Source organism: Corynebacterium ulceribovis DSM 45146 (assembly GCF_000372445.1).
Lineage (GTDB): Bacteria > Actinomycetota > Actinomycetes > Mycobacteriales > Mycobacteriaceae > Corynebacterium > Corynebacterium ulceribovis.
Map to the genome: position 1 here is coordinate 575,516 of NZ_AQUY01000002.1, position 82,498 is coordinate 658,013.

The 82,498-nt window shown below is 58.9% G+C and carries 62 protein-coding genes and 1 tRNA gene (1 of these 63 only partly in view); 45 read left to right on the plus strand and 18 right to left on the minus strand.

Translation table 11 applies throughout. The features are described 5' to 3' along the window. The 8 genes from arsB to A3EC_RS0108250 all read left to right on the plus strand — a co-directional run. Positions 1-1,010 carry the 3' portion of an ACR3 family arsenite efflux transporter gene (arsB, locus tag A3EC_RS0108215; RefSeq protein WP_018024707.1) on the plus strand. It extends 91 nt beyond the left edge of the window, so only the last 1,010 of its 1,101 coding nucleotides appear in the window; its start codon lies off the left edge, out of view; it ends in the stop codon at positions 1,008-1,010. 134 nt (positions 1,011-1,144) lie between these two features. Beyond that, a complete protein-coding gene (gene trpC / locus A3EC_RS0108220) occupies positions 1,145-1,945 on the plus strand; it encodes an indole-3-glycerol phosphate synthase TrpC (RefSeq protein ID WP_026162336.1) in 801 nt (266 codons plus the stop codon). A gap of 118 nt (positions 1,946-2,063) precedes the next feature. Beyond that, on the plus strand, positions 2,064-3,419 hold the full coding sequence (gene trpB, locus A3EC_RS0108225) for a tryptophan synthase subunit beta (RefSeq protein ID WP_083879997.1): 1,356 nt from the start codon (positions 2,064-2,066) through the stop codon (positions 3,417-3,419). Beyond that, positions 3,419-4,207, plus strand: coding sequence for a tryptophan synthase subunit alpha (gene trpA / locus A3EC_RS0108230; RefSeq protein ID WP_018024710.1), 789 nt, complete (start codon positions 3,419-3,421; stop codon positions 4,205-4,207). The genes trpB and trpA overlap by 1 nt, the downstream gene beginning before the upstream one ends. Before the next feature lie 42 nt (positions 4,208-4,249). Further along, the gene (gene lgt, locus A3EC_RS0108235; protein ID WP_018024711.1) at positions 4,250-5,236 is read left to right on the plus strand and encodes a prolipoprotein diacylglyceryl transferase; all 987 of its coding nucleotides are present in this window, start codon (positions 4,250-4,252) and stop codon (positions 5,234-5,236) included. A 10-nt stretch (positions 5,237-5,246) separates the two neighbouring features. After that, positions 5,247-6,665: a pyruvate kinase gene (gene pyk / locus A3EC_RS0108240; protein ID WP_026162338.1), complete on the plus strand. Its 1,419-nt coding sequence runs from the start codon at positions 5,247-5,249 to the stop codon at positions 6,663-6,665. A 188-nt stretch (positions 6,666-6,853) separates the two neighbouring features. Beyond that, on the plus strand, positions 6,854-9,460 hold the full coding sequence (glgP, locus tag A3EC_RS0108245; protein WP_026162339.1) for an alpha-glucan family phosphorylase: 2,607 nt from the start codon (positions 6,854-6,856) through the stop codon (positions 9,458-9,460). Between the two features lie 114 nt (positions 9,461-9,574). Beyond that, on the plus strand, positions 9,575-10,678 hold the full coding sequence (locus A3EC_RS0108250) for an alkene reductase (RefSeq protein ID WP_026162340.1): 1,104 nt from the start codon (positions 9,575-9,577) through the stop codon (positions 10,676-10,678). Positions 10,679-10,706: 28 nt separating this feature from the next. Here the strand turns inward: A3EC_RS0108250 and A3EC_RS0108255 are convergent, their stop codons facing one another. Continuing rightward, on the minus strand, positions 10,707-11,981 hold the full coding sequence (locus A3EC_RS0108255; protein WP_018024715.1) for an amidohydrolase: 1,275 nt from the start codon (positions 11,979-11,981) through the stop codon (positions 10,707-10,709). A gap of 15 nt (positions 11,982-11,996) precedes the next feature. After that, positions 11,997-13,334 carry a DUF4921 family protein gene (locus A3EC_RS0108260; RefSeq protein WP_018024716.1) on the minus strand — a complete coding sequence of 446 codons (1,338 nt, stop codon included), beginning with the start codon at positions 13,332-13,334 and terminating at the stop codon, positions 11,997-11,999. 23 nt (positions 13,335-13,357) lie between these two features. On the opposite strand from A3EC_RS0108260, the gene A3EC_RS0108265 reads away from it, so the two are divergent. The 3 genes from A3EC_RS0108265 (at position 13,358) to A3EC_RS0108275 (ending at position 15,997) form a co-directional block, all read left to right on the plus strand. Continuing rightward, on the plus strand, positions 13,358-13,741 hold the full coding sequence (locus A3EC_RS0108265) for a hypothetical protein (RefSeq protein WP_018024717.1): 384 nt from the start codon (positions 13,358-13,360) through the stop codon (positions 13,739-13,741). Between the two features lie 123 nt (positions 13,742-13,864). Beyond that, complete coding sequence (gdhA, locus tag A3EC_RS0108270; RefSeq protein ID WP_018024718.1) at positions 13,865-15,208, plus strand: NADP-specific glutamate dehydrogenase; 1,344 nt, start codon at positions 13,865-13,867, stop codon at positions 15,206-15,208. Positions 15,209-15,238: 30 nt separating this feature from the next. Beyond that, the gene (locus tag A3EC_RS0108275) at positions 15,239-15,997 is read left to right on the plus strand and encodes a sulfite exporter TauE/SafE family protein (protein ID WP_018024719.1); all 759 of its coding nucleotides are present in this window, start codon (positions 15,239-15,241) and stop codon (positions 15,995-15,997) included. Positions 15,998-16,024: 27 nt separating this feature from the next. Here A3EC_RS0108275 and A3EC_RS0108280 read toward each other — a convergent pair whose 3' ends face one another. Genes A3EC_RS0108280 through A3EC_RS0108290 form a run of 3 tightly spaced genes read right to left on the minus strand, consistent with a single transcriptional unit; the run spans position 16,025 to position 18,666 of the window. Then, positions 16,025-16,810, minus strand: coding sequence for an amino acid ABC transporter ATP-binding protein (locus A3EC_RS0108280; RefSeq protein WP_018024720.1), 786 nt, complete (start codon positions 16,808-16,810; stop codon positions 16,025-16,027). Continuing rightward, positions 16,811-17,746 carry an amino acid ABC transporter permease gene (locus tag A3EC_RS0108285; protein ID WP_018024721.1) on the minus strand — a complete coding sequence of 312 codons (936 nt, stop codon included), beginning with the start codon at positions 17,744-17,746 and terminating at the stop codon, positions 16,811-16,813. Continuing rightward, positions 17,746-18,666, minus strand: a complete 921-nt coding sequence (locus A3EC_RS0108290; RefSeq protein ID WP_040428283.1) for an ABC transporter substrate-binding protein — start codon at positions 18,664-18,666, stop codon at positions 17,746-17,748. The genes A3EC_RS0108285 and A3EC_RS0108290 overlap by 1 nt, the downstream gene beginning before the upstream one ends. 243 nt (positions 18,667-18,909) lie before the next feature. On the opposite strand from A3EC_RS0108290, the gene A3EC_RS0108295 reads away from it, so the two are divergent. Next, entirely contained in the window at positions 18,910-20,067 is a 1,158-nt protein-coding gene (locus tag A3EC_RS0108295) for an acyl-CoA dehydrogenase family protein (protein WP_018024723.1), read from the plus strand. A 34-nt stretch (positions 20,068-20,101) separates the two neighbouring features. Here A3EC_RS0108295 and A3EC_RS0108300 read toward each other — a convergent pair whose 3' ends face one another. The 5 genes from A3EC_RS0108300 to A3EC_RS0108320 form a co-directional block, all read right to left on the minus strand. Then, positions 20,102-23,575, minus strand: coding sequence for a bifunctional proline dehydrogenase/L-glutamate gamma-semialdehyde dehydrogenase (locus A3EC_RS0108300; RefSeq protein ID WP_018024724.1), 3,474 nt, complete (start codon positions 23,573-23,575; stop codon positions 20,102-20,104). Positions 23,576-24,323: 748 nt separating this feature from the next. Next, positions 24,324-27,599 (minus strand): type I restriction endonuclease subunit R, encoded by a 3,276-nt coding sequence (locus tag A3EC_RS0108305; RefSeq protein ID WP_018024725.1) that lies wholly within the window; start codon positions 27,597-27,599, stop codon positions 24,324-24,326. Positions 27,600-27,602: 3 nt separating this feature from the next. After that, a complete protein-coding gene (locus A3EC_RS11850) occupies positions 27,603-28,847 on the minus strand; it encodes a restriction endonuclease subunit S (protein ID WP_018024726.1) in 1,245 nt (414 codons plus the stop codon). Beyond that, positions 28,847-30,808, minus strand: a complete 1,962-nt coding sequence (locus A3EC_RS0108315) for a type I restriction-modification system subunit M (RefSeq protein WP_018024727.1) — start codon at positions 30,806-30,808, stop codon at positions 28,847-28,849. Before A3EC_RS0108315 ends, A3EC_RS11850 begins: the two co-directional genes overlap by 1 nt. Positions 30,809-31,097: 289 nt before the next feature. After that, positions 31,098-31,171, minus strand: a tRNA-Leu gene (locus A3EC_RS0108320). Positions 31,172-31,396: 225 nt separating this feature from the next. Here A3EC_RS0108320 and polA point away from each other — a divergent pair. Next, positions 31,397-34,069 carry a DNA polymerase I gene (gene polA, locus A3EC_RS0108325; protein ID WP_026162342.1) on the plus strand — a complete coding sequence of 891 codons (2,673 nt, stop codon included), beginning with the start codon at positions 31,397-31,399 and terminating at the stop codon, positions 34,067-34,069. 164 nt (positions 34,070-34,233) lie between these two features. After that, positions 34,234-35,673, plus strand: a complete 1,440-nt coding sequence (locus A3EC_RS0108330) for a tryptophanase (protein ID WP_245532961.1) — start codon at positions 34,234-34,236, stop codon at positions 35,671-35,673. Between the two features lie 3 nt (positions 35,674-35,676). Here A3EC_RS0108330 and A3EC_RS0108335 read toward each other — a convergent pair whose 3' ends face one another. Next, positions 35,677-36,531, minus strand: a complete 855-nt coding sequence (locus tag A3EC_RS0108335; RefSeq protein WP_018024730.1) for a class I SAM-dependent methyltransferase — start codon at positions 36,529-36,531, stop codon at positions 35,677-35,679. 156 nt (positions 36,532-36,687) lie between these two features. Between A3EC_RS0108335 and rpsA the strand changes: the two genes are divergently transcribed. From rpsA to uvrB, 4 genes are all read left to right on the plus strand, one after another. Further along, positions 36,688-38,148 carry a 30S ribosomal protein S1 gene (gene rpsA / locus A3EC_RS0108340; RefSeq protein WP_018024731.1) on the plus strand — a complete coding sequence of 487 codons (1,461 nt, stop codon included), beginning with the start codon at positions 36,688-36,690 and terminating at the stop codon, positions 38,146-38,148. A 340-nt stretch (positions 38,149-38,488) separates the two neighbouring features. Beyond that, entirely contained in the window at positions 38,489-40,561 is a 2,073-nt protein-coding gene (locus A3EC_RS0108345) for a glucose PTS transporter subunit IIA (RefSeq protein ID WP_018024732.1), read from the plus strand. Between the two features lie 112 nt (positions 40,562-40,673). Further along, on the plus strand, positions 40,674-41,291 hold the full coding sequence (gene coaE, locus A3EC_RS0108350; RefSeq protein ID WP_018024733.1) for a dephospho-CoA kinase: 618 nt from the start codon (positions 40,674-40,676) through the stop codon (positions 41,289-41,291). A 31-nt stretch (positions 41,292-41,322) separates the two neighbouring features. After that, positions 41,323-43,446 carry an excinuclease ABC subunit UvrB gene (uvrB, locus tag A3EC_RS0108355; protein WP_018024734.1) on the plus strand — a complete coding sequence of 708 codons (2,124 nt, stop codon included), beginning with the start codon at positions 41,323-41,325 and terminating at the stop codon, positions 43,444-43,446. Positions 43,447-43,467: 21 nt separating this feature from the next. On the opposite strand, the gene A3EC_RS0108360 is transcribed toward uvrB, so the two are convergent. Both A3EC_RS0108360 and A3EC_RS0108365 read right to left on the minus strand, forming a co-directional pair. Then, on the minus strand, positions 43,468-44,130 hold the full coding sequence (locus tag A3EC_RS0108360; RefSeq protein ID WP_018024735.1) for an exonuclease domain-containing protein: 663 nt from the start codon (positions 44,128-44,130) through the stop codon (positions 43,468-43,470). Between the two features lie 28 nt (positions 44,131-44,158). Beyond that, complete coding sequence (locus tag A3EC_RS0108365) at positions 44,159-46,021, minus strand: DUF294 nucleotidyltransferase-like domain-containing protein (protein ID WP_018024736.1); 1,863 nt, start codon at positions 46,019-46,021, stop codon at positions 44,159-44,161. Positions 46,022-46,134: 113 nt separating this feature from the next. Between A3EC_RS0108365 and A3EC_RS0108370 the strand changes: the two genes are divergently transcribed. Then, positions 46,135-46,575: a universal stress protein gene (locus tag A3EC_RS0108370; protein WP_018024737.1), complete on the plus strand. Its 441-nt coding sequence runs from the start codon at positions 46,135-46,137 to the stop codon at positions 46,573-46,575. A 26-nt stretch (positions 46,576-46,601) separates the two neighbouring features. On the opposite strand, the gene A3EC_RS0108375 is transcribed toward A3EC_RS0108370, so the two are convergent. The 3 genes from A3EC_RS0108375 to A3EC_RS0108385 form a co-directional block, all read right to left on the minus strand. Next, positions 46,602-48,950, minus strand: coding sequence for a HelD family protein (locus A3EC_RS0108375; RefSeq protein WP_018024738.1), 2,349 nt, complete (start codon positions 48,948-48,950; stop codon positions 46,602-46,604). A 70-nt stretch (positions 48,951-49,020) separates the two neighbouring features. Next, positions 49,021-49,785 (minus strand): DoxX family protein, encoded by a 765-nt coding sequence (locus tag A3EC_RS11855; RefSeq protein ID WP_018024739.1) that lies wholly within the window; start codon positions 49,783-49,785, stop codon positions 49,021-49,023. Between the two features lie 49 nt (positions 49,786-49,834). Beyond that, complete coding sequence (locus A3EC_RS0108385) at positions 49,835-50,527, minus strand: MBL fold metallo-hydrolase (protein WP_018024740.1); 693 nt, start codon at positions 50,525-50,527, stop codon at positions 49,835-49,837. Between the two features lie 88 nt (positions 50,528-50,615). Between A3EC_RS0108385 and uvrA the strand changes: the two genes are divergently transcribed. The 3 genes from uvrA to A3EC_RS12770 all read left to right on the plus strand — a co-directional run bounded on the left by uvrA (position 50,616) and on the right by A3EC_RS12770 (position 54,646). Next, positions 50,616-53,465, plus strand: coding sequence for an excinuclease ABC subunit UvrA (gene uvrA, locus A3EC_RS0108390; protein ID WP_018024741.1), 2,850 nt, complete (start codon positions 50,616-50,618; stop codon positions 53,463-53,465). A gap of 83 nt (positions 53,466-53,548) precedes the next feature. After that, positions 53,549-53,998: a TM2 domain-containing protein gene (locus tag A3EC_RS11860; protein ID WP_245532962.1), complete on the plus strand. Its 450-nt coding sequence runs from the start codon at positions 53,549-53,551 to the stop codon at positions 53,996-53,998. A 99-nt stretch (positions 53,999-54,097) separates the two neighbouring features. Then, positions 54,098-54,646: a TM2 domain-containing protein gene (locus A3EC_RS12770; protein WP_018024743.1), complete on the plus strand. Its 549-nt coding sequence runs from the start codon at positions 54,098-54,100 to the stop codon at positions 54,644-54,646. A 34-nt stretch (positions 54,647-54,680) separates the two neighbouring features. On the opposite strand, the gene A3EC_RS11870 is transcribed toward A3EC_RS12770, so the two are convergent. After that, on the minus strand, positions 54,681-56,510 hold the full coding sequence (locus tag A3EC_RS11870; protein WP_018024744.1) for a DUF2339 domain-containing protein: 1,830 nt from the start codon (positions 56,508-56,510) through the stop codon (positions 54,681-54,683). Here A3EC_RS11870 and A3EC_RS13065 point away from each other — a divergent pair. The 5 genes from A3EC_RS13065 to A3EC_RS0108430 all read left to right on the plus strand — a co-directional run bounded on the left by A3EC_RS13065 (position 56,504) and on the right by A3EC_RS0108430 (position 59,375). Next, on the plus strand, positions 56,504-56,758 hold the full coding sequence (locus A3EC_RS13065) for a hypothetical protein (RefSeq protein ID WP_169331401.1): 255 nt from the start codon (positions 56,504-56,506) through the stop codon (positions 56,756-56,758). The two genes, A3EC_RS11870 and A3EC_RS13065, sit on opposite strands and share 7 nt — an antisense overlap. A 364-nt stretch (positions 56,759-57,122) precedes the next feature. Beyond that, a complete protein-coding gene (gene infC / locus A3EC_RS0108415; RefSeq protein WP_083879999.1) occupies positions 57,123-57,704 on the plus strand; it encodes a translation initiation factor IF-3 in 582 nt (193 codons plus the stop codon). 98 nt (positions 57,705-57,802) lie between these two features. Continuing rightward, positions 57,803-57,997, plus strand: coding sequence for a 50S ribosomal protein L35 (rpmI, locus tag A3EC_RS0108420; protein WP_018024747.1), 195 nt, complete (start codon positions 57,803-57,805; stop codon positions 57,995-57,997). A gap of 60 nt (positions 57,998-58,057) precedes the next feature. Continuing rightward, positions 58,058-58,441: a 50S ribosomal protein L20 gene (gene rplT / locus A3EC_RS0108425; RefSeq protein ID WP_018024748.1), complete on the plus strand. Its 384-nt coding sequence runs from the start codon at positions 58,058-58,060 to the stop codon at positions 58,439-58,441. 109 nt (positions 58,442-58,550) lie between these two features. Next, complete coding sequence (locus tag A3EC_RS0108430) at positions 58,551-59,375, plus strand: TrmH family RNA methyltransferase (RefSeq protein WP_018024749.1); 825 nt, start codon at positions 58,551-58,553, stop codon at positions 59,373-59,375. Positions 59,376-59,418: 43 nt separating this feature from the next. On the opposite strand, the gene A3EC_RS0108435 is transcribed toward A3EC_RS0108430, so the two are convergent. Further along, on the minus strand, positions 59,419-60,759 hold the full coding sequence (locus A3EC_RS0108435; RefSeq protein WP_018024750.1) for a lipase family protein: 1,341 nt from the start codon (positions 60,757-60,759) through the stop codon (positions 59,419-59,421). A 648-nt stretch (positions 60,760-61,407) separates the two neighbouring features. Here A3EC_RS0108435 and A3EC_RS0108440 point away from each other — a divergent pair. The 18 genes from A3EC_RS0108440 to tyrS all read left to right on the plus strand — a co-directional run bounded on the left by A3EC_RS0108440 (position 61,408) and on the right by tyrS (position 81,879). Continuing rightward, entirely contained in the window at positions 61,408-61,914 is a 507-nt protein-coding gene (locus A3EC_RS0108440) for a hypothetical protein (protein WP_156812891.1), read from the plus strand. Positions 61,915-62,075: 161 nt separating this feature from the next. Next, the gene (locus A3EC_RS0108445; protein ID WP_156812892.1) at positions 62,076-63,650 is read left to right on the plus strand and encodes a hypothetical protein; all 1,575 of its coding nucleotides are present in this window, start codon (positions 62,076-62,078) and stop codon (positions 63,648-63,650) included. A 124-nt stretch (positions 63,651-63,774) separates the two neighbouring features. Beyond that, positions 63,775-64,800, plus strand: coding sequence for a YdcF family protein (locus A3EC_RS11875; RefSeq protein WP_018024753.1), 1,026 nt, complete (start codon positions 63,775-63,777; stop codon positions 64,798-64,800). A gap of 127 nt (positions 64,801-64,927) precedes the next feature. Continuing rightward, entirely contained in the window at positions 64,928-65,965 is a 1,038-nt protein-coding gene (gene pheS / locus A3EC_RS0108455) for a phenylalanine--tRNA ligase subunit alpha (RefSeq protein WP_018024754.1), read from the plus strand. A gap of 38 nt (positions 65,966-66,003) precedes the next feature. After that, positions 66,004-68,493 (plus strand): phenylalanine--tRNA ligase subunit beta, encoded by a 2,490-nt coding sequence (pheT, locus tag A3EC_RS0108460; protein ID WP_018024755.1) that lies wholly within the window; start codon positions 66,004-66,006, stop codon positions 68,491-68,493. A 74-nt stretch (positions 68,494-68,567) separates the two neighbouring features. Beyond that, complete coding sequence (gene argC, locus A3EC_RS0108465; RefSeq protein WP_018024756.1) at positions 68,568-69,629, plus strand: N-acetyl-gamma-glutamyl-phosphate reductase; 1,062 nt, start codon at positions 68,568-68,570, stop codon at positions 69,627-69,629. Positions 69,630-69,677: 48 nt separating this feature from the next. After that, entirely contained in the window at positions 69,678-70,874 is a 1,197-nt protein-coding gene (argJ, locus tag A3EC_RS0108470) for a bifunctional glutamate N-acetyltransferase/amino-acid acetyltransferase ArgJ (RefSeq protein WP_018024757.1), read from the plus strand. 14 nt (positions 70,875-70,888) lie between these two features. Continuing rightward, on the plus strand, positions 70,889-71,782 hold the full coding sequence (argB, locus tag A3EC_RS0108475) for an acetylglutamate kinase (RefSeq protein ID WP_018024758.1): 894 nt from the start codon (positions 70,889-70,891) through the stop codon (positions 71,780-71,782). Between the two features lie 3 nt (positions 71,783-71,785). Continuing rightward, positions 71,786-73,105 carry an acetylornithine transaminase gene (locus tag A3EC_RS0108480; protein WP_018024759.1) on the plus strand — a complete coding sequence of 440 codons (1,320 nt, stop codon included), beginning with the start codon at positions 71,786-71,788 and terminating at the stop codon, positions 73,103-73,105. Positions 73,106-73,140: 35 nt separating this feature from the next. Beyond that, positions 73,141-74,160, plus strand: coding sequence for an ornithine carbamoyltransferase (argF, locus tag A3EC_RS0108485; RefSeq protein WP_018024760.1), 1,020 nt, complete (start codon positions 73,141-73,143; stop codon positions 74,158-74,160). Positions 74,161-74,163: 3 nt separating this feature from the next. Further along, complete coding sequence (locus tag A3EC_RS11880; protein ID WP_018024761.1) at positions 74,164-74,712, plus strand: arginine repressor; 549 nt, start codon at positions 74,164-74,166, stop codon at positions 74,710-74,712. 65 nt (positions 74,713-74,777) lie between these two features. Next, a complete protein-coding gene (locus A3EC_RS0108495; RefSeq protein ID WP_018024762.1) occupies positions 74,778-75,983 on the plus strand; it encodes an argininosuccinate synthase in 1,206 nt (401 codons plus the stop codon). An 8-nt stretch (positions 75,984-75,991) separates the two neighbouring features. Then, positions 75,992-77,422, plus strand: coding sequence for an argininosuccinate lyase (argH, locus tag A3EC_RS0108500; protein WP_040428428.1), 1,431 nt, complete (start codon positions 75,992-75,994; stop codon positions 77,420-77,422). 129 nt (positions 77,423-77,551) lie between these two features. Next, positions 77,552-79,153, plus strand: a complete 1,602-nt coding sequence (locus A3EC_RS0108505) for a vWA domain-containing protein (protein WP_018024764.1) — start codon at positions 77,552-77,554, stop codon at positions 79,151-79,153. Then, on the plus strand, positions 79,153-79,737 hold the full coding sequence (locus tag A3EC_RS12530) for a hypothetical protein (protein WP_018024765.1): 585 nt from the start codon (positions 79,153-79,155) through the stop codon (positions 79,735-79,737). Before A3EC_RS0108505 ends, A3EC_RS12530 begins: the two co-directional genes overlap by 1 nt. Before the next feature lie 25 nt (positions 79,738-79,762). Further along, positions 79,763-79,930 carry a Trm112 family protein gene (locus A3EC_RS0108515; protein WP_018024766.1) on the plus strand — a complete coding sequence of 56 codons (168 nt, stop codon included), beginning with the start codon at positions 79,763-79,765 and terminating at the stop codon, positions 79,928-79,930. Positions 79,931-79,933: 3 nt separating this feature from the next. Then, a complete protein-coding gene (locus tag A3EC_RS0108520; protein ID WP_026162346.1) occupies positions 79,934-80,551 on the plus strand; it encodes a DNA-3-methyladenine glycosylase in 618 nt (205 codons plus the stop codon). A gap of 47 nt (positions 80,552-80,598) precedes the next feature. Next, on the plus strand, positions 80,599-81,879 hold the full coding sequence (gene tyrS, locus A3EC_RS0108525; RefSeq protein WP_026162347.1) for a tyrosine--tRNA ligase: 1,281 nt from the start codon (positions 80,599-80,601) through the stop codon (positions 81,877-81,879). The last annotated feature ends 619 nt before the right edge of the window (positions 81,880-82,498 follow it).

Genomic DNA, 82,498 nt, shown 5'->3' on the forward strand with positions numbered 1-82,498 from the left:
CCGGGCTGAGCGACGGTCTTTCCACGCTCGAAGTCGGCGGTATTTCGCTGCCAATTGCACTTGGACTGCTGGTGATGATGTACCCGCCACTTGCCAAAGTGCGCTACGACAAAATCGGAGCAGTCGCAGCAGACCGCACCTTGATGCTTCTTTCCCTCGGACTCAACTGGATAGTGGGTCCCGCACTCATGTTTGCGCTCGCTTGGATTTTCCTGCCGGACCAACCGGAACTGCGCACCGGTCTGATTATCGTTGGCCTAGCTCGGTGCATTGCCATGGTTCTGGTCTGGAGTGACTTATCCTGTGCGGACCGCGAAGCAACCACGTTGCTGGTTGCGCTCAACTCCATCTTCCAAGTCCTGATGTACGGCATCCTCGGGTGGTTCTATCTACAAACCTTGCCTACCTGGCTTGGTTTAGAAACCACCTCCGTACAGTTCTCTTTCTGGGCAATTGTCGGTTCCGTGCTGGTATTCCTTGGTATCCCACTGCTGGCAGGTGCGCTATCTCGCGTGCTCGGTGAGAAAATTAACGGTCGCGAATGGTACGAAGACCGGTTCTTGCCGGCCATCTCACCGCTAGCCCTGATTGGGCTGCTTTATACCATCGTGCTGCTGTTTTCCCTGCAAGGAGAGCAGATCACGTCGCAGCCGTGGACGGTTGTCAGCCTCGCGCTGCCACTGCTCGGCTACTTCGTCGGCATGTTCCTGATCGCGCTCTTTGCTGCCCGCGCCCTGCGGATGAATTACGCCCAGTCCTCATCTGTTGCCTTTACCGCAGCTGGCAATAACTTTGAGCTGGCCATTGCCGTGTCCATCGGCACTTTTGGCGCCACCTCACCGCAGGCTCTGGCCGGCACCATTGGACCTCTCATTGAGATCCCCGTCCTTGTTGGTTTGGTGTATCTGACGCTGTGGCTTGGACCGAAGCTATTTCCCGGAGATACCACGGTGCCAGCACGTCAATCAGCAAACTCGTCAATAGGCACGCTTGCAGCGGGGAATAAATAGCCCCAGTGCTGCCCACTTTAAGCTGGGCAGTCAACATGTGACCTCACCCGTTTAGGGAAAATAGTATGACCCCGGCTACGGTTACTTCCGGAAGCGAAAGCGACTAACCGATGACTCTAGAGATGGGGGACCGCATGACGACTGTGCTCGATGAGATTGTCGCTGGTGTGCGTGAAGACGTTGCCGCGCGCGAGGAGCTCGTTCCCTATAAGGAAATCAAGGCCAGGTCGAAAGACGCGCCGCCCGCTCTCGACGCCATCGCCGCACTATCGGCGCCCGGTGTCAACGTAATCGCGGAAGTAAAACGCGCCAGCCCATCTGCCGGGCCACTGGCAGACATTCCATCGCCAGCAGAACTAGCCAGCGCCTACGAACGAGCCGGGGCAGCCATCATTTCCTGCCTGACCGAAGAACGACGCTTCAACGGCTCACTCGCTGACTTCAGTGCAGTCCGAGCAGCAGTGGACATCCCGATGCTTCGCAAAGACTTCATCGTCGGGCCGTACCAAATCCACGAAGCCCGCGCTTATGGGGCAGACGTCATCTTGCTGATTGTGGCCATGCTTGACCAAGACACCTTGGTATCGCTGCTGGACCGCACCGAATCACTCGGCATGACCGCGCTGGTAGAAGTGCACACCGCGGAAGAAGCCGACCGGGCACTGGCCGCAGGTGCAAAAGTCATCGGGATTAACGCCCGCGACCTCAAGACCCTGAAAGTGCGCATGGAAACCTTCAGCGAAATCGCACCCGGGCTGCCAGTCGACGTCATCAAAATCGCTGAATCTGGCATCAAAACCCGCAAAGACCTGTTGAACTATGGGGCAGCGGGTGCTGATGCGGTGCTTGTTGGACAATCACTGGTCACCGCTGGTGACCCTGAGGCAGCTGCGCGCACGCTGGTCAGTGCCGGACAACACCCCTCCTTTCTATAGGCGGCAAGTAGCCCTGTAAGACCGCCAACTTCACCACTCCGGCCTCATCACCCGGACCCAAAATTCCGACCAGCCGCCACATCACCGGCGGTGATACTGCACAATGGAACCTGTGACCATGAACGACTTCAAAAACATCGACGCCAGCGGCAACGCGCTGCCCACCATGGGGCAAGTCATTGCCGCGACCACCTCTTCCGAACCAACCGATTCCGGCCACTGGCAGGAATGGGGTGGCCGCTTCGTTCCAGAAGCACTGATGGCTGTCATTGAGGAAGTCACCGACGCGTACGAAAAGTCGCGCCTGGACCCGGAGTTCCAGCAGGCACTCGACGACCTGCAGCGCGACTACACCGGCCGCCCATCGCCGCTGTACCACGCGAAAAACTTCTCCAAAACCATCGGCACCCAGGTCTACCTCAAGCGTGAAGACCTGAACCACACCGGTTCGCACAAGATCAACAATGTGCTCGGCCAGGTGCTGTTGGCGAAAAACATGGGCAAGACTGACGTCATCGCGGAGACCGGCGCCGGCCAGCATGGCGTTGCCACCGCAACCGCCTGCGCACTGCTTGGACTCAACTGCCGCATCTACATGGGTGCAGTGGACGCAGCGCGGCAAGCCCTGAACATTGCCCGAATGCGACTGCTCGGCGCGGAAGTCATCGAAGTGGATGCCGGTTCCGCAACGCTGAAAGACGCTATCAATGAAGCAATGCGCTACTGGGTGGCCAATGCCGACAACACCTACTACTGCTTCGGTACCGCCGCCGGACCACACCCATTCCCACGGATGGTCCGCGACTTCCAGCGCATCATCGGCGCCGAAGCACGCCAGCAAATCCAAGCACAAACTGGTCGTCTGCCTGATGCGGTGATCGCCTGCATCGGTGGCGGCTCCAATGCCATTGGTCTGTTCCACCACTTCATTGATGACGAAGGTGTTCGCCTCATCGGTGCCGAAGCCGGCGGTGACGGGCTAGAAACCGGACGTCATGCCGCGGCAATCTCCGGTGGTCGCCCAGGTGTGTTCCAGGGCTCCTACGCGGATTTGCTGCAAGATCAGGACGGCCAGATTATTGAGTCCTACTCGGTGTCCGCTGGTTTGGATTACCCAGGTGTCGGGCCAGAACACTCGTGGCTGGCAGCCAAGGGCCGTGCTGAATACATCGGGATTTCTGACCGGGAAGCCATGGCCGCCTTCCGACTGCTGTCCCAGCAAGAAGGCATCATCCCGGCGATTGAATCGGCGCACGCGGTAGCTGCTGCGATCAAGGTGGCCGAGGACATGGCCGAAGATGACATTGTGGTGGTCAACCTGTCCGGCCGCGGCGACAAGGACGTGGATACTGCAGCTCGTTGGTTTGGGCTGCGTGACGGCGCCCCAATCGTCGATAAGCAAACATTGCTCGGTGCGGTCCGTGACCGCGAAGACCAACCCATCACGAAAACTGCGGGCGGAGAGGCGAAGTAATGAACCAGGACACCATCACGGACATCCTCCAGGGCGCGAAAGCTGAAAACCGCGGCGCGTTCATCGCCTACTATCCAGCAGGTTTCCCCACCGTTGAAGAGTCCATCACCAACCTGAAGTCCCTCGTTGACGCCGGAGTGGACCTCATCGAGGTTGGCTTGCCGTTTTCGGACCCAATGATGGACGGCCCGACCATTCAAGCAGCAGCCAACGTGGCCTTAGACAATGGATTCCGGGTTCGCGACTTCTTCGACGTGGTCCACGAAGTCACCTCCTACGGCGGCAACTGTGTGTTCATGACCTACTACAACCTTGTGTTGCAGTACGGCCCAGAAAAGTTCGCGAAGGACTTTGCCAAAGCTGGGGGACTCGGTGCGATTATCCCAGACCTGATTCCGGAAGAAGCAGGCGAGTGGATTGCGGCATGTGAAAAGTACGGCATCGACCCGATTTTCCTGGTGGCACCATCGTCGACCGCTGAACGATTGAAGATTACAACCGCGGCATCCCGGGGATTCGTGTACGTCACCAGCCACATGGGGGTGACCGGTGCCCGCGAATCCATCGGCTCTTCCGCCGGGGAATTGGTCGAACGAGTCCGCGAGATTTCCGACATCCCGGCCTGCGTCGGTTTGGGCGTGAAAACCGGGAAGCAGGCTGCGGAATTGTCGCAGTTCGCCGACGGCATCATTGTTGGTTCCGTACTGATTACCGCCGCGGAAAAAGGCCCGGAAAAGCTGGACCAGCTGGCAAACGAACTTGCAGCCGGTGTCCGCGGCCAGTTTTAGCTGACCGCCCAGCCGTGGGGCAGCGCCCAGTACACTGGGCGCGTGATCTCAATTGCTTCTGTTGCCCACGCGGCGTCAGCCGCTGTAACCCGCGCCATCATCCCATCGCCGCCACAAGGTGTGTGGGATGTTGGCCCCATCACCATCCGCGCATACGCCCTCTGCATTCTGGCGGGCATCGTGGTGGCGCTGTGGTGGACCAGTAAACGCTACGTAGCTCGTGGCGGTGACGCCGATACCGTCATCGATGCGGCGCTGTTTGCCGTGCCTGCCGGTATTATCGGCGGCCGTGTTTACCACGTGGTGACGGACAATCAACTGTATTTCGGTGCGGGCAAAAACCCATGGCAAGCGCTCAATATCACCGCAGGTGGGCTCGGTATTTGGGGTGCAGTACTCTTCGGGGCGCTCGCAGTATGGGGTGTACTGGCCTATAAGGGCAAGCCTCTTGGCCCCTTCGCCGATGCGGTTGCACCGCCACTGATTTTGGCGCAGGCCATTGGTAGGCTTGGCAACTGGTTTAACCAGGAGCTCTATGGCCGCCCAACTGATGTCCCATGGGCATTAGAGATTTACCGCCGCGTCAACGACGCCGGGTACATCGACCAAGTTGCGGGCCGATCCACCGGTGAAGTCCTAACCACCGTGCACCCAACTTTCCTGTATGAGCTGCTGTGGAATGTGTTCATCTGCCTGCTGCTGGTGTGGGCCGACAAGCGCTTCCGAATGGGCCGGGGTCGACTGTTCGCACTCTATGTTGCTGGGTACACCGCTGGCCGGTTCTGGATTGAGCAGATGCGTTCGGACTCGGCTAACGAATTCTTCGGCATGCGAATCAACACCATCATGTCCATCATCGTGTTCGTGGCTGCAGTGGCATTCTTGCTGCTCCGCAAAGGTGAGCGTGAGGACCCAGCGACAGTTGCCGGCAAGTCCGAATCCGACGAAAACACAACGTCAACAAGCGAAAACAGGGCAAAAATGACTCAGCCGGAGGCCAAACCTGCCCAACGCGCCGCAGATGACTAGGGTAAAAGACGTGGATAGACGAACAAAGATCGTATGTACCCTTGGACCGGCCGTAGCTAGCAAAAATGGCATCCTTGACCTTGTCAACGCTGGCATGGACGTCGCCCGGCTGAATTTCTCGCACGGCGACCACCCTGACCACGAACAAAACTACAAGTGGGTGCGTGAAGCATCCGACGAAACCGGCCGCGCCGTCGGTATCCTTGCCGACCTGCAGGGCCCAAAGATTCGCCTCGGCCGCTTCATCAACGGTGAAGAATACTGGGCGGACGGCGAAGAAGTCCGCATCACCGTCGACGATATCCAAGGCACCCACGACCGCGTGTCGACCACCTACAAAAACCTGGCGAAAGACGCGAAGCCAGGGGACCGACTGCTTGTCGACGATGGCAAAGTTGGCTTGGAATGCATCGGTGTCGACGGAAACGACGTCATCTGTAAGGTCACCGAAGGTGGCCCAGTGTCCAACAACAAGGGTGTGTCCCTGCCGGGGATGAATATTTCCGTGCCGGCACTGTCCGAAAAGGACGTCCGCGACCTGCGCTTTGCACTGAAACTGGGCGTTGACTTCATCGCACTGTCCTTCGTACGTAGCCCAGCAGACGTGGAACTGGTGCACAACGTCATGGACGAAGTGGGCCGCCGCGTGCCAATCATTGCGAAGCTGGAAAAGCCAGAAGCAATCGAAGCACTAGAAGCTATCATCCTGGCGTTTGATGCCGTGATGGTTGCCCGAGGTGACCTCGGTGTGGAAGTGCCGCTGGAATCGGTGCCAATGATGCAAAAGCGCGCCATCCAGATTGCGCGTGAAAACGCCAAGCCGGTCATTGTTGCGACCCAGATGCTGGACTCGATGATCGAGAACTCCCGCCCAACCCGTGCGGAAGCCTCCGACGTGGCGAACGCTGTGCTTGACGGCGCGGACGCAGTGATGCTGTCCGGTGAAACCTCCATCGGTAAGCACCCAGTGACCACCGTGAAGACCATGGCGCGCATTGTCATGGCTGCGGAAGAAAACGGGCAGGTACCGCCGCTGACGCATATTCCTCGGACCAAGCGTGGCGTCATCTCCTACGCCGCCCGCGACATCGGTGAGCGCCTCAACGCCCGCGCTATCGTGGCCTTTACCTCCTCTGGTGATACCGCTCGCCGTGTGGCCCGACTGCACTCGCCGCTGCCACTTCTGGTGTTCACCCCAGAACAGTCCGTGCGCTCCCAGCTGGCTTTGACTTGGGGTGCGGAAGTGTTCCTGGTGCCGCCGGTGGAAACCACGGACGGCATGATGCGTGAGCTGGATAAGGCACTGCTGTCGATGCCGGAGTACCACAGCGGCGACATGATGGTTGTGGTTGCTGGTACACCGCCAGGGTTTGAAGGCAACACCAACCTGATCCATGTGCACCTGCTGGGTGAGGATTACGCAAACTAGCCCGGTTCTGGAGCGGACTTTTCTGCGGTTGCGAAGCCAGCTCGGGGGTACCACACTGTGACGTCTAACACGCGGTGTGCAGCCCACGAGCTGGCTTTTGTGCTACCCGCGGACGATTTTGCTGTCTGTGGTGGTCAACGGCAGATTCCGGTCTGCAAAACCGGTGGGGCACAGTTAGTCTGTTACATGTGAAAGCATCTGCCTCAGTACATGTGTCATTCAACCTTCCCAAGTCGCTGTTCCCACTGTGGGAATTGGCTCTGAACCTGCGTTGGTCCTGGCGTCGCCAGACCCAGGATTTGTTCCGCAGCATCGATCCAGAACTCTGGGAATCGACTGGTCACAATCCAAAGCACCTGCTCCGTGAAGTGTCCTTCGATCGCCTCGAAGAACTCGCACACGACGACGAGTTCATCGGCGCACTACGTACCGAAAAGGACGACCTCGACGCCTATCTGTCGAACTCCCTGTGGTTCCAGGTATCCCACGCCGAGCACATGGAAACCGACCAGGCCACCGTCGGCCAGACCGACCGCACCTCCACCGACCCAATCGCGGCCTACTTCTCGATGGAATTCGGTATCCACCCATCCCTGCCGATTTACTCTGGTGGCCTCGGCGTGCTGTCCGGTGACCACATGAAGTCCGCATCGGACTTGGGTGTGCCGCTGATCGGTGTTGGTTTGCTGTACACCTACGGCTACTTCGCACAGTCCCTGTCTGCTGATGGCTGGCAGCAGGAAACCTACGAGGCACACGACCCGAAGGACCTGCCAGTTGAACCAGTGCTGGATGCCTCTGGCAAGCAGGTGGAAGTAGAAGTTGCCTTCCCAGATGAGCGCAAGGTGACCGTGTCCCTGTGGGTAGCTCAGGTTGGCCGCATCCCGCTACTGCTGCTGGATACCAACATTGACGCCAATGACCCAGATCAGCGCGAAATCACCGACCGCCTCTACGGCGGCGACTCGGAACACCGCGTCAAGCAGGAACTGATCCTCGGTGTCGGTGGTGTCCGCGCCGTCAACGCTTTCTGCGACGCTAAGGGCCTAGCCCGGCCACGTGTTGCCCACATGAACGAAGGCCACGCCGGTTTCATGGGGCTGGAGCGCATCCGCGAACGCATGCTGGACGGCAAGGACTTCGACGCTGCGTTGGCTGAGGTCCGCGCCGCATCCATTTTCACCACCCACACTCCAGTGCCAGCTGGTATCGACCGCTTCGACATGTCGCTGGTGCGCCGCTACCTCGGCGAAGGCCTGCCAGAAGACAAGCAGCTGTGCCCAGGTGTGCCACTGGACCGCTCCATTGACCTCGGCCGTGAGCAGGACCCATCCCGCTTCAACATGGCGCACATGGGTCTGCGCCTGTCGCAGCGCGCTAACGGTGTTGCCAAGCTGCACGGTGTAGTTTCCCGTGAGATGTTCCAGTCCCTGTACCCGGGCTACTTCGGTGAGGAGGTCCCAATCGGTTCGGTCACCAACGGTGTGCACCTGCCAACGTGGGTCAAGCCTGGTGCTCGCGACCTGATTGACCGCGCTTCCGGCGAAGCTGACCTGTCGGTGGCAGACAGCTGGCCAAAGACCGATGCCTTCACAGACGAAGAACTGTGGGACCTGCGTAATCAGCTGCGTAGCGACCTCGTCACCGTCGCCCGCAAGTCGCTGCGTGAGTCGTGGCAGCACCGCGGCCAGAATGAAGCACAGCTGTTCTGGACCGACCGTGTCCTCGACCCGAACGTGCTGACCGTTGGTTTCGCACGTCGTGTGTCCACCTACAAGCGCCTGACCCTGATGCTTCGCGAACCAGAACGCCTGCGTTCTATCCTGCTGAACCCAGAACGCCCAGTTCAGTTCGTCATTGCAGGTAAGGCGCACCCGCATGACCAGGACGGTAAGAAGCTGATGCAGGAAATCGTGCATTACGCTGACGCCGCCGGTGTCCGCGACCGTTTCCTCTTCCTGCCGGACTACGACATTGAGCTCGCGTCCTACCTGATTTCCGGCTCCGACATTTGGCTGAACAACCCAGTTCGCCCACAGGAAGCATCCGGTACCTCCGGCATGAAGGCCATCATGAACGGCTGCATGACCCTGTCGATCTCTGACGGCTGGTGGGATGAAATGCCACAGGAAGGTTACGGCTGGACCATCCCAACCGTCGATTCCCCAGACCGCGGCTACCGCGACCACCTGGAATCGCAGGCCATGTACGACATTCTGGAGCACCAGATTGTGCCAATGTTCTACGACCGCGACGACAATGGCATGCCAACGGAGTGGCTGGCCCGCGTCCGCAAGTCGATGCTGGAACTGTCGCCAATGGTGACCTCCACCCGCATGGTGCGCGACTACACCGAAGAGTACTACCGCCCATCGGACCACTTCGCCCGCCTGATTTCCTCGGACCGCGACACCTCACGCCAGTTCGTCAACTGGAAGAGCCGCGTGGAGCAGGCATGGCCAAATGTGTCCCTGTCGCAGGCAGAAGCAGCTGGCACCCCAACTTCGGAGCAGGCATACACCACCGCCGGCCAGGAACTGTCCCTGTCCGTCGATGTGGAGCTGGGCACCCTCACCGCTGAGGACGTCCGAGTGCAGGCCCTCGTTGGGCGTGTTGACGGCCACGGGGAGCTCATCGATCCAGTGACCTACGAAATGTCGGAAGCTGCTGACGGTCGCTACCAGGCAAGCTTCACCACCAACGAGCCAGGCAACTTCGGTTGGACTGCTCGCGTGGTGCCAAAGCACCAGCTACTGGTGTCCCCAGCGGAACTGGGACTTATCCGTTACCTGTAAAACAGGTGAGTTAAGAGTAAGGTGTGGGCAATTAGCCCACGCTCCCACCCGGGGACTGCCACTGGCGCCCCGGGTTGCGCGTTATTTTGGCCACAAGGAAAGGACCGTGTCCCGGTGATCTCGCTACACAACCCCATCGACGTTGGAAAACTGACGCTTCCTAACCGGGTTGTGATGGCACCGCTGACCCGAACCCGCGCACCTGGCCAAGCCGCCAACGAACTCATCGCAGAGTACTACCGGCAGCGTGCCACCGCCGGGCTCATCATCGCTGAAGGCACCTTCATCTCAGAGGAAGCCCGTGGCTTCGCTGCTGTGCCCGGAATCTGGACCAACCACCAAGTCGATGGTTGGGCGCAAGTCACCGACGCGGTGCATGAGGCTGGCGGCCGTATCTTCGCACAGCTGTGGCACGTCGGCCGAGTCTCCCACGCAGCGCTGCAACCAGACAATGGTGCGCCGCTGTCCTCGACCTCTCATGGCACGGACCGAGCGCGAGCCTACATTTTTGATGCCAGCGGCGAAGCCCGCTTCGTCGAACCAACTGCGCCACAAGGCATGAACACCGACCAGATTGCCAAGACAATCCGCGACTATGCCCGCGCTGCAGAAAACGCGATGGACGCCGGTTTCGACGGTGTGGAAATCCATGCGGCCAACGGCTACCTGATTGAGCAGTTCATCAACCCGAATATCAATGACCGCTCAGATTCCTACCACGCATTCACAGTGGAAAACCGGCTGCGTTTTCCACTAGAGGTGGTCGCTGCCGTCACCAAGCAAATCGGTAAAAACCGCACCGGTATTCGGCTGTCACCGTGGGGGACTGCCTCCGGGGCGCCGCTGTACCCGGAAATCTCAGAAACCTACCTGGCTCTGGGCGACGCGCTCTCCGGCAAAGTGGCCTATGTGCACTTCAATGACCAAGCGTATACCGGCCGCGGTGGGCATCCGGGGATTTCGCCGCAGTGGTTGCCAAAGTTCCGGGATACCTTCGCCGGGCCAGTGATCGTCACCGGCGGTATGACCAAGGAGCGGGCTGAGGATTACCTGAATAAGGGCTGCGCCGATTTGATTGGCTTTGGGCGGGACTACATTGCCAACCCAGACCTCGTTGAGCGGCTGCGCACCGGAGCACCACTGGCGGAAGCCAACCCGGAGACCTACTACACCCAGACGGCGGAAGGGTACACCGATTACCCTTCCTACCAGGGGTAACTCATCGCTAACTCGTCGCAGCTGGCGGTTAACGCGCCGCCAGGTTCGCCAATGCCGCAGCTGCCAGTGCCTTCGTGGTCGCCGCCATGACTGGTTCTTCATCCGGCAGGAAGTTATCCATGTGGTTGGACGGGATATTCTTCCCCGTCGCCCACAACTCCCGCGGAGTCGCCCCAACAGTCCAATACAGGTATGGTGCCCCGAGGCCACGCGGGATGACGGAGAAGTCTTCGCTCGCAGTCCAGGCCTGCGCATCGACGGAATCATCGCCGAACACTGCGTCGAAGGCTGGCCGGACGGAGGCGAACACGGCATCGGAATTATCGGTGATTTCGCCGCGGCAGGAATACTCGAATGTTGGCTCATGCAGGCATCCCGAGGCGATTGCTTCACCGCGAGCTATCCGTTCAATTGCAGCAGTTACTTGTTGACGAACCGCCTCTGAGTAGTAGCGGCAATTAAGCACCAGCTTCGCGGTCTGCGGGATGGTGTTATTGGAATTGCCCGATTGCAACGTGCCGACACTGACCACCGCAAACTCCTGCGGGGCCACCTCACGGCCAACGATGCCCTGAAGCCGCACCACGATCATTGCCGCCAGGTACGTCGGGTCAATAGCATTATGTGGCATCGACGCATGAGCCGACTGGCCACTGAGCGTAATAGTGATGGTGTCGCAACCAGCCAGCGCCGGGCCAGCCATACTCATGACCTGACCGGCAGGCCCCGGAACAATATGCTGCGCCAAACAGACATCTGGCGCCGGGATCTTCTCGGCCAATTCGTCATCAAGCATTGCCTGCGCCCCCGAAGTGGTTTCCTCCGCCGGCTGGAATAGGGTGACCACCGTCCCCGCCCACTTATCGCGCAACGCATCCAACATGAACGTTGCACCCAACCCGGCGGTGGTGTGCATATCGTGGCCGCACGCATGCATCGTGCCGACCAACTCACCCTGGTCATTGCGGGCAGTGGCCACCGACGCGAACGGCGAACCGGTGTTCTCCGTGACCGGCAGCCCATCAATATCAGCGCGGAGCAACACCACTGGGCCCGGCGTGCCATCATCGGCGGGGTTACGCATCACGTGGATAACACTGTGGCCGCCAATGCCGGTGAGGATTTGGCCATCAATATCGCGCAGCTTCGCCGCGATCCGGCCCGCGGTCTGCTCCTCCTGCCCGGACAGCTCGGGGTTGGCGTGCATCTTCCGGTAAAACGGCGACTGCCATTCCAAACTAGCTGGTGCGGTGGCGACCAACTCGGCGATGCGATCCGGGCACAGAGAATCAATGTTCGACATGATTCAACGATACCGTTACTGAAGAAGCGGGTTGTACTTCAAACTATTTGGCGTATTGGTGCATTCATCACCCAGCCGCAGATCCCGCGCAATCTCACCGGAAGCTCGCAGCTGCTCCATCGCTGGCACCACGCGGGCACGGATATTCGCCGGGGAAATAGTGTTCAAGTAAATCTTCGTGCCGCCTTCAAAACCAGCCAGATTCGACACCCGCCACTTGAGCATGACATGCCACGGCACCCGCAAATCGAGGTCCGGGGCGCGGTGATGCCATTCCTCATTACAAGGCACATCGGCACCAGTTGCCGCATGGCACGCATGAATAATGTCGGCCATCGCATCGCGCTCCACATCGGATAGCAGCCACGGTTCGCAGGTCGCCGACTTCGAATACACCTCAATAGTCGGGTAGCGGTGCCCAAACCCAGCAAACGCCACCGCGTGCTCATTCTCTGCAATCGTCAGGTTGTGGCGGGCGGCGTAGTCCACACCCCACTCGTTGTACGCATTCGGATTGGCACGCACCCGCGCAGTCTCCAACGCAGCCTGAACACCGTGGGTATCAATCGCCACCAGCTGCTTATGCAAATGGTCAAAGCTTGCGCCCGCCGGCTTCAACCAGTTTTGGAACACCGCAACGTAACGAACATAGCGGTTCCTCGAGTACAGGTCAGCCATCGCATCGACGGTGAACTGAATGTAGTGGCGATGCTCATCAACCGTCATCGTGCCCGAGCCCGCAAGCTGGTCATCGTGGGTAGCGCCGTCAACGAAGTGGCGCCGGGCCACAATCACATCATGGCCACCGGCAAAATAGCCGACACCTTTGGCTAGGAGTTCTTCCTCCGAGAACTCGGCAATCGCTTCTGGGGTAGCTCCCGCAGCCTTCAGCCGGGTGCGGACAATGTTCAGCACATGCTCACGGCCCTGCGGGTCCGCCAGATACTTCACCATCCGATCAGCGGTTTCCGCGTCCGGCTCATACCCGTAGTTTTTCTGCCAATAGTCGTAGCCGACAATCTCAAATAGATTCGGCACCCTTCGAAACTCGGCCACTTCGTCAAAAAGCTGCTCCGGCAATAACCCCTGCAAGGTGAACCATTCATTGCCACGTCGCACCATGCGTGCCTTTTCTGGCGGGGTCTTTAAATAATTGTCGCTGCCGAAAGCGGAGGAATTCGTAAAGTCCTGCGGCGACAATGGTTTCGGTTCGGCTTTGTGGATGCCCAGCGGGCGGTTGCCGCGACCAGGCACCGTCCACACTTCGGTGCCGGTGAAGGGGTTGATTTGCTTCAGCGTGCCGTCGGCGAGGGTTTCCAGGGGTGAGGGGCCAGAAAAGTGGGGGAGGGTCATACGATCCAGGGTAGACTTCGGGCATGACTTCCATCGTGTTCGATTGTTTGATTTTGCCGGAAGAGTCGGAAATTTTGGCGGATGCGCTGCGCGCGCGGTTAGTGAGCCTGGGACAGCCAGCAGATGTTGTCGAAAGTGACAGTCCAGCAGCGGACGGCCCAGTGTTTGAAGAACTGTTGGGCCAGTGGGAACGCGAACACCCGAAGGTGCCGATCGGTGGGCGAGTGCTGCGCCGCTACACCATTAACGCCGACAGTATCCACGGCAGCGTCAACGCCTTGTCCATGGAACTGGCGAAATTGCTCACCCCAGATGTGGAACTGCCGAATGAACCTATGCTCCGAGAATTTGACGAATTCCTGCAAGGGGCGTCAAATTACCCTTGGTACTTAGAGATTGTGCGCTAGCGAACAAATTTCGCAGCGCAATAATACCGACCCCATATTCCCGGTTCAGCCGCATAACGTGCAAGTATAAACAACGGTTGTATCGGCACTTCGGCACCCGCCTTGTGCAGGAAAGGAACAGTTGTGAACGTTGACGAGCAGGTCTCGGCCATCTACCAGCAGGTTTTGCGCCGCAATGCAGGCGAACCAGAATTCCACCAGGCGGTCTCCGAAGTGCTGGAGTCGCTGAAGATCGTCCTGGCTAAGAATCCCCACTACGCCGACAATGGCCTGATTGAACGTCTCTGCGAACCAGAACGCCAACTGATTTTCCGTGTGCCATGGATCGACCGCAACGGCGATGTGCAAATCAACCGTGGTTTCCGCGTCCAGTTCAACTCCACCCTGGGCCCATACAAGGGTGGCCTCCGGTTCCACCCCTCGGTGAACCTGGGCATCATTAAATTCCTCGGCTTTGAGCAGATTTTTAAGAACTCCCTGACCGGCCTGCCAATCGGCGGCGGTAAGGGTGGCTCGGACTTCGACCCGAAGGGCAAGACCGACATTGAGATTATGAACTTCTGCCAGTCCTTCATGATGGAACTGCACCGCCACATCGGTGAAGAACGTGACGTGCCAGCCGGTGACATTGGCGTCGGCGCCCGCGAAATTGGCTACATGTTCGGTGCCTACCGCCGCCTGACCAACCGCCACGAATCCGGCGTTTTGACCGGTAAGGGTCTGACCTGGGGCGGTTCGCTGGTTCGTACCGAAGCCACCGGTTACGGTCTGGTGTACCTGACCGAAGAGATGATGAAGAACCACAACGAAAGCCTGAACGGTGCCCGTGTGCTGGTGTCCGGCTCCGGTAACGTTGCCACCTACGCCATGCAGAAGGCACAGAACTTGGGTGCGACCGTGGTGGGCTTCTCTGACTCCTCCGGTTGCGTGCGCACCAAGAATGGTGTCGATATTGAACTGCTCCGCGAAATCAAGGAAGTCCGTCGCGGCCGCGTTTCCGATTACGCTAAGGAATCCGACGACGCAGAGTTCATCGAAAACGGCTGCATCTGGGATATCCCAGCAGATGTCGCCCTGCCAAGCGCCACCCAGAACGAACTGAACCTGGACCACGCCAAGACCTTGGCGGCCAGCGGCGTGAAGTACGTTTCTGAAGGTGCCAACATGCCATCGACCCCAGAGGCCGTGCACTACTTCAAGGACCAGGGCATCTTCTTCGCCCCAGGCAAGGCAGCCAACGCCGGTGGTGTAGCAACCTCCGCACTGGAAATGCAGCAGAACGCCTCCCGCGACTCCTGGTCCTTCGACTACACCGAAGAGCGCCTGCGCAAGATCATGACCGACATCTTCAAGCGCTCCCGCGACACCGCCGCAGAATACGGCCACGAAGATGACTACGTCATTGGTGCCAACATCGCTGGCTTTAAGAAGGTTGCCGACGCCATGTTTGCGCAGGGTGTTATCTAGTACGCAGCCTCGTTCGGTACACTCCCATGCATGCCAACTGAACTGCTCATCCTGATATTCGTCGCCATTGTCTTCTTCATCGGAGCGACACTACAACGAGTATCCGGAATGGGCGTTGGTCTCGTGGGCGGACCCGCGCTGAGCCTCATCTTGGGGCCCGTCGCGGGTATTTTGGTTTTGAATGTCCTAGCCTGCTTTAACGCAGCGCTGCAAACATGGACAGTGCGCCGCAACGTCGAATGGGACCAAGTCCTGCGCATCGGCGCCGCCATGCTCATTGGCGCTATCCCCGGCGCCCTCATCGTTGCTCACGCGCCGCTCGCCATCCTAGAAATCCTGGTCGGCGGATTAGTGCTGTTCGGCTTGGGCCTAGCGACCTTCTTTAAGAAACTGGTGGCAACCCGAAGCCTGGCCGGTTCGGTCACCGCTGGCGCCGCAGGTGGGTTCATGAACACCATGGCTGGCATTGCTGGGCCTGCTATCACCATTTACGCACAAGCTACCCGCTGGACCCACCAAACGTTCTCCGCGACGCTGCAGCCACTATTCGTTATCTCTGGGCTGACGTCCATCTTGGTTAAACAATTCACGCTGGCGGAGTCCCCGCTGCTGGAGCAGCCGTGGTACCTGTGGGTGGTTGGTTTCGGCGCGCTGATGACCGGCCTATTTTTCGGCAATAAAATTGCGCCGAAGGTGCCGACGAAAACAGCGCACCGCCTGGCATTGACCTTGGCTGCCGGTGGTGCGCTGGTGACGCTGCTGCGCGGTATTTCCCGCCTAGCTGTTTAGTTGCCTAGCGGGTTAGCGCCTAGCGTTCTAGTCCAACAGGGACGATAGGAATTCCTGGGTACGCTTCTTCTGCGGATTACCAAGCACCTGCTCTGGTGGCCCGATCTCAACAATCACGCCGCCATCCATGAAGGCGACTTGGTCCGCAACTTCCCGGGCGAAGCCCATCTCGTGGGTCACCACCAGCATGGTCATGCCTTGATCCGCCAGTTCCCGCATGACGTTGAGCACATCTCCGACAAGTTCTGGGTCCAGAGCCGAGGTCGGTTCGTCAAAAAGCATCAATTTCGGTTTCATCGCCAACGCGCGGGCAATCGCCACACGCTGCTGCTGACCACCGGAAAGCTGGACGGGGTAAGCATCCGCCTTGTGCTCCAAACCGACGGTGCGGAGCAGTTCCATCGCGGTGTCGCGGGCTTGTGCTTCAGGCACACCCTGCACATGCACTGGCGCTTCCATAATGTTGCCGAGCACAGTGCGGTGCGGGAAGAGGTTGAACTGCTGGAACACCATGCCAATTTCGGCGCGCTGCCGGGCGGCGTCGCGGGCAGAAATTTCGTGCAGCACCCCGTTCTTTTCGCGGTAGCCAATCAGTTCACCGTCGACGTACAGCCGGCCAGCGGTGACCTTTTCCAGGTGGTTGACGCAGCGCAGCAAGGTGGATTTACCGGAACCGGATGGGCCAATTAGGCAGGTGACGGTGCCGGGCTGGACTTCCAGGTTGATGCCTTTGAGCACGTTCAGCGCGCCGTAGGATTTCCAGACTTGGTCGGCAACAATCATTGGCTGGTCAGTGTGGTTCTGCTCAGACATTTAGCGCTCCTCTTCGGATTCGGTGCCGGTGACCCGGATGTTGGCCGGTGGCACACCTTCAGCGTCCGCTAGGGCGGCGAGCTGGCGGGTGGTCAGGGTGCGGGTAGCGCCCTTGGAGTAGTACTGCTCAAGGTAGTGCTGGCCGACCATCAGCAGGGACGTGATGGCCAGGTACCAGGTGGCGGCGACCAGCAGCATTGGCACTGGTTCGAACAGCTCATTGGCGATGTCCATCGACCGGCCGTACAGCTCCAGGGAGTACGGAATCGCGATGACCAGCGAGGTGGTCTTCAGCATGGAAATCAGCTCGTTGCCGGTTGGCGGAATGATGATACGCATCGCCTGCGGCAAAATCGTGCGGCGCATGGTCATCCACCAGCTCATACCCAGCGCGCGGGAAGCTTCAGCTTGGCCTTCGGGCACCGCTTGGATGCCGGCGCGGACAATCTCGGCCATGTAGGCCGCTTCGTTCATGCCGAGGCCGATGATGGCAAGCAGGAAGAGGTTCGACAGTAGGGAATCCAGGTCGATTTCCGCGAAGCCGAGGTTGATGGACTGGTAGATGGAGCCAAGCAGGCCCCAGAACACCAACTGCACGTACACCGGGGTGCCGCGGAAAATCCACAGGTAGAACCAGGACACGGATCGGAGCACTGGGTTCGGGGACATCCGCAGCACTGCGACGATGGCGCCGAGGATGACACCGAGGAGCATTGCGCCGATGGTCAGGCCGAGGGTGTGTACTGCGGCGTTGGCGATGCGGGTGTCGAAGAGGTACTTGAAGTAGGTGTCCCAGCCGTAGGCTTCGTTTGTTGCGGCGCCGTAGAAGAACCAGACGAATAGGCCAAGCACGGCGATGGCGAAGACCCAGCGCCATGGGTGTGGCAATGGCTTTGCCTGGATGACTTCTGGCTTTGAGTTAGCGGGTGCGCTCATTACCACTCTTTCTTTCCGTTAAGGGTTGCGTTCGGGACGGCGCCATCTTCCAGGCCCCAGGTCTCGAGGATTTTCTGGTAGTCGCCGGTGGCAATCAGGTAGTCGAGTGCTTCGGCGAGCAGCGGTCCCAGTGGGCTGTCTTTGGGTACTGGCCACCCGTATTGGGAGGCGTCGGTGATGTCTCCGACGAGTTCGAGTTTGTCGTCAGAGCGGGCCACGGCCCATGCAGAGACCGGGGAGTCGGCGGACAGTACGTCAGCGCGGCCAAGGAGCACTGCGGTCGCTGCGGTTCCCGAGTCCTGATAAGAGAGCTTTTCGACGGGAGGAAGGCCCCGTGCTGCACAGTCTTCTTGAACAGCAATGTAATCCTCAATATCGGAAACAGTGCCTTTCTGGACCGCAATCTTGCGGCCGCACACGTTTTCCCGGGTGGTGTCATTGCCCGGCTGCCGTGCCCACTGGATGCCTGCGTCAAGGTAATTGACGAAGTCGTAGTTCTTGCGGCGTTCTTCCGTGTCGGTGAAGCCGGAGGCACCGGCGTCAAGGGCACCGGCGGAAATCGACGGCAGGATCAGGTTGAAGTCCTGCTCGTTGATGGCGAGTTCGAGGCCAAGCACGGATGCTGCTGCTCGGGCGAGATCCATGTCGAATCCGATGATATTGCCGTCGGAGTCCTTGAATTCTGCGGGCGCAAACGGTGGGTTGGTGCCGATGCGCAGGGTGCCGCGGTTACGGACGTCAGCTGGTACTTGGTTTGCAAGTTGGGGAACGGCGGCAGGTTTGATTTCCTGCCATCCGTCGGGGTTTCCAGTTTCGGTGTTGGTGACGCAGGCAGCCGTCGTTAAGGCGGTGGCTGTGGCTACGCACGCTACGATGCCGCGGCGCACCCACCGCCGGGCAGAAGATATCAGGGTGCTCATAATTGCATAAGTGTAGTGCAATGGCCTGCGAGAACCCGAACCGAAACTAGAAATTTATGCAAATTGATGAATATTTTTTGCTGCGGTTGGACTGCCTGCACCGTCAGAGAAGCGATACTGCTTTCTGGGGGTGAACGGTGGTTGACCTTTTACCCATTTGGTTTTGCGCAACAAGCAGCTCAAGTAGTTTTGTGCTCAAAGCAACTATGCGACACGCGTCATATATAAGGAAGGAAGTCGCTGATGAGCTGGATTACGGAAGACCAAGAACCACTGGTCGAGGTCATCGACAGTTACGTCGACAAGCACATTGCGCCTAACGCCATGACCTGGGATGAACAGGCCATCTTCCCGGTGGAACAAATGCGGGGCCTAGCAGAAATCGGTGTTGGCGCCCTGTACTGCTCCGAAGACCACGGCGGTACCGGTCTGACCCGCGCCGACGGCGTTGTCGTGTTCAACCGTATCGCCCGCGGCTGTCCAGTGACCGCGGCCTTCCTATCCATTCACAACATGGTCACCTGGATGATTGACGAATTCGGCACCGAAGAACAGCGCGCCGAATTCATCCCGCAGCTCGCCGCGATGGACAAGCTGGCTAGCTACTGTCTCACCGAACCGGACACTGGCTCCGACGCCGCAGCTCTGACTACCCGCGCCGTGCGCGATGGCGACGAGTGGGTGCTCAATGGCGTCAAGCAATTTATCTCCGGCGCCGGCACCTCTGACATCTACCTAGTCATGGCGCGCACGGGCGACAATGGGGCCAAGGCCATCTCCGCGTTCATCGTGGATAAAGACACCCCAGGTCTGACCTTCGGTGCTAACGAAAAGAAGATGGGCTGGAAGAATCAGCCGACCGCCCAAGTCATTTTGGATGATGTGCGGGTGCCAGCGGACCGGCTGGTCGGTGGGGAAGAGGGCCTCGGCAAAGGGTTCACCATGGCGATGCGCGGCCTGAACGGTGGCCGCATCAATATCGCAGCGTGTGCATTAGGTGGCGCCGAATTCGCGCACCAGTCCGCGGTGGCCTACCTGCAGGACCGCACCGCGTTTGGCNAGAAGCTGATTGATAATGACGCTTTGCGCCAGCGGCTCGCCGACATGGCGACCGACTTGATGAGTTCCCGCCTGATGCTGCGCTACGCCGCTGACGCACTCGACGCGAAAGCCGACGGTTATGTAGAGGCCTGCGCAATGGCAAAACTCCACGTCACCGAAAAGTGTTTCCACGTAGCTGACGAAGCGTTGCAGCTACATGGCGGCTATGGCTACCTGCAGGATTACCACGTTGAGCGCATTGTTCGTGACCTGCGCGTCATGCGCATCCTTGAGGGCACCAATGAGATTATGCGGCTGATGATTGGCCGCGCTGTCGGCAAAGGTGCCCTGAAGTTCTAGCTGGTTCTGGTGGGAACCAGCTAGAGATTCCCGGCTACTTCGAGTGTTCGATGTAGCCGAAGCGGTGGCGGGTAATCGACATTGCCTGCTCGAGCAGCATGGTCAGCAGCTCACGGCGGCCCTCGGCCAGCACCTGCTGGTCTAGGACGACGGAGCCGGACTGTGCCGCCGCCGCATGCACGGAGTCTGCGACCTGTCCAATCACGCGGACACGTGCGCTTGGCGTTGCTTCAATCATCTCGGCGTAAGCGTCGTCGGTTTCCGTCACAAAGCGGATGTTTGGCACATCAATGACCACGTCTGGCGCCGCAGAAATCCGCAGCTTCGTGCCACAGAGCTGCGCGCCCAGCAGAATACGCAGCAGGTCACGGAGCTGGTAGCCGGCACCGACGCGCACATGCAGCGGGTCAATCATTGGGCGGTAGCGGAAGATGTTTGCCTCCGCCAGCATGGCCGTGTGGTCGTGCTCAATGCCAAACTCGGTCGCCCAGGCGGACGCATCCAGCTCGGTGGCGCGCTGCAACCAGTTGCGGTCGGTCGCTGGGAGCTGCTCCTCGGTGTAGTAGTCGCGGAAGTCGCGCAGCGTCTGGGTGATGTCGCGGGACACGGAAATCTTCGTCGCCGAAGAGCTGGTCAAGTCAGCATCTTCCCAGGTGCCTTGCTGTGCCACGTAGTTCGGGCCGCCAGCCTTTGCACCGGAACCGATGGAGGAGTTCTTCCAACCACCGAAGGACTGGCGCTGGACAATCGCGCCGGTGATACCGCGGTTGACGTAGCCGTTGCCGACCTCAACGTGCTCCAGCCAGTACTCAATTTCGCCTTCATCCAGGCTGTGGATACCGCCGGTGAGACCAAAGCCAGTCTCGTTTTGCATGGCGATGGCCTCTTCCAGGGTCTCCGCACGCATGATGCCGAGGATTGGGCCGAAGCATTCGGTGGTGTGGTACCAGGAACCGCGCTTAACACCGTCGCGCAGGCCCGGCGACCACAGGGTGCCTTCGTCGTTGAGCTTTTGCGGCTCAATCAGCCAGGTTTCGCCCTCATCAAGCTGGGTCAGGCCACGCAGCAACTTATCGCCCGGCGCCTCAATGACACCGTTCATCGTGGTGGAGATGTCCGTGCCGTAGCCCACCTTCAGGCTGGATACCGCGTCCACCAGCTGGTTGAGGAAACGGTCAGACGAGCCGACCGAGCCCACCAAAATCACCAGCGATGCAGCCGAGCACTTCTGGCCAGCGTGACCAAACGCTGATTTATACACGTGCTCTACCGCCAGGTCTGGGTCGGCCGCTGGGGTGACCACAATGGCGTTCTTACCGGAGGTTTCCGCGTTCAGGGCCATGGTTGGCTTCCAAGAGCGGAACAGTTTCGCGGTTTCAGAGGAGCCGGTGAGGATGACCGAGTCGACATCTGGGTGGGACATCAGGCGCTTGCCGGCGTCAGCTTCATCAGCGTTGACCAACTGCACGAGGTCGTCGCCGATGCCTGCTTCACGCAGCAGTTCGACCGCAACTTCGGCGCAGCGCACCACCTGCGGGGCAGGCTTAATGATGACGGCGCTACCTGCTGCCAGTGCGGAGAACACGCCGCCCAGTGGAATGGCGACCGGGAAGTTCCATGGTGGGGTAACCACGGTGACCTTGTGCGGGGTGAACTTTGCGGTGGTCACAGCGTCGATTTGGCGCGCCGATTCGGCGTAGTAGTGCGCGAAGTCGATGGCCTCGGATACTTCTGGGTCGGCTTCGGCGACGGTTTTGCCGGATTCGTGTGTCATAACGGAAATCAGCTTGCCGCGGCCATCGGCGAGCGCATCGGCGGCCTTATCCAGCAGGGCTGCGCGCTCTTCGGCTGGGGTGTTTGCCCACTTTTCAGCGGTGGCAACTGCGGTGGCGATGGCCTCATCGATGACTGCTGGGTCGGTGACCGATTCGCTTTGCACTGGACCCGGTTCGTTGGCAAGCAGGTCCACGGCCCACTGGCGGTTCTGCGGCAGTGACGGGTCGGTGTCCGGTTCGTTGACGAAATGGCCTGGCTGGTGCGCCGACAAAGTTCCGAGCTTATTGACGGATTCGACCGTGCGATCTTGCAGTCGGCGCGGTCCGGCAAACGTGGCCCAGCGGTCGCGGACGGAATCGCGGAAGCGCTGCTCCTGGTCCTGCATTGGGGTCTGGTGGTCTGGGCCTTCGACATCTGGCGCGAAGAGTGCGTGCAGGAAGTTCTGCTTTTCGCCGTTTTCTTCCAGACGGCGAACCAGGTAGGACACGGCAACGTCGAAGTCTTCGGCGTGCACCACTGGGGTGTACAGGATGACGGTGCCGGTGGCGTCGCGGACGGCCTTGGCCTGTGCTGGTGCCATGCCTTGCAGCATTTCAATGTCCAGCTGGTCGGTGACATCACGCTGCTTGGCGAGTTCGGCGGCCAGTGCGACGGTGAAGAGGTTGTGGCTGGCGACACCGACGCGGACGTTGTCGGCGTGTTCTGGGGTGAGGATGTAGTCGAGTAGGCGGATGTAGTTCGCGTCGACTTCTGCCTTGGTCTGGTACGGAGCCTGTGGCCAGTCGTGGATTTCCGCATCCACCCGCTCCATGGACAAGTTCGCACCCTTGACCAACCGGATCTTAATGTTGGCGCCACCCTTCGCGCGGCGTTCCTTCGCGAATTCCGCCAGCTGGACCAAAGCTTCGTAGGTGTCCGGCAGGTAGGCCTGCAGCACAATGCCAACTTCTAGGTCGAGGAATTCTTCCTCGCTCATCAGCTCGGTGAATAGGCGCAGGGTGAGGTGGAGGTCCTTGTATTCCTCCATGTCCATGTTGACGAATGCGCGCTGGTCGCGGTCGCGGGCGGTGCGGTACAGCGGGCGCAGGCGTTCCTTCAGACGGTCCAGATTGCCTTCGATGTCCCATGGGTTCAGCTGCGCGCACACCGAGGTCGCCTTGATGGAGACGTAGGTGACGCGTGGGTTGGCCAGCAGTTCCCGGGTGCGGTCGAGGCGGCTTTGCGCTTCTACTTCACCGAGGACAGCTTCGCCGAGGAGGTTGAGGTTCAGCTGGAAGTTGTCGGCTGCGGCGCGGGTAAGCAGCTTGTTCAGGGCTTTGCCGTTGGCGTCGAGCACCAAGTGGCCGACCATTTTCCGCAGGTAGGTGCGGGAGGCCGGCATGACAATGTCCGGCAGGATGCGGCTGGTGAAGGAGCCGACTTTCAGCATGGACTTGTTGACGGTGCCGAGGAAGTCGGGCAGGTTCTGGATGCCGCGCAGCTCTTTTGCTGCGACCTTATTGTCCTCCGGGCGGGTGACGCGGTCGACGAAACGCATGGTGAAGTCGATGCCGGCTGGGTCGCGCACCATGTCGGCCAGCTGCTGCGTGGACTTGTCGACGGTGCTGTCCGTGGCGGCAAGCCACTGGTGGGCTTGTTTGACGGCAGCGTCAACGATGTTGTCGACGTCGGCGGAGTTTGCCGGGGCAGCTGGATGTGCGGAAGGGGAGCCCGAAGGCTGAGGGGTGGTCATGGCAAGTAGTCCTTAGATCCGTAAGAGAGAAAAAGGGGAGTGGATGCTCAGGACAATCTGCATGCGAAAAGGCACACAGTGTCCGGCAAGGCGGGACTACTGTGTCGGCGGACGGTCGCTGCTGAAGCGGACGCGTGGGCGGTTGTTATGCATGGTGGGCACAACCCCCTCTCAAACGGGCTTTCGGTGTGTGAAAGCGGCAAAAGTTTAAGACTATTTACTTATTCAAAAGTGGCCGTCTTCCTGCGGTGATGTTGGCTGCGGTGAGCCGGCCGCTGGCGGTTGCTCATGAGCATAACAGAACTGTTGCTACGGAAAATAGCGCGGGGGTTGGCGCGGAACACCACCGCTTATTGACGAATTGAAAAACCGCCACCGAAGGTGACGGTTTTTGCTGTCTGGCGGCTGGGCTGGGGAGCGCCGTTTGCCAAATTCTGGGTTAGCCGAAAAGCTTCCCGAAGAAGCCTGCCTTTGGAGGCTCTGGCGCACAGGTGCACCACTGGCCGGCTGGGACGCTGGCCTTTACCTGTTCAATGTGAGCTCCGCATCCTGCCCAGGTGGTCTTGGAGCACTTCTTGCAACGTACTGGTCGGCACATAATCGGGGATTCCTTTCGTCCTGTCCTTCTGCCGAACAATATACCCGCGCGGGTATTAGCGGTAAAAATAAGTCCTTGAATTGAGATCGGGATCTCAAGTTAGTGAGAAACGGCCTCAATTACTGCGTTGACCTCGGGCTTTGTGGTCGCCTAGCGTTCGATGCGCTTACTCGAGTCCTGTTGCATGCTGGCTTGATGTGCGAGCCCAGCCAGTACCTTTTTCAGACCGCCCAAGGACACCTCGTCGCCCATGAATAGTTCCTGAATCTCGCGGGACTCATTCATGACCGTAATCAGTGCGCCGACCACGGCCTTCTCAAACCCGGGCGCGTGCTCCAGTTGGCTGACCGTATTCTCTGCCGCCATCTTTGCCACGTCCTCGTTCGGTGCGAGCGTTCCCCACACCTGCATGACGAATCCGCGCACCGCCTTGTTGGACGCGGGGATACCGGCTGCGGTGAGGATGGCGTTGGCCTCGTCCACGGCTTCGTCAAAGGCGATACCCATCGACGAATCAGCGGGCGCGGTTCCACCGCCCAGGGTTGGTACTTCCAGCTGCCCGTCCCCGTCCGTCAGTCCTAGGTTCTCGGCCATCGACTTCGGCGCCACAGCCACACCGATGATGTCCACGGTGGACACGTCGATGACGTCGGACAGTCCCAAGTGCAGGTTGCGGGCCAGGTAGGTGGCCAAAATTGCCCGCTTGCGCATAGACGTGTCCTCGAAGTTGACAATCTGCGACAGGAACTCCCAGGACTTGACATACGTGTGCAGGTCGGTGCGAAACGCCTTATGACGGTTCACTTCGTCCTCGTTGCCGGACAGACGCGCCTGGCGTAGACCGTCGTTCCAGCGCTGCACGATAGGGGAGATATGCGCGCGGAAAGTCTCGTGGTCTACCTCGCCCCCCACCACAGCTGCGGCTACTGACTCGATGTCAGACTCGGTGTAGAAGCCGGCCCCGTCGATGCGCTCGGCCACCTCGAACAAGGCGGATGGTTCTACGTCCCCGGCCAAGGTCGCGGCCGTGTAGAACTGCTTGAAGTCAGCCAGGATGGACTCTGCGTCGTTGGCGAAGTCCACCACCATCGGCGCGGTCTTACCCGGGTAGGTGCGGTTGAGCCGGGACAGGGTCTGGACCGTGGCCACGCCCGAGAGTTTTTTATCCACGTACATTGCACACAGTCGTGGCTCGTTGAACCCGGTCTGGAACTTGTTGGCGACGATCAGCACGCGGTAGGCGCCATCGGAGTCCTTGTACGCGCCCTCGGTGTCGGACAAGTCGTTGTACGAGGCCTCGGTGTACAAGCCGTCTGCGGTGGCACGTCCCTCGCGCAATGCTAGGTCGAGCTCGTAGTCCGCCATGATCTCTGCGAACTTTTCGTCGGTCATATCCGGGGAGCGCCGTGGCTCGGGTGGCGCTGCAATGTCAAGCGAGCCGGAGTAGGCGACCAGGGTTTTGAATTCGTCCTGCCAGTTGTTTTTGGCAATGTACTTGTTCATCTCGTGGCACCAGTGGAACGCGGACTCGCGGGTGGCCGCCACCACCATCGCACGGGCCTGACCGCCGAGCAGGCCTGCGACATTCTCGCGGTAGTGGTTGACCACCACGGCCACCTTCTGGGCAATGTTGGTGGGGTGCTCGCGGGCGTAGCGCACGATTTCGCCCACAACCTCGCCCTTATGCACCATCTCGTCGCGGTTCATCGAGTCCGCGATACGGATGTAGTTACTGTACGTGGTGTAGTTGGTGAGCACGTCCAGGATAAAGCCCTCTTGGATGGCCTGGGCCATGGTGTAGTGGTCGAACGCCGAGCGTGTGTCCGTCTCGGGGTCGTACGTGCCGAAAATACGCATGGTCTTGGGCTTCGGTGTCGCCGTGAACGCTACAAAGGTGATGTTCGTGGCCGAGCTTGCCGCCCGGTCCTGGGCTGCGAGCACAGCCTCAATTCGCTTCTCCACCGGAGAGCGGTGGGCATCGAGTGCCTTCTCCAGTTGAGCTTCAACCGGCGAGTCTGTGTCCTCTGCTTCATCGAGGTCGGCAACATCAGCGCCGGTGGCTTGCGCCAGCAGCTCTTTCAGCGCGGAGCTGGATTTGCCGGTCTGGGAGGAGTGCGCCTCGTCCACGATCACGCACCACCTGCGACCTGCCATTTCTTTGTCCCCGTCCAGCAGTTGTTTCACGACAGGGAAGGTCTGCAACGTACAGGTGATAATGTGCCCGCCTTCGCGCAGAGCTGCGGAGAGCTGCGGTGACTTCGCGCCCTGCTTCGCATCAACGTTCACCACCAGGCCAGCGGACGCGGGCAGGAGTTTGATCTCGTCCGCGAGGTTGCGGTCGAGCACCTGCCGGTCGGAGATAATGATGATCGAGTCGAACGTCTTGGTCTCGCCGCTAAAATGCCGGGCCAGGCGGTGTGCCAGCCACGCAATGGTTTTGGTCTTGCCCGAGCCTGCGGAGTGTTGAATCAGGTAGCGCTTGCCCACGCTCTCAGTCTCGATGTCGCGGATGACGTTTTCCACCGCGCGTCGCTGGTGGAAACGGGGGAACACCAGGTACCCGCCCTTGTCCGCGGGTTGCCACATGGCGTAGGTTGACAGAATTTGGAGCAGGCTGCGGGGCGCCAGCACGTCCCGCCACAGGTACGAGGTCTCGGACCCGTCCTTGCACGGTGGGTTGCCTGCGCTTTCGCCGTTGCCTTGGTTGAAGGGCAGGAAGATGGTCTTGTCCCCGTTAAGGACTGTGGCCATCTGTACCTCGGTGTTGGACACAGCGAAGTGAACGAGGCACCGTCCTGGTTGCAGCAGGGTGCGGGTTTTGCCAGGCTTGCGATCTTTCTTGTACTGGCGGATAGCGTCCTGAATGGTCTGGGTGTTGTCCGTCTTTAGTTCCAGCGTGGCTACCGGGATACCGTTGAGCAGCAGCACCAGGTCAATGGTCTCGTTGTTGCCTGGGCGGGTGTCAAAATGCACCTGCCGGATGACGCGCAGTCGGTTAGCCTCCGCCTGCTCGGTCACCTCAGTCAGCAGTGGGTTGGTGGGGTAGAACCCAGCCATGGGGCCGAACGTGGCTTTGCCGTGTGCGGCGGACATGTAGCTGAACCCGTCGCGCAGGACGCCGAGCAGACCGCCGATGGTGCCGCCCTTGGTGTGGTTCTTCTGCGGCGCTTTGCCCAGCAGCTTGGACAGGTAAGTGAGCAGCCGGTGTTGCGCGGCCTTGGTCGCAACCTCGCCCAGGTCCGGTGGGCAGACTTTGGCGTACTCGGTCGGGTACTGGGTGGATAGCCAGTCCAGCACGTCCCCGGGGAACAGGGCGAGGTCGGGGTCGAACCCGGTGTCGCGTGCCCCGTCCACATACGTCCAGCCGGAGATGGCTAGGTGCTGGCAGATGGCGGTTTCAAACCCGTGCTCAAGTGTGTGGTTCATGGCTTAGTGCACCTCAATCTGTCCGGTGACGGCGGCGGTAATCAGGGCAGACCTACGCTCGGTGAGCAGGTCTTTCAGTTGCTGGGTCTTAGCCAGCATCGCGTCGATACGTGCGGTGGTCTCGTCCAGGTGCTGGACTAGGCGCTCCTGCTCGTCCAGTGGTGGGAGGGGGACTTTGAACATTCCCAATTGCTCAGCGCCCAAGTTCGGTTGTGCAGAACCAGTTTCGGAAAAGGTAATTTGATCTCGGATGATGTTGGACGATAGGACGTAGGCCATCATTTCGGGGAGGTAACTCCCATTAGAGGTCAAACAGCAAACCGAGCTGGCAAGACTGCCTTCATCGAAACTGACGATACCGAACTTGCCCAGCGACCCGCGAAGGCAAAAGATGATGTCGCCCTTCGCCAGTTTCGCTCCACCCATCTTTGCGTACTTTTCAGCACTAACGAATTTTGCATTATCCAAGGAAACACGGCCGTTTACGAGGTCACCGGCATTGATGAAAGGGATACCCGTCTCTTGAATCTCGCTTGGTTTCGGGTAGTTTTCCCCTCTATCGCCATTGGTGATTTTGAACAAACTCGAAACAGAAGCAAGCGCCCAATGCGACGGAATACGTGGAAACGGCCCAAAGCCCGTATCAATCTGCGAGTTAGAACTGCCCTGCAATGCTTGGTGAATCTCGTTCTTTCGGCGCTCCTCCAGCAACCGGCCCAGACCATCGAGCTTGTCCAGCATCGCGTCAATCTCGCTGGTTTCGCGGTCCAGGTAGTCCGCGATGGCGCGCTGGGTGTCCCGGTTGGTATGAATAACTGGGTAGTCTCCAAGGAACTGCGGTGAAATACGGCGAAGGTTTCCCACCCCCTGGAGATTGTGGGCACCTTCATCTAAGAATGGCTGTGAACGTAGGACGTAGCAAAGAAAACGTGCGTCTGCGTTCGGGAGTGCCCGTACAACATGTACTTCTGTACTTGCCAGACCGACATCAGTACCTTGATTGGCAAGCATTGCTCGTCCCGCCTCAAATGTTGGCGTGATCTTCGGCACGAGAACATCCCCTCGGGTGTAAGAGGTATAGCTCATTCCCTTTTTCTTGTATTCAATGACTCGGGAAAAATCTCCACCCCCTGCGGGCCAGATGGTCTCCAATGGGAGAAACGTGACATTCGAGCCATTCTCCACCGCGGAAAACCCGTCAGAGGTGGGGTTAACTTCCGCAAACGCCTTTAGAGGTACCGTCTCCATTACCGCTTCACCTCCTGGAACATGTCCATGAGCTCGCCCATGACCTGCTGGACGTCAGCATCGATCTCGGCCAACGGACGTACCTCCTCCGGCACGTAGAACAGGCGGGTGAACGGAATCTCATACCCGATCTTGGCCGCGGACTCGTCCCAGGTCACATCCGGCGCGAATGGCAAGACCTCGCGGCGCATGTGCTCGTCCACGTCCTCGGTCAGCGGGATGCGCTCGGTCATCTTCCAACCCGCCACGGAGACGGGCTGTCCCTTGTGATCGACCGCGGCCGGGGCATTGTCATCGTGGACGGCCATGGCCTGCATGATCGCGGTCATGAGTCCGACCGGCATCTTGAGACCACGCACCTTGGCCTTGGTCTTGAGCAGGTCCGGCAACTCGTTCCAGACCGCGCCGTCCACCCCGCGCATGAGCTCGACATGTGCGTCCGTGAAGGACTTGTGAGCGCGGGCCTGTTCCACTGCCTGGTCAGAGAACTGGGTTACGTACCGTTCCTGGCGGTAGACCGGTACGTCCCTAAACCCAAGATCGTCCGCGGTCACGATCTTGGAAATATTCGAGTCCTCGAACGCGGTGTACGCCTTGGTAATGACCTCGCGGTCGGCAGGGGTCAGCTCGCGGCGCTTGTCACCCATGCCTTTACGCATCGGGGTCCACTGGTCGGCGGCGTTAATGAGCTGAATCTTGCCCCGGCGGTGTGGCTCCTTGTTCTTGTCCAAAATCCAGATGTAGGTGGCAATGCCGGTGCCGTAGAACATGGAGGTGGGCAGTGCGATGATCGCGTCCACCAGGTCTTCGTTCAGCAGCCAGGCGCGGATACGGTCGGGCCCGGACTCGGGAGCGCCCGTGAACAGGGGAGAGCCGTTGAGGACAATGCCCGCACGCCCGCCGCCGGTTTCACCATGGGCGGGCGTGAGCTTGTGCACCACATGGGACAGGAACAGCATTTGACCATCGGACTTGGCGGGCAGGCCGTGGCTAAAGCGGGAACCCTCCTTGTTTGCTTCCTTGGATACCTCGCTGTGCACGGCGGACCAGTCGGAGCCGTACGGTGGGTTGGTCAAGATGTAGTCGAAGGTCTGGCCCTCAAAGCGGTCGTTGACCAGCGTATCGCCCTGGAGAATAGACTCCGGCTTGTTGCCGAGCATAATCAGGTCTGCTTTACCGATGCCGTAGGCGTAGTCCATCAACTCCTGGCCGTGGAGCGAGACCTGCACGTTGCGGTTGAGAGCCTTGAGCTCGTTCTTGGCCACGAGCAGCATGCCGCCCGTTCCGGCGCACGGATCGTAGACGGTACGGCTGGGAGAGTCACCGGACAGGCCTGTGTCATCAGAGGAGAACAAGATGTCCACCATGAGGGAGATCGCGTCGCGCGGGGTGTAGAACGCACCCGCGCCCTTACCCTTGGTGTTGAACGCGCGGTACATGATGTCCTCGAACATGTCGCCCATCGCGGTGTCGGGCAGCAGGTCCGGGTGCATATCGATGCCTGCGAAGTGCTGTACCACGCCATAGAGTCGGCCCGCGCCCTGGAGGGTGTCGATCTTGTCGTAGAACTTGAACGCGGTCCAGATGTCGGTCAGGTTTTCGGAGAACGAGTCGAGGTAGATGGTGAGGGCTTTGTCCACATTGTCGTCGTTGCTACCGATGGACTTCATCGTGTGCTTGGACGTGTTGTAGAACGGTAGGTCCAGCTCATGCATGGCGCGCAGGCGAAGCATACGCGGGTTCACATCCCCGTTTTTCTTCATAGACGTATGCAGCTCGTCAAAGGCCTCACGCTTGTCCGCCAACATGCACTCGATTCGGCGCAGGACAGCGAACGGGATGATGTAGTCGCCGTACTCCTCCGGCTCCACCACGCTACGCAAATACCTGTCTGCCGTGTTCCACACGGCGTTGGCTGTGGTGCTGCGTGCGTGAGCGATCTGCTCAGGGGTCGGTGACATGGTGCTCCATTCAAATAACAGCGGTGTGTTTTTATTATCGTAGCAGGTCAGAGCCGTTTTTGATGGTATGTCCCTCTTGATTAGTGTCAGCTGCGGGCCTGCTACCTTGGCAGTATGTCACGGGCCTCGGACGCCTCACCCGCACGTCTCGAACAGGCAGGCGAGGATAGAGGAAAACCGACTCTACCTGCGGTAGGGCCGGTTTTGTCGTTTTGTGCGTCATCGTGCACAGCGGGGGAGGTTTACGGAACGTTTTGCACGAATAAACGGAAATCCCCGGTTAAAGTTGTGCCCCTGGTGAGACTCGAACTCACACTGGACGGGTTTTGAATCCGTTGCCTCTGCCAATTGGGCTACAGGGGCGCACACTCATTGCGTCAATAAGTGCTTTTACTCGAAGTAAAAGCACATCAATGCAACTCGCCAAATAATAGCGCCCGCAGCCTGAAATCTCCAAGTTGCCTAGTCGGGCGGGTAAAACACCAGAGGCTAACCTCCTTGTCTGACACCTCTCCTACACTGGGGTACGTGACTGAAGTGAATGCTGACCGCAACCCATCCGCGCCAACGACGCCAACCAAACGCCTCATGCTCATCGATGGGCATTCGATGGCCTTTCGTGCATTCTTTGCTTTGCCGGCAGAGAACTTTTCGACCACTGGCGGGCAACACACCAACGCGGTTTATGGCTTTCTCTCCATGCTGGTCAATCTACTGAATGAAGAAAAACCAACGCACGTTGCCGTTGCTTTCGATATTGGCCGCAAGACCTTCCGCACCGATCGCTTCCCGGAGTACAAGGCTCAGCGGGATGCCACACCGCCAGAATTTAAGGGGCAGGTGGAACTGCTGAAGGAAATTCTGCAGGAAATGGGGCTAGTTAGCCTGGATAAGGAAAACTACGAGGCTGACGACATTATCGCAACCCTAGCCACCCAAGCGACTACTGCGGACTTTCAGACCTACATTGTCACCGGAGACCGTGACTCCTTCCAGCTGGTCAATAACACCACTACCGTGCTCTACCCAATGCGCGGCGTCTCAAACCTGCACCGATTCACCCCAGAAGCAGTCGAAGAGAAATATGGGCTGACCCCGCAGCAGTACCCGGACTATGCGGCGCTGCGCGGTGACCCGTCCGACAACCTGCCGGGCATTCCGGGTGTGGGGCAGAAGACCGCCGAGAAGTGGATTGTGAACTACGGCAGCCTTGATGAGCTGATTAAAAACGCCGACGAAATCCGAGGCAAAGTCGGCGACAATCTGCGTCAGCGACTCGATGCTGTCCTGCTCAACCGTGAACTCACCGAGATGGTCAAGGACCTACCCTTGCCATATCAGCCAGATGAGCTGGAACTACGCCCAGCCAACGGTACCGGCATCGCCCGCGTCCTTGATTCCCTGCAATTCGGCACCAACCTGCGCGAGCGCATTTTCGCCGCGCTGAACATCGATAGCTCCGACGCTGACACGCCAGACCCAGATGCCCGCGTCGCCGTCGTCAACACCATCGCCGAAGGCGAACTCGACGCATGGTTGGAAGAGCACGTAGCTGGCCAGCCTGCCGCCATCGCTGTGCAAGGCAACGGTTCGCCAACTGAAGGCGACACCACTCGCGTTGCCATCTGCGCACCCGACGGCGAAACCGCAGTGCTCTACCTGCCCGAACTCGACAGCACGGACGAGAAGGTCCTCACCGACTTCCTTTCGAATCCTCAGCAGCCAAAACTCTTCCACGAGGCGAAGCTGGCCTGGCATATGCTGCACGCCCGTGGCATCACGATCGCTGGCCTACAACACGACACCGCCATCGCCTCCTACCTGCTGCGCCCAGGCCAGCGCACCTACGAACTAAAAGACGTGCTGCAGCGCCATCTGCAACGAACCCTGACCCTTGATACCGCCGATGACGGCCAACTCAGCCTGCTGGAAACCGACGAACCAGACTCCTCCGACGTCGCCATTGCCAATGAAGCCGCCGCTATCTACGACCTCGCCGAAGCGCTGGTCATCGAACTAGAAGCCATCGAAGCACGCGAACTCTACGAACGCCTCGAACTGCCACTCGTTTTCGAGCTCGCCGAGATGGAATCGGTCGGCATTGCTGTTGATCGCGCCGCCCTGGAATCCCTCCGCGACGAATTCCAAGACCTGCTGCTGCAGTCCGAGGAAGAAGCCCGCTCCCTGGTTGGCAAACCAGACCTCAACGTCGCAAGTCCAAAGCAGCTCCAAGCCGTGCTTTTTGACGAGTTGGATATGCCGAAAACCAAGAAAACCAAAACTGGTTATTCCACTGCGGCGAAGGAGTTGGAATCACTCCAGGCTTCCCATCCACACCCGTTCCTTGGGGCGGTGCTGCAGTACCGCGAAAACCAGAAGATGAAGTCGACCATTGAAGGTCTGCTCGATGCCGTCGCAAGTGATGGCCGAATTCACACCACGTTCAACCAAACAGTTGCTGCCACCGGCCGCCTCAGTTCCACTGAGCCGAACCTGCAGAACATTCCGGTGCGCACCGAAGCTGGCCACCGGATTCGCGCCACATTCGTAGTCGGCGATGGCTACGAAACGCTGCTGACCGCTGACTACTCGCAGATTGAAATGCGCGTCATGGCACACCTATCCGGCGACCCCGGCCTCATCGACGCCTACCAACGTGGCGAAGACCTGCACAATTACGTCGGCTCCCGAGTCTTCAACGTCGGCATCGACGAAGTCACCCCAGAATTGCGCCGCCGCGTCAAAGCTATGAGCTACGGCTTGGCCTACGGCCTGTCCGCCTTCGGTCTGGCTGGCCAGCTCGGTATCTCCGGTGGGGAAGCGAAGAAGCTGATGGAAGACTACTTCGACCGCTTCGGCGGAGTGCGCGAATACCTCGACCGCGTCGTCGACCAAGCCCGTCGCGACGGCTTCACCGAAACGCTCTACGGCCGCCGCCGCTACCTGCCGGAACTGACCTCGACCAACCGGGTTGCCCGTGAGAACGCGGAACGCGCCGCGCTGAACGCACCAATCCAGGGCACCGCCGCCGACATTATTAAGGTGGCGATGCTGCGCGTGAACGCCCGCCTCGCCGAAAAGGACCTGAAATCCCGGATGCTGCTGCAGGTCCACGACGAACTGGTAATGGAAGTCGCGGCAGGGGAGCGCGACCAGGTCGAAGAGATTGTCCGAGCCGAAATGGGCTCGGCCATCGACCTGCGCGTACCACTCGATGTCTCCGTCGGCGCGGGACAGAACTGGAACGAGGCCGCCCACTAACGCCACAACCCGAACGCCGCCCCAAACCGTCAAAAAGCCCCCAAATTTGCCACCGAAACAAGGTAGCAAATATGAATATGTGAGAATAGGGGGAAACTCTGGGGTGGCACCATGTGGGCCGCCTCGCATCGCCGAGCACAAAAGGACTGTTCACCGTGTCGAAAGTGACTTTTTACCGAGGCCAGCAACTGCCACTGGAAATGCACAAAGTGCGCATTATCCAGAAGCTGACCCTGCTGCCGATTGAACAGCGCCGCGAAGCGCTCGAAGGCGCCGGTTTCAACACCTTCCTGCTGCAGAACTCCGACGTGTTCCTCGACATGCTCACCGACTCCGGCGTCAACGCCATGTCCCAGGACCAGCAAGCCGCGATGCTCATGGCCGACGACGCCTACGCCGGCTCCGCGACCTACACCCGCATGCACGACAAGCTCATCGAAATTTTCGGCATGGACTACTTCCTGCCAGCGCACCAAGGCCGCGCCGCGGAGAACATCATCAGCCAGACGATGATTCGCCCGGACACCGTCGTGCCGATGAACTACCACTTCACCACCTCCAAGGCGCACATCGTCGCCAATGGGGCAGAGGTGCTCGAATTCATCCGCCCCGAAGGCCTAGAAGTCACCTCCGACCACCCATTTAAAGGCAACTTCGACGTTGAAAAGCTGAAAGAGCTTATTGACGAAAAGGGCGCCGACTCGATTAGCTACGTGCGCATGGAAGCAGGTACTAACCTCATCGGTGGCCAGCCATTCTCCCTGGAAAACCTGCGCGAAACTGCCGCAGTCTGCCGGGAACACAATGTGCCGCTGGTGCTGGATGCGTCGCTGCTGGCGGACAACCTGTACTTCATTAAGACCCGCGAAGAAGCATGCAAGGACATGTCGATTCGGGAAATCACTCGCGCGATCGCTGATGAGACGGACGTGCTGTACTTCTCCGCGCGCAAGCTCGGCTTTGGTCGCGGTGGCGGCATCTGCATCCGCGATGAAGAGACCTTCAAGAAGATGCGCGGCTACGTGCCAATGTTTGAAGGCTTCCTGACCTACGGCGGCATGTCGGTCCGCGAAATGGAAGCAATTACTGTCGGCCTGGACGAAACCATGGACGAAGACATGATTAACCAGGGTCCACAGTTCATTGAATACATGGTGACGGAACTGGACCGCCGCAATATCCCAGTGATTACGCCAGCAGGTGGCCTGGGTGCGCATGTCGACGCGATGCGCTTTGTCGACCACATCCCACAGCAGGAATACCCAGCAGGTTCGCTGGCAGCGGCGCTGTACTTGGTTTCAGGTGTGCGCGGTATGGAACGCGGCACCATGTCCGAACAGCGTGACGCTGAAGGCAATGAGCCACTAGCTGACATGGAACTGGTGCGCCTGGCGATGCCGCGACGGGTGTTCACACTGTCGCAGGTCAATTACGCGATCGACCGGCTGGATTGGCTGTACCAGAACCGTCGCCTGATTGGCGGCATGGAATGGGAAGAAGAACCAGAAATCCTGCGCTTCTTCTACGGCCGCATGCGCCCAAAGAGCGACTGGGTGAGCGCGCTGGTGAAGAAGTTCCGCGAGGACTTCGGCGACTCGTTGTAGGCGCTAGCGCTTCTGGCACACGAATATCGCGGTGCCAGGGAAGAGCTCCCCACGCAGCTTCGACCACTGGCCAAAAGGTTCCGGGTCAGTGGCTGGCCACTCCGGTTCAATCAGATCCTCTAGATGGAAGCCCGCCGCGTGCAGGTCTCGGATGCGGTCGCCGAGGGTGCGATGGTGCTCCACATAGGTGGCAACTCCATTGCTGTCGCGCTCCACATACGGGGTTCGATCGAAGTAGGAGACCGCTGGGATGAGTCCAGCAGGGCCCGGATCGTCTGGGAAAACCCAGCGCATGGGGTGCGTGACCGCGAATACCCAGCGACCGCCGGGGCGCAGTACTCGCGCGACCTCTGCCATGAGCGCGCCCGAATCGGCGACAAACGGCACCGCACCGAAAACCGAGAATGCGATATCGAAAGCCTTGTTGGAAAAGGGCATGTGTGCGGCATCTGCCTGCACGAGAGTCGGACCCATATCGTCAATAAGCTCAACTTCGCCTGAAACCTGGCGGCCGGAAACCTGCCGACCCTGCGCCAACATGCCGTAACTAATGTCAAAGGCTGTGACGCTGCGGGCCTGGCGGTTAGCGGTCAGCCAGCGGGAGCATGGGGCAGAGCCACAGCCAACTTCCAGGACATCGAGGCCGGTGACATCGCCGAGGAGGTTGGCGGTGTCTTCGTGCAGCATTTCTGGGCACCAGTAGAAGCTGGAGAGGTAGGCGGGGTGGTCGCGGTGATAGTCGACGGCGTCGTGGTCCCACCAGTGGCGATTAGCGGTAGCAGACTCGGTGGCGTCGGCAAAGCCATATCCAGCGACGGCATCTGAGGAATACTGGGGATCACCCAACGAACTCGACATGAAACTCCTTTAGTGCGTGAACTTGTTTTGCCGGGGCAGGCGGGGTAAAGTTCAGCAGGCGTGTGCGCTATTCGACACTTGTGCAGGGATTGCACAGGTTAAGCGTACAGATTCTGTCCAATTCTATTTCCTATCCGCTATCGGAGCACTCCACATATGTCCACCTCTAACACCCCTCAGGTTGCCATCAACGACATTGGCACCGCTGAGGATTTCCTTGCCGCTGTCGACTCCACGATCAAGTACTTCAACGATGGTGACATCGTTGAGGGCACCATCGTCAAGGTCGACCGCGACGAGGTCCTGCTCGACATCGGCTACAAGATGGAAGGCGTCATCCCTTCCCGAGAGCTGTCCATCAAGCACGATGTCGACCCATCTGAGGTGGTCGAGGTCGGCGACGAGATTGACGCTCTGGTCATCACCAAGGAAGACAAGGACGGACGTCTGGTCCTTTCCAAGAAGCGTGCACAGTACGAGCGCGCTTGGGGCACCATCGAGGAGCTCAAGGAAAAGGACGAGCCAGTTACCGGTACCGTCATCGAGGTCGTCAAGGGCGGCCTGATCCTGGACATCGGCCTGCGTGGCTTCCTGCCTGCATCCCTGGTTGAAATGCGCCGCGTTCGTGACCTGCAGCCATACATTGGCCAGGAAATCGAAGCGAAGATCATCGAGCTGGACAAGAACCGCAACAACGTTGTGCTGTCCCGCCGCGCATGGCTCGAGCAGACCCAGTCCGAGGTCCGCTCCGAATTCCTGCACCAGCTGCAGAAGGGCCAGGTCCGCAAGGGTGTCGTTTCCTCCATCGTCAACTTCGGTGCATTCGTGGACCTGGGTGGCGTAGACGGACTGGTTCACGTTTCCGAACTGTCCTGGAAGCACATCGACCACCCTAACGAGGTTGTTCAGGTTGGCCAGGAAGTCACTGTCGAGGTTCTGGAAGTTGACCTGAACCGCGAGCGCGTGTCCCTGTCCCTGAAGGCAACTCAGGAAGACCCATGGCGCGTCTTCGCCCGCACCCACGCAATCGGCCAGATTGTTCCGGGCAAGGTCACCAAGCTGGTTCCATTCGGTGCATTCGTTCGCGTCGAAGAGGGCATCGAGGGCCTGGTTCACATCTCCGAGCTGGCACAGCGCCACGTGGATGTTCCAGACCAGGTTGTTGGTGTTGGCGAAATGGCAATGGTCAAGGTCATCGACATCGACCTCGAGCGTCGTCGTATCTCCCTGTCCCTGAAGCAGGCTGACGAAGACTTCACCGAAGAATTCGACCCAGCGAAGTACGGCATGGCCGACTCCTACGATGAGCAGGGCAACTACATCTTCCCAGAAGGCTTCGACCCAGAGACCAACGACTGGATGGAAGGCTTCGAAACCCAGCGCGCTGAGTGGGAAGCTCGTTACGAAGAGGCTGAACGCCGTCACCAGCTGCACGCAACTCAGATTGAGAAGAACCGTGCCGCTGCTGCCGAAGCTGCAGAAGCTCCTTCCGAGTACTCCACCGGCTTCGAGTCTGCACCAGCTGCAGCCGCTGAAGAGCCAGCTCAGACCTCCGGCACCCTGGCATCCGACGAGCAGCTCGCTGCTCTGCGTGAGCGCCTGGCCGGTGGCAACTAAGCCGCAACCGCGACAGTGTGCGCAAGCTACTAGGTAGCTTGCCGCGCTAACGCGCACAGAGCGCCCCGCATGGGAACCGTAATGGTTTCCGGCGGGGCGCTTTCGTCATTTGGGAACAGCCACAAATAGGGCGCAAATCATAATAAACCCATGTGGTTTTCGTTGTGTTTCGGTCAAAACGGGCATAGAATTGGGTTTGTCCGTTGGATAGCTTGTTGATTGCCACGGGAGAACTTTTTGGGAATCGAAAAGCCATTCAACTGCCCGTTCGGGGATACCCGTCCGGACATTCCTCTGCGCCCCATGTAACCGGGCGCAACCTTCAATGAAAGGTCCCAACATGGCGTCAACCACGACCACGACGTCGCAGTTTATCCTGGACCATCTCGGTGGTCCGGAAAATATTCGGCAAATGAGCCACTGTGCGACGCGACTGCGGTTCCAACTCGACGATGTCAGCAAGGTCGATGACAAAGCGCTCGACTCTGACCCTAAAGTCCTCGGCACCGTGCCCCAAGGCGATCACGGCTACCAGGTAGTCATGGGCGGCTCCGTCGCCAACTACTACCAAGAACTGCTCAGGCTCCCAGGAATGGAGCACTTCGGCGATAGCACCGGCGGCGGTCCGAAGCGCGATGCCTCCGGCAAGAAGCAGTACGAGGGCGTTCGCGGCCGCTACGACTGGGTCGACTACGCCTTCGAGTTCCTGTCCGACACCTTCCGCCCAATTCTGTGGGCTCTGCTCGGCGCCTCGCTGATTATTACGCTGCTGGTGCTGGCCGACACCTTTGGCCTGCAGGACTTCCGCGCCGACATGGCAGACCAGCCAGACACCTACGTCTTCATGCACGCCATGTGGCGTTCGGTGTTCTACTTCCTGCCAATCATGGTGGGTGCCACCGCCGCCAGGAAGCTGGGCGCGAATGAATGGGTCGGCGCTGCGATTGCGGCAGCCTTCCTGACCCCAGAGTTCCTTGCCTTGGGTGAGGCTGGTGACACGGTTCAGGTCTTCGGCCTGCCGATGGTGCTGAATGGCTACGCCGGTCAGGTGTTCCCACCACTGATCGCCGCTATTGGTCTGTTCTGGGTTGAGAAGCTACTCAAGTGGATCATCCCAGAAGCAGTCCAAATGGTGTTCGTGCCATTCTTCTCGCTGCTCATCATGATTCCAGCGACCGGGTTCCTGCTTGGCCCATTCGGCATCGGTATCGGTAACGGTATTTCTGATCTGCTCTACGCAGTCAATGACTTCTCGCCATTCATCCTGGCGATTATCGTCCCAATGCTTTACCCATTCTTGGTGCCACTGGGTCTGCACTGGCCACTGAACGCCATCATGATTCAGAACATCAACACCCTCGGCTACGACTTCATCCAGGGCCCAATGGGTGCGTGGAACTTCGCCTGCTTCGGTGTCGTCACCGGTGTGCTCATCATTTCCCTGCGTGAGCACAATAAGCAGATGCGTCAGGTGTCCATGGGTGGCATGTTGGCAGGTTTGCTCGGCGGTATTTCCGAGCCTTCCCTCTACGGTGTCTTGCTGCGCTTTAAGAAGACGTACCTTCGTCTGCTGCCAGGCTGTTTCGCCGGTGGTGTCGTCATGGGTATTTTCGACGTCAAGGCCAGCGCCTTCGTGTTCACCTCGCTGCTGACCATCCCTGCGATGGACCCAATGCCTGGTTACGCCATCGGTCTGGCCGTTGCCTTCTTCACCTCCTTCTTCCTAGTGGTCTTCTTCGACTACCGCGGTGTGGAGGAGAAGAAGCAGGTGCTGGCAGACTTGGCTGAAGCCCGCGAAGCCGAAGCGCTCGAAGCTGACGGCACTGCCGATGACACTGCCGATGACGCGGCAGAAGCTGATGCCGCTCCGGCCGCTGCGACCGCCGCAGCTCCAGCCGCCGCAACTGCAACCGATTCTGATGCCGCAACCGAGGAGCGGGAGTTCTCCCTCACCGCACCACTGGAAGGCACTGCTGTTGCACTGTCGGAGATCCCAGATCCAATGTTTGCTGGGGAGCGTCTTGGCAAGGGTATTGCCATCATTCCATCCGGTGATACCGTCTTTGCGCCAGCGGACGGCAAGGTGCTCACCGTGCAGAAGTCCGGTCACGCGGTGGGCTTGGCGTTGGACAATGGTGTCCAGTTGTTGGTCCACATCGGTATCGACACTGTTGAGATGGCCGGTAAGGGCTTCGAGGTGCTCGTGGAGAAGAAGCAGCGTGTCACCCGAGGTACACCGCTGATTAAGTTCGACCGCGCCACCATTGAGGAAGCGGGCTTCAACCCGATTACCCCAGTGCTCATCACCAACACCCGCAAGTTTGAGTCGGTGACCGGTCTGCCAACCCAGGCCGCGACTGTCAACACCAAGGTCATTGACTTGGTGCGCAAAGCCCCAGTCGCTGCGGAGTAGCGTGCGTCTGCGCTAACTGAATAACTCGCTGTTCAGCGGACTGGCACCCACTGCCGCTAGCTTTTTCTCGGCTAGCCGCGGTGGGTGCTTTCAGTTGCGTAGACTCAGAAGCATGCTTCTCATCGGACTTACCGGCGGTATTGGTAGCGGCAAATCCACCGTGGCCAGACTGCTTGCGGACCACGGCCTACCCATCGTCGACGCCGACCAGATCGCCCGGGACATTGTTGAACCCGGTCAACCAGCGTTAGCAGAGCTTGTTGACGTTTTTGGGCCCGAAGTCTTATTAGATTCTGGCGCGTTGAACCGGGCAGAGTTAGCAGCCCGTGCGTTCGCCACTCCGGAAGCCACCGCGAAACTCAACGCGATTACGCACCCGCGGATTCAGGCGGAAACCACAAAGAAGTTCGCGCAGGCGCAGCTCGCGGGCCACAAAGCCGTGGTTTATGACATGCCGCTACTCATTGATAATGGGCTGCATCTTGGGATGTCACTGACGGTTGTGGTGCACGCGGACGTCAATAAGCGCATTGAACGGCTAAAAACCTACCGCAACATGCCGGAAGCCGACGCACGGTCGCGGATTGCGGCGCAGATTGATGATGCCACGCGGCTCGCGGCGGCGGATGTGGTTATTGATAACAATGGGGCAGAGGCGGAGTTGGCGCCACAAGTCGCGGCGCTGATTGCGAAAATTGATGAGCTCGCGGCGGAAAAACAAGGCGACTAGGTCTGTCTGAACTCTGCCGTAGGATAGTGGCATGGCTTTCGCTGCTGAACAACCCGTCCTGTCCCAATCCGAGTTCCGCCCAGTCGGTGAGGTAGAGCGGAGCACGAAAAAGTTCGAGGTCGTCAGCGATTTCAAACCAGCCGGCGACCAGCCCGCCGCCATCAATGAGCTGGAAAAACGGCTCAATAACGGCGAGCGTGATGTGGTGCTGATGGGTGCCACCGGTACCGGTAAATCCGCAACCGCCGCCTGGCTGATTGAACGCCTGCAACGGCCAACGCTGGTGATGGCGCCGAATAAAACACTGGCGGCGCAGCTGGCGACCGAACTGCGGTCGTTGCTGCCGAATAACGCGGTGGAGTATTTCGTTTCCTACTACGACTACTACCAGCCGGAAGCGTATATCGCGCAGACCGATACTTACATTGAAAAGGACTCGTCCATTAACGAGGATGTGGAACGGCTCCGTCACTCCGCCACCTCGAATCTGCTGTCCCGGCGCGATGTGGTCGTGGTGTCCTCCGTGTCCTGCATTTATGGTTTGGGTACGCCACAGTCCTACCTGGACCGGTCGCTGCTGGTGCGCGTCGGTGAAGAAATTGACCGTGACCGGCTCCTGCGCCTGCTGGTGGACATTCAGTATCAGCGCAATGACATCGCGTTTACCCGCGGCACTTTCCGCGTGAAGGGCGACGTTGTCGACATCATCCCGGCGTATGAAGAAAAGGGTGTGCGGATTGAGTTCTTCGGCGACGAAATTGATTCGCTGGCGTACCTCAACCCAGTGACCGGTGACGTTATCGAAGCCGCTGATGAACTGCGGATTTTCCCGGCGACGCACTATGTAGCTGGGCCAGAGCGCATGGAAAAGGCTATTGAGGCGATTCAGCAGGAGCTGGATGAGCGCTTGGCGGACTTGGAAAACCGCGGCAAACTGCTGGAAGCGCAGCGGCTGCGGATGCGCACGGACTATGACATCGAAATGATGCAGCAGATGGGTTTTTGCTCCGGCATTGAGAACTACTCCCGCCACATCGATGGTCGCGCCGCCGGTTCCGCCCCGGCAACGCTGATGGACTACTTCCCGGAAGATTTTGTCACCATCATTGACGAGTCTCATGTCACGGTGCCGCAGATTGGTGCCATGTTCAACGGTGATGCTAGCCGGAAGCGCAACCTTGTTGACTTCGGTTTCCGTTTGCCGAGCGCATTGGATAACCGGCCGCTGACCTGGGATGAGTTCGACTCGCGGGTTGGTCAAGTGGTGTACATGTCGGCGACGCCGGGCAACTATGAACTGGAGCAAACTGGCGGCGAGTTCGTTGAGCAGGTCATTCGCCCAACTGGCCTGGTGGACCCGAAAGTGGTGGTCAAACCAACGAAGGGCCAAATTGATGACCTGATTGAAGAAATCCGTAAACGCACCGAAAAGGATGAGCGTGTCCTCGTCACTACGTTGACCAAGCGGATGGCGGAAGACCTGACCGACTACCTGCTGGAAAATGGGGTCCAGGTCCGCTACATGCACTCGGACGTGGACACGCTCAAGCGCGTGGAGTTGCTGCGGCAGCTGCGGATGGGTGAGTTCGATGTGCTTGTCGGCATTAACCTGCTGCGTGAGGGCTTGGACTTGCCGGAAGTGTCACTGGTCGCCATTTTGGATGCCGACAAGGAAGGCTTCCTGCGTTCGACGACGTCGTTGATTCAGACCATTGGTCGTGCCGCGCGAAACGTCTCCGGTGAGGTGCACATGTACGCCGATTCGATTACGGAGTCGATGGCGCAGGCGATTGAAGAAACCGACCGCCGCCGCGAGAAGCAGATTGCCTACAACAAAGAGCATGGGATTGACCCGCAGCCGTTGCGGAAGAAAATCTCCGACATTTTGGATGAGGTGTACGACAACGCCGACGACTCCGACGCTGATGGGGCCAGCCGCGCAGGTACCGCAGGTGCCGATGCGCAGATGGTGTCCGGCATTAACCCAGAGACCATGCCGTATGCCCAGATGAAGGAGCTTGTTGACGATTTGACTGCCCAAATGGGCAGTGCTGCCCGGGAATTGAAGTTCGAGTTGGCGGGGCGGCTGCGCGATGAAATTGCGGACCTGAAACGGGAAATGCGGAAAATGCAAGAAGCCGGCGTGACCGACTAGCGCTGCAGGCAGGGCAGCTGGCTAGCGCTGCAGGTGCCGCATGACGGTGCCGCGGGAACGCGCCACCATCGCCAGATACAGTTCCGCACAGGCTAGCGCATCAGTCAGCGCATTGTGGTTCTGGTAATTCGGGAGCCCGTAACGCTGGCGTACCCGCGCCAGCCGCAGGTCATCGCCCTGCGGTGGCAGCGACTTGTCTTCGTATTTCATGCGTTCAATATCGAAGGTGTCCACCACCGGCACAACTAAACCACCACCGAAGTACTCTTGGCACGCCTTGCCAATGAAGTCTTCTTCCAGGACCGAAAAGTGTGCCAGCATACCGCGGCCCTGCAGTGCGGTGAGGAACTGCCCGATCACAGTTTCGGGTTCTTCACCGGCGGCAACTTGGTCATCCGTCAAATGGTGCACGGTGGCGGAATCGCCCACAGTCTCCAAATCGTCAACACGCACAATGTGGTGCCTCGCACCACCCAATTCGATGACACCCCGGGTCACTGGCACCCAACCGATGGACAATAAGCTGTCGCGGCGCACATCCATTCCGGTGGTTTCCACGTCAACGGCGAGCAGCTCGAGGTCGGCAAGCGGCGTGGTTTTGGCAGGAGACGGCACTGCGTAGAAATCGGCGAGCGGGCCGACGGCAGTGCGGGCGGCGCGGGACCGTTTACTAAAACCAAACATGGCAGCGCCTTTCGGCTACAGAAGAGGGTTAGATATTGCGGATTGGGAACTTGGTCGCCAACCCGTTCTGGGTGTTCTTAATAATCTGGAAGGCGTCGCGCAGATGCTCACGATCCAGCTTAGCCAGCTTTTTCGGGTCAATATTGTAGGTCGGCTGCTCACCGGCCATGATTTCGTGGGACTGATTCCGCAACGCAATGAGCGACAGGAAACTAAACGACGCAATTAAATCGGCGGCCTCCTTCTCCTGCAGCACCCCGGCCTGCGCCGCCAACTGCAGCCGCGTGGTGGTGCGCACCGAATCAACACCAGCCATCAGGCCGTACAACCGGGCAATCTGCACAATCGCCGCGATACCACCCTTCTTCACATCCAACGTGTGCGCATACTCACCGGCTCGGTCCACAACCAACCCGCGGAAGAAGCCAAGCGGTGGTTCACGGCGAACCGCCAACGCCGCCAAATGTGCGTGCATCCGCGACGCCGTTGGGGCCTGCGCAAGACGCACCACATGACTGTGCACCCGCTCAGCCAGCGATGTATCACCATGAATGCCGCGGAAGTCGAAGAAGGTTTGCGCATGCAGCAGTGCATCCGGGTCCGGGGCATTAATCCAATTGTGGAAAGTGTTTTTCCACTGGGTTTCCGTCATCCGCCACTTCGGGTTCATCGCCATCATGTCGCCAGGGCACAGGACTTGCCCTGCAGCGTCGAGGCCTTCGCAAACTCGGGTGGATAGCTGCGCAAAGTAGTTGCCGTGTGCCGCGTGGTCGTAATCATCGGACAGTACCAGGCAGTTGTCCTGGTCAGATGCCAGCCCCACACCACGGCGGCCTTGGGAACCAATAACGACAAAGCAGTACGGGACGGGCGGCGGGCCGAGCGCCTCTTCCGCCAGAGTAAGGAGGCGGCGCGCGAGAGCGTCAGCTGCAACCGTCATCAAGCGGCCAACATCGTCGCTGGTGGCGCCACGTTCAACGAACCGGATGGCGACATCGCGGGCAAAGTCGAAAGTTTGCTTCAGTTCCTTCGGGGTGGTGCGGCGGGATAGGTCCGCGGTCATGTAAATCGGGTTGTACCGCAGCAGCCGCATAATGTCGGCCGAGGAAATGATGCCGGTGACCTTGCCCTCATCCACCACCGGCACATGGTGAATCGACAATTCCGCCATCAGCAGCATCGATTCGAAAGCGAGGGCGTCGGAGGTTTGGGTCGCCACTTTGGTGGTCATAATGTCGGAGACCGGCAGGTTAATATCCAGGCCCTCGGCAACCACTTTGCTGCGCAGGTCGCGGTCGGTAATAATGCCGTCAAGCCGATCGTCAGTGCCGATGAGCAGGGAAGACACGTTGCGGTCGGACATCATTCGTGCGGCGTCGACAATCGTGGTGTGCGGGGTGACGGTCGCCGGGTTCGGAATTTTGAATTCAGCTAACGTCGTTTGCAGCACCTCTGAGGCGGTGGCTTGGTGCAACTGCTCAGCGACCGACTGCATGCGGATAGACAGCGAAGAGTAGTAGCGCTTGAAGTCGGAATACTTCGTTGCCAGTTCGGTGAAGACGGTTTGATGTAGCTGCAGCACGAGGGAGTCTTCAACGGCCACCATGCCGTATTGGCTGACGGGATCCCCCATCAAGGTGGAGTAGGCGAAGCTGCGACCTGGTTCACGCCGGTCAAGGAGCACGCCTTGTTCGTCAGTGAGGTCAACTGCGCCGGAACGGATGATATACATCGTGTCATTTTCGGCGCCGAACTCAATGATTTGTTCACCGCGCCGGATATAGCGCATGGTCAATTGCGCTGGTAGGCGGTCTAATTCTTCCGCCGGTAGGTGAGCGAAGGGCTCGGTGTCCGCGAGGAAGTTGCGGACTTCATCGAGTTCAACTGTCATAGCTCTTATCTTAGAGCTCGGCCGATAGTTCCGGCGCGAATTTCATCGTTGTCGTCTGGTAACTTTGCTACGCTTAAAGCAATTGCAAATGTTTCTCTGACGGAAGGCACCTCATGTCGCTTTACCAGACCATTGTCGTCGGCACCGACGGTTCGAAGTCCTCTATGTTGGCAGTTGAGCGCGCTGCAACTATCGCTGCCGCAGTCGACGCAACTCTGGTTGTGGGCTGCGCTTACTACGAGGATCAGGCCACCGCTTCGGAGTCCTTCCGCAAGGACTCGGTCACGGTGCTTGGTGACGACCCTGCCCGCAAGAACCTAGACGCTGCAAGCGAGCTGGCGAAGAAGGTCGGCGTGAAGAATGTGGAAGCTGAAGTTCGCGCTGGCTCTCCAGTTGAAGCGCTGATGGCGCTGGTTACCGAGAAGAACGCTGACCTGCTGGTCGTCGGTAACCGCGGCATTAACTCCCTGACTGGCCGCCTGCTGGGCTCCGTTCCAGCGGACGTTGCCCGTCAGTCCGACTGCGACGTCATGATTGTGCACACCGTCGACTAGTCGTTGGCTGATTTATAGCTAGCCGATTATTCCGCTTCCTGCGACCCAAAGATTCCGTCATCGCGACTGTTGATGATGCTGAGTCCTTGGGTCGCACGCGTAAGTGCCACATACAGGTCCTGCAGCCCCTGCGCCCCCTGCGCAATGTCATCCGGCCACAGCACAATAACCTCGTCAAACTCCAACCCTTTGACCCGGTCGACGCTATAGGCCGGCACGTTCGCCGCACGCCACTCATCAAACTCAGCGATGTCGTTCGGCACAATCACAGCGAGGCTGCGGCCCACTAGGTGCGGTTCCAATTGCTTGATGACGGTTTGGACCGACTCGATTAGCCCCTCGATACCGTTTTTGTGTGGCATCACATGGATCTGGACGTCGCGGCCGTTGTCGCGAATCGACTTCGGTGCGGTTTGCTCCGGCGCGATATATGGCAGCAGCTGCGCCGCGAAATCCATAATGCGCTGTGGGGTGCGGTAATTGACCGTGAGCTCATGACGGCGCCACCGGCCAGAAACAAAAGGCGACAACGCACTATCCCAAGAGTCTGTGCCGCCAGGATTCGACGTTTGCGCAATATCGCCAACTAGAGTGAGCCAGCGGTTCGGGCTGCGGCGGAACAACATTCGCCATTCCATCGCCGAGATTTCCTGCGCTTCGTCCACAATGATGTGCCCGAATGCCCAGCGTGGATCCCGCATCGCCCGCTCCACAGTGGACAAGTATTCGCGGTGCGTATGACGTTCAGCCAACGCTTCCGCATCAATCACGTCATACGCCATGAGGATTTCCGGGCCAAGGCTATCCACCACGTCTTCGACATCTTGAGATGCAGAACCAGTCAGAATGTCCAAAGCCTCCTGCGCCTCAGTGATGCGGTCTTGCCGCTCCCGCAGCGCCGCCTCATCGAGCGCATCGGGACTGACCACACCGATGAGCTCAGCCAATTCATCGAGCAGCGCGGCATCTGAACTGGCCCACGGGCAGCCCGGTTCGCGGAGCAGGGATTGCCGGGTGAGGTCATCGTAGTCGCGGGCTGCGGCAGCAATCGCGTCAGCATCACTGAAGAATTCCACCAGAACGGTGGTAGGTTCCAGCGTTGGCCATAGCTCGTCGACGAGATCGGTGATGTCCGATTCGGCGTTCAATTCGTCAATAAGCTCCAACATGTCGGCGCCGGTAATCAGGTTGTCGCCGCCGAGCGGGTCCGCACCGATCCGTTCCCGGAACTGCTCGGCGATGGCGGCGACCAGATGCTCCTGGAAAATCGGGCGCGCGGCATTGTGCGGGCGGTGGCTGCGGCGCGCGCGGGTGCGGGCAGCACGAACCATGGCTGGGGTGACCGTCAGATCGTAATTTCCGGCACGGACAATGCGCGGCTCTTCCGGCACCCGCTGGTAGTTGCGGACCGCTTCCCGCAGGATGTACACCATTTCTTCCGAGCCTTTGACTTCCCGGACGACGGGTATTTCTTGGCCGGTGGCGGTGACTCCAGGGTAGAGGTCGCCGATGGTGGACAGTGCAACTCCGGTCTCACCAAGTGAAGGCAGCACCCGGGAAATGTAGTCCAGGAACGTGCTGTTCGGGCCGATGATGAGGATGCCGGAACGCTCGAGTCGTTCCCGGTGGGTGTAGAGCAGCCACGCTACGCGGTGCAGCGCAACCGCGGTTTTGCCGGTGCCGGGGCCGCCTTCGACGACGACAACGCCGAGAGTGTCGTCGCGGATGATGGTGTCCTGTTCACGCTGAATGGTTTCGACGATGTCGGACATGTGGCCGGTGCGGGCGCGGTTGAGTGCATCTAGCAGTGCGGATTCGCTGCCAACATTTCCGTGGTCGGCGTCGGTGACATCGTGACCAGAGAGCCATTCGTCGTGGTAGTCGGTGACGGTGCGGCCAGCAGTGCGGAGTTGCCGCCGGAGACTGACTCCTTCGGGGTGTGCAGTGGTGGCGAGGTAGAACGGGCGGGCCTGAGGCGCACGCCAGTCCATAGACAAGGTGCGGAAGTCGTCGGATTCATCGGAAACACCGATGCGGCCGATATAGCGGCGATCAATGCCAGGTTTATCGGCGACTGGGTTTGCAGGGTCGTCATCAGCGACATCGATGCGGCCGAAAAGTAGGCCCATTTCCGCGATCTGGGCGCGATCGAGGCGGCGGATGAGGCGGGCGTATTCTGTTTCCCGTTCCACACGTGCCTGCGGGTCTGGGTCATCTTCAAGCATGACCTCTTTTAGTCGGGCGGCGTCAGCCACGCGGTCGGCGTCGATGATGGCGAAAACGCGATCTGCGTGCGCTTGTTCTAACGCGAGCTCCGGCTGCTGAGCCGCTGAAGCTTCCGGTGAAGCTGCGCCTGAAAACTCAGTTGACGACACAAAAAACCTTCCGTCAGAAACTGGAAACTACAAAGTCTACCCAGTTCCCGACGGAAGGTGAAGCCTTTCGCTAGGCCGAAGCCTTCTTGCGCAGGGTCTTGAACCAGTCGCGTGCCTTTTCGGTCGCAACTTCAGTAAGGTCCGACGCTACTTCAGAAGCTTCTTCGGCGAACTGCTTCGCAGAGTCAGCCCAGTCGTCCTTATTGTCGTCATAGTAGGACTTCACATCAGCGAAGCTGCTGGATGCTGCCTCGGATGCAGTTTCTGCACCTTCGCGGATGGACTTGCCCCACCCTTCAGCGCGCTCGGAGAGCTGTTCCTTCCACTCTTCGGCACGGTTGGAGTCGCTACCAGATGGCAGTGCCGCAGAGATGGACTTCTTTGCTTCCTTCGCGGCATGTTCCGTGCGCCACTTCAGACCTGGCTTGCCGGCAGTATCTACCGCGCCGAGCATCAGGCCACCGAGTAGGCCAACGTTGACAACGAAACCGGAACGGCGGTGTGCCTTTTCCTTTGGATCCTGGGTCTCCCAGAATGCGTGGCGAGCCAGGATGGTTGGCACCTGCAGCAGCGCCAGGGTGGCGGCGGCGCAGCGAGGACGCTTTCCTGCGGCGTACATGGCACCTGCGGCAACCTTGGTAGCACCAGCGGCACGAATGAACAGCTTCGGCTTGTCAGTTGGGATCTGCCGAGCGTACTCATTTGGGAGCAGCTTTGCGGTGCGGTCGATGGCTTCGGTTGCGCCTTCGACGTGGTCTTCAGTGTTAATCAGCATGTCTGCGCCATCGGCGATGAAAGCGGTGGCCAGAAGCGGACGAGCAAGAGTACGGATCATTGTTCTCTCCTTGGTGCGTTTGTCGCTATCAGTAACCAGTGTAAGGAAATTACCAACCGCGCGTACGCCATTCATTCAAGTGAGGGCGCTCGCTGCCCAAAGAAGTGTCGGCTCCGTGCCCCGGATGCACTTGTGTGTTATCAGGGAATCGTTCGAAAAGTTTGGTGGTGACATCGGACAGCAATTGTTCGAACTGTGCAGGTGAATTGGTTTTGCCAACGCCCCCTGGGAAGAGGGAGTCCCCAACGAACAGGTGCGTCGGTCCATCGCTCTGAAGTGCGATAGCGAGCCCTTCCGGGGTGTGGCCGCGCAGCACACTGCAGTTCAAGCAAACGCCATCAAGGTTGAAACCTGCCAGCGCCTGAGCCGCAACGTCGGCAAGGTCATCGCCATCGGCTACCAGGATGTCAGCTGGCACCGGCAGCGCTTCCGATTCGCCAGCGGTACTGATGTGGACCGCACCAGTTGCGGCAAGCACTTCTTCTAAAGCGCCGACGTGGTCAGCGTGCTGATGGGTAGTGATGACGGCTTTAATCTGCCCGCCGAAACGTTCTGCGACAGCGAGGAGGTGGTCAGCGTCCCCGCAGGCGTCAATAAGCACAATGTTTGTGTCTTGCACGAGGAAATAGCAGTTGTTGTCCATCGGGCCGACGGTGGTTTTCACCATGGTGAATGGTCCAATTAGGGTGGTCTGGAGGTCGCGCGGGCCGGTCAATTCTCCCGTATACTTGTTCGAGTCCATGCCGTCATGTTAGATAACTTTGCCAGGCTTGTCTCGGGTTCGGGGCGAGTAAGGTGGGGGAATAGCGGTATCTATAGGAAGGAACTCCGTGGCTGAACAGCTGGTGGTCCGAGGCGCTCGGGAACACAACCTCAAGGGCGTCGATATTGATTTGCCTCGCGATGAAATGATCGTTTTTACCGGGCTGAGTGGTTCCGGTAAATCGTCGCTGGCGTTCGATACTATTTTCGCGGAAGGGCAGCGCCGCTACGTGGAGTCGCTGTCGTCCTATGCGCGGATGTTCCTCGGGCAGATGGATAAGCCGGATGTTGACTTCATTGAGGGATTGTCGCCGGCGGTGTCCATCGACCAGAAGTCCACGAACCGCAACCCGCGGTCGACGGTGGGTACCATCACGGAAGTTCATGACTACCTGCGCCTGTTGTACGCGCGCGCCGGTGTGCCGCACTGCCCGGAATGTGGCGCGCCAATTGGTCGGCAAACCCCGCAACAAATTGTGGACCAGGTGCTGGAGATGGAACCAGGTCTGAAGTTCCAGGTGCTGGCGCCGGTGGTGCGGACCCGGAAAGGCGAGTTCGTTGACCTTTTCGAGGACTTGGCTGCGCAAGGCTATGCCCGCGTCATTGTCGACGGGCAGATGCATCAAATTCATGACGTGCCGAAGCTGAAGAAGCAGGTCAAGCATGACATTGATGTTGTGGTTGACCGGCTGCAGGTCAAACCAACGCAGCGGCAACGCCTAACCGATTCGGTGGAGACCGCGTTGGCATTGGCTGACGGGTTGGTCGTGCTGGATTTTGTGAGCCTGGATGAGGACGATCCGATGCGTCGGCGCCGGTTCTCGGAGAAGATGGCCTGCCCGAATGGTCATGCCATTGAACTGGATGAGCTGGAACCACGGTCGTTTTCCTTCAACAGCCCGTATGGTGCCTGCCCGGTATGCGACGGCATTGGTGTGCGTAAGGAAATTGACCCGGATTTGGTGATTCCGGACGTCACTAAACCTGTGGTGGATGCGGTGGCGCCGTGGATGATGAGCGCGAATTCGGACTATTTCCAGCGGCTAATTACCGGCCTCGCGGAGGTTGTGGGATTTGACCCGAATACGCCGTGGAATGAATTGTCGAAGACGAATCAGAAGAAGATTCTGACAGGTTCGAAGGACCGGGTGACGGTGCGCTACCGGAACCGGTTTGGGCGTAACCGCCAGTACACCGCGCCATTCGAGGGCGTGTTTGGTTACCTGCAGCGCCGGTTGGAGGGCACCGAGTCGGAGTCGGCGCGGCAGCGGTATGAAGATTTCATGCGGGAAATCCCATGTCCGGCATGTAATGGCACGCGTCTTAAGCCGGCCGTGCTGGCGGTGACCTTGAATTCCGGCGAGTTGGGTGAGCAGTCCATTGCTGGGCTGTCGAATATGTCTGTCAGTGAGGCGTCCCGCTTTTTGGATACGCTGCAGATGAATAAGCGTGATACCGCCATTGCCGGACGAGTGGTCACCGAGATCCAGGCGCGGTTGCGGTTCCTGTTGGATGTTGGGTTGGAGTACTTGACGTTGGACCGCGCGGCAGGGACCTTGTCCGGTGGCGAAGCTCAGCGTATTCGCTTGGCGACGCAAATCGGCTCTGGGTTGGCCGGTGTGCTCTACGTGCTGGATGAGCCGTCCATTGGGTTGCACCAGCGCGATAACCGACGGTTGATTACGACGCTGAAGAAACTGCGGGACCTGGGCAACACCTTGATCGTCGTGGAGCATGACGAGGAAACCATTCGCGAAGCGGACTGGTTGGTGGACATCGGGCCGCGCGCTGGTGAATACGGCGGTGAAATTGTCTACCAAGGCGAACCAGCCGGGATCGAAGGGGCTGAGCAGTCGCTCACCGGCGCGTATTTGTCCGGTAGGCGAGTGCTGGCCACCCCAGACGAGCGCCGACCACTGGACCCTGACCGGAAGCTCACCGTCGTGGGCGCCCGCGAGAATAACCTGCAAAATGTCACAGTGTCTTTCCCATTGGGCGTATTGACGTGTGTGACTGGCGTTTCTGGTTCCGGAAAATCGACGCTGGTGAACTCCATTTTGGCGAAAGTGTTGGCCAACGAGCTCAACGGTTCGCGCCAAGTACCTGGGCGGTACACCCGGGTAGAAGGAACTGACCAGCTGGATAAGTTGGTGCAGGTGGATCAGTCGCCAATTGGGCGGACGCCGCGCTCCAACCCGGCGACCTACACGGGTGTGTTCGACAAGATTCGTAACTTGTTCGCCGAAACGACTGAAGCGAAAGTTCGTGGGTATAAGGCGGGGCGGTTCAGCTTCAACGTCAAGGGCGGCCGGTGTGAGGCTTGCCGCGGTGACGGCACGTTGAAGATTGAGATGAACTTCTTGCCGGACGTATATGTGCCGTGTGAAGTGTGCAATGGGGCGCGGTACAACCGCGAAACGTTGGAAGTGCGCTACAAGGGCAAGAATATTTCCGAAGTGTTGGACATGCCGATTTCAGAGGCGGCGGAGTTCTTCGAACCGATCACCTCTATTTCGCGGTACCTGAACACCTTGGTGGAAGTTGGTTTGGGCTATGTCCGGCTTGGGCAGGCCGCAACCACATTGTCCGGCGGTGAAGCACAGCGCGTGAAGCTGGCGGCGGAGTTGCAAAAACGCTCCAAGGGCCGAACCGTCTACATCCTTGATGAACCAACAACTGGTCTGCATTTCGAAGACATCCGCAAACTGATGCTGGTGATTCAAGGACTAGTGGATAAGGGCAATACCGTCATTGTTATTGAGCACAATTTGGATGTGATCAAGATGGCGGACTGGGTCATTGATATGGGGCCGGAAGGCGGTTCCGGCGGTGGCACTGTGGTGGCCGAAGGAACTCCCGAGGATGTGGCGAAGGTAAAAGAGTCGCACACCGGGCAGTTCTTGGCAGAGATGCTGTAGTTAGTTGGCAGTAGCAGTTGTGCATTTTGGTACATTGGACCGCAAAGAAATATTTGTGGATCCAAAACTAAAGGCTGCGCTTCATGTCCAATAACTACGGTGGCTATCCGTCTGATAGTTCCAATCCTTACGACAACTCCAATCCCTACGAAAGCTCCGCTTCTTTCGGCAGCTCTGCCCCTTATGGGAGTTCCGATCCTTATGGCAGTTCAGCAACGGCACCGATGCCAGCTCCTCCGCAGGGCGCAGGACAAGTCGTAGGCAAGCAGAAGTCCATGGTTGTCGCCGCGCTGTTGGCGTTCTTCCTAGGCGTATTCGGCGTGCATAACTTTTATGTTGGCTACACCAACCGAGGCTTGGCTCAGCTGGGAATGACGGTGGCATCGATTGTGCTGTCCGCCGTGGGAGTAGCGGAGGGCTTGGCAACGATCTTGTCTTGGGGTGTTGCCCTTTGGGTGCTGGTGGAATTCGTTTTGATTCTGCTTCGTAAAGAACCATTTGCCACCGATGCTAGGGGCGTACCACTGCGCTAGCAGCGTCGGCGATCAGCCGGGTCTCCTGTTTTCTGGGGGCTCGGCTTTTTTAGGCCGATCCGAGTACCTTGGGTACATAGCGAAATTTAGGAGAAGGCAATGTCATTCAATTACGGCGGGCAGTCCTACGATTCTGATGGTCTGCCGATTGATCCTCGCCGCAAGAGCAATGAGGACATTTGGAAAAGCCTGAGCCACAATGACGGTTCGAGTCCGCAGGCTTCCCCGTATGGCGGAAACCCGCGTCCGACTGCTTTCCAGTCCCCAGCAGAGGCCTCGAATCCGTATGCCCAGCAGCAGTTCGCTGCGATGAATCCGCAGGCGCCCCAGAACTTGCCCACGAACGCTGTGCCGCCGTATGCCCGCCAGATGCAGTATTCGCCGATGACACCACCGAAGTCGCAAATCGCTGCAGCGTTGCTGGCTTTGTTCCTCGGTGAGTTTGGCGTGCACAACTTCTACTTGGGCTACACCCGCCGCGGCACAATCCAGCTGGCAATGTTTGTATTTGGATTTATCTCGCTATTCATCCTGATTGGCTTCCCAATCCTGATCGGCCTCGGCATTTGGGCATTTGTAGAGTTCATTCTGATTCTGCTCCGCAGTGGCCAGTACGGCTTTGACGCCAACGGCCGTCCGCTGGAGTAGCCCAGCGCCCACCGCGCCCACTGGGCGCTTGCGGTTACAGTGCCCAGTCGCTCACAGCCGGTTGCGGAGATGTTTCGGTTTCCTGAGCGGGCTTTTCTGCTTGAGCTACTGATTCCGCTGCGGGCTTCTTCGTCTCCTGGGGCTGTTCGCCCGGCCGTTTCTGAGACTCTGGGCGAGGTGACCGGTCTTGATTCGACCGCCACGTTGCCATGCCGATGAGCAGCAAACCACAGACTAGGAACGCCAAGACACGGGCAAGTCCCGTTAGTTCTTCAAGGTCAAAGAAGATGAGCTTGGCAGTTGCCACCGTCGCGAGCACGAACCCAGCCCCGAGGGTTGTCGATTCCTTCAATGGCCAGTTGCGGTAGAGCAGCAGACCACCGGCCAGGGTCATCCACGTCACCGAGACGATGGTGTGACCAAAGAGGAATGCATCAGTGCCCGCCAAGCCACCAGAAACTCCCACTGCCGTAGTCAGAAGAACAATAGGTATTGACGAAAGCCACAAACCAAAGCCGGCATAGGACATCCGGAATCGGTTGGATTCGGACTTTAGCGAGTACATCGACACCAATGCAGCGACCAATCCGATGGTGAGCAGCGAGGTCAGTATTGGCAGTGGTTGGCTTTCCCTCTCCAAGACAACCGCGTGCATCCCTGCTGAGTACCCTAGTCGCCAGGCCAGACCGATCCGCTCAATCAGTTCCATCACAATGCCAATTAGTGCGAGAACCAGGGTGGACTTCGCAATGGCACCTGGTTGGAGTCGATAGCCGACAAACAGTGCAGTAGTCAGCGCCAACGCAACCAACGTGAGCAGGAGCCTTCCTTGGAGCCAGTCGATGGTCCACAGGAACAGATAGAAGCAGATGAGTCCCGAGTTCACGACGTAAGGAACGAGTTCGGTGCCAGTGCTGCGGCGTAGTCGCGGTAAAACAAACCCAGCTGCAATCAAAAGGAGGAACACCGTGGTCCAGTATGCGGTGGCCGCGGTGGCGGCAAAGAAATCCCACACTTGGAAATACAGAACAACTGGCAGCGCTGCGACAGTGCCGCCGCGGAATGCTGCGTAGACATCGCTAGATGGGTCTGAATCATCAACACGTTGCTGCAGCGTAACTAGCGCCAAGATCGCAAACACTGCGATTGTGACCGTGATGGAGTCGATATAGATAAAGGTTCGGCCCAAGTACTCCAGGTGCGGGTTGTTGGTGAAGGCATCATCCCAGTTGCCATAGGGACGAGTGAATGACGTCAGTAGTAAACCACCGACTGTTAATGGCGCAATGAATGGCCAATGACGCCGGTACGACAGCGTGATCACTACGGTAGCGAACACAGCAACACCAGCCATCGCACCGACAGCTGGAACGAAAGTAGATAGGAAGAAGAATGCTGGCAGCAGCAGAATAAGTGCGAGTATCGGCTTAGCCCACGTGCGGCATAATGCGATAAATCCAATGCCAAGCGCTATGTGCACTAGCATGCCAACGAACCACGGCCACCAGTGCAATATGTCTACCAGCGACTGGGTGGTAATGGTGGCTGTCAGATAGCTGGCGAACACTAAAGCGTTAATGCCTGGGTTAGTTGGTTTCTTTCGTTGCAGCCACGCAGCGCAGCCAAGCAGTACAACGGCGAGTAAGTAGGCGAGAATGACTCGGCTCAGCGGGCCAAGCAGGCCGTGTTGGATAGCCAGTGCAACGAGGAACCCGATGCCGATAATGGTGATGAGCGCACCAGCAATGGCAAGGATTCGCGTGACGATGCGTTCGTTTTGCCACCACGGAGTTGCAGGCTTAGGCCGCGTGGCGAGTTCCTTGGGAACCGGAACTGGCCGCATTGATGGGATGCGCTGTGGCATTGGCCGATGGGGTGGCATCGGCCGTTGCGGCGGTATCGACCGCTGTGGCGGCACGGACCGTGCTGGCATTGGTCGCTGCGGCTGCATCGGCGGGCGGGGCGGCGTTGCTGGCTGCACCGCTCGGGCTGGCTGCGCTGCTGAGGTTTGATCCGGCACGGCCCAGGCAGCTGCCGACCTTCCCGTTTGCGGACCTGGCTGCGGACCTGCCTGCGGAGCAGAAGTCGGCTGCGCACTATCGATGCGCGTGACGATGGTGTCTACTGCTGCTGTCAGTTGTGACACGGAACGCTGTAGTGTTTTAAGCTCAGCAGAAAGCTTTCCTAAATCCTCTTTGAAGGTCATAACTGGAACACTACTGCGAATTCGAAGCCATATGCAGGGCGTGGTTTGGGAATCTGTGGATAACTGTGTAGTGTGGATAGGCGACCGCCGCATTTATCGTCAATAAGCAATGCTTTTGGTGATGAGTGCAGCCGCAAGTGGAGGAATCCCACCTCGTCGCGCCGAATAATTATGGTTGCGTCGTGGTTAAGAAAACGGTCCTTACTAGGCATAACGATGCTCACCTTTGGTGACGCCCACCTTGCTTTTGGATTGTGATGCCTCCTTTACTTGTGTCGCGGTTGCGAACGTAAACATTGCTACTTAGGAGGCCACATCAGCGCTGAAGCTCGCATTAACGAGCGAATCCGAGTTCCCGAGGTCCGACTCGTCGGCCCGTCCGGTGAGCAGGTGGGAATTGTCCGCACGGACGACGCCCGCAAGCTTGCATACGAGGCAGACCTCGATCTAGTCGAGGTTGCTCCGAACGCCCGCCCACCCGTAGCCAAGATTATGGACTACGGCAAGTACAAGTACGAACTTGCCCAGAAGGCTCGCGAAGCTCGGAAGAACCAGCAGCAGACTGTGGTCAAGGAACAGAAGTTCCGCCCGAAAATCGATGACCACGATTACGAGACCAAAAAGAACAATGTTGTTCGCTTCCTGGAAAAGGGTTCGAAGGTCAAGGTGACCATCATGTTCCGCGGCCGTGAGCAGTCGCGTCCGGAACTGGGTTACCGCCTCCTCGAGCGTCTCGCCGAAGACGTTGCCGAAGTTGGCATCGTCGAAAGCCGTCCGAAGCAGGATGGCCGCAACATGACCATGGTTATTGGTCCATCCCGCGGCCAGAAGCCATCCGGCGGCAAGAACTAAGGCGCCCGGCGCCTCGAGGGACGACCAGGTAACCAGCCAGTGCACGCCACTGGCCTACCAGGCCACGTCCACATGCAAGAAGTAAAGGAACACTGAAAATGAAGCAGAAGACCCACAAGGGCACCGCTAAGCGTTTCAAGCAGACCGGTTCCGGCAAGCTGCGCCGCGAGCGCGCATACCGTCGCCACCTGCTGGAAGGTAAGCCTTCCACCCGCACCCGTCGTCTGAAGGGCACCACCGACGTCGCTCCAGCTGACGTCAAGCGCATCAAGCGCCTGCTCGGCCAGAGCTAGTACACGGTCACACCGTCTATCACCCTAATTAAAGTTTTCATCTAGTAAGGAAGTAACACCGTGGCACGTGTCAAGCGTTCAGTTAACGCCAAGAAGAAGCGTCGCGAAGTATTGGAGGCTGCCAAGGGCTACCGCGGCCAGCGCTCCCGCCTGTACCGCAAGGCCAAGGAGCAGATGCTCCACTCGAAGACTTACGCGTTCAACGACCGCCGTAAGCGCAAGAATCAGTTCCGTCGCCTGTGGATCACCCGTATCAACGCGGCTGCCCGGGCAAACGACATGACCTACAACCGCTTCATGCAGGGTCTGGCTGCCGGCGGCATCGAGATCGACCGCAAGAACCTGGCAGAAATCGCTGTTTCTGACCCAGCTGCGTTCACCGCTCTGGTGCAGGCTGCTAAGGCTGCGCTGCCTGAGGACGTCAACGCTCCAAAGGCTTCCTAATTCCAATTAGGACCACCGCTAGCTTTTGCTAGTCACTTTCCGGCCGGGACCGTGTGGTTCCGGCCTTTTGTGATCTGTTATCCGTTTCCCGACAAGTAGGCTGGTAGTTATGTCTTTCGTCCCGCAAGAAGCTGTATTTACCGAACGCACCCCACGCATTGTCGCCGCCGGCAAACTGCACCGCGCCGCCCAGCGCCGCAAAGTTGGTTTGTTCCTCACTGAAGGCTTCAACTCCGTTGAGGCAGCACTGCAGACCGGCATTGCGCAGGAGGTATTTGTTACGGAAAGTGCCCGCGAAAGGTTCTTTTCGCTTCTTGACGCAACGACTACCGACGTTTCGGTGATTGACGATCGCGCCGCCAAGACGCTAGCAGACACGGTTACTTCCACTGGTCTTTTCGCGGTATGCCGGAGCAACCTAGTCAGCTACACGGCAGCCATTTCGTCAGCAAGCGAAAAAACCCCACTGGTAGCGGTGCCGGTGGAAACTGCCGAACCTGGCAACGCGGGGACGGTGATCCGGGTGGCGGACGCGGTGGGTGCTGGCGCTGTGGTGTTCGCTGGGGAGACCGTGGATCCGCTGAGTGGGAAAGTGGTGCGGGCTTCGGCAGGGTCGTCGTTCCATATTCCGGTGGCGCGGGAAGCGAATATTCTGGCGGTGATTGAGGAGCTGCGGGAGCAGGACTTCCAGATTTTGGCGACCGCTGCGGATGGCGAAATTGACCTTGCAGAGGCTGCTAACGCCGGTGCCGATGGCGTGTTGGGCCAGCCGACTGCGTGGCTGTTTGGCAACGAGGCTCATGGCCTGCCGCAGGAACTGCAAAATGAAGCAGACCTGCGGGTACGGATTCCGATTCGTGGGCGGGCGGAATCGCTGAACTTGGCGACGGCAGCGTCGATCTGTTTGTGGGAATCCGCGAAGGCTCTGGGCTGACCGCGGTTAGCTGGGGGCTATGCTGCGTGTCTTGGTAGGGCAGCTAGCGTAGAATTCGGCGCGCAAACGGTACCGAATCCGCTAAGGAACGCGGAACTGTTTCACCATGGTCGGTGTTGTACCACTTCACCACAACCTCACGGTTGCCCGACCCGCCTGCAGAACCAGCTCCGGCGGCGAACTGCTTCAGCCACATTTCAGAGTTCAGGGCCAACCCGATTGGTGTTGGAACGTCGTAGTCTTGCAGGCCGTGCGCAAGGAACACTGGGCGGTCATAGCCGCTTGTCGGCGTGCCCATGTATTTGCGGAGCGCACCTTCGATCCCCGGCAGGCTTCGCAGCGGCTTGGTGAACATGCGAGCAACATTCGTACCGTCGAGGGCGTCTTGCATTTCACCGAGGCAAGTGGTTTCAGCGGCATCGACCATCTTCTTGCCCTCCGCGGTGAGTGTCGAATCGATATCGAATTGTGGGTAGGCGTCGCGGAATCCGGCGAGGATATACGCTGTGTACGCGTTCATGGCAGCTGGCATTGGCACAGGTGGGAATGTTGGGCCGCCGGCGATAACCAGCTCTTCGATGTAGGCAGGCGCACCAGTTGCAATGGTGCCACGGAAATCTAAGCCGGCAGCTTTCGAATTAGCGGTGGCTTTATGGGCGACATGAAGCGCGGCACCGCCGCCTTGTGACTGGCCGATGACAGCCCACTTCTTGGCAAGCTGATTGCCAGCGGTAGTGGACCGAGCAGTGAGAACGGCATCGGTAACCGAGCGAGCGGTAGTGGTGCCGTTGAGGTAGCTCATCAGACCTGGGGTGCCGAGGCCGACATAGTCTGCCGCAACGATTGCGTATCCTTCGCGCAGCCACTGGTTAAGGTAGTCGCGGTCGCGGCCGGAAGGCACATTGATACTCGGCGCGCACTGGTCCGCTAGGCCGACGGTGCCATGTGACCACGCCATCACTGGCCAGCCACCTTCGGGTGCGGTGCCCTGCGGAAGGAAAACAGTGGCGGTTGCTGCCGCAACCTTGCCGTGCTGGTTGATAGTGCTGTAGGAAAAGCGGAGCTGAGTAGCGGAGTCGGCTAGGCCAACCGATGGGGCGAGGGGAACCTCTGCCATGAGCTTTCCTGGCTCTGCCGGTGGGGTGGTGATGACCAGTCCACTGTCATTGGTGGGTTCGGTGTATTTCTTAACCGGCTTCATCGGGGAGCCCTTTTTCACCGCAGACGGTGGCGTTGCATCAGCGATGCCCTTGAATGCTTCCGATGACTGTGCTGATACGGAGGCGGGCGCAGCGACGGTGGCGCCGACGAGCGCTGCAGTGACAATCGCCGTGGCGGTGGCTTTGGCAGCGGCATGGAAACTGACTTTTCCGGAGAGTGACATGAGGTTCCTTGGTCAGGTTTAATGGCAAAACTAACTTGTTGTCAGGTTAGGTCAGGGGCGTCTGTTTATTGGTGGAGTTTCTAAATTTGACTGTTTTCTGCGGTGCGCAGGGGGTTAGCAATCGTGCTAGTGCGACGTGCGTTTCTACGGTCACCAAAAGTTCAGTAAATGTTCAGGTTTACATTTTTGGAGAAACTGCAGGCTGCGGTGAATTCGCAGGAGCGGCAGGTGGCTGTTTTGGGATTGGTATTGGTATCTAAGTGTTTTGACTGGTGAATAGCTAGGAGTTGTTTGGTAATCAAAAGGTTAAAAGCCCGTCTGTGACGTCGAATGTGTGACGTTCTTCGCAAACTCACAGCGCATGTGACGCCGCACCTGTGATATCTATTTTTGTGGGTCAGTGAGAGGGGGGAACTGACCTGGCCGCTACGAGACAAGCGGCATGTGGAAAGTGGAGGGGGTGAAGCGATGCGAATCGCCAGACTGTTTGCTGCGGCGCTTGGGGGAGTGCTTGTAGCAAACATCGTTGGGTGCTCCGGTGCGCAATGGGGGGTTCTGGCTGACACTAGTCAGCCGACGGAGCCACACAGCGACTCTGACAGTTCGCACGTTTCATCCCCTTTAGCGGAAAACGAGGCGAACCAGCCGGTGGACCTTGCCGAGACTAAGCACTTCAAAAACCGAAAAGGCAACGCGCCGCTGAAGGCCGACGGCTTTTACGACTACAACGTTGCAGGCTTCGAACTCTTTGATATCTGCGCCGAGCTGGACGGGTACGACCTAGCGAAGCATGGGTTGGAGCGTGTAGGCAAAGGTGACTTACCAAAATACTTTGGAGTGATTTGCTCCGTACAACCAATTTCCGATGGGCCGCATGAAGACTTCGTCACCATCTTTAGCTCAAGATCGCCTTTGGAAGAGCTAGAGGAGGACGGCAGGCTGACCGACCGGTCGATGAATGATTCAGGTCTAGAAGTCTCGACGTATCATGCCGCAAATAGTCAGACCCATTGCATGCACGCGGTGCCTACGCCAGGTGGTGTCGTAGGAATTTCATCTACTGGACTAGTTTTTCGTGATTATGAAAAGAACTGTGAGCGAGCGAAAGAGAATTTCGACTTGCTCGTAATTGATCTGCTGTTGGGGGAACAGTGATTGAAATTGATCTTGAGTCGCTAAAAGGTGCTTCGGGAAAAGTCGGCACTGCGCTTGAAAGTGTCATGGAGGACCAAGCGTCTTTAGAATTGACCACGGGACTTGGCGTCTATTCCAGAGCCCCAGGCCTGCAGCACGCCTTTGCTCAGCATTCGACAGCTGTGTCAGGTGCAGCTGGTTCTGGAACGGAAACCATCGGTAACTATTCAAGTTTCTTCGCGTGGATCGGTAGCAATCTCAAAAGCTTCTCCGACTTTTTTGATCAGCAGGAACAAGCTAATGCGAAAGCGCTGGAGAACGCACAGGATGGCGTCAATACGGTGTCACGGTTCGCTGCATATTTAGCGGATCGGCCGAAGTGGTCAGAAGGGGCGCTTGCCTTTACTCCGCCGACTGGGGCAGTGGAAGCCGCGACGCCGCTTGCGGCTTTGCTTCCGCAGTTCAGCAGTACTAACGACGCCGCGGTCGAAGCGATGGTCGATTTCTGGAACAGCGCTGCCAAGAATATGAATAGTGCTTTGACCCAGCTTGCTAGCGCTCGGTCAGACCTGTTGAGTTCGAACCAAGGCTCATATATCGATGGCGCAGTGGACACACTCGACAAGGTGATTTCTCGTGGCCAAGCATTTGAAGCAAACGCCACGTCAATGGCTACTTTTGTGGGCACTATTCCGGGCACCCGCAAAGCCACATTGACCGCGTTGGAACTGATTCAGGCTGAAACTGCACTCATTTTGAATCCAGTCGTTCGCCTAGCTGTCCAGCGAGCGGAAATTGCAGCGCTAATGACCGGTCCTTACCAAGCCGGGTTGACGGCGTCGGTACCGCCAATCACAGATCTGTCCCAACCGCCGACAAATGGCTCAAGCGCGACCGTCAATATCGGCGGCAATGACGCAGTGCACGGCACGATGAACAGCCCGCTCAACAACGTTGGCGCGCAGGGGATTTCTGCGGCCAATACGGTTGCCGCCAGCCACGCAGCCGGCGCGCAAGTCCCGCCGCAACTTGCTGGCGCTAACGCCATGGCCCCCGGTGCAGCGGTTAACCCAGTCAATACCTTCGGTGGCCCGAACGGCGGCGGATACAACGGACCATTCGGCGGGGCAGGCGCCCCTACCGGTGGATACTCGGGTGTAGGTGGAAACGGAATGGGCACTGCTGGCCCCTTGACGCGGTTTGGTGCCAACGGCGTGGGAAATTTTGCGCAGCAAGGCCAGACTTTCGCCGCGGCAGGGACTCCGGGTCAGCAAGGGAAAATGTCTCTGCTGCAGGCAATGACAGGGCAGTATCCGGGCGGGCCATTGGCTGCACCGGGCAGTCGTGGCGCAGGTGGTTCAGCAAATAGTAACGGCCCTGGCGGTTTGGGAAGTCCAGGGCAGTCAGGCGCTGGCCAGATGGCCGGGTATGCAGCTAATCCGCGTGGGTTTGCCGGCAGTCCTGGTGCGAACGCCGGTATTCCGGGCTCTGGCCATAGTCCTGCACCTGGCGCCACCAGTTCGCACGGTGGCGTCCGTGGCGGGAGCGGAACGGCGGTGATGGCGTCACCAAGCAAAAGCGGTGGGCGCGGAACGGTGGTGGCTGGTAGCGGCGGTCGGCACAACCGTAACCACACGGAGCCTGGTGTGGAGGCGGTGCGGATTCATCCGATTGAGTTGGCGGCGAATGCCCGGGAGCTGGTGGGTGAGTTGCCGCTGACGACGCCGCGGGTGATTGGGGAACAGGTCCGCGGCTAAGGCACCACCGCCGATGCAGTATCCACCGAAAGTCCTAGGCGAAAGTCAGCCGAACGGCCGATACGCCTGTCTGAGCGAACCAATACGCTGAGGAAGTATTTGCTCCAGATGGCGAAGGCTTCCAATGATTTCCCTTATTGCTTTCATCCCCGGCGCGGTGCTGACCGTCATCGCACTGATTCGGTTGGCGCGCGAACCCCGCCGAATCTCCAACGGCGTTTTCATTCTCGCCGCCGGGCTATTCATGTGGCTTGGTTTGACGGTAATCATCGGCTTCATCGACCCGGCAGCTGCTGGGGTGTTCATGGGGCTGTCTTTACTTATGGTCGTTGGGCTAATTATCGCTATTGGGGCAAGTCTGATGGCCAACGGCATCATTGTGGTGCGCAAGGAGGGGCTGCGCGCTTCCACAGTCCTGGCGTTCGCGGCGGGGTTGGCGATTCTGGCTGGGTTCTTCGGCGGTTTGCTGCTCATTTCCGGCGCGCTGCATCCGATCCCATCGTGGCTATTCACCATCGGGCTGATTATTGTGCAGTGCGGAATCGTGCTGTTTCTGCAGCTCATCGGATTTTATATCACCACGAAGGTGTACCGCGGCCGCCGTGTTCCACAGAATGTGGATGCCATTGTCGCTTTGGGCTGTGGGCTGCGGAATGGGGAAGAGGTCACGCCGCTGCTGGCGTCGCGGTTGGACCGTGCGAAGGAACTATATGACGATGCTCGTGCGCATGGGCATACCCCGGTGCTGGTTGCCTCCGGTGGTCAAGGTCGGGACGAAAAGGTGCCAGAGGCCGTTGCGATGGCCCGCTATTTGACTGCGCGGGGAGTGCCATCTCATGACGTGGTTGTTGAGGATAGGTCCACCACCACGATGGAAAACCTGAAGTTCTCCACGAACCTGCTTGAGGAGCGATTTGGCAGGAAGGATTTCAATGCGGTCATCGCTACCAGTGACTTCCACGCTTTTCGTGCCGGTTTGCTTGCCCGGAAGAATGGCTTCACCTATCAGGCCACGGGTGGCCGTACTGCCCGCTATTACTACCCGACAGCGTTCCTCCGCGAGTTCGTTGCTGTCCTTACTTATAGCCCGGTGACGTTGGTTGCGGTGTACGGGTTGGTGACGGCGTCTGCAATCCTTTCGCAGCTTTAATTTGCTTATTGACGAAAAGGGGCTTGGCAACTTCGCAGCCCGGTGACCCCTGCGCCGCGCAGTGTCTGAGCTCTGAACTAGACTATTGTCCAGCTATTCGTCCAGTCGAACAAAGGGGCCCTACGCAGTGAGCGAAATTGACCTGTCCGAAGCGAGCCTGAACGCGGCCGCAGACGCCGCGCTCGCCGCGTTTACCGCAGCTGACAACCTGGAAAGCCTGGCGGAAGCCCGCCGCGACCACCTTGGTGACGACGCGCCAATTATGCAGGCACGCAAGGCACTGGGAACCCTGCCGAAGAACGAACGCAAGGACGCTGGCCGCGCTGTGAACATGGCGCGCGGCAAAGTTGAGAAGGAATTCAACGCGCGTAAGGCAGTGCTGGAAGAAGAACACTTCCAGAAGATGCTGGTAGAAGAAACCATCGACGTCACGGTGGACACGACCCAAGGTCAACGCGGTGCCCAGCACCCAATCACCATCATTTCCGAGCAGATCGCTGACATCTTTATCGGTATGGGCTGGGAAATCGCGGACGGGCCAGAAATCGAAGCTGAATACTTCAACTTTGATGCGCTGAACTTCTTGCCGGACCACCCGGCACGTACCTTGCAGGACACTTTCCACATTGCTCCGGAGAACTCCCAGCGGGTGCTGCGTACCCACACCTCGCCGGTCCAGGTCCGCGAAATGCTGACCCGCGAAGTGCCGATCTACATTGCCTGCCCTGGCCGTACTTTCCGCACAGACGAGCTGGACGCCACCCACACGCCAGTGTTCCACCAGGTGGAAGGCCTCGCGGTAGACAAGGGCCTGACCATGGCGAACCTGCTCGGCACCTTGGACCACTTGGCGAAAACGATGTTCGGCCCAGAAACCAAGACGCGTCTGCGCCCGAACTACTTCCCATTCACCGAACCGTCCGCGGAAGTCGACATTTGGTTCGCCAATAAGAAGGGCGGCGCTGGTTGGGTCGAGTGGGGCGGCTGCGGCATGGTTAACCCAGCTGTCCTGCGCGCTGCTGGCATTGACCCAGAGGTCTACAGCGGTTTCGCCTTCGGCATGGGCCTGGAGCGCACCCTGCAGTTCCGCAATGGTCTGTCCGACATGCGCGACATGGTCGAAGGTGACGTGCGTTTCACGGCACCATTCGGCATCCGCGGCTAGTTCAGTAATCAGGAATTTAGGAAGGAAATCCACCCGAAATGTTCGTCCCACAGTCCTGGATTACTGACGTTGTCGCCCAGGCAAACCCACAGTGGTCCGTAACCCCAGCTGAACTCGATGCAGGCCTGAACCGCGTCGGGTTCGAAACTGAAGAACATGCCCCACTGCCCGCTATCCAGGGACCACTGGTCCTCGGCATCGTGGAGCAGATTGAAGAGCTCACCGAGTTTAAGAAGCCAATCCGCTACTGCCAAGTTAACGTCGGCCAAGCCAACGGCACCGGTGAACTGCAAGGCATTATTTGCGGCGCCCGCAACTTTGCTGAAGGTGACATGGTGATTGTCGCGCTGCCAGGTGCAGAACTGCCTGGCGGTTTCAAGATTTCGGCGCGCCAAACCTACGGCCACATCTCGAACGGCATGATTTGCTCCGCTGCGGAACTCGGCTTGACCGCATCGTCGGCCGGCATCCAGGTTGTTGAACCAACCCTGGGCCAGCCTGGTGACGACGCACTCGGCCTCGTCGGCTCCGATGATGAACTCTTTGAAGTAAACATCACCCCAGACCGCGGTTATGGCCTGTCGCTGCGTGGTCTCGGCCGCGAAGTCGCATCGGCTTTCGGCCTGAAGTACGCCGACCCGGTAGGTGACGTCCAGGAACTACCAGTCGACGGCGACGCCCCAATCCAGGTGAAAGTGGATGAGGAAACTCAGTGCGTCCGCTTCGGTGTCCGCACAGTCACGGGCATTGACCCGAAGGCCGTGACCCCATGGGCTATTCAGCGTCGTCTGTACCTTGCCGGTCAGCGCCCAGTGAACGTTCCAACTGACGTCACCAACTACGTCATGTTCACCCTCGGCCTGCCAATGCACGCCTTCGACGCCGAGAAAATCACTGGCGACCTGCACGTGCGCAATGCCAAAGCAGGGGAGCAGCTGACCACTCTTGATGACGTCACTCGCAAGCTCAGCCCAGAAGATGTCGTCATTTGCGATGACACTGCGCCGCAGTCGCTGGCTGGTGTCATGGGCGGCACCACCTCTGAGATCGGCGATAACACCACCGACGTGCACTTTGAAGCTGCAGTATGGAACCCAACTCGGGTGTTCCGCACCGGCCGCCGCCACAAGCTGTCTTCGGAAGCGTCCCGTCGCTATGAACGCAAGGTCGATGCCACCTTGGTGGAAAAGGCGCTTGACATGGCCGCCCAAATGCTGGTGGACATCGCTGGCGGCACCATTCACCAGGGCCGCACCTTGGTGGGCGACGCCCCGGCTCCAGCACCAATCAAGTTCGCTGAAAACCGGCCAAGTGAGGTCGCGGGTGTGGACTACGCCCCAGGCACCACCGTCCGCCACCTGGAAGAGGTTGGTTGCACCATTTCTGACCTCGGCAATGGCGATCTAGAAGTCACCCCTCCGACGTGGCGTCTGGACTTGACCATGGGCGCTGACCTCGTAGAGGAAGTGCTGCGCCTCGAGGGCCTGGATTCCATCACCCCGAAGCTGCCTGCGGCGCCGGCTGGCCGCGGTTTGAGCTTGCGTCAGCGTCGCCGCCGCGCGGTGGGATACGCACTGGCCCACGCTGGTTACCTGGAGATTCTGCCAACGCCATTTACCTCGAACGCTGTCTTCGACCAGTGGGGCCTGGCAGCTGACGATCCGCGCCGCAACACTGTCAAGGTGCTCAACCCACTCGAGTCTGACTACGGTCAGCTGGGCACCACCTTGCTGCCAGCAATGATGGATGCGCTTAAGCGCAACGTTGCCCGTGGCCAGACTGATGTTGAGCTGTACGGCGTTGAGCAGGTGGCCTTCAGCGTCGACAACGGTCAAACCCCAATCCTGCCGACGTCTGCGGAACCATCCGCGGAGGAGCTTGCGCATCTGCTGAGCACCCTGCCGCATCAGCCGCTGCATGTTGCCACGATTGCGGCCGGCAACACTGTCTTGAACACGCCATGGGGCAAGTCCCGGCCATACGGTCTGGTGGATGCGATTGAGGCAGCCCGCACGGTTGCCCGCGCCGCCGGAGTGGAGTTGGAGTTGCGCAATGCGGAAGTGTTGCCGTGGCACCCGGGTCGTTGTGCAGAATTGCTTGTTGACGGACACGTAGTCGGTCACGCTGGTGAGCTGCATCCGAAGGTTTTGGTCGAAATGGGCCTGCCAGAGCGCACGTGCGCCATGGAAATCGATCTGGATGCGTTGCCGTTGGTAGAAAATCTGCCAGCACCAGTGCTGTCGCCGTACCCAGCGGTCAACCAGGACGTTGCCGTTGTGGTGTCGGAAGACATGCCAGCAGCGAAGGTGGAAGCTGCCTTACGATCCGGTGCCGGTGAGCTTCTCGAGGAGATCCGTCTTTTCGACATTTACCGCTCGGAACAGCTGGGCGCTGACAAGAAGTCTTTGGCGTTTGCGCTGCGATTCCGTGCTGGCGACCGGACGCTGACCGAAGATGAAGCATCTGAAGGCCGTCTTGCTGCAATCAAGGCTGCCGAAGCTGCAGTGGGGGCGGAAGTTCGCGGGTAGCATCGCGCGAGTCCGCACCACACCCGCGGATGAATATCTTGCAATAGGTTGAATAAATTGCCATACTGGGTGGTATGTCAATCACAGTCGCTATTGCCGGAGCCTCCGGATACGCCGGAGGCGAAATTCTTCGTCTGCTGCTCGCTCACCCTGCCTACCGCAGCGGTGAGCTGCGCATCGGCGCCCTCACCGGTGGTTCCAACGCAGGAACCCCCATGGCAGAACTCATGCCACACCTGCCCGAGCTTGGCGACCGAGTCCTCGAGGAAACCAACGCCGACACTCTCGCCGGCGCCGATGTAGTTTTCCTTGGACTGCCACACGGCCACTCCGCTGCAATCGCGCAGCAGTTGCCCGACGACACCATCATTATTGACGCTGGCGCCGATTTCCGTCTGAAGTCCGCCGCCGACTGGGAATCTTTCTACGGCACCGAGCACCAGGGCACATGGACCTACGGTTTGCCAGAGATTCCTGGGCAGCGGGAGCTCATCGCTTCGTCGACACGCATCGCAGTGCCGGGCTGCTTCCCAACAGGTGCCACCTTGGCCTTGCTCCCTGCGGTCGCCGCTGGCCTGACGGACAACGATATTTCCGTCACCTCTATCTCTGGTACCTCCGGTGCCGGTAAGAAACCGGCCGTTGCCCTGCTGGGCAGTGAAGTCATGGGCAATATCCGCGCGTATAACACCGCGGGCCGCCACCGCCACACCCCGGAAATCACGCAGAACCTGCAGCCGTTTGTCGACGATGACGCTGACCTTAACGTCGCCTTCACTCCGGTGCTGGCTCCGCTACCTCGCGGCATTTTGACCACTGCGAACGCAAAAATCGCCGCAGACAAGCTGGGTTCGCTCACCACTGAGCAGGCGCAGCAAATCTACCGCGAGTTCTACGCCAACGAGTCCTTCGTCCACCTGATGCCGGGAACCGCGCAGCCGGAAACGAAGTCTGTGGTGGGTTCGAATATGACGCACCTGCAGGTAGAGGTCGATGCCCGCTCCGGCCGTCTGATTATCACTGGCGCCATCGATAACTTGACCAAGGGCACCGGCGGCGGGGCAGTGCAGTGCATGAACATCATCTGCAACTTCGACGAAACCGCAGGTCTGCCCTGTACTGGCTTGGCTCCGTAACCTCCTGCCGCCCACTTCCGCTCACCATTTACCGAAAAGCGAACACTAATGTCTTCTGAAACCAAACCAACTGGGGTTACCGCTCCGAAGGGTTTTGCTGCCACCGCCACCACCGCTGGGATTAAGCCATCTGGCAACCCGGATATGACTTTGGTGGTCAACCAAGGCCCCCTCGATGTCGCCGCCGCGGTGTACACCCGCAACCGAGTCCAGGCCAGCCCGGTGAAGTTGACCCGCGCCCACTTGGTCGACGACACGATCAAAGCGTGCATTATTAACTCCGGCAATGCGAACGCCTGCAACGGCCCCCAAGGCGATAAGGACGCCCTGCAGACCGCCGACGCAGTAGCAAAAGCATTGGGCTTTGCGACGACAGATATTGCCGTGATGTCCACCGGACTCATCGGTGACACCCTGCCGATGGATAAAGTCCTCGCAGGTGTCGACACATTGACCAGCGGGATTAACGATGAAGCCGCCACCACGCGGGAAGCTGCACTAGCTTCCGCAGATGCGATCCGCACCACGGACTTGGTGCTTAAAGTCGCTAGCTACCAGTCGAAGTCGGGCTGGACCTTGGGCGCGATGGCTAAGGGCGTCGGTATGATTTCGCCGTCGATGGCCACCTTGCTGTCAGTGTTCACCACGGACGCAGTCATCACTGCCGAGCAAGCTCAATCCGTGTTGGCGCCGGTATCTGACCAAACCTTCAACCGACTAGACGTCGACGGTGCTACCTCCACCAATGACACGGTGCTGTTGATGGCATCGGGCGCATCTGGGGTGGAACCAGACCTTGAAGAATTCGCGCACGCCGTCCGGTCTGTTGCAGATGACCTCGTAGCTCAGCTGCAATCGGACGCAGAAGGCGTGACCAAGCGGGTTGCAGTCACCGTCAAGGGTGCCGCCAGTGACGAAGATGCTGTCGTGGCCGGCCGCGTCGTAGCCCGAGACAACCTCTTCAAATGTGCCATGTTCGGCTCGGACCCGAACTGGGGTCGTGTGTTGGCTGCGGTAGGTATGGCGCCGGTTGATATGGACCCGGACAAAATCTCGGTCACTTTCAATGGCACCCCAGTGTGCATTAACGCCACCGGTGCGAAGGGCGCTCGTGACGTTGATCTTTCCGGCGCTGATGTACACGTCGAAATCGACTTGGGCCTAGGCGGCGCCGGCGTCGGCACTGTGCGCACCACGGACTTGTCCCACGACTACGTTCACATCAACTCGGCTTACAGCACTTAAAGGACCGGATTTTCATGCTTAACAATTTGGAACGTGCCCACGTCTTGGCGGAAGCCCTGCCATGGCTCAAGCACTACCGCGACAAAATTGTTGTGGTGAAATACGGCGGCAACGCCATGACGGACGACGCGCTGAAAGCTGCATTCGCCGAGGACATGGTGTTCCTGCGAACAGTTGGTGTCAAACCTGTCGTTGTGCACGGCGGTGGCCCACAGATTTCAGCCATGCTCAAGCGCGTCAACTTAGAGCCAGAGTTCCGGGGCGGCTTCCGCGTCACTACCCCAGAGGTCATGGAGATCGTCCGGATGGTGTTGTTCGGCCAGGTTGGCCGAGAACTCGTCGGGCTGATTAACAGTCACGGCAACTATGCCGTCGGCGCTTCTGGTGAAGACGCAGGCCTATTCAAGGCAGAAAAGCGGCTCGTGAATATCAACGGTGTGGAGACCGACATCGGACTAGTCGGTGACATCACCAAAGTGCGTGCGGACCGAATTGTCGACCTGATTGACGCAGGCCGGATTCCGGTGATCTCCACCATCGCCCCAGGCGATAACGGTGAGGTGTACAACATCAACGCGGACACTGCTGCTGGTGCGCTGGCTGGCGCGCTGAAAGCAGAACGTCTTGTGGTGCTGACCAACGTGGAAGGGCTGTACACCGACTGGCCGAATAAGGATTCTTTGGTTTCGAAGATTTCGTGCAGCCAACTAGACAAGGTTTTGCCTACCTTGGACTCAGGGATGATCCCAAAGATGGAAGCCTGCCTGGAAGCAGTCAAGGCAGGCGTCAAGGCGGCGCATGTCATCGATGGTCGAGTTCCGCACTCTGTGCTGCTGGAACTGCTCACCGAAGGTGGCATCGGCACCATGGTATTCCCGGACGATTACTTCGACAGCAAGGAGAACTAACTCATGGCTGACAACGAAAACTCCACCCAGTCGTGGACCGACCGCTACAAAGCGGTCATGATGAACAACTACGGCACCCCACGCATCGAACTGGTCTCCGGCCACGGCACCACCGTGGTTGATTCCGAAGGCAAGGAATACCTCGACATGCTGTCGGGTATTGCCGTCACTGCGCTCGGCCAGACACACCCGAAGATCGTCGATGCGGTGTCCAAGCAGATCGCGACCCTCGGCCACGTGTCCAATATCTTTGCGCACGAGCCAGCACTGGAATTAGCGTCACGGCTTATTGACGTTTGGGGCGCACCTAAAGACGAGTCGAAGGTCTTCTTCTGCAACTCCGGCACGGAGGCTAACGAAGCAGCCTTCAAAATGGCGCGCCGCACCGGCCGTTACCGGATTATTGCCGCAGATCATGGTTTCCATGGCCGCACCATGGGCGCACTGGCAATGACCGGTCAGGCGGAAAAGCGTCGCCCGTTCACTCCAATGCCTAATGGCGTCGAGTTCACCCCATACGGCAACATCGAATACCTGCGTACGCTCATTGAAATGGCGCCGAAGGACACTGCCGCGGTGATTCTGGAGCCAATTCAGGGCGAAACCGGTGTGGTTGCGCCGCCGGAAGGCTACCTCAAAGCAGTCCGGGAAATTACCGCCAAGCACGGCATCTTGATGATCCTCGATGAGGTGCAAACCGGCATGGGCCGTACCGGCGACTGGTTCGCGCACACCCGCGAGGGCATCATCCCGGATGTTGTCACCATGGCCAAGGGGCTCGGTGGCGGATTGCCGCTGGGTGCTGTGTTGGCAACCGGGGAAGCAGCAGAACTGCTGACCCCAGGTACCCACGGCACCACCTTCGGCGGCAACCCAGTGTGCTGCGCGGCAGGGCTAGCAGTCATGGACGTCATTGAAGAAGACGGCCTGCTGGAACATGTCGCCAACTTGGGTCGGGTTACCGCACGTCAGCTGACCGCATTTGACCAGGTCAACTATGTCCGTGGTCGCGGTTTGATGCTTGGTGTAGTGCTTAACCGCCCAATCGCCAAGCAGACGGTGACTGAAGGGCTCAAGCGCGGTCTGATCTTGAACGCCCCACAGACTGATGTCATCCGGTTGGTGCCGCCATTGAACACCGACAAGGACACCATGGCGCAGGCGATCAAACTTTTGGGTGAAGCCCTTGCTGCCGCTGAAGAAGCATTTGTTGCTGACAGCAGCTCCGGTACTCCGAATGTTGGTATTGAAGCAGCAACTCCGCCACCAGGGGTGACCGCCCCTCCAGGTGCCGTGGCGCGCACTGTTCCACAACAGCCTTAACGCGCCCCAAACAGCCAGAACATAAAGGACCAACTATGCAAACCCAGCTTCGTCACTTCCTCGCCGACGATGACCTGTCACCGCAAGAGCAGTCGGATGTGCTCACCCTTGCCGCGGCGATGAAAGCGCAGCCATACCACTTCCAACCGCTGGCAGGGCCACAGTCGGTAGCCGTGCTCTTCGACAAAACCTCCACCCGCACCCGCTTTAGCTTCGATGCAGGTATCGCAGGTCTTGGCGGCAACGCCATGATCACCGAAACCTCCGGCATGCAGATGGGCAAAGGCGAAACGCTGCAGGACACCGGAGCAGTGCTGTCGCGGTTTACTTCCGCGATTGTGTGGCGCACCTTCGCCCACGCAAACCTCGAGGCGATGGCGGAAACTGCGACCGTGCCCATCATCAATGCACTGTCCGATGACCTGCACCCATGTCAGATCCTCGCGGACCTGCAAACCATTGTGGAAAAGAAGTCGGTCGATGGGACTCCGGCAGGAATCCGTGGACTGAATGCGGTGTACCTCGGCGATGGAGCCAACAACATGGCGAATTCGTACATGCTGGGGTTTGCCACTGCCGGTGTGAATATCACCATCTGCGGACCGAGCGACTTCCTGCCGGAAGAACGCTTTGTCACCCGTGCGACCGAACGTGGCACACAGACTGGTGCGACTGTGACTGTCACCGATGACGTTGACGCAGCGATTTCTGGCGCTGACATTGTCATCACCGACACTTGGGTGTCGATGGGGCAGGAGGACGACGGGCTGGACCGACGCACCCCATTCCTGTCGTACCAGGTCAATGCAGCTTTGATGGCGAAGGCAAACCCAGACGCCATTTTCCTGCACTGCTTGCCGGCGTACCGGGAAAACGAAGTCACCACCGAGGTTCTGGAAGGGCCGCAGTCTGTGGTCTTCGACGAAGCCGAGAACCGGTTGCATGCGCAAAAGGCAGTGCTGACGTGGCTGCTGTGGCAGCAACGCGGCGAACTGGCAGGTAATTTGGCTGAACTGCGTGCCATTGCGTCAACAAGCGAAAAACCCCGGGGCTAAGCAGTGAGTGCACCTACTTCCCGAACCGCGCGGCAGGCACTGATCTCTGACCTCCTGACCCGGCGGCGCATCACCAGTCAACAGCAACTGTCGAGTCTGCTGAGTGAGGCTGGCGTGGAGATTGCGCAGGCAACACTGTCACGCGACCTCGATGAAATAGGAGCGCGGAAGCTGCGCATTGACGGTGTCAGCACCTATGTGGTTGGGGCAGAAGCGCACGCCGCAGCCAGCGATGGCGCAATGTCACGACTGCGCCGAGTGCTTGAAGAACTCCTCGTTACCACCGACTCTTCCGCCAACATGGCAGTGCTGCGCACCCCGCCGGGGGCCGCACAGTACCTGGCAAGTGTGATTGACCGCGCGGACCTCAGCTCAGTTGTCGGTACCATCGCCGGTGACGACACCGTATTCGTGCTGGCGCGCGAACCGATGACTGGCAAGGAACTGGCAAACTGGTTCGCCAGCGGTGACGACCTGCCAAGCGCACCAACAACTACTGCGGAAACAACCACTGCGGACTCCGGCACCAAAGCCGAAACCGCCAACAGTTAAACTTTCAACTAGATAAGAAGTCTGCGGCCCAACCGGCCGCGCACCCCACAACCAAGGAGCTTTAAATGACCAACCGCGTCGTGCTTGCGTACTCCGGTGGCCTGGACACCACTGTGGCAATCCCATACCTGGCAAAGATGACCGGCGGCGAAGTTGTCGCAGTGTCCCTGGACCTCGGCCAAGGCGGCGAAGACATGGAATCGGTGCGCCAGCGTGCCCTGGATTCCGGTGCTGTCGAATCCGTGGTCATCGACGCCCGCGACGAATTCGCTAACGACTACTGCCTGCCAACCATCAAGGCAAACGGCATGTACATGGGCGAATACCCACTGGTCTCCGCGATTTCCCGGCCACTGATTGTCAAGCACCTGGTGCAGGCTGCCAAGGAACACGGCGGCACCCACGTTTCCCACGGCTGCACCGGCAAGGGTAACGACCAGGTTCGCTTCGAAGTTGGTTTCGCTTCTGAGGCACCAGAACTGGAAATCATTGCCCCAGCGCGCGACTACGCATGGACCCGCGACAAGGCCATCGCCTTCGCGGAAGAAATCAACCTGCCAATTGAGCAGTCGAAGAGCTCCCCATTCTCCATTGACCAGAACGTGTGGGGCCGCGCGGTGGAAACCGGCTACCTGGAAGACCTGTGGAACGCGCCAACCAAGGACATCTACGCCTACACCGAAGACCCAGCAATGAACTTCGGTGCGCCAGATGAGGTCATCATTTCCTTCGAAGGTGGCGCCCCAGTTGCTATCGACGGCCGCAAGGTCACCGTGCTCGAAGCCATCGAAGAGCTGAACCGCCGCGCAGGTGCGCAGGGGGTGGGCCGCCTGGACATGGTGGAAGACCGCCTGGTGGGCATCAAGTCCCGTGAAATTTACGAAGCACCTGGTGCCATCACCCTGATTGCTGCTCACAAGGCGCTGGAAGATGTCACCTTGGAGCGTGAGCAGGCTCGCTACAAGCGTCTGGTTGATGCCCGCTGGTCCGAAGAGGTGTACGACGGCCTGTGGTTCAGCCCGCTGAAGCGTTCCCTGGAAGCATTCATTGATTCCACTCAGGAAAACGTCACCGGTGACATCCGCCTGGTGCTGCACGCTGGTTCCATCACCGTGAACGGCCGTCGCTCTAACCACAGCCTGTACGACTTCAACCTGGCGACCTACGACTCCGGCGACTCCTTCGACCAGACCATGGCGAAGGGCTTTGTCAAGCTTCACGGCTTGTCCTCCGAGTTGGCTTGCAAGCGCGACCGCGAGGCACGCAAGTGAGCAGCGAGCTGACTGCGCACGGCACCAACGAAGGCTCCCTGTGGGGCGGCCGCTTCGCTGGTGGCCCATCCGAGGCCATGGCAGCGCTGTCGAAGTCCACACACTTCGACTGGGTCCTAGCTCCATACGACGTGCTCGCCTCCAAGGCACACGCCAAAGTGTTGCACCGGGCAGGTTTGCTTTCTGACGAAAACCTGGAAACCATGCTGTCAGGCTTGGACCAACTAGGCGCTGACGTCGCATCTGGGGCCTTCGGCCCCGAGGAATCCGATGAGGATGTCCACGGTGCGATGGAACGCGGCCTGATTGACCGGGTTGGCCCAGAAGTGGGCGGCCGACTGCGTGCCGGCCGGTCGCGCAACGACCAGGTAGCGACCTTGTTCCGCATGTGGGTCCGCGATGCCGTGCGCGATATCGCACTTGGCGCTCTGGACCTCGTGGACGCATTGGTGAGCCAGTCTAAGCAGCACCCGAATGCCATCATGCCGGGTAAAACACACTCCCAGGCAGCGCAGCCAGTGCTGCTGGCACACCAGCTGCTGGCCCATGCACACCCGCTGCTGCGCGATGTGCAGCGCATCCAAGACTTGGATCGCCGCCTAGCAGTGTCGCCGTATGGCTCTGGTGCGCTGGCAGGATCTTCGCTGCAACTGGATCCAGAAGCTATTGCTGAGGAACTTGGTTTCGACTCGGCTTCGGACAACTCGATCGACGGCACCTCGTCCCGTGACTTCGCATCGGAAACTGCATTCGTGCTGGCCCAGACTGCAGTAGATATGTCTCGTCTTGCGGAGGAGATTATCTACTGGTGCACGCCGGAATACGGTTACGTCACCCTTGCTGATGCTTGGTCGACAGGTTCGTCGATTATGCCGCAGAAGAAGAACCCGGATGTGGCGGAGCTGACCCGTGGTAAGACTGGCCGCTTGATCGGTAACCTTGCTGGTTTGCTGGCGACGTTGAAGGCGCAGCCGTTGGCTTACAACCGTGACCTGCAGGAAGATAAGGAACCAATCGTGGACTCCGTGGCACAGCTGAACCTGCTGCTGCCTGCGATGACGGGCCTGGTTGACACCTTGACTTTCCACGAGGACCGGATGCGGGAGCTGGCACCAGCTGGCTTTACGTTAGCCACGGACCTGGCGGAATGGATGGTGCGCGAAGGCGTGCCATTCCGTGAAGCTCACGAAGCGTCCGGCGCGTGCGTGCGATTGGCAGAGCAGCGTGGCGTGGGGCTGGATGAACTGACTGATGCGGAGCTTGCTTCCGTCGATAAGCGATTGACACCTGAAGTTCGTTCGGTGTTGACCATTGATGGGGCAGTGGCGTCACGGGCAACTCGTGGTGGCACCGCTGGTGTTCGGGTGGCGGAGCAGTTGCAGCGGGTGGAGGAAACCGCTGCGGACTTCCGCCAGTGGGCACAGAAGTCGGTTCGCTAAGGCGAGTCGCTGAAGTAGCTGGCTAGGGCATTTTGGGAAAACCCTTAGGGGTACCCCCGAAATGCCCTTTTTGCTGCCCGAGAAATACGTTGCATAGAGAAATTATATTCGTCAGTTTAGGCTGCAGCCATGTCGAAGAATGCAGGTAAAAGTAGCCGAGGCGTAGCCGTCGGCCTCGGGGCATTGCTGGCAATCGTGGCGGTCGTTGCAGTAGTGCTCGGACGTAACCCGAACATGCTTCCATTTGGTGGCTCGGGGAAGAGCTATGACGGACCGCTACGCATTGTGGCTGCGACCGAACTCGATGGGCTGAAGCCTGCACTGGAAAAGGCATCGGAAGAACTCGGCTTCCCCATCGAAGTGGAAGCGCCTGATGGCACCATTCAAAACACCAACTCGCTGATAGCGGGAGATTTCGACAACAATTTTGACGCCACTTGGTTTGCAACCAACCGATACATTGACATCTACGGCGGCGCAGACAAACTCGCGGAGGGTAGCTCAGTTGCCACATCGCCAGTGGTGTTAGGCGTGCGGTCGGCGAAAGCGCGTGAACTGGGCTGGAATAATAAGCAACCAACGTGGGCAGAAGTGTCGCAAGCTGTGAACAGCGGCAAATTGAACTTCGGCATGACCGACCCAGCGTCATCAAACTCCGGTTTCTCGGCACTGACTGCAGTGACGACCACAAACGTAGCTGGCGGTGGTGAACTGAACGTTCAAGATATCACTAGCGCCGCGCCGAAGTTGCAGAAATTCTTCGGACACCAGACCGTCACCTCCGGTTCTTCCGGCTGGCTGGCGGAGAACTACAAGAACAACCCGGAAGCTTCCGACGCGCTTTTCAACTATGAGTCAGTGTTGCACAGCATGCAGAAGGAAGGCACCGACCTTACGGTAGTTGTGCCAGCGGACGGTGTAATTAGTGCTGATTACCCGCTGACCCCGCTGCAGAATCCGAAGAATGAAGATGTGTCGGGCAAGGTTCAGGCCCTGACCGAGTGGTTCGAGAAGAACCCCGATACGCTGACAAAGCAGTATCTGCGCCCAGCCGCCTCTGACCAGGAGTCCTTGCCGACCGAACTGCGCGGGACATCCGTGGCAGAGCTGCCGTTCCCAACGTCGAAGGAAGTCGCAACCGCACTTCAGAATGCCTACTACAACGAGTACCGAAAGGAAGGCTCCACCGCGTTTGTGCTGGATGTTTCTGGCTCGATGGAAGGCGAGCGCATGGCGCTGCTCAAACGCACCATGCTGGAGCTGATCGATAGCGATGAGCCGGGGTTGGCGTTCCGCGACCGGGAAGAAGTGACACTCATGCCCTTCGCGAAAGAAGTGAAATCGACAACCAAGGTGAACTTCCAGCGCGGTGGTGACAGCCAAGCGGAACTGACCGATGCGATTCACAGCTTAACTCCGGGCGGCACCACCGGACTGTACTCGGCACTTGCGAAGGCCTATGACGAAATTGCCGCTGACGGCAGCGCGATTCCGTCGATTGTCGTGATGTCGGACGGCGAAACGAACCGCGGCATGGACTTTGACGAATTCCGAAGCTTCTTCGGCGATTTGCCGCCAGAAAAGCAGCGAGTACCTGTGTTCGTCATCATGTATGGCGAGGCAGATGTGCAAGAGTTACGCCAGCTGGTCTCCATGACTGGTGGCGCAGAGTTCAATGCGTTGGATGGCAGTTTGAACCTAGCGTTCAAGGAGATTCGGGGCTACCAGTAGTGGAAAACTTCACGCGCGCACGGAATAACTTGGTCGGAGTGACGCTGGCCGGCTTGGTACTGGTTGCCCATTTCCTCTTTGGCCTTGGTTTCTTGTGGCCGCTGGTGGCGGCAGCCGCATATGGCGCTGGTGTCTTGCTGACCCCAGTGGGGGATCACGCACCCCGACAGGTCGAACCACCAGTTAGGACAGCAAATCCCAGCGAGTTGAAGCAGCAAATGCTCGATGACACCAGAGCGCTGCGCGGAATAGTGATGGACGAAAGCGTCACTAACCGAGTACATGATGTGGCCCGGGAACTGACCATTGCACTGAATATGTGGCCGGAACTGGGCCGCTACCCGGACCAACAGGGCGAGATTCGGCTGATGATTACGGAGTTCCTGCCCCAGCTGCGCACTAACCTCGCCAAAGTGCATGACCCGAATAGCCCAGAGGCGTTGAAGTTCCTGAACTCGTCGCTGCTCATATTGCTCCGAGAAACCCGCGAGATTAATGAGGCGGCGCATCAGGAACAACTGCAGCATTTGAAAGACAATTCGAACAGACTGCGGATGCATTTCGGTGAGATGCCGGAGCTTTAGCCAACCATAGGTACAATTGCCAAGCATGAGCCTAGATCCGAAGCTACTGAGCGTGCTGGCCTGCCCGCAGGACAAGGGACCGCTGGAATACCGCGAGTCCGACAATATTTTGGTGAATCCTCGGCTTCAGGTCGCATACCCCATCCAGGACGGCATCCCCGTTTTGCTTATTGACGAAGCGAAGCCTCTCTAAACGTTGAATCGCGAGACTCTGTCGATTCACCCAGCGGAGTCAGCTAAAGAGCTGCTCGGCTGTCACCTTCTCGTGCCCGATGAAGGCATCGACGTACGAATTACTGAAGTTGAAGCCTATGGCGGTCCAGTGACTTCACCATGGCCAGACCCATGTGCGCACACGTGGCCAGGCCCGACCGGACGGAACTACGCAATGTTCGGCCCAGCTGGACACCTGTATGTCTATCAGTCCTATGGCCTGCACTTATGCATGAACATCACGGCCGGTCCCGAAGGGGAAGGCGCCGGGGTGTTGCTGCGCAGTGCTGAGGTTATCAGTGGGGAAGACGCAATTCGGCAGCGCCGGGGCGCGAAGTCTTCCTTCGACAATTTGCTGCGTGGACCAGGAAACTTCGGTCAAGCGCTTGGGGTGACCAAAGCGGACTATGGTCTCGACCTATTCGATGAAGATTCCCGATTCCGATTGGTCACGGGGCAGGCCAACGTCAATAAGCCCCTTATGCACGCTGGACCACGGGTTGGGGTGCAGGCAGCGTCGGCGCGGAAGTGGCGGATCTGGTTGCCGCATCCATCGGTGTCGAAATATCGGGCGCATCGCAACGCAGACGGTAAGGAATAGCATTCGGCGTGCAGCCGACGCACACCGAAAAACCGCAGCGGGTTAGCATGGAAGACGTGACTGATACCAATATTGTTGATGAACTTGTCTGGCGCGGCCTGATTTCCAACTCCACTGATTTGGATGCGCTGCGCGAAGCCGCGAAGGAACCGATTACCGCCTATGTCGGCTTCGACCCAACTGGTAGCTCGCTGCACGCTGGCCACCTGGTACCGCTGCTGATTCTGCGACGACTGCAGCTCGCTGGACATAAGGTCATCACGCTTGCTGGTGGCGCGACCGGCATGATTGGTGACCCACGTGATGTGGGTGAACGCTCCATGCTCTCCGAGGATGCAGTTGCCGAAAACGTGGAGGCGATTAAGGCGCAGCTCGAGCGCTTCGTGGATTTTGACGGCGACAATCCGGCGACGATGCTGAATAACCGCGACTGGATTGAAAAGATGAACGTCATTGAATTCCTGCGCGACGTTGGTAAGCACTTCTCCCTGAACGTGATGCTGGACCGCGATACCGTCAAGCGTCGTCTAGCTTCCGACGGCATTTCCTACACCGAGTTCAGCTACATGCTGCTGCAAGCCAATGACTTCCTGCGCCTGCGCCGCGAACATAACTGTGTGTTGCAGGTCGGTGGCAACGACCAATGGGGCAACATCGTTTCCGGCGTGGACCTGAACCGACGAGTCGACGCAGTGAAAGTGCACGGTCTGACCGTGCCGCTGGTGACCGATGAAAACGGTGAGAAGTTCGGCAAATCGACTGGTGGTGGCAAGCTGTGGCTCGACCCAGAGCAGACCTCCGCATACTCCTGGTACCAGTACTTCATTAATGCCGGCGACTCAGTAGTTATTGACTACCTGCGCTGGTTCACCTTCCTGACCCAGGAAGAAATCGCCGAATACGCAGAAGCTGTTGCCGAACGCCCATTCAAGCGGGAAGCGCAGCGTCGTCTTGCACAGGAAATGACCAACTTGGTGCATGGCGTCGAGGCAACCAAGGCAGTGGAGTTGGCCGCGCAGGCCCTGTTCGGTCGGGCAGAACTGAAGGACCTGGACGAAAAGACCTTGGCAGCGGCCGTTTCGGAAACCGAAGTTGCAGTGCTTGGTGACGGAGATGAGAAGACCGCCGTTGATTTGCTGGTGGCCAGCGGTTTGGCGAAATCGCGTGGCGATGCCCGTCGCACTATTAAGGAAGGCGGCGCCTATGTGAATAACGAGCGCATCACCGATGAAGAGTGGGTACCTGGTGCTGAGGACCTGCTGCACGGTGAATGGCTGGTTATTCGCCGCGGCAAGAAGAACTTCGCTGGTGTGCGGGTGCAGAAGTAGCCATTAACAGCGGCGCAGCAGCGTTATAGCGGAGTTAACGCGGAGTTGTAGCAACGAACCCCTTGGTTGGATTTCATGTCTGACCAGGGGGTTTGTGTGTTGTTAGCGATGTGTGTACATTTACTTCTTGTCAGCGAGACACGGACACCGACCCGGCAGCCGCAAGGTTGCAATGGTGATACGAGGTAGTACGGAGAGACGCTGGCCAATCCTCAAGGCTAAATATGGTCCTGAAGCTGGAGTTTTGACTCTTGCCCAGTACATGGTTTAAGCTTTGAATCCGCTTCTGATGACGCCGACAAGGTCGGTAGTTGTTAGTGTGCGTGTGTTTTTTGAGAACTCAATAGTGTGCCGATGTACAAATTATTTTTGTTTGTTTGAGCGGTTTTGTGTGATTACCGGGAGTTTTTCGGTTTTTACTTGAGCTGCCTGCTGCGCGCATAGGTTGTGTGTGGTGTGGTGGTGCAAAATCGTGTGGTGTGTTTTTGTCCTGTCAAGGGGATGCATCACGAATTTTATTTATTTTAGACTGACAAGCCCTTTCTGGGGTTTGTTGGTTGCCAGTTTTCTGGTTTGCCGGTTTTGGGCTTTTCACGGTTTTTCTTCTTTTTGAAGGGCC

Bases quoted from the DNA above. Each gene is read 5' to 3' on its own strand.
- A3EC_RS0108435 (WP_018024750.1), bottom strand. From the start codon at position 60,759: ATGTCACTCTCCGGAAAAGTCAGTTTCCATGCCGCTGCCAAAGCCACC.
- A3EC_RS12770 (WP_018024743.1), top strand. From the start codon at position 54,098: ATGTCATTCAATTACGGCGGGCAGTCCTACGATTCTGATGGTCTGCCG.
- A3EC_RS0108365 (WP_018024736.1), bottom strand. From the start codon at position 46,021: ATGACAGTTGAACTCGATGAAGTCCGCAACTTCCTCGCGGACACCGAG.
- A3EC_RS0108285 (WP_018024721.1), bottom strand. From the start codon at position 17,746: ATGAGCGCACCCGCTAACTCAAAGCCAGAAGTCATCCAGGCAAAGCCA.
- A3EC_RS0108385 (WP_018024740.1), bottom strand. From the start codon at position 50,527: ATGGACTCGAACAAGTATACGGGAGAATTGACCGGCCCGCGCGACCTC.
- A3EC_RS0108360 (WP_018024735.1), bottom strand. From the start codon at position 44,130: ATGTTTGGTTTTAGTAAACGGTCCCGCGCCGCCCGCACTGCCGTCGGC.
- A3EC_RS0108280 (WP_018024720.1), bottom strand. From the start codon at position 16,810: ATGTCTGAGCAGAACCACACTGACCAGCCAATGATTGTTGCCGACCAA.
- A3EC_RS0108515 (WP_018024766.1), top strand. From the start codon at position 79,763: ATGAGCCTAGATCCGAAGCTACTGAGCGTGCTGGCCTGCCCGCAGGAC.
- A3EC_RS11850 (WP_018024726.1), bottom strand. From the start codon at position 28,847: ATGGAGACGGTACCTCTAAAGGCGTTTGCGGAAGTTAACCCCACCTCT.
- argJ (WP_018024757.1), top strand. From the start codon at position 69,678: ATGTCTTCTGAAACCAAACCAACTGGGGTTACCGCTCCGAAGGGTTTT.
- A3EC_RS11870 (WP_018024744.1), bottom strand. From the start codon at position 56,510: ATGCCACAGCGCATCCCATCAATGCGGCCAGTTCCGGTTCCCAAGGAA.
- A3EC_RS0108265 (WP_018024717.1), top strand. From the start codon at position 13,358: ATGACTTCCATCGTGTTCGATTGTTTGATTTTGCCGGAAGAGTCGGAA.
- A3EC_RS11875 (WP_018024753.1), top strand. From the start codon at position 63,775: ATGATTTCCCTTATTGCTTTCATCCCCGGCGCGGTGCTGACCGTCATC.
- A3EC_RS0108430 (WP_018024749.1), top strand. From the start codon at position 58,551: ATGTCTTTCGTCCCGCAAGAAGCTGTATTTACCGAACGCACCCCACGC.
- coaE (WP_018024733.1), top strand. From the start codon at position 40,674: ATGCTTCTCATCGGACTTACCGGCGGTATTGGTAGCGGCAAATCCACC.
- A3EC_RS0108335 (WP_018024730.1), bottom strand. From the start codon at position 36,531: ATGTCGAGTTCGTTGGGTGATCCCCAGTATTCCTCAGATGCCGTCGCT.
- uvrB (WP_018024734.1), top strand. From the start codon at position 41,323: ATGGCTTTCGCTGCTGAACAACCCGTCCTGTCCCAATCCGAGTTCCGC.
- trpB (WP_083879997.1), top strand. From the start codon at position 2,064: ATGAACGACTTCAAAAACATCGACGCCAGCGGCAACGCGCTGCCCACC.
- A3EC_RS0108495 (WP_018024762.1), top strand. From the start codon at position 74,778: ATGACCAACCGCGTCGTGCTTGCGTACTCCGGTGGCCTGGACACCACT.
- argF (WP_018024760.1), top strand. From the start codon at position 73,141: ATGCAAACCCAGCTTCGTCACTTCCTCGCCGACGATGACCTGTCACCG.
- A3EC_RS0108260 (WP_018024716.1), bottom strand. From the start codon at position 13,334: ATGACCCTCCCCCACTTTTCTGGCCCCTCACCCCTGGAAACCCTCGCC.
- A3EC_RS0108315 (WP_018024727.1), bottom strand. From the start codon at position 30,808: ATGTCACCGACCCCTGAGCAGATCGCTCACGCACGCAGCACCACAGCC.
- trpC (WP_026162336.1), top strand. From the start codon at position 1,145: ATGACGACTGTGCTCGATGAGATTGTCGCTGGTGTGCGTGAAGACGTT.
- A3EC_RS0108505 (WP_018024764.1), top strand. From the start codon at position 77,552: ATGTCGAAGAATGCAGGTAAAAGTAGCCGAGGCGTAGCCGTCGGCCTC.
- argC (WP_018024756.1), top strand. From the start codon at position 68,568: ATGTCAATCACAGTCGCTATTGCCGGAGCCTCCGGATACGCCGGAGGC.
- A3EC_RS0108290 (WP_040428283.1), bottom strand. From the start codon at position 18,666: ATGAGCACCCTGATATCTTCTGCCCGGCGGTGGGTGCGCCGCGGCATC.
- argB (WP_018024758.1), top strand. From the start codon at position 70,889: ATGCTTAACAATTTGGAACGTGCCCACGTCTTGGCGGAAGCCCTGCCA.
- A3EC_RS0108370 (WP_018024737.1), top strand. From the start codon at position 46,135: ATGTCGCTTTACCAGACCATTGTCGTCGGCACCGACGGTTCGAAGTCC.
- rpsA (WP_018024731.1), top strand. From the start codon at position 36,688: ATGTCCACCTCTAACACCCCTCAGGTTGCCATCAACGACATTGGCACC.
- A3EC_RS0108345 (WP_018024732.1), top strand. From the start codon at position 38,489: ATGGCGTCAACCACGACCACGACGTCGCAGTTTATCCTGGACCATCTC.
- A3EC_RS0108480 (WP_018024759.1), top strand. From the start codon at position 71,786: ATGGCTGACAACGAAAACTCCACCCAGTCGTGGACCGACCGCTACAAA.
- tyrS (WP_026162347.1), top strand. From the start codon at position 80,599: ATGGAAGACGTGACTGATACCAATATTGTTGATGAACTTGTCTGGCGC.
- rpmI (WP_018024747.1), top strand. From the start codon at position 57,803: ATGAAGCAGAAGACCCACAAGGGCACCGCTAAGCGTTTCAAGCAGACC.
- A3EC_RS11855 (WP_018024739.1), bottom strand. From the start codon at position 49,785: ATGATCCGTACTCTTGCTCGTCCGCTTCTGGCCACCGCTTTCATCGCC.
- A3EC_RS0108255 (WP_018024715.1), bottom strand. From the start codon at position 11,981: ATGTCGAACATTGATTCTCTGTGCCCGGATCGCATCGCCGAGTTGGTC.
- A3EC_RS0108305 (WP_018024725.1), bottom strand. From the start codon at position 27,599: ATGAACCACACACTTGAGCACGGGTTTGAAACCGCCATCTGCCAGCAC.
- polA (WP_026162342.1), top strand. From the start codon at position 31,397: ATGCTCATCGATGGGCATTCGATGGCCTTTCGTGCATTCTTTGCTTTG.
- A3EC_RS0108300 (WP_018024724.1), bottom strand. From the start codon at position 23,575: ATGACCACCCCTCAGCCTTCGGGCTCCCCTTCCGCACATCCAGCTGCC.
- pheT (WP_018024755.1), top strand. From the start codon at position 66,004: ATGTTCGTCCCACAGTCCTGGATTACTGACGTTGTCGCCCAGGCAAAC.
- trpA (WP_018024710.1), top strand. From the start codon at position 3,419: ATGAACCAGGACACCATCACGGACATCCTCCAGGGCGCGAAAGCTGAA.
- A3EC_RS11860 (WP_245532962.1), top strand. From the start codon at position 53,549: ATGTCCAATAACTACGGTGGCTATCCGTCTGATAGTTCCAATCCTTAC.
- A3EC_RS0108275 (WP_018024719.1), top strand. From the start codon at position 15,239: ATGCCAACTGAACTGCTCATCCTGATATTCGTCGCCATTGTCTTCTTC.